Annotated in this window: 107 protein-coding genes, 1 tRNA gene and 4 pseudogenes (1 of these 112 running past the window's edge); 53 read left to right on the top strand and 59 right to left on the bottom strand. The window is 63.1% G+C overall.

Annotated elements, in window-relative coordinates:
- Positions 1–232, top strand: partial view of an IS3 family transposase gene (locus EKN06_RS11890; protein WP_240654873.1) — the end only. Its footprint begins 941 nt before the window's first position; the window shows 232 of its 1,173 coding nt (coding positions 942–1,173); its start codon lies beyond the left edge, outside the window; the stop codon is at positions 230–232.
- A gap of 298 nt (positions 233–530) precedes the next feature.
- On the opposite strand, the gene EKN06_RS11885 is transcribed toward EKN06_RS11890, so the two are convergent.
- Both EKN06_RS11885 and EKN06_RS11880 read right to left on the bottom strand, forming a co-directional pair.
- Positions 531–1,490, bottom strand: a complete 960-nt coding sequence (locus tag EKN06_RS11885; RefSeq protein ID WP_127613136.1) for a GGDEF domain-containing protein — start codon at positions 1,488–1,490, stop codon at positions 531–533.
- A 111-nt stretch (positions 1,491–1,601) separates the two neighbouring features.
- Positions 1,602–1,825: pseudogene (locus EKN06_RS11880) on the bottom strand (IS3 family transposase); the annotation flags it as partial.
- 315 nt (positions 1,826–2,140) lie between these two features.
- Between EKN06_RS11880 and EKN06_RS16180 the strand changes: the two are divergent.
- Positions 2,141–2,912 (top strand): annotated as a pseudogene (locus tag EKN06_RS16180) (IS5 family transposase).
- Positions 2,913–3,084: 172 nt separating this feature from the next.
- On the opposite strand, the gene EKN06_RS11870 reads toward EKN06_RS16180, so the two are convergent.
- The 4 genes and pseudogenes from EKN06_RS11870 to EKN06_RS11855 form a co-directional block, all read right to left on the bottom strand.
- The gene (locus tag EKN06_RS11870; RefSeq protein ID WP_127613135.1) at positions 3,085–3,357 is read right to left on the bottom strand and encodes a hypothetical protein; all 273 of its coding nucleotides are present in this window, start codon (positions 3,355–3,357) and stop codon (positions 3,085–3,087) included.
- A 183-nt stretch (positions 3,358–3,540) separates the two neighbouring features.
- Positions 3,541–3,810 (bottom strand): annotated as a pseudogene (locus EKN06_RS16175) (transposase); the annotation flags it as partial.
- A gap of 124 nt (positions 3,811–3,934) precedes the next feature.
- Positions 3,935–5,011: an IS5 family transposase gene (locus tag EKN06_RS11860; RefSeq protein WP_127613134.1), complete on the bottom strand. Its 1,077-nt coding sequence runs from the start codon at positions 5,009–5,011 to the stop codon at positions 3,935–3,937.
- Between the two features lie 61 nt (positions 5,012–5,072).
- Positions 5,073–5,249: pseudogene (locus EKN06_RS11855) on the bottom strand (transposase); the annotation flags it as partial.
- Between the two features lie 180 nt (positions 5,250–5,429).
- Here EKN06_RS11855 and EKN06_RS11850 point away from each other — a divergent pair.
- The gene (locus tag EKN06_RS11850; protein ID WP_164844052.1) at positions 5,430–6,056 is read left to right on the top strand and encodes a PilZ domain-containing protein; all 627 of its coding nucleotides are present in this window, start codon (positions 5,430–5,432) and stop codon (positions 6,054–6,056) included.
- Positions 6,057–6,401: 345 nt separating this feature from the next.
- On the opposite strand, the gene EKN06_RS11845 is transcribed toward EKN06_RS11850, so the two are convergent.
- Both EKN06_RS11845 and EKN06_RS11840 read right to left on the bottom strand, forming a co-directional pair.
- Positions 6,402–7,103, bottom strand: coding sequence for an IS6 family transposase (locus tag EKN06_RS11845; protein WP_127613132.1), 702 nt, complete (start codon positions 7,101–7,103; stop codon positions 6,402–6,404).
- A gap of 63 nt (positions 7,104–7,166) precedes the next feature.
- Positions 7,167–8,069, bottom strand: a complete 903-nt coding sequence (locus EKN06_RS11840) for a ParB/Srx family N-terminal domain-containing protein (RefSeq protein ID WP_127613131.1) — start codon at positions 8,067–8,069, stop codon at positions 7,167–7,169.
- 753 nt (positions 8,070–8,822) lie between these two features.
- Here EKN06_RS11840 and EKN06_RS11835 point away from each other — a divergent pair.
- From EKN06_RS11835 to EKN06_RS11815, 5 genes are read left to right on the top strand one after another with little or no spacing between them, the layout of a single operon-like run.
- A complete protein-coding gene (locus EKN06_RS11835) occupies positions 8,823–9,983 on the top strand; it encodes an aminotransferase class I/II-fold pyridoxal phosphate-dependent enzyme (protein WP_127613130.1) in 1,161 nt (386 codons plus the stop codon).
- The gene (locus EKN06_RS11830; protein ID WP_127613129.1) at positions 9,980–10,621 is read left to right on the top strand and encodes an alpha/beta fold hydrolase; all 642 of its coding nucleotides are present in this window, start codon (positions 9,980–9,982) and stop codon (positions 10,619–10,621) included. The genes EKN06_RS11835 and EKN06_RS11830 overlap by 4 nt, the downstream gene beginning before the upstream one ends.
- Complete coding sequence (locus EKN06_RS11825) at positions 10,618–11,397, top strand: methyltransferase domain-containing protein (protein WP_127613128.1); 780 nt, start codon at positions 10,618–10,620, stop codon at positions 11,395–11,397. Before EKN06_RS11830 ends, EKN06_RS11825 begins: the two co-directional genes overlap by 4 nt.
- Positions 11,394–12,032, top strand: a complete 639-nt coding sequence (bioD, locus tag EKN06_RS11820) for a dethiobiotin synthase (RefSeq protein WP_127613127.1) — start codon at positions 11,394–11,396, stop codon at positions 12,030–12,032. Before EKN06_RS11825 ends, bioD begins: the two co-directional genes overlap by 4 nt.
- Positions 12,029–13,267, top strand: coding sequence for an adenosylmethionine--8-amino-7-oxononanoate transaminase (locus tag EKN06_RS11815; RefSeq protein ID WP_127613126.1), 1,239 nt, complete (start codon positions 12,029–12,031; stop codon positions 13,265–13,267). Before bioD ends, EKN06_RS11815 begins: the two co-directional genes overlap by 4 nt.
- A 30-nt stretch (positions 13,268–13,297) precedes the next feature.
- Here the strand turns inward: EKN06_RS11815 and EKN06_RS11810 are convergent, their stop codons facing one another.
- On the bottom strand, positions 13,298–13,876 hold the full coding sequence (locus EKN06_RS11810; protein ID WP_127613125.1) for a DnaJ domain-containing protein: 579 nt from the start codon (positions 13,874–13,876) through the stop codon (positions 13,298–13,300).
- A gap of 256 nt (positions 13,877–14,132) precedes the next feature.
- On the opposite strand from EKN06_RS11810, the gene adh reads away from it, so the two are divergent.
- The 4 genes from adh (at position 14,133) to EKN06_RS11790 (ending at position 19,791) form a co-directional block, all read left to right on the top strand.
- Positions 14,133–15,653, top strand: a complete 1,521-nt coding sequence (adh, locus tag EKN06_RS11805) for an aldehyde dehydrogenase (protein ID WP_127613186.1) — start codon at positions 14,133–14,135, stop codon at positions 15,651–15,653.
- Positions 15,654–15,833: 180 nt separating this feature from the next.
- Positions 15,834–16,241 carry a DUF779 domain-containing protein gene (locus tag EKN06_RS11800; protein ID WP_127613124.1) on the top strand — a complete coding sequence of 136 codons (408 nt, stop codon included), beginning with the start codon at positions 15,834–15,836 and terminating at the stop codon, positions 16,239–16,241.
- A 155-nt stretch (positions 16,242–16,396) separates the two neighbouring features.
- Positions 16,397–17,551 carry an FIST N-terminal domain-containing protein gene (locus tag EKN06_RS11795; RefSeq protein ID WP_240654868.1) on the top strand — a complete coding sequence of 385 codons (1,155 nt, stop codon included), beginning with the start codon at positions 16,397–16,399 and terminating at the stop codon, positions 17,549–17,551.
- Positions 17,552–17,571: 20 nt separating this feature from the next.
- Positions 17,572–19,791: a hybrid sensor histidine kinase/response regulator gene (locus EKN06_RS11790; RefSeq protein WP_127613184.1), complete on the top strand. Its 2,220-nt coding sequence runs from the start codon at positions 17,572–17,574 to the stop codon at positions 19,789–19,791.
- A 23-nt stretch (positions 19,792–19,814) separates the two neighbouring features.
- Here the strand turns inward: EKN06_RS11790 and EKN06_RS11785 are convergent, their stop codons facing one another.
- From EKN06_RS11785 to pedF, 4 genes are all read right to left on the bottom strand, one after another.
- Positions 19,815–20,513, bottom strand: coding sequence for a response regulator transcription factor (locus EKN06_RS11785; protein ID WP_127613123.1), 699 nt, complete (start codon positions 20,511–20,513; stop codon positions 19,815–19,817).
- A 57-nt stretch (positions 20,514–20,570) separates the two neighbouring features.
- On the bottom strand, positions 20,571–22,286 hold the full coding sequence (locus EKN06_RS11780; protein WP_127613183.1) for a methanol/ethanol family PQQ-dependent dehydrogenase: 1,716 nt from the start codon (positions 22,284–22,286) through the stop codon (positions 20,571–20,573).
- Positions 22,287–22,499: 213 nt separating this feature from the next.
- Positions 22,500–23,372 carry a substrate-binding periplasmic protein gene (locus EKN06_RS11775; protein WP_127613122.1) on the bottom strand — a complete coding sequence of 291 codons (873 nt, stop codon included), beginning with the start codon at positions 23,370–23,372 and terminating at the stop codon, positions 22,500–22,502.
- Between the two features lie 3 nt (positions 23,373–23,375).
- Positions 23,376–23,810, bottom strand: coding sequence for a cytochrome c-550 PedF (pedF, locus tag EKN06_RS11770; protein ID WP_205693884.1), 435 nt, complete (start codon positions 23,808–23,810; stop codon positions 23,376–23,378).
- A 149-nt stretch (positions 23,811–23,959) separates the two neighbouring features.
- Between pedF and EKN06_RS11765 the strand changes: the two genes are divergently transcribed.
- The 4 genes from EKN06_RS11765 (at position 23,960) to EKN06_RS11750 (ending at position 29,160) form a co-directional block, all read left to right on the top strand.
- Entirely contained in the window at positions 23,960–24,946 is a 987-nt protein-coding gene (locus EKN06_RS11765) for a PQQ-dependent catabolism-associated beta-propeller protein (protein WP_127613120.1), read from the top strand.
- Positions 24,947–25,081: 135 nt separating this feature from the next.
- Positions 25,082–26,491, top strand: a complete 1,410-nt coding sequence (locus EKN06_RS11760) for a porin family protein (protein WP_127613119.1) — start codon at positions 25,082–25,084, stop codon at positions 26,489–26,491.
- Positions 26,492–26,599: 108 nt separating this feature from the next.
- The gene (locus EKN06_RS11755; RefSeq protein ID WP_127613118.1) at positions 26,600–28,633 is read left to right on the top strand and encodes a TonB-dependent receptor plug domain-containing protein; all 2,034 of its coding nucleotides are present in this window, start codon (positions 26,600–26,602) and stop codon (positions 28,631–28,633) included.
- A gap of 14 nt (positions 28,634–28,647) precedes the next feature.
- Complete coding sequence (locus EKN06_RS11750; protein ID WP_127613182.1) at positions 28,648–29,160, top strand: cytochrome b; 513 nt, start codon at positions 28,648–28,650, stop codon at positions 29,158–29,160.
- A gap of 11 nt (positions 29,161–29,171) precedes the next feature.
- Here the strand turns inward: EKN06_RS11750 and EKN06_RS11745 are convergent, their stop codons facing one another.
- Complete coding sequence (locus EKN06_RS11745; RefSeq protein ID WP_127613117.1) at positions 29,172–30,128, bottom strand: quinoprotein relay system zinc metallohydrolase 1; 957 nt, start codon at positions 30,126–30,128, stop codon at positions 29,172–29,174.
- Entirely contained in the window at positions 30,128–30,889 is a 762-nt protein-coding gene (locus EKN06_RS11740) for a quinoprotein dehydrogenase-associated SoxYZ-like carrier (protein ID WP_127613181.1), read from the bottom strand. The genes EKN06_RS11745 and EKN06_RS11740 overlap by 1 nt, the downstream gene beginning before the upstream one ends.
- A 108-nt stretch (positions 30,890–30,997) precedes the next feature.
- Between EKN06_RS11740 and EKN06_RS11735 the strand changes: the two genes are divergently transcribed.
- Positions 30,998–31,654 (top strand): rhodanese-like domain-containing protein, encoded by a 657-nt coding sequence (locus tag EKN06_RS11735; protein WP_240654866.1) that lies wholly within the window; start codon positions 30,998–31,000, stop codon positions 31,652–31,654.
- Positions 31,642–31,935: an EthD family reductase gene (locus EKN06_RS11730; protein ID WP_127613116.1), complete on the top strand. Its 294-nt coding sequence runs from the start codon at positions 31,642–31,644 to the stop codon at positions 31,933–31,935. Before EKN06_RS11735 ends, EKN06_RS11730 begins: the two co-directional genes overlap by 13 nt.
- Positions 31,936–32,013: 78 nt before the next feature.
- Here EKN06_RS11730 and EKN06_RS11725 read toward each other — a convergent pair whose 3' ends face one another.
- Positions 32,014–32,640, bottom strand: coding sequence for a c-type cytochrome (locus EKN06_RS11725; RefSeq protein WP_240654864.1), 627 nt, complete (start codon positions 32,638–32,640; stop codon positions 32,014–32,016).
- A 491-nt stretch (positions 32,641–33,131) separates the two neighbouring features.
- Between EKN06_RS11725 and EKN06_RS11720 the strand changes: the two genes are divergently transcribed.
- Complete coding sequence (locus tag EKN06_RS11720) at positions 33,132–34,034, top strand: type II toxin-antitoxin system prevent-host-death family antitoxin (RefSeq protein WP_127613114.1); 903 nt, start codon at positions 33,132–33,134, stop codon at positions 34,032–34,034.
- 27 nt (positions 34,035–34,061) lie between these two features.
- On the opposite strand, the gene glpK is transcribed toward EKN06_RS11720, so the two are convergent.
- On the bottom strand, positions 34,062–35,555 hold the full coding sequence (gene glpK, locus EKN06_RS11715) for a glycerol kinase GlpK (RefSeq protein WP_127613113.1): 1,494 nt from the start codon (positions 35,553–35,555) through the stop codon (positions 34,062–34,064).
- A gap of 97 nt (positions 35,556–35,652) precedes the next feature.
- On the opposite strand from glpK, the gene EKN06_RS11710 reads away from it, so the two are divergent.
- From EKN06_RS11710 to EKN06_RS11695, 4 genes are read left to right on the top strand one after another with little or no spacing between them, the layout of a single operon-like run.
- Complete coding sequence (locus EKN06_RS11710; protein WP_127613112.1) at positions 35,653–37,161, top strand: glycerol-3-phosphate dehydrogenase; 1,509 nt, start codon at positions 35,653–35,655, stop codon at positions 37,159–37,161.
- 28 nt (positions 37,162–37,189) lie between these two features.
- Positions 37,190–38,266, top strand: coding sequence for a GTPase ObgE (gene obgE, locus EKN06_RS11705; RefSeq protein ID WP_127613111.1), 1,077 nt, complete (start codon positions 37,190–37,192; stop codon positions 38,264–38,266).
- Between the two features lie 45 nt (positions 38,267–38,311).
- Complete coding sequence (gene proB, locus EKN06_RS11700) at positions 38,312–39,451, top strand: glutamate 5-kinase (protein ID WP_127613110.1); 1,140 nt, start codon at positions 38,312–38,314, stop codon at positions 39,449–39,451.
- Positions 39,448–40,356 (top strand): NAD-dependent epimerase/dehydratase family protein, encoded by a 909-nt coding sequence (locus EKN06_RS11695; protein ID WP_240654861.1) that lies wholly within the window; start codon positions 39,448–39,450, stop codon positions 40,354–40,356. Before proB ends, EKN06_RS11695 begins: the two co-directional genes overlap by 4 nt.
- 11 nt (positions 40,357–40,367) lie before the next feature.
- Here the strand turns inward: EKN06_RS11695 and EKN06_RS11690 are convergent, their stop codons facing one another.
- From EKN06_RS11690 to EKN06_RS11655, 8 genes are all read right to left on the bottom strand, one after another.
- The gene (locus tag EKN06_RS11690; protein ID WP_127613108.1) at positions 40,368–41,162 is read right to left on the bottom strand and encodes a phosphoadenylyl-sulfate reductase; all 795 of its coding nucleotides are present in this window, start codon (positions 41,160–41,162) and stop codon (positions 40,368–40,370) included.
- On the bottom strand, positions 41,155–41,592 hold the full coding sequence (locus EKN06_RS11685) for a DUF934 domain-containing protein (protein WP_127613107.1): 438 nt from the start codon (positions 41,590–41,592) through the stop codon (positions 41,155–41,157). Before EKN06_RS11685 ends, EKN06_RS11690 begins: the two co-directional genes overlap by 8 nt.
- On the bottom strand, positions 41,585–43,219 hold the full coding sequence (locus EKN06_RS11680; protein ID WP_127613106.1) for a nitrite/sulfite reductase: 1,635 nt from the start codon (positions 43,217–43,219) through the stop codon (positions 41,585–41,587). Before EKN06_RS11680 ends, EKN06_RS11685 begins: the two co-directional genes overlap by 8 nt.
- Position 43,220: 1 nt before the next feature.
- A complete protein-coding gene (locus tag EKN06_RS11675) occupies positions 43,221–43,517 on the bottom strand; it encodes a DUF2849 domain-containing protein (RefSeq protein WP_127613105.1) in 297 nt (98 codons plus the stop codon).
- On the bottom strand, positions 43,514–44,284 hold the full coding sequence (cobA, locus tag EKN06_RS11670; protein WP_127613104.1) for a uroporphyrinogen-III C-methyltransferase: 771 nt from the start codon (positions 44,282–44,284) through the stop codon (positions 43,514–43,516). Before cobA ends, EKN06_RS11675 begins: the two co-directional genes overlap by 4 nt.
- A gap of 89 nt (positions 44,285–44,373) precedes the next feature.
- A complete protein-coding gene (locus tag EKN06_RS11665) occupies positions 44,374–45,468 on the bottom strand; it encodes a mechanosensitive ion channel family protein (protein WP_127613103.1) in 1,095 nt (364 codons plus the stop codon).
- Positions 45,469–45,475: 7 nt separating this feature from the next.
- Positions 45,476–46,711: a cystathionine beta-lyase gene (gene metC / locus EKN06_RS11660; RefSeq protein WP_240654859.1), complete on the bottom strand. Its 1,236-nt coding sequence runs from the start codon at positions 46,709–46,711 to the stop codon at positions 45,476–45,478.
- Positions 46,711–47,541, bottom strand: coding sequence for a sulfurtransferase (locus tag EKN06_RS11655; RefSeq protein WP_127613102.1), 831 nt, complete (start codon positions 47,539–47,541; stop codon positions 46,711–46,713). Before EKN06_RS11655 ends, metC begins: the two co-directional genes overlap by 1 nt.
- Positions 47,542–47,717: 176 nt before the next feature.
- Here EKN06_RS11655 and queF point away from each other — a divergent pair, with 176 nt between their 5' ends.
- The 6 genes from queF (at position 47,718) to EKN06_RS11625 (ending at position 54,800) form a co-directional block, all read left to right on the top strand.
- The gene (gene queF, locus EKN06_RS11650; protein WP_127613101.1) at positions 47,718–48,194 is read left to right on the top strand and encodes a preQ(1) synthase; all 477 of its coding nucleotides are present in this window, start codon (positions 47,718–47,720) and stop codon (positions 48,192–48,194) included.
- A 218-nt stretch (positions 48,195–48,412) separates the two neighbouring features.
- On the top strand, positions 48,413–49,738 hold the full coding sequence (locus EKN06_RS11645) for a NupC/NupG family nucleoside CNT transporter (protein ID WP_127613100.1): 1,326 nt from the start codon (positions 48,413–48,415) through the stop codon (positions 49,736–49,738).
- A 61-nt stretch (positions 49,739–49,799) separates the two neighbouring features.
- Positions 49,800–50,738: an isopenicillin N synthase family dioxygenase gene (locus tag EKN06_RS11640; protein ID WP_127613099.1), complete on the top strand. Its 939-nt coding sequence runs from the start codon at positions 49,800–49,802 to the stop codon at positions 50,736–50,738.
- 303 nt (positions 50,739–51,041) lie between these two features.
- Positions 51,042–53,585, top strand: coding sequence for a TonB-dependent receptor (locus tag EKN06_RS11635; protein WP_127613098.1), 2,544 nt, complete (start codon positions 51,042–51,044; stop codon positions 53,583–53,585).
- A 125-nt stretch (positions 53,586–53,710) separates the two neighbouring features.
- Complete coding sequence (locus tag EKN06_RS11630; protein WP_127613097.1) at positions 53,711–54,505, top strand: S1/P1 nuclease; 795 nt, start codon at positions 53,711–53,713, stop codon at positions 54,503–54,505.
- A gap of 85 nt (positions 54,506–54,590) precedes the next feature.
- Positions 54,591–54,800: a hypothetical protein gene (locus EKN06_RS11625; RefSeq protein ID WP_127613096.1), complete on the top strand. Its 210-nt coding sequence runs from the start codon at positions 54,591–54,593 to the stop codon at positions 54,798–54,800.
- Between the two features lie 249 nt (positions 54,801–55,049).
- Here the strand turns inward: EKN06_RS11625 and EKN06_RS11620 are convergent.
- The 5 genes from EKN06_RS11620 to infA all read right to left on the bottom strand — a co-directional run bounded on the left by EKN06_RS11620 (position 55,050) and on the right by infA (position 57,226).
- Positions 55,050–55,125: transfer RNA gene (locus tag EKN06_RS11620), tRNA-Phe, on the bottom strand.
- A 103-nt stretch (positions 55,126–55,228) separates the two neighbouring features.
- Positions 55,229–55,402, bottom strand: a complete 174-nt coding sequence (gene yacG, locus EKN06_RS11615) for a DNA gyrase inhibitor YacG (protein WP_127613095.1) — start codon at positions 55,400–55,402, stop codon at positions 55,229–55,231.
- Positions 55,399–56,373: a ribonuclease E/G family protein gene (locus EKN06_RS11610; RefSeq protein WP_127613094.1), complete on the bottom strand. Its 975-nt coding sequence runs from the start codon at positions 56,371–56,373 to the stop codon at positions 55,399–55,401. The genes yacG and EKN06_RS11610 overlap by 4 nt, the downstream gene beginning before the upstream one ends.
- Entirely contained in the window at positions 56,366–56,971 is a 606-nt protein-coding gene (locus EKN06_RS11605; protein ID WP_127613093.1) for a Maf family protein, read from the bottom strand. Before EKN06_RS11605 ends, EKN06_RS11610 begins: the two co-directional genes overlap by 8 nt.
- 9 nt (positions 56,972–56,980) lie before the next feature.
- On the bottom strand, positions 56,981–57,226 hold the full coding sequence (gene infA / locus EKN06_RS11600) for a translation initiation factor IF-1 (RefSeq protein WP_127613092.1): 246 nt from the start codon (positions 57,224–57,226) through the stop codon (positions 56,981–56,983).
- A 208-nt stretch (positions 57,227–57,434) separates the two neighbouring features.
- Here infA and EKN06_RS11595 point away from each other — a divergent pair, with 208 nt between their 5' ends.
- From EKN06_RS11595 to EKN06_RS11580, 4 genes are all read left to right on the top strand, one after another.
- The gene (locus EKN06_RS11595; protein ID WP_205693883.1) at positions 57,435–59,894 is read left to right on the top strand and encodes a TonB-dependent receptor plug domain-containing protein; all 2,460 of its coding nucleotides are present in this window, start codon (positions 57,435–57,437) and stop codon (positions 59,892–59,894) included.
- A 124-nt stretch (positions 59,895–60,018) separates the two neighbouring features.
- Positions 60,019–61,974 (top strand): excinuclease ABC subunit UvrC, encoded by a 1,956-nt coding sequence (gene uvrC / locus EKN06_RS11590; RefSeq protein ID WP_127613090.1) that lies wholly within the window; start codon positions 60,019–60,021, stop codon positions 61,972–61,974.
- An 85-nt stretch (positions 61,975–62,059) separates the two neighbouring features.
- Positions 62,060–62,668 (top strand): GTP cyclohydrolase I FolE, encoded by a 609-nt coding sequence (folE, locus tag EKN06_RS11585; protein ID WP_127613089.1) that lies wholly within the window; start codon positions 62,060–62,062, stop codon positions 62,666–62,668.
- Between the two features lie 51 nt (positions 62,669–62,719).
- Positions 62,720–65,263 (top strand): DUF2339 domain-containing protein, encoded by a 2,544-nt coding sequence (locus tag EKN06_RS11580; RefSeq protein WP_127613088.1) that lies wholly within the window; start codon positions 62,720–62,722, stop codon positions 65,261–65,263.
- Positions 65,264–65,275: 12 nt separating this feature from the next.
- Here EKN06_RS11580 and EKN06_RS11575 read toward each other — a convergent pair whose 3' ends face one another.
- Positions 65,276–67,159: an AMP-binding protein gene (locus EKN06_RS11575; protein ID WP_240654858.1), complete on the bottom strand. Its 1,884-nt coding sequence runs from the start codon at positions 67,157–67,159 to the stop codon at positions 65,276–65,278.
- A 275-nt stretch (positions 67,160–67,434) separates the two neighbouring features.
- Between EKN06_RS11575 and acs the strand changes: the two genes are divergently transcribed.
- On the top strand, positions 67,435–69,402 hold the full coding sequence (gene acs, locus EKN06_RS11570; RefSeq protein WP_127613086.1) for an acetate--CoA ligase: 1,968 nt from the start codon (positions 67,435–67,437) through the stop codon (positions 69,400–69,402).
- A 77-nt stretch (positions 69,403–69,479) separates the two neighbouring features.
- On the opposite strand, the gene EKN06_RS11565 is transcribed toward acs, so the two are convergent.
- Entirely contained in the window at positions 69,480–70,742 is a 1,263-nt protein-coding gene (locus tag EKN06_RS11565; protein WP_127613085.1) for a DUF418 domain-containing protein, read from the bottom strand.
- Positions 70,743–70,851: 109 nt separating this feature from the next.
- Here EKN06_RS11565 and EKN06_RS11560 point away from each other — a divergent pair, with 109 nt between their 5' ends.
- The 3 genes from EKN06_RS11560 to EKN06_RS11550 are packed head-to-tail and all read left to right on the top strand — an operon-like array spanning position 70,852 to position 73,747.
- Positions 70,852–71,565, top strand: coding sequence for a ParA family protein (locus EKN06_RS11560; protein ID WP_127613084.1), 714 nt, complete (start codon positions 70,852–70,854; stop codon positions 71,563–71,565).
- A gap of 15 nt (positions 71,566–71,580) precedes the next feature.
- A complete protein-coding gene (locus EKN06_RS11555) occupies positions 71,581–72,309 on the top strand; it encodes a hypothetical protein (protein ID WP_127613083.1) in 729 nt (242 codons plus the stop codon).
- Between the two features lie 28 nt (positions 72,310–72,337).
- Positions 72,338–73,747, top strand: coding sequence for a tetratricopeptide repeat protein (locus EKN06_RS11550; RefSeq protein ID WP_164844049.1), 1,410 nt, complete (start codon positions 72,338–72,340; stop codon positions 73,745–73,747).
- A 74-nt stretch (positions 73,748–73,821) separates the two neighbouring features.
- Here EKN06_RS11550 and EKN06_RS11545 read toward each other — a convergent pair whose 3' ends face one another.
- The 9 genes from EKN06_RS11545 to EKN06_RS11505 form a co-directional block, all read right to left on the bottom strand.
- Positions 73,822–74,742, bottom strand: coding sequence for an acyl-CoA thioesterase (locus EKN06_RS11545; protein WP_127613081.1), 921 nt, complete (start codon positions 74,740–74,742; stop codon positions 73,822–73,824).
- A gap of 136 nt (positions 74,743–74,878) precedes the next feature.
- The gene (locus tag EKN06_RS11540) at positions 74,879–77,044 is read right to left on the bottom strand and encodes a sodium-translocating pyrophosphatase (RefSeq protein WP_127613080.1); all 2,166 of its coding nucleotides are present in this window, start codon (positions 77,042–77,044) and stop codon (positions 74,879–74,881) included.
- A gap of 137 nt (positions 77,045–77,181) precedes the next feature.
- Positions 77,182–78,102, bottom strand: coding sequence for a thiamine-phosphate kinase (gene thiL, locus EKN06_RS11535; RefSeq protein ID WP_127613079.1), 921 nt, complete (start codon positions 78,100–78,102; stop codon positions 77,182–77,184).
- Between the two features lie 2 nt (positions 78,103–78,104).
- Positions 78,105–78,551, bottom strand: a complete 447-nt coding sequence (nusB, locus tag EKN06_RS11530) for a transcription antitermination factor NusB (protein WP_205693882.1) — start codon at positions 78,549–78,551, stop codon at positions 78,105–78,107.
- On the bottom strand, positions 78,551–79,075 hold the full coding sequence (locus tag EKN06_RS11525) for a DUF1993 domain-containing protein (RefSeq protein WP_127613077.1): 525 nt from the start codon (positions 79,073–79,075) through the stop codon (positions 78,551–78,553). The genes nusB and EKN06_RS11525 overlap by 1 nt, the downstream gene beginning before the upstream one ends.
- A gap of 2 nt (positions 79,076–79,077) precedes the next feature.
- Positions 79,078–80,382: a histidinol dehydrogenase gene (hisD, locus tag EKN06_RS11520; RefSeq protein WP_127613076.1), complete on the bottom strand. Its 1,305-nt coding sequence runs from the start codon at positions 80,380–80,382 to the stop codon at positions 79,078–79,080.
- Positions 80,382–81,044: an ATP phosphoribosyltransferase gene (hisG, locus tag EKN06_RS11515; RefSeq protein ID WP_127613075.1), complete on the bottom strand. Its 663-nt coding sequence runs from the start codon at positions 81,042–81,044 to the stop codon at positions 80,382–80,384. The genes hisD and hisG overlap by 1 nt, the downstream gene beginning before the upstream one ends.
- Positions 81,045–81,080: 36 nt before the next feature.
- Positions 81,081–81,986 carry a pirin family protein gene (locus tag EKN06_RS11510; protein WP_127613074.1) on the bottom strand — a complete coding sequence of 302 codons (906 nt, stop codon included), beginning with the start codon at positions 81,984–81,986 and terminating at the stop codon, positions 81,081–81,083.
- Positions 81,987–82,020: 34 nt separating this feature from the next.
- Positions 82,021–82,305: a BolA family protein gene (locus EKN06_RS11505; protein ID WP_127613073.1), complete on the bottom strand. Its 285-nt coding sequence runs from the start codon at positions 82,303–82,305 to the stop codon at positions 82,021–82,023.
- A 61-nt stretch (positions 82,306–82,366) separates the two neighbouring features.
- On the opposite strand from EKN06_RS11505, the gene EKN06_RS11500 reads away from it, so the two are divergent.
- A complete protein-coding gene (locus tag EKN06_RS11500; RefSeq protein ID WP_127613072.1) occupies positions 82,367–82,963 on the top strand; it encodes a J domain-containing protein in 597 nt (198 codons plus the stop codon).
- A 45-nt stretch (positions 82,964–83,008) separates the two neighbouring features.
- Here EKN06_RS11500 and EKN06_RS11495 read toward each other — a convergent pair whose 3' ends face one another.
- From EKN06_RS11495 to EKN06_RS11465, 7 genes are read right to left on the bottom strand one after another with little or no spacing between them, the layout of a single operon-like run.
- Positions 83,009–83,455: an SRPBCC domain-containing protein gene (locus EKN06_RS11495; RefSeq protein WP_127613071.1), complete on the bottom strand. Its 447-nt coding sequence runs from the start codon at positions 83,453–83,455 to the stop codon at positions 83,009–83,011.
- 19 nt (positions 83,456–83,474) lie between these two features.
- Positions 83,475–84,116, bottom strand: a complete 642-nt coding sequence (locus EKN06_RS11490; RefSeq protein ID WP_127613070.1) for a glutathione S-transferase family protein — start codon at positions 84,114–84,116, stop codon at positions 83,475–83,477.
- A complete protein-coding gene (locus EKN06_RS11485; RefSeq protein ID WP_127613069.1) occupies positions 84,116–84,595 on the bottom strand; it encodes a VOC family protein in 480 nt (159 codons plus the stop codon). Before EKN06_RS11485 ends, EKN06_RS11490 begins: the two co-directional genes overlap by 1 nt.
- Positions 84,592–85,212, bottom strand: a complete 621-nt coding sequence (locus tag EKN06_RS11480) for a glutathione S-transferase family protein (RefSeq protein ID WP_127613068.1) — start codon at positions 85,210–85,212, stop codon at positions 84,592–84,594. Before EKN06_RS11480 ends, EKN06_RS11485 begins: the two co-directional genes overlap by 4 nt.
- Before the next feature lie 51 nt (positions 85,213–85,263).
- On the bottom strand, positions 85,264–85,617 hold the full coding sequence (locus EKN06_RS11475) for a DUF1428 domain-containing protein (protein WP_127613067.1): 354 nt from the start codon (positions 85,615–85,617) through the stop codon (positions 85,264–85,266).
- Position 85,618: 1 nt separating this feature from the next.
- Complete coding sequence (locus EKN06_RS11470; protein ID WP_127613066.1) at positions 85,619–86,293, bottom strand: glutathione S-transferase family protein; 675 nt, start codon at positions 86,291–86,293, stop codon at positions 85,619–85,621.
- A 27-nt stretch (positions 86,294–86,320) separates the two neighbouring features.
- The gene (locus EKN06_RS11465) at positions 86,321–86,740 is read right to left on the bottom strand and encodes a VOC family protein (RefSeq protein WP_338068098.1); all 420 of its coding nucleotides are present in this window, start codon (positions 86,738–86,740) and stop codon (positions 86,321–86,323) included.
- A gap of 91 nt (positions 86,741–86,831) precedes the next feature.
- Between EKN06_RS11465 and EKN06_RS11460 the strand changes: the two genes are divergently transcribed.
- The 3 genes from EKN06_RS11460 to EKN06_RS11450 all read left to right on the top strand — a co-directional run bounded on the left by EKN06_RS11460 (position 86,832) and on the right by EKN06_RS11450 (position 88,885).
- Complete coding sequence (locus tag EKN06_RS11460) at positions 86,832–87,572, top strand: winged helix-turn-helix transcriptional regulator (protein ID WP_127613064.1); 741 nt, start codon at positions 86,832–86,834, stop codon at positions 87,570–87,572.
- A 51-nt stretch (positions 87,573–87,623) separates the two neighbouring features.
- Positions 87,624–88,601 (top strand): cobaltochelatase subunit CobS, encoded by a 978-nt coding sequence (cobS, locus tag EKN06_RS11455; protein WP_127613063.1) that lies wholly within the window; start codon positions 87,624–87,626, stop codon positions 88,599–88,601.
- Between the two features lie 74 nt (positions 88,602–88,675).
- Positions 88,676–88,885 carry a dodecin gene (locus tag EKN06_RS11450; RefSeq protein ID WP_127613062.1) on the top strand — a complete coding sequence of 70 codons (210 nt, stop codon included), beginning with the start codon at positions 88,676–88,678 and terminating at the stop codon, positions 88,883–88,885.
- Positions 88,886–88,967: 82 nt separating this feature from the next.
- Here EKN06_RS11450 and EKN06_RS11445 read toward each other — a convergent pair whose 3' ends face one another.
- The 3 genes from EKN06_RS11445 to fmt form a co-directional block, all read right to left on the bottom strand.
- Positions 88,968–90,905: an alpha/beta hydrolase family protein gene (locus tag EKN06_RS11445; protein ID WP_164844048.1), complete on the bottom strand. Its 1,938-nt coding sequence runs from the start codon at positions 90,903–90,905 to the stop codon at positions 88,968–88,970.
- Between the two features lie 144 nt (positions 90,906–91,049).
- Positions 91,050–91,808 carry a tRNA pseudouridine(38-40) synthase TruA gene (gene truA / locus EKN06_RS11440; RefSeq protein ID WP_127613060.1) on the bottom strand — a complete coding sequence of 253 codons (759 nt, stop codon included), beginning with the start codon at positions 91,806–91,808 and terminating at the stop codon, positions 91,050–91,052.
- Positions 91,809–91,816: 8 nt separating this feature from the next.
- Positions 91,817–92,722: a methionyl-tRNA formyltransferase gene (gene fmt / locus EKN06_RS11435; protein ID WP_127613059.1), complete on the bottom strand. Its 906-nt coding sequence runs from the start codon at positions 92,720–92,722 to the stop codon at positions 91,817–91,819.
- Between the two features lie 58 nt (positions 92,723–92,780).
- Here fmt and recR point away from each other — a divergent pair, with 58 nt between their 5' ends.
- Positions 92,781–93,389, top strand: a complete 609-nt coding sequence (gene recR / locus EKN06_RS11430) for a recombination mediator RecR (RefSeq protein ID WP_127613058.1) — start codon at positions 92,781–92,783, stop codon at positions 93,387–93,389.
- Between the two features lie 52 nt (positions 93,390–93,441).
- Positions 93,442–94,008, top strand: coding sequence for a peptide deformylase (locus EKN06_RS11425; RefSeq protein WP_127613057.1), 567 nt, complete (start codon positions 93,442–93,444; stop codon positions 94,006–94,008).
- Between the two features lie 181 nt (positions 94,009–94,189).
- Here the strand turns inward: EKN06_RS11425 and EKN06_RS11420 are convergent, their stop codons facing one another.
- Complete coding sequence (locus tag EKN06_RS11420) at positions 94,190–94,597, bottom strand: four-helix bundle copper-binding protein (protein ID WP_127613056.1); 408 nt, start codon at positions 94,595–94,597, stop codon at positions 94,190–94,192.
- A gap of 101 nt (positions 94,598–94,698) precedes the next feature.
- Between EKN06_RS11420 and EKN06_RS11415 the strand changes: the two genes are divergently transcribed.
- Positions 94,699–96,135: a DNA recombination protein RmuC gene (locus tag EKN06_RS11415; protein ID WP_127613055.1), complete on the top strand. Its 1,437-nt coding sequence runs from the start codon at positions 94,699–94,701 to the stop codon at positions 96,133–96,135.
- An 18-nt stretch (positions 96,136–96,153) separates the two neighbouring features.
- Here EKN06_RS11415 and EKN06_RS11410 read toward each other — a convergent pair whose 3' ends face one another.
- From EKN06_RS11410 to EKN06_RS11380, 7 genes are all read right to left on the bottom strand, one after another.
- Positions 96,154–96,948, bottom strand: a complete 795-nt coding sequence (locus EKN06_RS11410; RefSeq protein ID WP_127613054.1) for a TrmH family RNA methyltransferase — start codon at positions 96,946–96,948, stop codon at positions 96,154–96,156.
- An 11-nt stretch (positions 96,949–96,959) separates the two neighbouring features.
- The gene (locus EKN06_RS11405; RefSeq protein ID WP_127613053.1) at positions 96,960–97,250 is read right to left on the bottom strand and encodes an HPr family phosphocarrier protein; all 291 of its coding nucleotides are present in this window, start codon (positions 97,248–97,250) and stop codon (positions 96,960–96,962) included.
- Positions 97,247–97,651, bottom strand: coding sequence for a PTS sugar transporter subunit IIA (locus EKN06_RS11400; protein ID WP_127613052.1), 405 nt, complete (start codon positions 97,649–97,651; stop codon positions 97,247–97,249). Before EKN06_RS11400 ends, EKN06_RS11405 begins: the two co-directional genes overlap by 4 nt.
- A gap of 87 nt (positions 97,652–97,738) precedes the next feature.
- Entirely contained in the window at positions 97,739–98,707 is a 969-nt protein-coding gene (gene rapZ, locus EKN06_RS11395; RefSeq protein ID WP_127613051.1) for an RNase adapter RapZ, read from the bottom strand.
- Positions 98,708–98,732: 25 nt separating this feature from the next.
- On the bottom strand, positions 98,733–99,170 hold the full coding sequence (locus EKN06_RS11390) for an HPr kinase/phosphorylase (RefSeq protein WP_127613050.1): 438 nt from the start codon (positions 99,168–99,170) through the stop codon (positions 98,733–98,735).
- Positions 99,167–100,771 carry an ATP-binding protein gene (locus EKN06_RS11385; protein ID WP_240654855.1) on the bottom strand — a complete coding sequence of 535 codons (1,605 nt, stop codon included), beginning with the start codon at positions 100,769–100,771 and terminating at the stop codon, positions 99,167–99,169. Before EKN06_RS11385 ends, EKN06_RS11390 begins: the two co-directional genes overlap by 4 nt.
- A gap of 13 nt (positions 100,772–100,784) precedes the next feature.
- Positions 100,785–101,495 carry a response regulator transcription factor gene (locus tag EKN06_RS11380; RefSeq protein WP_127613049.1) on the bottom strand — a complete coding sequence of 237 codons (711 nt, stop codon included), beginning with the start codon at positions 101,493–101,495 and terminating at the stop codon, positions 100,785–100,787.
- A gap of 361 nt (positions 101,496–101,856) precedes the next feature.
- Here EKN06_RS11380 and EKN06_RS11375 point away from each other — a divergent pair, with 361 nt between their 5' ends.
- The 9 genes from EKN06_RS11375 (at position 101,857) to EKN06_RS11335 (ending at position 112,522) form a co-directional block, all read left to right on the top strand.
- Positions 101,857–103,446, top strand: a complete 1,590-nt coding sequence (locus tag EKN06_RS11375; protein WP_127613048.1) for a phosphoenolpyruvate carboxykinase — start codon at positions 101,857–101,859, stop codon at positions 103,444–103,446.
- Positions 103,447–103,928: 482 nt separating this feature from the next.
- Positions 103,929–105,044 carry a phenylalanine--tRNA ligase subunit alpha gene (pheS, locus tag EKN06_RS11370; RefSeq protein WP_127613047.1) on the top strand — a complete coding sequence of 372 codons (1,116 nt, stop codon included), beginning with the start codon at positions 103,929–103,931 and terminating at the stop codon, positions 105,042–105,044.
- The gene (gene pheT, locus EKN06_RS11365; protein WP_127613046.1) at positions 105,041–107,452 is read left to right on the top strand and encodes a phenylalanine--tRNA ligase subunit beta; all 2,412 of its coding nucleotides are present in this window, start codon (positions 105,041–105,043) and stop codon (positions 107,450–107,452) included. The genes pheS and pheT overlap by 4 nt, the downstream gene beginning before the upstream one ends.
- Positions 107,449–108,360, top strand: coding sequence for an aldose 1-epimerase family protein (locus EKN06_RS11360; protein WP_127613045.1), 912 nt, complete (start codon positions 107,449–107,451; stop codon positions 108,358–108,360). Before pheT ends, EKN06_RS11360 begins: the two co-directional genes overlap by 4 nt.
- A gap of 4 nt (positions 108,361–108,364) precedes the next feature.
- Positions 108,365–109,111, top strand: a complete 747-nt coding sequence (locus EKN06_RS11355) for an SDR family oxidoreductase (RefSeq protein ID WP_127613044.1) — start codon at positions 108,365–108,367, stop codon at positions 109,109–109,111.
- A gap of 17 nt (positions 109,112–109,128) precedes the next feature.
- Positions 109,129–110,649 (top strand): peptide chain release factor 3, encoded by a 1,521-nt coding sequence (locus EKN06_RS11350; protein ID WP_127613043.1) that lies wholly within the window; start codon positions 109,129–109,131, stop codon positions 110,647–110,649.
- Positions 110,650–110,680: 31 nt separating this feature from the next.
- On the top strand, positions 110,681–111,268 hold the full coding sequence (locus EKN06_RS11345; protein ID WP_127613042.1) for a pyridoxamine 5'-phosphate oxidase family protein: 588 nt from the start codon (positions 110,681–110,683) through the stop codon (positions 111,266–111,268).
- Between the two features lie 16 nt (positions 111,269–111,284).
- Complete coding sequence (locus EKN06_RS11340; protein WP_240654852.1) at positions 111,285–111,998, top strand: endonuclease/exonuclease/phosphatase family protein; 714 nt, start codon at positions 111,285–111,287, stop codon at positions 111,996–111,998.
- A gap of 185 nt (positions 111,999–112,183) precedes the next feature.
- On the top strand, positions 112,184–112,522 hold the full coding sequence (locus tag EKN06_RS11335; protein WP_127613041.1) for a P-II family nitrogen regulator: 339 nt from the start codon (positions 112,184–112,186) through the stop codon (positions 112,520–112,522).
- Positions 112,523–112,661 lie beyond the last annotated feature (139 nt).

Genomic DNA, 112,661 nt, shown 5'->3' with positions numbered 1-112,661 from the left:
CTTCATCGAGCGCCTCTGGCGCTCCCTGAAGTACGAGTGCGTCTACCTCCATGCCTTTGAGACCGGCTCAGAGCTGCGGGCTGGCCTTGGCCGATGGATCACCTATTACAACACCCAGCGCCCGCACTCGGGCCTGGCCGGACGAACTCCGGTCGAGGCCTATCGGAGGATCGGGCAATCAGATCATGGGGGGCATGCCCCCCATGATCTGATGATCAGACAGGCGGCGTGAACGACAACCGGGATTAGCTTAACTTAGCCGCCAAACTGTCCAAGAAGGCGGGACCACCTCACACCTCACTGCGCGGGCGGGGTGCCGGCGGTGAAGTCCGGTTAGAACAGTAGAGATCACGGATGGATTTGAGCAAGGCCGGGTGCAGGCAGAACAATTCGGCTCCTTCAACCGAGGAGCGAACGATGGACGAGCTCATTTCCCTCGCCCCCGGCACGCGGTAGCTGGCGCCCATGGCGCTATCGTTTCGGCCTGCGCCAATGGCCCATGAGTCATGATTACGGCGTGTTGGTATAAGCTAAACAGATTCTCGTTTTTTTGATCGGATCACGGTGCCGTCGTGCGGCAATATTTCACCGTCGAAGGGCTCGAATACATCCTTTTCGGGGCAGTATCGGGCGAGGCCAAAGCCTGCCCCCGTTCTTTTCGTTTGATACATCAGAGCGTCTGCAGCTCTAATCTCATTGTCAATCTGCCGGGGCCCTGGCGGAAGCAGTAATACGCCCCAGCTGCATGGCAAACTTGTCGTTTGATTGAGTTTTGCACATGTGGCAGAATATAATCTCTCGGCAATCTGATTTACGAAATTGATGTCGTTGATTTTCATGAAAACAAGAAATTCATCTCCCCCAATTCTTGCGAATAGATCGCCTTTGCGAATTGCTTTTTTTACACTCGCTGCAAAGATTTGTAATGCTCGATCACCCGCCCCGTGACCTCGTTCGTCATTGAATTTCTTGAGTCCGTCGACATCGGCAAAAGCTAGGGCACACCACTGGTCACTATCCGGTGATGCCTGAACTGCCTCAAAAAATGCCTGCCGGTTAAGTGCTCCTGTCAAGGGGTCTGCCCGTGCAAGCTGCCACTCGCGTTCGCAGGAACGGCGGGCGAGTATCAGAACTCCCACGATCATCAGCATGGAAAGAAAACGGAGCGCGGCATTTGCCAGCGCGGACTCAGGGCCATATGGGTAGAGGCTGAATCCGCTAGTCGTCCAGTTGATTGCTAGTGCAAGCACGCCGAGGGTGACCGCAAGCAGACCACTTACTGTCCATGCCGAAAAAGCTATCAAAAACAAGTAGATGGGGCCAAACCAGACTGAGTCGGGTGCTTGTACATCGGCCGTCGCAGCCAACGCAAATCCGGCCACCAAAAATCTATATGCAAATCGTTTTGATGTATGGAATAGAAATGACCGTCTCAGGGTGAGGTCGTGTCCTTTGTTTACGCGTCGTTCGATCCAATTGCTGCTTTCCATAGACCCTGCGTAATTTCGCTAACGATATTCGCGCTGATAGCGCATCGCTAGGCATCGCAACAGATCGAAATTGAAGCGCCCGATTGGTCTGAGTGAATAGCCCCTAGTTTTCTAGACGCCTTCCGCTTTCAAAACCTGCTGCCGTTCGAACTCGACGGGTGACAGCATCCCGTTCCTGACGTGCTTGCGCACCGGGTTGTAGAACATTTCGGTGTAATCGAATACGTCCTGCCTGGCTTCCTCGCGTGTATTGTTAGGTCCGACGCCGGCTTGAGTGACGAGAAGAAACTCCCGGCAACGGCAATGTCATGGCAGTTGCCGCGTCGGCTCATCGAGTCACGGCAGTTAAATTTATGCTGACAATGATCATAAGCGCTTCAGTTCGCTGGAACTGTAACTTATCTGGTGGGTCACCGTGATGAGGCAGGTCATCCCGCTACGGCCAATCGGTGCGACTGGTTGTATGCGATGCGATTGCCTGATTTTAATCGGGGGCGAGATTCTTGTGCCGCAGCGATCAGCGCAAAGAAAGGAAAGCGAGTATCCTAGACGCCGACCCATGTCGGCATCTAGGCCCTGTTGACAAAAGATCGGTAGGGATTCCCAGAACCGCCACTGGCTGATTCAAGGCTGCTTTTGCGGGAGCAGCCATGGCGCGTGGGGATTTGACGGACGAAGAATGGAAAGTGATCGGACCTCTGCTGCCGTCTGAGCGGGGCCGCTGGGCTCGCCCGGCAGGCGACAGCCGGCGTTTTCTTAATGGAATGCTCCACGTCCTGCGGGTCGGTTGCCCCTGGCGTGACATGCATGAGCGCTACGGCAAGTGGAACTCGCTCTATGTCCGGTTCCGGCGATGGGCTGAGCAGGGTGTGTGGGATGCCTTGCTGTAAACGCTGGTCGATCTGGGGCTGACTGACGACTGGCAGCACATGATCGACAGCACGAGCGTCCGGGGCCATTCGCAGGCCGCCGGCGCAAGGGGGGACTCATAAGGAGGCTTTTGGTCGATCACGCGGTGGCTTTACGAGCAAGATCCACGATCGATGTGATAATCAAGGACGCCCTCTCTGCTTCCTCCTGACCGGCGGCGAAGCATCCGATTACATCGCTGCCGAGCCGCTGATGGCGATCCCTGTCGCTGCACCCAAGGCGCTGCTTGCGGACAAGGTATATGACGGGGATCGCTTGCGTGAACGCCTGCTGATCCGGGGCATTCTGCCGATCATCCCGCCCCGCTCGAACCGCAAGGTTCTACAGCATCCGGACTATCGGCGGTACAAGGATCGTAATCGCATCGAGCGAATGTTCAACAAAGTCAATCAATCCCGTCGGATCGCCACGCGTTACGACAAAACCGCGTTGTCCTTCGCCAGCTTCCTTAACCTCGCTAGCATTCGCCTATGGTTGCACCATAGACATTAACGCCGTTGCCAGACTGGCAGAACACCGCGCCGCCAAACGAAACCCGAAGGTCCGCTCCAGCTCCCTTGCACAGCGGGGAAAACGGATTTAGAACAAATCGGTAAAGCCGTGTTTCGGTGTGTACCTCAGGAGTTTTAGTATGGGTGAACCCATTGTGCCGAAGAAGAAATGGTCAAAGCCCGTGCTGAGGTCGATTGGTTGTATCGAGGATCTGGCGAAAAATGATGGCGTAGCAATCCAATGGCCAATCGACCGAGATGAATTGGGCCGTCTCCTGACCAGGGACAAAAAGTGATGGCCGCGCACTGACCAGTCGGGCAGAGGCCTGCCCGCAACCATTTGATTGCAAGGCCATCGCACCGCTTGCCGATCCAGTTGGGCGGATAGGCATCGCGCGCCCCTTCTTGATGATGGCAATCTGCAGCCGTCCGATCGTCTTTGCCAAGATGCTTACTGCAGGCGGGGAGCAAGGGCTTAAGGGCGGGGCTGGACACCAGCGTAATTGTCGGCTGATGCCGGTCCGCCTCGATGCGATCGAATGCAGGCCGCATCAGCAGATGCGCTTCACAAGCGGGCCGAGATCATTACAGGGCCATCGTGCCGGTCCTGAGCCTAGAGCGGTCTTCGATCAGTCTGGATCATAGCCGCACAATATGAAGTAATTGGCGCGTTCGTTTGGCTTGAAGATATCGACGAGATCGCCGATCAGGCCCCCAGAGGCCGTTCACCGTCCGCTTGCCGATCTTCCGCAACATGGCTTTGAGCTTTGAGCTTTGAGCTTTGAGAATGCCTTCTCGATCGGACTGAAGTCGGGGCTGTAGGGCGGGAGGAAGCGCAAGGTTGCGCCTGCCGCTTCGATCCGTTCTCGCACCGATGCGCGCTTGTGGCTCGACAGGTGGGGACCTCCATCAACTCGATGTTCTGAGCGTGTTCGGGCCGGCGGCGCCGATTTGGGCGTAGATGATGGCCTTTGGCGGCTCTATTCCGCCATTTCCGGGGGATTTTCTGATTTCCGGACGCACTTATCCCGTCGTTGCTCGTCGTTCGTGGAAGATCAGGCGGTGCATATTGTAGGCCAGATTGGCGAGCGTGATCTTGGCCTCGGCGCGCTTGATACCGATGGTGCGGATGAACAGGCCCATCTTGTCCTTCTGCTGAGCGAAGACATGCTCGACGCGGGCACGAACCCTGGATTTGGCGGCGTTCGCCTTCGCGGTGCGCTCCGACATCGGTTTGCCCCTTGGCTTCTTGCGATGGATGCGGCTGACCCGGCCTTGGCGCTTGAGCCACCACTCGTTGGTCTGGCTGCGATAGGCGGTATCGGCCCACACATCGGAGGCGATATTGTCGCCCGTCCCGACGTCGCGAAGCATGCGCCCATCAAAGCGCGCAGCGTCTGTGACCTTGCATTTGCGGATGAAACCGAAGCCCCGGCAGATCGAGATGCTGCTCTTGTAGCCGAAGCTCGGGATGGCGATGTCGATCCCCGGCTTGCCGTCGGGCGTGGGTCTGGCCTTGGCGAACTTCAGCGTCCAGCGTGCGTCCGTGTCCTTCTGCGCCGCCCTGGCGGGTTCGTCGGGCCATATCTCGTCGGCCGTCTTGCCTTCCTTGATCGCGTCCTTCTCGGCCCGGGTGTTTCGCTGCTTGGGTGCCGCCACCAGTGTGGCATCAACGATCTGCCCGCCCATGGCGAGGTAGCCCCGTTCCTTGAGCTGAATGTCAAAATCGGCAAACAGCGCGTCCAACGCGCCGGCCTCGGTGAGCTTCTCGCGGAAAAGGCGGATCGTGTTGGCATCCGGCGTCGCCACGCCAAGGTCGAAGCCCAGGAAGCGCAACCAACTCAGCCGATCCCGGATCAAATACTCCATCCGCGCATCGCTGACACTGTTCTGCGCCGCCAGGAGCAGCACCTTGAGCATTGCCACCGGATCATAGGGCGGACGTCCGCCCTTTGCACCGTCACCGTAAGCCAGCGCCGCGACCAGGACCGGGCGAAATGCCTCGAAGTCGATGATCCGCCCCAGTTCCTCCAGCGGATCGCCGTAGGCCGACAGCCGCTTCAGATGTTCCGACAGTCCAAACAATCCCGCCTGACGCATCGCCACCTCCCGTCAGGTCGAGTGAATCAAATCACCCGCCGAATGTCGATAGGTTGATGGAGGCGCCCAGGTTGTCCATGATGACGACGTCGCCGGGCCGCAGTTCGGGCACGAGGACCTGAGTTACGCAGGCTTCGAACCAGTCGCCGTTGATCGGGCCGTCCAGCACCATCGGCGCGACCATGCCGGTCATGCGCAGGCCGGCGACCAGCGTGGTCGTCTTGCGGTGGCCGTGTGGGAAGCCCATGCAGTCAGATGGCAACGCCGCCGAGGCAGCTTTAGGATGGCAGACGAAACCGTTTTTTCTCTTAACGTTTTGTAGGGTAATTAATCTTAAAGCTTAGCCGGACTCTATTGGAGTATCTAAATGTTTCATGACCGAGCGTTTGCTGTAGGTGTAAGAAGCCGAGATCACAGAGTGGATATCCGCACTGACACGGTTTTTGCTGCCTGCCTTGTTGAAGTGGATGACCATTTAGTGTCCGGACTGTTAAGGAATGTTTCCCAAAATGGTGCACAGATCGAGATTGATGCTGACTTAGAGATCGGTTCAAAAATTGTTTACGACGATGGACTGCAGGGTGCGGTTGAAGCTGCCATCATATGGAAGCATGAGAACTGCTACGGTGTCAGAAATTCCCAGACCATTGGTATTCTTTCTGAGTACTATTTCGAACGGGCTAATGCATATCGCGGCATTCGTATCCCAATATCGTTTTCAACTTCGACATCTGTTGAGGGGGAAAGTGAAGGTGAAAATATTAATGGTAAAATTAATAATATTTCACTTTCTGGGGCGCAAGTAGAGTGTGAGGGTGAGGTTAATTTTGAAGCAGGCCGCCCTTGCGAATTGAAAATTCGAAATCTCTTGGCGATCGATGTATATGTCCGATGGAGTTCCGGAAAAATGTTTGGCGTCAAATTCTCGAGAAATATATCTATCAACGAACTTGTTCATCTAATCGATAATTGGAATGAAGGTCATATAAATAGTACTGTTAAAGCAAAAAATTGGGGGTGTATCCCCTTTCCATACGTAACGTAGTGATGTATAAAATGGGGCATGACAACGAAGTCTCTCGCCACCGCGCAGTTCTTTCGCAAGTTTCCTGACGACGAAACCTGCCTCCAGCATCTGTTCGACGTTCGCTTTGGCGAAGGTTTCACGTGACCCAAGTGCGACCGCCCTTCCAAGTGGTTCCGCATCAAGGCGGAGCGTGCCTATTCTTGCCAGTGGTGCGGACACCACCTGCACCCGACCGTGGGCACCCCGCGAGGAGGCGCTGCCATGAGTGACCTGATCTGGTTGTCCGAAGCGCAGATGCGCAGGATCAAGCCGGGATTGTCACGTTAACTGATCGTCGGTGAGCGGAGGCTCGAACCTGAAATCTTACGCCGCAGCGGCGGATGCAGCGTTCCACTCCGCCATGGCGGCAGTTCGGAATTGGCGCATGGTATTTCGGGAGATCAAGTGACGCTGGATGGCGAAGGTGTTGTAGATTGCCGAGTGGGTGGAAACGAAGCGTTGAGCCTGGCCTTGGGATTTGAACCGCTGCATCTTTCGTTCCCGTCTTCGGACAGGAAGGTGTGAATTTTCGGCACGATTGTTGTCGCGCAATCGACCAGGCTGGTGTCGGGTGAGGGCACCCAACTCACGTAAGGCCGCAGGGTAGGATCGCAGGCCATCGGTTACGATGGCTTCGGGGACGGCACCTTGGTTCTTCAGCAGTTTTCGTAGCAATTTCAGCGCTGCTTCTTTGTTCCGGTGTTTCTGTACGAGGACATCAAGAACCTCGCCTTCCTTGTCGACGGCGCGCCACATGTACATCCGCTGGCCGTTGATCCGGACGACCATTTCGTCCAGATGCCAGACTGAATCAGCGCGACCTCGCTTGCGGCGGATGTTGGCAGCGATGGCAGGGCCGAACTTGTTGGCCCAGCACCGAACCGTCTCGTAGCAGAGGTCGATTCCCCTTTCGGCGAGCAAATCCTCGACGTCCCGAAGACTCAACGTGAAGCGGTAGTAGAGCCAAACCCCGAGCCGGATTACATCGGGCGGGAAGCGGTGTCGTTTGAACGAAATGGGTTTCATGCTGGTCCATCTATCCGATCGATTGACCGTTGACAGAGACAAGTTAGCGTTAGACTGACAGCATCAGCGGAAGTCCATAAAGACGAAAAGGACGGATCCATCTAATATCGACTCTGTCAGCCGAGCTATCCCCTGATCGAGGAATGCCTGCCATTCGTCATCAGACAGCTCCCCTGATGCCATGACGAACTCGTCATGAACCTTCTTGCCGAGCCCGCTGACGTTATTCTTGATACGGACGTTGTACGGAAAATCGCTCAGAACGGCATGGACCGACGTGCCATTGAGCAGGGCGGTATAGGTCGCTTCTTCGAGCGCATTGCCGCAGATGATCCGGTGATCGCCCAAATGCCAGACGTCGCCGATCCGGCTGACGGGCGTGTCGGGCGGCTCCTCGCATGCATCTGCTTCGCCCGTCCCGTCCGCGATCGGATCGAGCAGGATGATGTCCTGTTCCTGAGCTGAGAACCCGGTGACATCGAGGTCGATCTCCAGCTCGATGAGCTCCTCGAATTCGATCTTGAGCTGGTCGAGATCCCATTCACCGAGTTCGCCGATGCGATTGACGGCGAGCGACAGGGCGCGGGCCTGAGTGTCGTCGAGATGGTCGCACACGATCACCGGCACCCGCTCGAGACCGAGTTTCTGTGCCGCGAGAACGCGTATCCATCCATCGATGACGATACCGTCGCGGATCAGGATCGGCTGGCTGAACCCGAATTCCGCGATCGATGCCGCGACCCGTTCGATCTGCGCGGCATTGTCCTTGCGGGTTCGACGTCTGGGCGGAGCAAGTTCGGAGATGCGATATTCGCAGAGCCGAAGTTCGGGGAGGAAATCATTGCGTCCTGCACTCACGGCAGTTTGCCGAATGCGTCTTTCGCGAGCCAGGTCCTCGCGCCGCGCCCGCGTCTTGCCGAGCTTGGCTTCCTTGAACGTTCCTGCCTTCAAACCCTTCGTAACCATCGCTCGACTCCACCAATAAGAAACCCCGCCACCGCTGCTGCGGGACGGGGAATTCGTGGAAGGAACCGGACCCGTCCGCGCGTCAGCGCAAACTCAGGTCGACCATCATCCCTTCCTTGGTCCTGTCGAACACCCATCTCTGGATGCCCACCTAAGGAATATGATTCGCGGATCGAGATCAAGCAGAATTTTGGGGCAGGAGCTGATTGGATTCACGGAAGGCCAAGGGAGTCATGCCGATGGCATTGCTTCGGGTCGGCGAGGGGCTGACCATCTTGAGCCTGAGGTGCCTGGCGACTTCGCCTTCAGTTCGCCACACGGCCCAAGTGTAGGATTGGCATTCGCCAGTTCAGCGTCGTCTTCGCGTGGGGATCGAGCGAAAATTTTGGCGAACAAACTTTCCCGTTGCCCGGGTCATTTCGTGATTGGCGTTCCCGTTGGCATGTCGAATAATTCCCGTTCCCGCGATACGGGAATTTTTGGCTGAATGGCGCGGAAATCAGGGACTTCTCATAAGGTGTTTCGGCCGGATGCTGCCGAGATGCGCGAAATTCCCGTTAAATTCCCGTTAGAACGGGAGTTCCAAAGGCCCAGACTGGTTAGGTCTGCACTGCGTCCACCACCAGTCGGCTCGACGATCATCGCCAAGGCCACTACAATTTTCCCGCCGGTCCAGCATGCGGCTCTCGGACCGCGCCGCAGAGATTTCGCGGCGTCTTGCGGTAACCGGCGAAACGCGCAAGAAGCGCGCCGATGTCGCTCCTTGTGCCCCACCTCCAACGCGCGCTTGCGAAAACGGCGCAGGCCGGGCTAACCCGGACCTTGCGGCCTGCTGCGCTCGCACCGGCTGGCAGGATTAATCGCGACGGGCGGCAATGCGTCGATTTCTCGAGCAACGACTATCTGGGGCTCGCTCTCCACCCACTTTTGATCGAACGCTCGCGCGAATGGGCTGGCCGGTATGGCGCGGGTTCCGGTTCATCGCGGTTGGTAACCGGCACGCACGACGCGCACCTTGCGGTCGAGGCGAAGATCGCGGCGTTCAAGGGGACCGAGGCCGCACTGCTGTTCGCGTCCGGCTGGCAGGCGAATGCTGCGGTCATTCCCGCACTGGTCGCCGCGATGCCGGGGGTCGCCGTATTCACCGATCGGTTGAATCATGGGAGCATGCACGCCGGATGCGCGGCGGCGGGCGTTCGCCAGCACCGTTTTGCGCACAACGATCTCGATGCCCTGACCGGACTGCTGGAACGCCATGCCGCCGCACCCGCGCGCCTGATCCTGACGGAAAGCGTGTTCAGCATGGACGGCGATCGCGTCGATCTTGCCAGGCTTGCGCAGATTGCCCGCGATCACGAGGCGATCCTCTATATCGATGAAGCGCACGCGACCGGCGTCCTTGGCCCGCGAGGGGCCGGGCTGTCGGCCACGGTGACCGGCGGTGTCGACATCGCGATGGGGACGTTCAGCAAGGCGATGGGCAGCTTCGGAGCCTATATTGCGGGGTCGCGCATGCTTTGCGACTACCTCGTCAATGCCTGCGGAGGGTTCATCTACACGACCGCTCCGCCGCCAGCCGTGCTTGGCGCGATCGATGCCGCGCTCGACATCGTGCCGGACATGGACGCGGATCGCGAACGGCTCGCGGGTCTGGCCGACAGGTTGCGCGGCGGATTGGTGGGCGCGGGGTTCGATGTCGCGGCATCCAGCACGCAGATCGTTCCGGCCATCGTCGGCGACGCTGCCGCCGCCATGGCGCTGAGCGAGCGATTGGCGGCGAACGGCATGATCGCCGCGGCGATTCGCCCGCCCACGGTTCCTGCGGGGACGAGCCGCCTGCGCATTGCCCTGCGCGCGACACACGCGGAAGCCGACATCGATGCTCTGATCGCGGCCGTCGCGGCGGGCGCATGAGCGTGCGGTTGCTGTTCTTCCATGGATGGGGTTTCGATTCAGCGATCTGGGACAAGGTCGTCGCCATGGTTGAAAGTTTCGAAATAGGGTTCGCCGATCGGGGCTATTTCGGCGGATTTCGAGAAGATCCCAGCGATGGTACCGTGTTGGCCGTGGCGCACAGTTTCGGGGCGATGCGCGTGCTGGCCAACCTGCCAACGCATTGCGCGGGAATGGTTGCCGTAAACGGGTTTGATTATTTCGCGGCGCACGACGGATATCCGGGCGTACCGCGTCGGGTGCTGGACCGGATGATCGGGCGCTTCGGCGTCGATCCCGAAGCGACCTTGAGCGATTTTCGCATGCGCTGCGGCGCATCGAGGTCATTGCCCACGATCTGCGGCGATGCGCTTGGCGCGGATCTTATTGTCTTGCGCGATGGCGATTGCCGGGACGAGGCGGCGACTTTCGGTGCACCCATCCTGTCGTTGCAGGGCGGGGCGGATCCGATCATGCCGCTCGCGATGCGCGATGCCGTGTTTGCGCACGGCCAACAGGTGTCCCGCATTGTAGCGAGGGATGGCGGGCACCTCCTGCCGCTGACCCACCCCGAACTTTGCGCCAAGGCAATCCTGCAACTGGCGGAGCGGGTCGCATGAACGTCGCCCATCGTCAGCGGATCGGGCGCGCGTTCGGGGCGGCAGGCGATTACGACGGCCACGCGCATGTCCAGCGCGTGGTGGCCGAAAGTCTTGCCGATCGCATCGCCGCCATTTCCCTGCCTGCCAAGGCCCGCATATTGGAAATCGGGTGCGGCACCGGCTTTCTCACCCGCGCGCTGATCGATCGTGGCGTCGGCGGCGACTGGCTGGTGACAGATATCGCACCCGCCATGGTGGACCGCTGCCGCGCACTTGTCGGAGATGGGGAACGGCGGCGCTTTGCCGTTCTGGATGGCGAGCATGACCTGCCCGAAGACGATCGCTACGATCTGATATGTTCAAGCCTTGCGATGCAGTGGTTCGACGATCAGCATGCCGCACTGGGCCGGATGCTTGGCGCGTTGACGCCTGGCGGGCATTGCCTGTTCACGACGCTTGGCGCTGGCAGCTTCGCCGAATGGCGCGCTGCGCACATTGTCGCCGGGTGCGAGGCAGGGACGCTGTCTTTCCCGTCCGCCGAAACACTGAAGGCAATGTATCCCGAAGCGCAGCGGGCCGAGCCAGTGGTGGATGCCTTGATCGAACGTCACGACAGCGCGCTCGATTTCATGCGGGCGCTGCGGGCCATCGGGGCGCACACGCCGTCGCGTGAACATCGTCCTCTATCCCCGGCCAAGCTGCGGCGAGTCATGGCAGCGTTCGAAGCGGGCGGCTGCAGCGTGACTTACGAAGTCGTGACCTGCCATTTCGGGCGAGCGGAGCGGGTGGCATGACAGGCCCGCGCATCGTCGTGACGGGAACGGACACCGATATCGGCAAGACCGTGTTTGCAGCGGCGCTCGTCGGCGCGCTGGGCGCATCGTACTGGAAACCGGTTCAGGCCGGACGCGACGAACAGGGCTACACTGACCGCGATACGGTGGCCGCTCTGTCCGGTGTGCCGACAGCGAACCTGTTGCCCGAAGCGTACAGCCTCGTCACGCCCGCATCGCCGCATCTTTCCGCCGAAATCGACGGTATCGAGATCAATCCCGATATGCTGCAATTGCCCGAAGTCGATGGGCCGCTGGTGATCGAAGGCGCGGGCGGCGTTCTGGTTCCGATCACGCGTTCGTGGCTTTTTGCGGACCAGTTCGCGCGTTGGGGGTGCCCGGCCGTGCTTGTCGCGCGCACCGCATTGGGCACGATCAACCACAGCCTGCTGTCGATAGAGGCGTTGAGGTCGCGCGGCGTGCCCATCATCGGCGTCGCTTTTGTCGGTAATGCTAACGAGGATAGCGAGGCGATCGTCTGCGAACTGGGCCGGGTCAAACGACTGGGCCGGTTGCCTCGCGTAGACTCGCTTGATCGCGTTACGCTGGCACGCGCCTTCGCCGACAATTTCACGGTCGGGGATTTCCGTCCATGACCTCGCCCATCTGGCACCCGTTTACGCAGCACGGCTTGCGCGAACCGATCCCGTTGGTGGAACGTGGGGAGGGGGCGTTCCTGCATACGGCGGACGGGCGGTGCATCGTCGACGGCATTTCGTCGTGGTGGGTGACAACGCACGGGCACTGCCATCCGCGCATCATGCAGGCCATCCGCGATCAAACCGAAAAGCTGGACCAGGTGATCTTTGCCGGCTGGACGCACGAGCCTGCCGAAACGCTGGCGCTTGGCCTTCGCGCGATAATGCCGGATGCGCTGACCCGCGTGTTCTTTTCCGATTCCGGATCGACCAGTGTCGAAGTCGCGCTGAAGATGGCGCTCGGCTTCTGGATGGCGCGGGGGGAACGGCGGCATCGCATCGTGGTGATGGAACATTCCTATCATGGCGACACCATCGGCACGATGTCGGTGGGCGAACGCGGCGTGTTCAATCGCGCCTACGAACCGTTGCTGTTCGACGTGATACGCGTGCCCTTCCCCGAAGCAGGCCGCGAACAGGCGACTTACGACGCGCTGGAGGTGGCTTGCGATGGCGAGGCGGCGGCGTTCATCGTCGAACCGCTCGTACTCGGCGCCGGGGGCATGAAGATGTACGCGCCCCAAGTGCTGGCCGAAATGCGGACGATCTGCGCGCGCGCCGGGGTGCTGTTCATCGCGGACGAGGTCATGACCGGATGGGGCCGCACCGGCAGCTTGCTGGCTTGCGAACAGGCAGGGGTGGTGCCCGATATTCTTTGCCTGTCAAAGGGGCTGACCGGCGGTGCGATGCCGCTGGCCGTCACGATGGCGAGCGAGCCGATTTTTGCCGCGCATTACAGTACCGACCGGGCCGCGATGTTCTTCCATTCGTCAAGCTACACCGCCAATCCCGTGGCCTGTGCGGCGGCCGCAGCGAACCTTGCGATCTGGCGCGACGAACCTGTGCGCGAACGCGTAACAGCGCTGGCCGCGATGCAGCAGGCCCGGCTGGAGGCGCTGGGCGCACGATGCGAAATTCGTGGTGCCAGAACATGCGGCACCATCGCCGCGTTCGAATGCGCGGGCGATGACGGTTATCTTGCCGACATCGCACCACGGCTGATGGCGTTCTTTCGCGAACACGATGTCTTGCTGCGCCCGCTTGGCAACACCGTTTATGTCATGCCGCCCTATTGCATCGACGCAGGCACGCTGGACCGAGTGTATGATGTAATTGCCGAAGCAATCACCTGACAAAGGTTAAATGCCGGCGCAATGGCCGCCTCAGTCGTCGGAAGATTTCGATTGCTGGATCAGCAGCGTTTCCGACAGGCTCGTTCGGGAGGTGGAGATCACGTGATCGACACCCTGCACGGTGACCGCGATCGTCCCTTGTTCGGTCACTTCGATGAAGCCCTTGGATTTCAGGTACCAGGTGTGGAATGCGAAATGTTCTTCCGAACAGCCAAGCATTTCCTGCAGGAACCAGCCGATGACACCGGCATCGGAGGCATGTTCGCGACGCCGTTTGTAAAGCGCCAGCAAGATCTTGTCATGAGTTTCGGCGTCATCGACCGTTGTTTTTTCGTCCACCGCAAGGTCGGTGTCGCCGGGAAACTGATACGCTTGGCGGCCATTGGTCCTTGCGTAGATCCGGTCGTAAGCGGCGCGCTTCTCCGGGTCTTTCAGCGCGCGATAGGCCTCGATAACCTCGCCGAAACGGTCGGAATCCGCCGTTGCCAGATTGTCCGGATGAAACATCTTGGCAAAATAATGATACGCCAGTTCGAGAATTCTGGCGTCACAATCGGGGTTTACTTTAAGAACCTCGTAATAGTCTACGAATTCTTGACCATGCTCCATTTTGACGACCCCGGTGCGCGCAATTTTCCGATTGGCGAATGATTTCGGATCACGATACTTTCACTGACAACGCATATCAATGGGGCGTGATTGCTCTTTGGCATGGCAGCTATGCCGCGCGATCTATCGCACACCCCCCGTCGCCTGCACCGGGCACAGCCTGAGCGATGCGGGTCGACCGAAGGTATAATTGGCGGTTCCGCCTACCGCGCGCAGAATGTCCGGCGAAAGAATTTGGCGAGAGGAGAAATTCGCAATGCTTGAACAGGCGCTCAGCAAGTTCAGCGGACAGTCGCTGATCCGCGAACGGTTCGACAATTTCATTGGCGGGCAATGGGTTGCCCCGGTGAAGGGTCAGTACTTCGACAACATCTCGCCGGTGACCGGCAAAGCGGTGTGCCAGGTCGCGCGCGGCACGGCAGAGGATATCGAGCTTGCGCTCGACGCCGCGCACAAGGCGAAGGACGCGTGGGGGCGCATGGCGCCGGCAGAGCGCGCCAACATCCTGAACCGCGTTGCGGATCGGATGGAACAGAACCTCGACATGCTCGCGCTGGTCGAGACGATCGATAACGGCAAGCCGATCCGCGAAACGACCGCAGCCGACCTTCCGCTCGCTGTCGATCACTTCCGCTATTTCGCAGGGTGCTTGCGCTCGCAGGAAGGTTCGATCTCCGAAATCGACCACGACACCGTGGCCTATCACTTCCACGAACCGCTGGGTGTTGTCGGGCAGATCATCCCGTGGAACTTCCCGCTGCTGATGGCGGTATGGAAGCTGGCCCCGGCGCTGGCGGCGGGCAACTGCGTCGTGCTGAAACCTGCGGAACAGACGCCGATGTCGATCATGGTGCTGGCTGAACTGATCGGTGACCTTTTGCCCGAAGGCGTGTTGAACATCGTCAACGGGTTCGGGATCGAGGCGGGCAAGCCGCTGGCATCGAACAAGCGCATCGCCAAGATCGCGTTCACTGGCGAGACGACCACTGGCCGCCTGATCATGCAATATGCGTCGGAAAACCTGATCCCGTGCACGCTGGAACTGGGTGGGAAGAGCCCGAACATCTTCTTTGCCGACGTGATGCGCGAAGACGACGACTATCTCGACAAGGCGCTTGAAGGTTTCGCAATGTTCGCGCTGAACCAGGGCGAGGTCTGCACCTGCCCCAGCCGCGCGCTCGTCCACGAATCGATCTACGATCGCTTCATGGAAAAGGCGATCAAGCGGGTCGAGGCGATCAAGATGGGCAACCCGCTCGATCCTTCGACCATGATCGGCGCACAAGCGTCGAACGACCAGCTCGAAAAGATCCTGTCCTACATCGGCATCGGCAAGGACGAAGGCGCCAAGGTTCTTACTGGCGGTGAGCGCATGATGCACAGCGGCGAACTGGCCGACGGATATTACGTCCAGCCGACCGTGCTCGAAGGTCATAACAAGATGCGCGTGTTCCAGGAGGAAATCTTCGGTCCCGTGCTGGCGGTGACGAAATTCTCCAGCGACGAAGAAGCGCTCTCGATCGCGAACGACACGCTTTATGGCCTTGGCGCCGGGGTTTGGAGCCGCGATGCCAACACGTGCTATCGTTTCGGCCGCGCGATCAAGGCGGGACGCGTGTGGACCAACTGCTATCACGCATATCCGGCCCATGCCGCGTTCGGTGGCTACAAGCAGTCGGGCATCGGCCGCGAAAATCACAAGATGATGCTCGACCACTATCAACAGACCAAGAACCTGTTGGTCAGCTACAGTCCGAAGGCTCTCGGCTTTTTCTGATGCTTTCATGATGACCTTGCTGGGATCGTTTTCCTCCCGCCTCGATACCCCGGCATCTCTCTCGGGTGTCGGACTAGTGTCGAGGCCATCCCGGACCGGGGCGAGCGCCATGCTCGTCCCGGTCTTGGCGCATTCGGAGGACGGACGGGATCGAACAGCCGTACGAGGAGCATCGCAAGCATGATCGGCACCGCGCCCGCCCGCATCGTCGCCACCCCGGAAGCGGAGGCATGGATCGTCCGCCTGACCGAGCAGCACGGTCCGCTGATGTTTCACCAGTCGGGCGGCTGTTGTGACGGTTCGGCACCGATGTGCTTCACCCGCGGCGAATTTCGCGTCGGGGGACAGGACGTGTTGCTGGGGACGCTCGTCTCCGACACGCCGGTATGGATCGGCGCGGCGCAGTTCGAATATTGGCGGCATACGCAGGTAATCATCGACGTAGTGCCGGGGCGCGGTTCGGGCATGAGCCTCGAGGCGCCCGAGGGTGTGCGCTTCATCGTGCGCAGCCGGGTGTTTACCGATGATGAGGTGGCGGCGCTGAACGCAGAGGGCGAACCGATACGCGGCGACGCGATCGCGGACTGAACAGCGGGTGTTTCGGCCCCGCGCTGCCCCTTTGCTGGCGGCGCATCGGGCCTGGCATGACTCTTGGCCCGACGCTGCCAAAGCGTTACGTTGGATACCGAATGATCGACCCGTGGCGCGCAAATGCGACCGCAGGCGCGATGGAGGAGAGGGTCTTGGCAGAAAGCGACGTCCGTACGGACGGTCTCGTGGTCGTATCGACCCATGCGGCCGATCCTGTCGCCGCGGTGGCGGATATCGCCGCGTCGATCGATGGCGTGCCGATCGCCGGCGGACTGGTGTTCTGTTCGCACCGATATGCCCGCGATGCGTTGGCCAAGGCACTGGGCGAACTGATGCCCGGCAAACCTCTGTTCGGATGCACCAGCGCGGGCGAAGTCGGCGCCAGTGGATATGACAGCGACAGCATCGTCTTCATCGGTTTCCCGGCCGACGCGTTCCATCTCAAGCTCCTGCCGTTTCACGACCTCGACCGTTTCACAGCGGAACCTGCGCGCAAGGCGGTCCGTCAACTGGCCGCCGAAGCGCGGGGCGAAGCGCAGGAGGGGCTGGGCGACCAATTGTCGCATGTCGCAATCTTTCTCGTCGACGGGCTTTCGCATCGTGAGGAAATCCTGACGATGACGGCACAGGAATCGCTGGGCGACATCGACCTGATCGGCGGATCGAGCGGCGACGGGCTGGCCTTTCGCGAAACGGGCGTATTTTTCGACGGGCGGTTCCAGCGCGATGCGGCGGTGATCGGCCTGTTGTCTTCGTCCCGCCCGATCCATGTGTTTTCCGAAAATCACTATCAGCCCGGTGCGCAACGCATGGTCATAACCGAAGCGGATGCCGAAACCCGCACTGTGTTCGAAATAAACGCCGCCCCGGCGGCAGAGGAATACCTGCGCTTGATCGGAGAGCCCGGGGCCGAACTTGACCTTGCCTATTTCGCGACGCACCCGTTGATGGTCCGCACCGGCGGTGCCTATCACGTGCGTTCGATCCAGTCGGTCAATCCCGATGGCAGCCTGACGTTCTATTGCGCGATCGACCGGGGCGTCGTGATGACGATCGGCGAACCGAAGGACAGGATCGCGGGAATGGAGCGTACGTTCGCGGCCGCCGAGGCGAAGGTGGGTACACTCGATCACATCGTCGCGTTCGACTGCGTGCTCAATCGCATCGACAGCGAAAGCCGCCAGCTTGGCCGGGAGATCGCCGGGCTTTACGAACGGGCGCGGGTCGTCGGTTTCAATACTTATGGCGAACAGTTCCGCGCCGCCCACGTCAACCAGACCTTTACCGGGCTGGCGGTGGGGCGCTGATGGCGCGAAGCGGCGAAGTTATGCGCGATGGCGACCGTGGTGTCACACCGACCGACGGGCGCGATGCGGAGCTCGCCGCCTTGCGCGAACGGGTGCGGCGGCTGGAAAAAATCAATGAGGCGCTGATCGACCGGGTCGAACGGTCGAGCGACATGGACGGATCCTATTCGCTGTTCGAGACCGCCATCGCGCTGGAATCGATGGTACGAGACCGCACCGCGGAGCTTGAAACCACGCTGGAAAAGCTGGCCGACACCAACGTTCGGCTGAGCGCCGCGCACGCCGATGCCGATGCTGCGCGGGGCCGGCTTCGCGATGCGATCGAAAGCCTGTCGGACGGCTTTGCCATCTTTGACGCCGGCGACCGGCTGATCATGTACAACGAGGCATTCCTGAAGATCTGGCCGGAATTTCGCGGCAAACTGGACGCAACGACCACCTTCACCGATATGGCCCAGCAATTGGCCCACAGCGGGCGTACGGTCGGCTCCCAGATCGCTCCGGAACGCTGGGTCCGCGAACGGATCGAGCGCCATCGCGAAGCATCGGGCGCGCATGTCCAAATGCTGACCGACGGTCGCTGGCTGCAGATCAACGAACTGCGCACCAGCGAGGGGGGCACGGTCGGGATCTATACCGACATCACTTCGGTCAAGGCAGAGGACGCCCGCCAGCGCGCGCTGGAACTGGCCGGCCGCAACCTTGCGCTTCAGGCCACGCTCGACACGCTGAGCGAGGGGGCTTGCCTGTTCGATAACGAACGCCGTCTGATTGCCTGGAACGAACCGCTGGTGCGGATGCTGAATATCACCAACAACCTGCACGAAGCGATCGGCACCCACGAACGCCTTCACAAATGGTGCATCGGCAAACAGGGGCTGGATCTGGCCCATGCGATCGAATGGCGCCACGGCCGGGGCCCGCGCATCAGCACCGATTGCGAGATGCAGGGACGCCGGTTCGTCATCCGCTCGGTCGCGCTGTCGGGCGGCGGCATGGCCTATGCCTTCGACGACGTGACAGACCGCATCCGGTTCCAGCGCAGCCTGACCGAACAGGCCGAAACTCTGGAAAAGCGGGTAAATGAACGCACCGCCGAACTGGTCGAGGTGAATCGCCAGCTAGTCGATGCCAAGAACGAGGCGGAGCAGGCCAACCGTTCGAAGACCAGCTTTATCGCGGCGGCCAGCCACGATCTTCTGCAACCGCTGAACGCTGCGCGGCTGTTCGTGTCGGCGCTGGCCGAACGGCGGCTGGCGGCGACGAACCGGGGTCTTGTCCGGCAAAGCGTCGTGGCGCTCGATTCGGTCGAGGAACTGCTTGAGGCGCTGTTCGAAATATCGCGGCTCGACGCAGGCGCCATCCATCCCGAAGTGCAGTCGCTTGCGCTCGATCGTATTCTGTCCGCACTGCGCATCGAATTCGGCCCGCTTGCGCGCAAGGGCGGGCTAACGTTCGACGTGCCCGAGACGGGTTTGTGGGTGCGCAGCGACATGCGTCTGTTGCGCCGCATCCTGCAGAATTTCGTTTCGAACGCGATCCGTTACACCGCCGAAGGAAGCGTGAGGGTCGTGGCGCAAGTCGATGGCGACGACATCCTGATTGCGGTCACCGACACGGGCGCGGGCATCGCCGAAGATAACCGCGAGACGATCTTCGAGGAATTCCGTAGGCTGAAAAAGACGTACAAGACGCCGGGAAAGGGCCTTGGCCTGGCGATCGTCCGCCGCGCGAGCGCGATGCTGGGCCACCGCATCACGCTCGAATCCGAACCCGATATAGGTTCGACCTTTACCATACGGGTGCCAAGGGCGGAACCGGTCGCAATGCTCGAAGAAGCGCCCGCCGACCCCCGCCGGTCCACGCGCACAGGTGGCACCGTAACGGTCGTCGACAACGACGAACAGGTCCTGCAAGGCATGCGCGTGCTGCTGGAAAATTGGGGCCTAGTGGTCGTGACCGGCGGCCATCCCGACGATCCCGCCGTTGTCGAAAGCGTGGAAGGCGGCACCGGGCTGCTGATCGCGGACTATCACCTCGATGACGGGATGACAGGGGATGAGGCCATCGCCATGCTGCGTGCTCGCCATAGCGGCGATCTGCCCGCCATCGTCATCACCGCCGACCGCAGCGACGAGGTGAAGCAGAAGCTGGCGTCACAGGATCTGCCTGTGCTGACCAAGCCGGTCAAACCCGCACAATTGCGGGCGTTGTTACGGAAGCTGGAGCTGACTGGGTAGCGATCAGGGGCAACTGGCCCCGGTCAGTCGATGAAGCCGATCCGGTTGGCGAGGATCACCGCTTGCGTTCGGCTGAACACGTTCATCTTTTGCAGGATGGCGGAGACGTGCGCCTTTACCGTCGTCATCGATACGCTGAGTTCGTGTGCGATCTGCTTGTTGAGCAAGCCGCCGACAAGATGTCCGAGGACGATCCGCTGTTGCGGGGTCAGGCTGTCAATCCTTGCCCGGATCGCATCGTCTTCGCGCATGCGAGCATCGTCGGAATCGTTCGTTTCGAGATCGGGCAGGAATATCTCGCCCATCAGGATCTGGCGCAAGGCATCGACGATGGCCTGGCGCTTCAGCGATTTGGGCACGAACCCTGCGGCACCCGCGGCCAGCGCGTCGCGCATGATGACCGGATCGGATACGCCCGTGACCATCACCACCGGCGTACTGGGAAAATCGGCGCGGAGTTGTTTCAGGCCTGACAGGCGATTGACGTCGGGAATGTTGAGGTCAAGCAGTACGAGATCGACCTCGTCCGCTTTTTCCAAGGCGTCGAGCGCCTGCTCGAAGCTGTCGGCTTCCAGAATTTCGCAGCCGGGAAAACTGATTTCAAGGATCGAACGCAATCCGTCGCGCACCAGCGAGTGGTCGTCGACGATCAGGACGCGATCGGGTGCGGGAACCTCGTTCATCCTCAGCCTCGGTTCGAAATCGGTTGCATGCTGGTTCATAGCGGGTTGGCGGCGGCCCGTCACGTCGAGGGGTCGTGACGGGCCGCGCTTGCCTTTCTATTGGTTATACAGCTTGAACACCCAGAGCGAACCGCCCTGGCTGATGTCCTTGAATGTCTTGGCGACTTCACCGCCCCACAACGGAACCGCGCCGCCCCAGCCGGACATGACCGCGACATACTGTTCGCCGCCGTCTTCCCACGTGATCGGCGAACCGACGACGCCCGAACCGGTGTTGAACTTCCACAGTTCCTGTCCGGTCTTGGCGTCGAACGCCTTCAGGTATCCTTCGGGCGTGCCGGTGAAGACGAGATTGCCGCCGGTCGACAGGACGCCGCCCCACAGCGGGGCCGGGTTCTTGTATTCCCAAACAATCTTGCCGGTCTTGGGATTCATTGCGCGAAGGGCGCCGATGTGGTCGTCCGCGATCGGTTTGATGGTAAAGCCCGCACCCAGATAAGCCGCGCCTTTTTTGTAGGCGATGGGTTCGTTCCAGATGTCCATGCCCCAGTCGTTCGACGGAACATAGAACAGGCCCGTATCCTGGCTATAGGCCATCGGCATCCAGTTCTTGCCGCCAAGGAATGACGGCGAGGAGAACACGACCTTGCCCTTGTCCGCACCGTCTGGCGCGCCGGGGCGGCCATCCTTGGTGAAGTTGGGGCGACCGGTCTTCTGGTCGATGCCATCGGCCCAGGTCGTCTGCATGACGAACTTGTGCGCGCCGATGAACTTTCCGTTCGTACGGTCGAGGACGTAGAAATAGCCGTTACGGTCGGCCTTTGCGCCCAGCTTCATGTCCTTGCCGCCGATCTTGGCGTCAAAGGGGATGAATTCGTTCACGCCGTCGAAGTCCCAGCCGTCGTGCGGTGTCGTCTGGTAGTGCCACTTGATCTTGCCGGTGTCGGCATCGATCGCCAGCGTGGACGAGGTATAGAGATTGTCGCCGGGACGCAGGTGGCTGTTCCACGGGGCCGGGTTGCCGGTGCCAAAGTAAAGCAGGTTGGTGCCCGGATCGTAGGTGCCGCCAAGCCAAGTCGCGCCGCCGCCGGTCTTCCACAGGTCACCTTCCCAGGTGGCGTTGGTCTTGCCGGTGATGCCGTTGTCCTGTCCGCGCAGCGAACCCATGTGGCCTTCGATCGTCGGGCGGTTCCAGATCAATTCGCCGGTGTTGACGTCGCGAGCCTGAACGGCGCCGACGATACCGAATTCACCGCCGGAGTTGCCGGTGATGACCATGTCCTTGACGATGATCGGTGCGGCGGTGGCGGAATAGCCGGCCTTGTAATCGCCGACTTCCTTGTTCCAGATAACCTTTCCGGTGTTGCGGTTCAGCGCGACGAGATGCGCATCCAGCGTGGCGAAGATGATCTTGTCGCCATGGATCGCGGCGCCACGGTTGACGACGTCGCAACACGGCATGATGCCGTCGGGCAGGCGGGCGTTGTATTCCCACTTTTTCTCGCCGGTTTTCGCATCGAAAGCGAACAGGCGGGAATAAGAGCCGGTGACGTAGATCGTGCCGTCATAGACGATCGGCTGCGATTCCTGCCCCCGCTGCTTTTCGCCGCCAAGCGATGCCGCATAGACCGGGACCAGCCGCCTGACGGTCTGGGTATTGACCTTGTTAAGCGCCGAATAACGCTGTTGCCATGGGCCCATGCCATAGCTGAGCACGTCGCCGGTCGAATTGGCGTCGTTCATCAGCTCGGCCATCGACGGGCCCCCTGCTGATCCATCGGCGTGATTGTCCGCCATGGCCGGCACACCCATGGTTGCGCAAGATGCCGCAAGAGCCACGGCAAATTTCTTGAACTGCCCCTTCATCCTTCCCTCCATCGTAAGACCTAAGTCATTTACGCGGGCGCATTTGCACCCATGTCATTGGTTTTGTGTCGTCGAGACTAAAGCACGCCCGATGCCCGGCAATTGAACCTTAGGACGAGGCGCAGACGGTCATTTCGACCGGCAAACCGGCCGAAGCCTTCATGCGACCGGTGCCACCGCACTGGCAGGGCGCCAGTCGACGCCGTATTTTGCAAAGATGGCGGTCATTCGCCCGTCGGCCATCATGGCGTCCATCTGTTCTTCGATCGCAAAGCCTAGGCTACGGCTTTTTTCATCGACCGCGATGCCGACATCCCAACCGGGGGAAAGCATCGCGGGCAGCGGCCCCTTGCGTCGTTTCGCGCCATCACCCGGCGCGTGGCTTAGCGCGGATTGGATCTGCGCGTCGGTCGCGACGGCAAGATCGGCGCTGCCCGCCTTTACCGCGGCAACCGCGTCAAAGCCGCTGGTGTAATGGGTCACGTCGGATCGCAGTATGCCGCCGAAATTGCCGATCAGGTAGAAATCGGGGATCGAATCAAGTTCGGCCGCCAGCCGCTTGCCGCGAAATTCGGTCGGCATGCCTTCGCATTCGGGCATGCCTGATGCGCAGGCTGCGCCAAAGGATTCGCGGTAATAGGGTGCAAGTATGACGACCTGGTCTTCCCTTGCCGCAAAAGTGCGGTCGAACGGGACATGCATCATCACGTCGCATTTGCGAAAGCCCAGCAGGCCGCCGCGCCAAACGACATTGCGCAAGTCGTCGGACACTTCCTCGTCCGCCGGAAAGAGCGCCAGATCGGGTCTTACGCCAAAATGTTCGGCGAGCGCCCGGGCGATGTCGGCGTCGATGCCGACGACCTTGCCGTCTTCCTCGAACGACCACGGCTGGTTGTTCTGGTAAAGCCCGAAACGAAGAGCGCCCAGCTCGCGCACGGTGGCGAGCGGGGCGCTGGTCGCGGCGCGGGGCAAGGCCAGTGCCCCCGCAGATGCCGCGAGACCACCAAGAAAAGCTCTGCGCCCGTATGTCATGGTTCAATCGTCCGTGTGAACTGATTCGATATAGCTGCGGATGGCCCAGCCGGCTTTCTGCCCCAGCACGTCGCCGAACGGAGGCATATAGACCTTGCCGTCGTGACTCGATCCGTTGCGATAACGTTCGATGAACCATTCATCGCCCGCGGCGCCCAGTTCGAGGTAACGCAGATCGGGCGCAATGCCGCCGGAAATCGCCTGAAGCCCATGGCACCGGGCGCAGTTCTGGCCATAGGCGGAGGTGCCGATCTCGATCGCCTTGGCATTGCCGGAATAGGGGTTTTCGCCCAGCCATTGCTCGCCGATATCGGGCAGGGCCGACGTATCGACCGCCTGCGGCGTCACGTCGCCGTGGGCCAGAAGCTGCGGACCGGCCAGACCGGCAAGGGCGATGGCCATGGCGCCAAGCGCCAAGCGTGCGGTGGATTTCGACATTGGCAAATGCATCCTCAATCTGCGACCCGAAGGTGGGTCCGCGCAAACGTCCCCCTTGGTTATCAAGCACAATAGCCTTCCGAAGCGCAGGCACCCATTGCACCTTGGTACTATGTTGCGAGACGAGCACCTCAGGGTAGAACAAGCGCATGAAAAAGCAGCAACTCTCCATCGGCCTGTTCGCGGGGATCGGCGCGCTGTCGTGGCTGGCCCTGCCTGCCGACGCGCGGGCGGCGACCGCCTATGTCAGCAATGAACGGTCCGATACGGTCACCGTGATCGATCTCGATACGCAAACGGTGACCGCAACGTGGAACGTAGGCCAGCGCCCGCGCGGCATCACCCTGACGCGCGACGGCAAGTACGTGCTGATCTGCGCCAGCATGGACAACGCGGTTGAGATGCGCGACGCCAAGACCGGCGATCTGGTCGCCGTTCTGCCGTCGGGCAACGATCCGGAGCAGTTTTTCGTGTCGCAAGATGGCAAGACGCTTTTCATCGCCAACGAGGATGACGGCGCGATGACCGCGGTCGACCTTGAGACCCGGCATGTCGCCTGGCAAGTGGCGGTGGGCGAGGAGCCCGAGGGCATCGCGCAAAGTCCGGACGCGAAATGGCTGTTGGTGACGGGGGAAGAGGACAACACCGTCAGCTGGATCGATGTTGCCACCCGCGAGGTGGTGGAGGAAATGGAGACCGATTTCCGCCCCCGCCATGTCGAATTCACGCCAGACGGATCGCAAGTCTGGGTCGCGGCCGAAGTCGCCGGCACGGTCCATATCATTGACACCGCAACGCGCAGGATCGTGGAAACCCTGTCCTTCGCGCCGCCCGGCATTGCTGCCTACAAGGTGCTGCCCTGCGGCATTCGGTTCACCCCCGACGGCAAGACCGCGATCGTCGCCCTTGGCCGGGCAGACGGCGTGGCGATCGTCGATGTCGCCAGCCGCAAGGTAACCGGTTACGCCACGACGGGCGGAAGGCCATGGCATCTCGCCATCAGCGAAGATGGCGGCACCGCGATCGTTGCCAACGGGACGAGCGACGACATTGCCTTCGTCGACCTCAAAACCGTGAAAGTCACGCACCGGCTTCCGGCCGGCAAGGGACCGTGGGGCGTCGCCATCGCCCGTTGATCGCGTGTCCGCGACCCATCTTGCGATATTGGCCTAAGGAACGAGAACCAAAGTCCAATATCCCGATACACAGGGCCGCACCATCTTCCTTTGGGTCGCTTCGGGCGATTCAAAAAGAAAGGAAGGGGGAGTAAGATGGTCTCCAGGATCATGTATCGAGGTGCGGCCGCGGCGGTTGCAATTGCCCTGTCGACAGCTCCGGCATATGCCGGATCGAGCGAAAGCCTGCTGCAGCGCCTTCACGAAAAGGGCATTCTGACCGACGACGAATATGCCGCCCTGCTCGCCGAAGAACAGAAGGAAACGGCTGCTGCGCACGTCGCCACGCCGGCTGCTGGCTCGACCGCAGCACCTGCCAGTTTCGATCCCGACAAGATGGTGAAAATGACCGATAGTGGCATCGGCCTTCAGGTCGGCCCCGCGACGATCAGGTTTTCGGGTTCGGTCAACGGTTTCTACGTCCACGACAATGCCGATACGCCCACCGCGACAACCGCGGTCACGGGTGGCGTCGCCAATGTCTCGGGCAGCAATTCCAGTTCAATCCGCAACGGGCTCCTGCCGGGTTTCCTGGTGGTGAACGTATCGACCCAGCAGGAAGGCTGGGACGTGGGCGCGACATTCGGCATGTATCCGGGCATCAATTCCACCGCCTGGGGCACATTTGGCGCCAACAACGGCGGCCAGCCCACCGGCCTTGCCACTGCCGGCATCGATTTCCGCCAGACGTTCATGACCTTCGGCAAGCCGTCGTTCGGCACGGTGAAGATCGGGCGCGACATCGGGCTCTTCGGATCGGATGCGATCCTGAACGACATCACGCTGCTGTCCAGTGGCACGCCGGGCGGCAATGTCGCGCCGGGCAATACGACGCTGGGCCGGATCGGCGTGGGCTACATCTACACCGATTTCCAGCCGCAGATCACCTACAGCTCGCCCAAGTTCGGCGGCGTGCAGGCCAGCGTCGGCGTTTTCCAACCGCTGAAATCGATCACCGGACAGGACCAGACGAACGCCGATCCCGGTTTTCAGGCCAAGCTGACCTATGACGGTGATTTCGGCGGTGTCAGCGCGCACCTGTGGGCTGGCGGCATCACGCAGAAACACGAGCTGGTCTCGGGCGAATCGTACACCGGCAAGGGCGTCGACGCGGGCGCCAAGCTGACGGCAGGGCCGATCACGGCGGTCGGTTATTACTACACGGCCAAGGGGCTGGGCACGACCGTGCTGGGCCTGTTCGATACCGGCGGGGCGGGCAACGCGCGCAGCAGCGATGGTTTCTATGTCCAGGCGCTCGCCACATTCGGCAAGATCTCCGTCGGCGGCAGTTATGGCGAAAGCCGCCTGGATTACGCAAACGATGCCGACATGCTCGCCAACCCAACGCTAGTCGACACCAACATGAGCTACGTCGGTCAGCTTCGCTATGGCCTGAACAGCTGGGTCACGTTGATCAGCGAGTATACGCATACAAAGTCCGAAGCCCACAACGGCAACGAAGCGCAAAGCGATGCGCTGGCCGTCGGGGGAATTCTTTTCTTCTGAGTTTACCTTGGAGTGCCTGTTCCTTAATGCCTTCATTTCGGCGGCCACGGCACAGTGGCCGCCGATTATGCTTTTGCCATATGCAATATAAGAGATCCCGGGATGTCCATGTCAGGCCGCAAGTCGTTTCTTGCCCTTCTTTCCGCCTCTGTCGCGACGACGGCGGCACCCGCGCTTGCGCAGGACAGCGATGCCGAAGGCGCGACGGTGCGTTATGGCGAACCTATCGTCGTGGTTGGCGAAGGACTGCCCGAAACGCCCGCAACCGAAGCCTATGACGTGACCGTCCTCGATCGCGAAGACCTGGTTGCCACGGGATCGGGCAGGATCGAGGATGCGCTGAGCAATATCGCCGGGTTCCAGCAGTTCCGCCGTTCCGACAGCCGTTCGTCGAACCCGTCGGCACAGGGCGTGACGCTGCGCGCGCTGGGCGGCAATGCGTCGAGCCGGGCGCTCATCCTTCTGGACGGGGTGCCGATGGCGGACCCGTTCTTCGGCTACATCCCGTTTTCCGCGATCGCGCCCGAACGCCTGTCTAGCGCTCGGGTGACGCGTGGCGGCGGCTCCGGCCCATTCGGCGCTGGCGCGCTGGCGGGCACGATCGAATTGACCAGCGGCGGATACGGCCAGTTGGGTGGCATTTCGGGCCATGCACTCGTCAACGATCGCAGCGAAACCGAACTGAGCGGCACGGTGGGTCAGAAGCTGGGCAGCGGCTTCGTGCTCGTTTCCGGGCGCTGGGACCACGGCAAGGGGTTCTTTACCACACCGGTCGATCAGCGCGTTCCCGCCACGGCGCGGGCCCGGTACGACAGCTGGTCGACCCAGCTTCGCGGTGTCGCGCCGATTTCCGAAACGGTCGAATTGCAATTCAACGGGCTGATCTTCGACGACAACCGCACGCTGCGTTTCGACGGCGCGGATTCGTCGAGCAAGGGGCAGGACGCCAGCTTGCGGTTTGTCGGTCGGGGCGACTGGGCGTTCGACCTGCTCGGTTATGTGCAATCGCGCAATTTCACCAACATCGTGATTTCATCGACCCGGTTCACGCCGGTGCTGGATCAGCGCAACACGCCGTCCACGGGCCTTGGCGGCAAGTTCGAATTGCGCCCGCCGGTGGGCGACATGCACACTCTCCGGCTGGGCGTGGATTATCGCATGTCGGACGGCGAATTGTTCGAAGATGCGATCAGCGCCTTTTCGGGCGCGGTCACGCAGCGTCGCAACGCGGGCGGAACTACCACGGACCTCGGCTTTTTCGTGGAAGATGACCTGTCCCTTGGCGCGCTGACGCTGACGGCGGGCGCGCGGGCGGACCGTTATGCGATCAACGACGGTTTCTACATCGCGCGCAATGCGGCCGGAACCATCGTCGAAGAAAACCGCTTTGCCGACCGTTCGGGCTGGCAGGGTTCGTTCCGCGGCGGGGCGGTGTTCGACATCGGCGAAATCGCGCAACTTCGCGCTGCTGCCTATACCGGCCTGCGCCTGCCGACGCTGAACGAGCTTTATCGCGGATTTACGGTCTTTCCGGTCGTCACGCTGGCCAATGCCGATCTCGAAAACGAAAAGCTTGAAGGATACGAGGCGGGCATCGACCTGACGCCGGGCGAGGGCGTGACGCTGTCGCTGACCGCGTTCGACAACCGCGTGAAGAATGCCGTCGCCAACGTCACGCTGGCCCCCAACTTGCGAGAGCGGCAGAACATCGACGCCATCCGCGCCAAGGGGGTGGAGCTGGCCGCTGGTATCGACCGCGGCATCGTCAGCCTGAAGGGTTCGCTCGCCTATACCGATGCCAAGGCGCGCGACGCTGGCGCGGATTTCGACGGCAATCGCCCGGCGCAAACGCCCAAATGGGTTGCGGGCGCGACGCTTGCGCTGACCCCGGCGGACGGCTGGCTGCTGGCGACCACGCTGCGCCATGTAGGCAAGCAGTTCGAGGATGATCTGCAGGAAAACATCATGCCATCGGCCACCACGGTCGACGCTTATGCCAAACTGCCGCTATCGCACGGAATATCGCTGATGCTGCGGGGCGAAAACCTGACGGACGAAAATATCGTGACCCGCAACCAAGGCGGTTCGATCGATTACGGCGCGCCGCGCACCGGCTGGATCGGGATCGGCTTCGATCTGTGACGCAAGGAACCGCGATCGCACGTTACAACGGTGTGGCAAGGGCGCTGCACTGGACGATCGCGGTTCTCATCATCGGCAACCTGCTTGGCGGCTTCCTGCACGATGCGCTTGAACCTTTCGTGCGCATCATGCCGTTGCACAAAGCCGTCGGGCTGACTGTGCTGGCGTTGTCACTGGTGCGGGCGGTCTGGCGCCTGACGTCCAAAGCGCCGCCGCTGCCCGCAGACATGTCGAGATGGGAAACGGGCGCCGCCCATGCGACGCATTTCGCGTTCTACCTGCTAATAATCGCGCTGCCGCTAACGGGGTGGATCGTCGCGTCGGCGGGCAAGTATCCGCTGTCGTGGTTCGGCCTGTTCGACGTGCCCAAGCTTGCTGTGACGCGGGACGATGCGCTCTATGCCATCGGGCACGAAGGGCACGAATTGATGGGCGTGATGGCCGCGGTGCTGATTGCGCTTCACGTCGGCGCGGCACTGCGCCATCATTTCGTGCTGAAGGATAACGTCCTGCGCCGCATGGCGTAAAAACGCCCCGTTCAGCGGCCGATTTCGGGCAGCAATTCAGCCTCCAGCCCCGGATAGAAGTGCGAAACGCTGCGCTGCAGTTCGTAGCGCGCGACTTTCAACCCGGCGAAACGGTCGGGGATCGTCATCGCGCCGGCCTCGCTCATGTCCTTGCCCGTCGGGACCGCGTTGCGCAGCGATGCGCGCAGCCACGTCAGCCAGTCGCGGGTCTGCGCGATGGATGTTCCGTTCCGGTCCAGCGGGCCGTGACCGGGGATCAGCAGCCTGTGCGAAATCCCCTCTATCCGATCCAGTGCGGCTAGCCAGCCGTCGATGTCCGCATGCGGTGTTGCTGGTGCACGATCGTGGAACAACAGATCACCCGCGATCAGCGTGCCGGTTTTCTGGTCAAGTATGGCGAGATCGCCGTTGCTGTGCCCGTTCATCGCGAAAAGCCGCAAGGTTCGCCCACCGAACGTCACGTTGCCCTCTGCTGCATCGCCCTGCGGCAGCACGACGGCGGTACCGCTCATCCAGTCCGCCAGCATGCGATAGAGCGCGTCGGAAAAGCCGTCGCCATCGTTGACGAGATCATGTCGCGTCGCGGGCAAGGCATGAGCAATTGCGGGATCGAATGCCGCCGCGCCGAACGAATGATCGGGGTGCAGATGGGTGATATAGACCCGCGCGACTGCCGCGCCGGTCACCCGTTGCGCCAAAGCCGACAGCGCCTTGCCATAGGCCAACGAGGGGCCGGGATCGATCAGCACCGTTCCGGCATCGGTGGCGATGAAGACGGAATTGGCGATTGCCCCGCCGTTGTCGAACGCGATCGGCTCGTCCTTGCCCCGCACCAGCCAGACGCCGTCCGCGATTGCTTCTGCTTGCGGGTCATATCCCCGCGCGAACGCTTCTGTTCTGCCGACTTTAGAGACAAGCACGCCGCCAGCCAGCGCGGCGGTGAGCACCGATCTTCGGTTCAGGTTCATTATTGTGCTGCGACCAGTTTCTGTCCGCTCGACGCCGCGATGCTGCCTTTAAATTCCAGTCCGCTCGTATCGCGGGCGGCAACGGTCATCGGACCATCCGCGCCCTGCACTTCGAGCGTGAAGGCCGGGTCTTCGGCGACCGATCCATAAATGGTCATCTTCGCCAGCGTCGCCCCCGTGGCGTCGGTCACGGCCAATTCCTCGATGTTGTAGGCGGGAATGCTTTCTACCAGCCCCGTGTCCATCGGATGTCGGAACCCGAAGCGCAGGCGCATGCCGCCCTTGTCCACCCAGCCCGCGCCGCGCATTTCACCCAGATGATCGGCCCAATCGCCGCGCACACGGCTGGCCGGAGGGGCGGAACAACCGCCGCCCGCTGCGTCGATCCATCCGCCCGCGACATGCCAGACGCCGTCGGCAAGCAGTACCGCGGCGCGAACGGGCGTGCGCTGGTCGAGCTTGATCCGCGTGGCCACAAAAGGCGCTGCCTGCAACGGGCGATAGTCTATCGCGACGGGAATGGGGTTGAGGTCGGCAAAGAGGATGATGCGCTGCACCCCTTGGAGCGCGCGGGCGTCGACCGTGACGGGCACGACGTGCTGGTCTTCGGCGATCACCGGCAGGATCACCTTTACCCGGTCGTCGAAAACCAGCGTGGCACCCTCAAAAATCCGGGAAGCGTGATAGTCCCACATCGGCGAACCCAGCGGGTCGGCCGGCAATGGCGCCGCCCATGCCGGCGTCGCAGCGAAAGCCAGCATGGGCAGGATGATGCGTGAAAGCTGCACGATACTAAAGACCTATGTAACCGACCTCCGCTCTCGTCCACATTGCACTTTGGTCCTACCTCGCAGTGGAGAGCGCGGAAGATGTCCCGATTTGTCCGTCCCAAAGGCCTTGCGCTGCTGGGTGCTGCGTTGACGATGGGCGGTCCGGCGCATGTCTGTGCGGAAGCGAGGCCAGCCAGTCTCGATTCGGTCAATATCGATGCGTCCCATTCGGAATCGGCGGACTTCGATGGAGAAGGCTACCGCGATGCGCGGTACCGTGCCCCGGTCGATCGCGATCCCAAGCCTGCGGCGCGGCTTGCATTGCCCGCAGCGCAATTGCTCAAACCGGGTCGCGATGCCCTGTTCATCGATGTTCTGCCCGCAGAAGGCGGCGTGCGCGATCCTGCCACAGGAACATGGCGGCTGGCCGCAGAGCACCAAACGATCCCCGGCGCCACCTGGCATCCGGAGGCGGGCCGCCGGCCGTCCGACCCGGTTTTGTGGCAAGGGTTGGTCGCCGAAGTCGTTCGCGCACGCAGGAAGCACCGGCATCTGCCCGTAATTCTCTTTTGTCGTACCGACTGCTGGATGGGCTGGAACGCGGCGCGCAGACTTGCCGCAGAAGGGCACGACAACATCTGGTGGCTGGCCGAAGGGATCGAAGGCTGGCGCAAGGCTGGGCCGCTCGTCGTCGCCGAACCAGTGGCGATTGCGAACGAAAACCAGGAAAAGGACCTTAATCCATGGCCAAGCTGATCGTCTATTATCCGCGGCACGAAGGCTGCCGCTTCGACCGCGACTATTACCTGGCCACGCATGTCCCGATCGTCGGCGATGCGTGGACCGAAGCGGGCATGACCGGGGCGGAGATCGAGTGGCCCTTTGACGACACCCAGCCGTTCGCGTGTCTGATCGGCATCGCTTTTGCCGATCAGGGTGCGATCGACGCGGCGCTTGGCTCTGCGGCCACTGCTGGCGTGCTGGCCGATGTCGCCAATTTTACCGACATCACGCCTTCGCTTTATCGAACTACGTGAACCTGCCTATAAGATGCGCAGCAAAAAGGCCCGGCGGGATCATCCGGCCGGGCCTTTTTTCGATCAGGCAGATGCGGGTCAGCGCTGTTTCTTGAGGTAGTCGATGATTTCCTGACGCTTTGCGGCATCCTTCAAACCCGGGAAGCTCATGCGATTGCCCGGAATGAGCGTGCGCGGATTTTCTAGCCAGGCATGGAGATTCTGGTCGGTCCAGGTGACGCCCGAATCCTTGAGCGCGGTGGAATAGTTAAAGCTGGAATGGACGCCCGCGGCCTTGCCATATGTGCCGTAGAGATTGGGGCCGAGCTTGTTCTCGCCGCCCTTGTTCGCGGTGTGGCAAACGGCGCAACGGGCATAGGAGGCCGGCGGTTCTGCCGATGCGACTTCGACCTTTGCGGGCGTAGGTTCGGGCTTCGCCTCGGGCGCCTTGGCGACTTCTTTGGTGGGTTCCGGCGTCGGTTTCGCCGATGCTGTTGCTTCGGGGCTTGCTTCGACCGCGGGATCCGTTGCCGTTGCCTCGATCGTGGCATCGGTCGCGACGACTTCGGCAGCCTCTGCCGTTTCGGCGGTGGCGGGCGTTTCGGCCGTGTCTTCGCTGCCGCCTGAACAGGCCGCCAGCGCAAGAGCCAGGGTAGTGACGATGGTGATGGGTGCCTTGCGCATCGCGATCCTCTCGTTCGATGTGATTTGCGTCGTTGTCTGCATGGAATTCTGTCGTGGCGAAATAGCACTTTGGTCCGTGCCGCAAGACAGGCATTTTCGCCAGTCACTCTGAAAAAAATTTCCCGCGGTCCGATTGTCCGCAAATGGACATGCGGTCGATTCAAAGGCCGCGGATGTGTGAGCTCCCCCAAAGTTCATTCATTGATTGGCGAGCGTCTCAATCTCCTTGCCGGCGTCGGGGGGGAGTTGGTCTTCCCGGATACTTCGGCACCGATGTTTCGCGCAAAGAAAGTACGCAAAACACACATGCTCGGCGGATAATGCGACCCATAGAGGGCGTTCGTGAAATTTTGCAACTTGCGGATTTTTAATAAAAAAGTGACGACAATTTCAGCCGGCCAGTTCGTAGATGTACTAACAAGGGCCAAGTGTTTTGCATAACTTGCGCGGAACGTGATAGCCTCGGATCAGGTCGTAAAGGTGATTCCTGAATAGCCGGAGCGGGAGCAGTCCCGGCCGCGGCGGAGTGAACGATGAACGATGCTCCATCGATTACCGCAACGGCGGCCGAAGTCGTCCGGTCCTTTTCGTACTGGCGTGACGTAGCCAGCAAAAATCCCGTCACCATCACCAATCATGGGCGCGCTACACATGTGCTTGTCGATGCCGCCGAATTCCAAGAGTTAGCCCAGCCCAAACGCGCGCGCAGTGGCGCCAACCCCGGCGACCTGATCGGATTGTCGGAGTGGATCGACGAAGCGCTGATGATCTGCGGAGAAGATCTGCGCATAGAATACGCGAACAGGGTTGCCGGTGCAGTCTGCCGCAAACCGACGTCCGAACTCGTCGGTCGCCTGTTGACCGAAGCATTGCCGGCTGTTTCAGGGTCATTGATGGAAGTCCACGCGCGCCGAACTGTCATCGGTGGAGAACCGAGCGCGGCAGACATCCCTTCGCCCTTTAACAACGGGGCATGGTTGCGGTTTCAATCCTTTCCCGTCGGCACGACCAATGTGTTGATGTTTCGCGATATTACCGAAGACGTCCAACGCCACCGGCTGGCCGACGTCAAAGCCGCGATCCTTGCGGCGATGGTCGTACATGGCGATGTGGGCTATGTCCGGCTTTCGGTTCGCGGCACGATCGAACGCAGCGACGAACCCTTTAGCCGCATGGTGCAACTCGACGCACAGCGCCTTGTCGGCATCACTCTGTCGGACCTCGTGATGCGGGATCATCGCGCCCGGTTCCGCGATCTCCTCGAATCGGTGCTGCAAGGTGGGGATCCCGAACGGATGCAGGTGGGTTTCCTCAGCAATAGCGGCAGCGTCGCCCATGCGAAGTTGTCGATGGTGCAGCTACACGGTGCCTATGGCGCAGAAGGCGCGATCGTCATGCTGACCCCATGCAACGAAGGCGAAGCTATGTCGGCATAGCTTTTGCGGGCAGGCACCCTGACCGGGTCAATTGTTCAGCACTCCTGCCAGCGCGCACTGCCAACCCTTGGCGTTGGCTTCGCGTTCTGCGTTTTCCATTCCCGGTTCGAAACTGCGATCGAAATTCGAAATCGCCTCGATCGCGGCAAGGTCGGGAAATATGCCGACGCCAAGTCCGGCCAGCGCCGCCGCGCCGCGTGCGGTCGTTTCCAGTTCGACCGGGCGGTCGACCCGCGTGGCCAGCATGTCGGCCAGGAACCCGCAGAACCAGTCGTTGGCCGCCATGCCGCCATCCACCCGCATGACATCGGGCGCGGGCGCGCCGTCCGCGGTCATTGCCGCGACAAGGTCCATCGTCTGGTAAGCCACCGCTTCCAATGCCGCGCGAGCGATGTGGGCGCGGGTGGTGCCTAGCGTCATGCCCGAAAGCGCAGCGCGCGCGTGCGGATCCCAGTGCGGCGCGCCCAGACCGGTGAAGGCGGGCACCATGTACACCCCGTCGTTGTCGGGAATCGATGCGGCAAGGTCCGCGCTCTGCGCCGCGCTGTCGACTATGCCGAGGTTGTCGCGCAGCCATTTGATCGCTGCGCCGGCGATGAAAATCGACCCTTCGAGCGCAAATGTCGTTTCATTCCCCAATCGATAGGCAACTGTCGTCAGCAGACGATTATTGGAACGAAGTGGGGTGTCACTCGTGTTCATCACCGCAAAACAGCCGGTGCCATATGTCGATTTGACCATGCCTGGATAAAAACAGGCCTGCCCGAACAACGCGGCCTGCTGATCGCCCGCCATGCCCGCTACCGGAATGGCCGCGCCCAGCAGGTCGCGGTCCGTCGTCCCATAGATCTCGGCATTCCCACCGACGCGAGGCAGTAGCGAAGGCGGAACGCGGAACAGGTCGCACAGCGTTTCATTCCAGTCGCCTGACTGGAGATCGAACAGCAGCGTGCGGCTGGCGTTGGTAGCGTCGGTCGCGTGGACCCTACCGCCAGTGAGCCGCCACAACAGGAAGCAGTCGATGGTGCCGAATGCGAGCTCGCCGCGTTCGGCCCTTGCACGCGCACCGGGCACTTCATCGAGTAGCCAGGCGATCTTGGTGGCCGAAAAATAGGGGTCGAGCAGCAGTCCGGTCGCATCGCGCACCGCCTGTTCGTGACCGCCGCTGCGCAACGCTTCGCACACGCTGGCCGTTCGCCGGTCCTGCCAGACGATTGCCTTGTGGATGGGCGCGCCGGTCGCACGGTCCCAGACGACGACCGTTTCGCGCTGATTGGTTATGCCGATCGCGGCGATGTCTGCTGCCAGCACGCCTGCCTGCGCCACGGCGCGGCGGGCGGTTGCCAGCGTGCTGGTCCAGATTTCGTCGGCATCGTGTTCGACCCAGCCGGGTCGCGGATAGCATTGTCCGATCTCACGCTGAGATGCGGAAATGCGCGTCAGGCGGCTGTCGAACAGGATCGACCGGGTCGATGTGGTCCCCTGATCGATCGCGAGGATAAAGGGGCCGCTGACTGACATCGATACTCCCGAATTTGGCGTACTGCAAAGCCTCGCCTCGCGCGTGTCGCGGGTCAACCCTTTGACCTCGTAGCGCATGCCGTTAGGCTTGGCGGCGATGCCACGCGACCCGCAACCGCCTGCCAATGTCGATCTTCTCGTTATCGGCGGGGGGATCAATGGCGTGGGGATCGCGCGCGACGCGGCGGGACGGGGGCTGTCGGTCCTGCTGGTCGAAAAGGACGATCTTGCCGGACACACGTCATCCGCGTCGACAAAGCTGATCCATGGCGGGCTGCGCTATCTGGAATACGGCGAAGTGCGGCTGGTGCGCGAATCGTTGCAGGAGCGGGAGCGGCTGTGGGGAATGGCGCCGCACATCATCTGGCCGCTGCGCTTCGTGCTGCCCCAGACGCAAAGCCCGCGGCCCGGCTGGATGGTTCGCGCAGGGCTGTTCGTCTACGACCACATCGGCGGCCGCAAACGCCTGCCTGCGACGCGGACGGTGAACCTTGCCCGCGCGGCAGAGGGCGAGGGGCTGGCGGACCGCAAGGGGCGAGGCTTCGTCTATTCCGATTGCTGGGTCGACGACGCGCGTCTCGTGGTGCTGAACGCGATCGACGCAGCGGAGCGCGGGGCGGCGATCCTAACGCGTACGCGGTTTACGGCTGCGCGGCGCGACGGGGCGGGCTGGATCGCGACGGTGGAAGGCGCCGACGAAACCCACGAAATCCGCGCAGGGGCCATCGTCAACGCCGCCGGCCCGTGGGTGAGCGAGGTGATCGGCAATGTCGGCGGCGCGCGGCCAAAGGGGCAGGTGCGGCTGATCAAGGGCAGCCATATCGTCGTCCCCCGGCTCTATCCCGGCGAACAGGCCTTCATGCTGCAAAACCCGGACCGGCGGATCGTCTTTGCTATTCCGTACGAGCGGGAATTCACGCTGATTGGCACCACCGACGTGCCGGTTGCGCAAATGCCAGACAGGGCGGAGATTTCGGATGACGAGATCGACTACCTGCTCGACACCGCGAATCGTTATTTCGCCACGGTCACGGCGCGCCGCGACATCGCGTGGACTTATTCGGGCGTGCGCCCGCTGTTCGACGATCAGGCAAAGAATGCCTCCGCCGTGACGCGCGATTATGTCCTCGACCTCGATCGCGGCGATGGCGGGGATGCGCCGCTGTTGAACGTGTTCGGCGGCAAGATCACGACGTTCCGCCGGCTCGCCGAACATGCGCTGGACGAAATGGCGCTGCCGGGCGCGGGCGAGGCGTGGACGGCGGGCGCCACCCTGCCGGGCGGCGATTTTGAGCGGTTTGAGGATTACCTGAGCGTCCTTGCCCGACGCTACCCCGGGTTTCCGCACGACCTGTTGCGGCGGTTGGCGCGGGCATACGGGACAAGGGCGGAGACGATGCTTGGCACGGCGAAAGAGCCCGACGATCTGGGCCGGGACTTTGGCGGAGGGCTGACCGGGGCCGAAGTCGATTATCTGATCGACCGCGAATGGGCGCGAACGGCGGCCGACGTGCTCTGGCGGCGCAGCAAGCTTGGCCTGCATGTCGGCCCGCAGACCGAACGCGATCTGGCCGAATATATCGCGATGCGCGCTGCCACTGGCTAAATCGCGCCTTCGCCCCTACATGGCGGGCATGCATTTCCTTGACCAAGCCAAGATCTATATCAAGTCCGGCGGAGGCGGCCCCGGCGCCGTTTCGTTCCGTCGCGAAAAATACGTCGAATACGGCGGCCCCGATGGCGGGGACGGTGGGCGCGGCGGCGACATCGTGTTCGAAGCGGTCGAAGGGCTCAATACGCTCATCGATTTCCGCTATACCCAGCATTTCAAGGCTTCGCGCGGCGGCCACGGTATGGGCAAGGACCGCACGGGCGCCAGCGCGAAACCGCTGGTGATCAAGGTTCCGGTCGGCACGCAAATCGTATCGGACGAAGATCGCGAAACCGTTCTGGCCGACTTCACCGATGTCGGCCAGCGCTTCGTATTTCTCGAAGGCGGATTGGGCGGACGCGGCAACGCCAGTTACAAGACCAGCACCAACCGCGCGCCGCATCAGCACCAGCCCGGCATCGCGGGCGAGGAAATGTGGCTGTGGCTCCGGCTCAAGCTTTTGGCCGATGTCGGCCTGGTCGGGTTGCCCAATGCGGGCAAATCGACGTTCATCAACGCGATCACCAACACCCATGCCAAGGTGGGCGACTATGCGTTCACCACGCTGGTGCCCAAATTGGGCGTCGTGCGGCACAAGGCGCGCGAATTCGTGCTGGCCGATATTCCCGGTCTTATCGAGGGTGCGGCCGATGGCGCCGGGATCGGCGACCGTTTCCTGGGCCACATCGAACGCTGCCGCGTGCTGATCCACCTGATCGACATTTCCGGCACCGGCGATCAGGACCCGGCAGAAGCGCTGCGCATCGTCGAAGAAGAGCTTGAAGCCTATGGCGAAGGGCTTGAAAACAAGCCGCGCCTAATCGCGCTGAACAAGGTCGATCTGGGCGATTCCGAACTGGCAAAGGCATTTAGCGAAGAGTTGAAGGCCGCAGGGGCAGAGGAAGTGTTCTGCATTTCCGGCGCGACTGGCGCGGGCATGGAAAAGCTGATGGATGCCGTCCTGCAATATCTGCCCGAAAAGACCCGCACCGAAACCAAGGGCGCGGAACGGGATCCTGAAGAAGGCGACGACGCGGCGGAGCAGTGGTCGCCGGTCTGACGGTGCTTCCCCAAAGCGCGCGCTTGGCGTAGAGCGCGCGCTGCCATGACCGAGACAATCGCCAATCTTGCCGATCTTGCCCGCCCCACGGTGTGCGGGCGCGTCGTCATCAAGGTAGGGTCTGCCCTGCTGGTCGGGCCGGACGGGCAACCGCGGCGTGAATGGCTGGCCGACCTGACGGCGGAAATCGCAGCCGCACACGCGCGTGGGCAGCGGGTCATCGTCGTATCGTCGGGCGCGATCGCGCTGGGCGCGGCGCGGCTGGGACTGCCAAAGGGCGGACGCGGCAGCCTTGCCGATGCACAGGCCGCCGCCGCCGTGGGACAGATCGAACTGGGCGGGCTGTGGGCCGAACTGCTGGGCATGCAGGGCCTTACCGCCGCGCAATTGCTGCTCACGCTCGACGATCTTGAAGACAGGCGGCGATACCTCAACGCATCGGCGACGCTGGGCCGCTTGCTCGACGCGGGCGCGGTGCCGGTGGTGAACGAAAACGATTCGGTCGCGACACAGGAAATCCGTTTTGGCGACAACGACCGGCTGGCCGCGCGCGTGGCGCAGGCGGGGCGGGCGGACGCGGTGCTGCTGCTGTCCGACATTGACGGTCTTTACGACCGCAATCCAAGAGACCCCCTCGCGCGGATGATACCGCTGGTGCGCGGCGTGACCGACGAAATCCACGCGATGGCCGACGGCGGTTCGGATTCGGGGCTGGGATCGGGCGGCATGACGTCGAAGCTTCAGGCAGCCGAAATCGCGGAGCGCGCAGGGATCGCGCTGGCCATCATCAACGGCACGCATCCATCGCCCATATCGCGGGCGCTGGATGGCGGGATCGGCACGCTGTTCCTGCCCCGCCGTCGCGATCGCGGGCGCAAGGCGTGGCTCGGCGGGCGGATGAAGATCAAGGGCGTGCTGACCGTGGACGAGGGCGCGGCAGGGGCCCTGCTTGCAGGACGCAGCCTGCTGGCCAAGGGCGTCACCGCCGTTGCGGGCGAATTCGCGCGGGGCGACGTGGTCGAGGTGCGCGGCCACGGCGGCACGGCGCTGGCCAAGGGGCTGGCCGAATACGACGCCGCCGAATGCGCCGCGATCATGGGCCGACATACCGACGAACAGGCCGATCTGCTGGGCTATGCCCCGCGCAACGCGGTCATCCACCGCGACCAGATGGTGCTGCTGTGATCATCGGGCTGACCGGGGCGACGGGCTTTGTCGGCTCGACCCTGCTCGACCTTGCGCTGGAACAGGGGCACGAGATTCGCGCGCTGACTCGCCGTGAACAGGCGGAGCGGGCGGGCGTGACCTGGGTACGCGGCGATCTCGCGACGCAAACGGCGCTGTTGTCGGTGTGCGATGGCGCCGATGCGGTCGTCCATGTCGCTGGCGTCGTCAACGCTCCGGACAAGGCGGGGTTCGTCGCGGGCAACGTCACCGGGACGAAAGCGACGCTCGCGGCGGCGGCAGCGGCGGGTGTCGGTCGTTTCGTCCATGTCTCTTCGCTTTCGGCGCGCGAGCCCATGCTGTCCGATTACGGCAAGTCCAAGTTCGGCGGCGAAGTCGCGGTCGAAAACAGCGATCTTGCCTGCACCATCGTGCGCCCGCCCGCGATTTACGGCCCGCGCGATACCGAGATGTTCGAACTGTTCAAGGCGGCACGGCTGGGCATCGTCCCGCTTCCGCCCGAAGGTCGCGCATCGATGATCCACGTGTCCGATCTTGCCGCGCTGTTGCTGGCGCTGGCCACCGATGGGGGGCTATATGCAGGACAGGTTTATGAAGTCGATGACGGTACCGACGGCGGCTGGCGTCATGGCGACATGGCCCGTGCCATCGGCGATGCCATGGGCTGCAAGGTGATCCCGCTCTCCATGCCCGCCGCGCTGGTGAAGGGCGCGGCGCGGATCGATCGGATGGTTCGCGGCGCGAATGCGAAACTGACGCCTGACCGCGCGAATTACATGGTCCATCCCGATTGGGTGGTCACGCCCGACAGCCAGCCGCCGCCCGCGTTCTGGCTGCCGCGCATCGACACGCGCGAAGGGCTGAAGCAGACCGCCGCGTGGTATCGCGCGGCGGGCTGGCTCTGATTCACTGGGCTTTAGAAGACCGGATCGAACTCGGGCGGCAGGTCGCCGTCATCGGTCAGGCCTGGGACCTGATGGATGCCGCATTCGGTCTTGTCCCACCCACGCCAGCGACCCGAACGGGGATCTTCGCCTGGCGCGACGGTGCTGGTGCATGGCATGCAGCCGATCGACGGATAGCCCTGCGCCACCAGCGGATGCGGCGGCAATTCCTGTTTGTCCATATAGGCGATCAGGTCCTCGCGGCTCCATCCGATCAGCGGATTGACCTTCAGACGCCCTTCGGCGTCGGATGTGTCGATTTCGAAAATCGGCAAATCGGCGCGGGTGGTCGACTGGAACGCCTTGCGACCTGTGATCGACGCATCATAATTCGCCAGCGCGCGGGCAAGCGGGATCACCTTGCGTATTTCGCAGCACCCGTCGGGATCGTATGACCAGCGCAGTCCGCTTTCGTCCTTGGTCGCCAGCGTCTCGGCATCGGACACAAGGTTGATCAGGTTGGTTAGGCCGAACTTTTCAACCAACAAATCGCGATAAGCCAGCGTTTCGGGAAAGTGCTTCCCGGTTTCGAGGAACAGCACGGGCGCGTTCGCATCGACCTTCGAGGTCAGATGCAGCAGGACCGAGCTTTCCGCGCCGAAGCTGGAAACCAGCGCCACCCGGCCCGCCACGCCGTCCACCAGCACGGCGCGCAGGATATCTTCCGCCGACGCGTCCGCATAACGCGCGTTTAGCGCGGCGGCATCGTCGGCGGTAAAGCGCGCAGCAGTGTCGATCCGATCCAGGCGGCGAGCGGCTTCAGACATCCGCGTTGCCATGGCGAAGCGCCCAGATCGGCGTAAGGCCGTCGGTGGTCTTCTGGTACACGTCGTCCCACCGCGACAGCGCGACTTCGACATCGGCGTCGTTCATTGCCTTGTCGGGCTGAAAAGCGTCGAACCCGCACCGGCGCATATAGGCCAGCTGGTCGACGGCCACATCACCCACGGCGCGGATTTCGCCTTCGAACCCGGCTTCGCGCAGGATGCGCGCTGCCGAATAGCCGCGTCCGTCGCCGAACACGGGGAAGTTGATCTCAACGCGCCTGACATGCGCCAGGTGCGGCAGGAGTTCGCGCGCATCGTCGCCCGGCTCGATGCGGACGGCACCGGCGTTCGACTGATCGCCAAAGCTGTCGACGGTGACGGCGGGGCTTTCAGACGGTTCGTCGTCGCGGAAGCGGAGCAGCTCAACCATAGATAGCCTCCTTGAACGGATCCATGCCGATGCGGCGATAGGTATCGAGGAAGCGTTCGCCGTCCTCACGCTTTTCCAGATAGACGTCGGTGGCCTTTTCGACCGCGTCGACGATGCCGTCCTCGTCAAAGCCCGGCCCGGTGATCTTGCCGAGCGAGGTGTCCTGCGCCTCGCTTCCGCCGAGCAGGAGCTGGTAGTTTTCGACGCCTTTCTTGTCGACGCCAAGGATGCCGATATGGCCTGCATGGTGGTGGCCGCAGGCATTGATGCAGCCCGAAATCTTCAGCTTCAACTCGCCCAGCGCGGCAGTCTTGCCGTTGCCTGCGAACCGCTCCGAAATCTTCTGCGCGACCGGGATCGAGCGCGCGTTTGCAAGGCTGCAATAATCGAGGCCCGGGCAGGCGATGATATCCTCGATCGTGTCGAGGTTCGGCGCAGCCAGGCCATTGGCGGCGAGCGTGTCGTAAAGCTCTTTCAACCGGCCCTTTTCGACATGCGGCAGGACGATGTTCTGCGTATGCATGACGCGGCATTCGTCGAACGAATATTCGGTCGCGAGATCGCCCATCAGGCGGATCTGGTCCGCGCTGGCATCGCCGGGGATGCCGCCTACAGGCTTGAGCGAGATGACCGCGCTGACATAGCCCGGCGCCTTGTGAAGAACGGTGTTGCGTCCGACCCACAATGCGAAGTCCGGTGCATCGGACGCGATTTCGTCGACGATCCCGGTCTTGAACGCGGGGTCGGCGAAATAAGGTTCGATCCGCGCAAGTTCGGCCAGCGGCGGCTCGATACCCTGTGCCTTCAGATGGGTGAACTCTTCCTCGACCTGACGCGTATATTCGTCCTTGCCCATTTCATGGACGAGGATCTTGATGCGCGCCTTGTACTTGTTGTCGCGGCGACCGTGGCGGTTGTAAACGCGCAGGCACGCTTCGGAATAAGTGATCAGCTCGTCGAGTGGCACGAATGCGTTGATCAGCGGGGCCACCATGGGCGTGCGGCCCATGCCGCCACCGACATAGAACGCGCAGCCGATTTCGCCAGCGTCGTTACGCACCATCTGGATGCCGATATCGTGCAGGCGCATCGCTGCGCGATCGGTGTCCGATGCGATGACCGCGATCTTGAACTTGCGCGGCAGATAGCTGAATTCGGGATGGAAGCTCGACCACTGGCGCAGCAGTTCGGCATAGGGGCGTGGGTCGATGATCTCGTCCGCGGCGGCGCCGGCGAAATGGTCCGAACTGATATTGCGGATGCAGTTGCCGCTGGTCTGGATGGCATGCATCTCGACCTTAGCCAGATCGGCGAGGATTTCGGGCGCGTCCTCAAGCTTGATCCAGTTGTACTGAATGTTCTGACGCGTGGTGAAGTGCCCGTAACCACGGTCATATTTGTCCGCGATATCGCCCAGCGCCTTCATCTGCGCGCCCGACAAAGTGCCATAGGGCACGGCGACGCGCAGCATGTAGGCGTGAAGCTGCAGGTACAGCCCGTTCATCAGCCGTAGCGGGCGGAATTTTTCCTCGCTCAGCTCGCCCGAAAGGCGGCGGCGGGTCTGGTCGCGGAATTCCTCGACGCGGGTGTCGACCATCTGTTGGTCGTATTTGTCGTACTGATACATCTTATATCACCCAGTTGCCGGCTTCGGGGTCGGCGGGTTTCAGGGTCAGGTCGGGGCGGACCGTGGGGCCAAGCGCGCGGATGCGATCCTTGATATGCGCCGGGCGGATGCCGTCCGCGTCGGTCGTTGCGTCGATGGCATAGGCGGAAACGACGTTGCGGGCCGCTTCTTCGCGGGCGGCAATCTCGTCGGCCATCGCGCCCACGTCGACGGCGTCGTTGACGTGGCGCGACCAGCCCTGGCCGTCCCACCATGTCACGTCGCCGGTCTTGAGGTCATTTCCGGTCAGGATCTTCATATGCGTGCTTCCACAGCTATTGCAGCAAGAGCCACGTCGCGTTCGCGCGTGACTTCGCCGATGACGATGAGCGCCGGGCTCTTCACCTTGTTGTCGTCGATCAGCGCGGGCAGGGCGGCCAAAGGGCCGCGCAAGACGCGCATTTCGGGGCGGGCGGCATTTTCGATCACGGCGACGGCCATGTCGGGAGCAAGCCCGTCGGCCATCAGCTTTTCCGCGATCTGGGGCGCGGTCTTCACACCCATGTAGATGACGAGCGTGCGGCCGACGCCCGCAAGGCCGGACCAATCCTGTTCGGACAGCCCCTTGCACTGGCCCGCGACGAAGCTGACGACGCTGGCGTGGTCGCGGTGGGTCAGCGGGATCTGCGCAGCTGCGCCGGCGGCGTTGGCGGCGGAAATGCCGGGTACAATTTCAACCGGGACACCGGCGGCGCGGCAGGCCTCGGCCTCTTCGCCGCCGCGTCCGAAGACCAGCGGATCGCCGCCCTTCAACCGGACGACGTCGTTACCGGCCAAAGCCTCGCGCACCAGCAAGGCGCAGATGTCTTCCTGCGGCATCGTGTGATGGGCACGGCGCTTGGCGACGGAAACCAGCCGCGCTTGCGGATGGGCCATTGCCAGGATCGCCGGCTCGACAAGGCCGTCGTGCACGACAAGGCGCGCCTGCGTCAGCAGCCGCGCGGCGCGCAGCGTCAGCAGGTCGGGATCGCCGGGCCCTGCGCCGACTAGGTGGACCGTGCCAATATGAGGGGTGGGATTCGACATGCTGGCGAAATGGCCTCTTGCGATCGCGAAAGCCAGCCAGAATGGGTTGGCGGGGGCTTAGCTGGGCTTTAGGCGCTGCATTTTTACATTCAATCGACCGATTTTACTTCGTTTTTTCCGTCCATGCGTTGCGAGATGGCGGCGACAAGCTGATCGAATTGGGCGTTGCCGCGCAGGTTTATGTCGCGCTGCGGAAATGGGATTTCGATGCCCGCTTCGTGGAACAGGTCCCACAGTTTCTTCAACACTTCGGAACGGACGTTGCCCACGCCCGCTTCGGGATCGCGAATCCAGCAGTGGATCACGAAATCGACCGAACTCTCGCCGAAATCGCTGAGCCAGACGCTGGGCGCCGGCAGTTCCAGCACGCGCTTGCAGCTGCGCGCAGCCTCCAGCATCAGTTCCTCGGCCTTGTGAATGTCGCAATTGTACGACACGCCGACGGGCACCTGCATCCGCACGTTGCGGCTGGAATAGGACCAGTTCTCGACCTGGTTGATCATCAGGTTTTCGTTCGGGATCAGGTATTCGCGTTCGTCGCGCGTGGTGACGCTGATCGCGCGGATGCCGATCTTTCGGATCTGTCCGAACGTTTCGTTCCCTGCCATGTCGGTCACCGCGATCACGTCGCCCGGCTTGATCGAACGGTCCATCAACAGGATCATGCCCGCGATCAGGTTGCCGAAGGTTTTCTGCAGGCCGAAGCCGATGGCGAGGCCGAATGCGCCGGAAAACACGGCAAACGCGGTCAGGTCGATGCCCAGGAGGTCGATGCCGACTAGGATGGCAAAGGCCCAGACCGCCATGGTCACAAGCTTTTCCACCAAGAGGCTTTGCGTCGGCGAAAGGCCCGTCATTCGTTTTAACGAAGCGTGCGCGCCACGGCTGGCGAGGCGGGCGAAGATGATGACCCCTGCGATGACCATGACGACCAGCAGTGCGGACCAGATGGAAAACCGCGTGTCGCCCACCGTTACGCCGATCGCATCGAGATGATCGACAATCTGCGCGATCGTCATCGACTGTTCGGAAACCGCATCCCTGATCTGGTCAGCGCCCTTGAGCGCATCCTTGTCCGCGACGGCGCCGGCGGCCTGAGTCGCGGATGCCGCGACCTGGTCGGTGATCGGGACGACCGGCGTCGCGGTTGGATCTGGAACGGGCGTTTCGGCAGAGACGGTCATGTGTGGATCAAATCCTCCCCAAGGCCTGGTCGAGGTCGGCGATCAGGTCGCCTGCATCCTCCAGCCCGATCGACAGCCGTACCCCGAGCGTGCATTCCGGGTCCACCCCTGCGGGCGGCCACGCGCTGACCGACCGGTCCTTGGCGGCGTCGACCGGCAGGGCGAGGCTTTCGTAACCGCCCCAGCTGTAACCGATGCCAAACAGTTCGAGCGCATCGATGAATCGGACTCGCGCAGCGTTATCGGTCGTTTCCAGGATGAACGAGAAAAGGCCGCAGCCGCCGGTAAAGTCGCGTCGCCACAATTCGTGCCCCGGCGCGCCGGGCAGCATCGGGCACAGCACGCCCGCAACTTCGGGTCGCTGCGAAAGCCAGCGGGCGATGGCCAGCGCACTTTCGCTCTCGCGCTTCAGCCGGACGTCGAGCGTCCTCAGCCCTCGCAAGGCCAGCGCGGCATCGTCGGGCGACACGACCTGCCCCAGTTGCTGTGCGGTGCGGCGCAAGCGGCGATAGAGCCGTTCGGTCCCGGTCGCCGCGCCCATCATCAGGTCCGAATGCCCGCCGACATGCTTTGTCAGCGCATTGACCGTGCCATCGATCCCCATCGCCAGCGCGGTAAGCCCGGTCGGCCCGCTCCACGTATTGTCGAGCAGGACCCATGCCCCCGCCTCCTTGGCGATGGCGGTCAGGGCGGGCAAGTCGCAGACCTCGAACGAGAGCGATCCCGGCGCTTCGAGAAAGACCGCCCGAACGCCCGTGCCGACCAGCGCGCGATAGGCGTCGATGTTCAGCGGATCGAAAAACACGGTTTCGACCCCCAGATCCTTGAGCAGTCCCATCCCCATGTTGCGCGTGGGGTCATAGGCATTGTCGGTGACCAGAAGCCGGTCGCCCGGGCGCACCAACGACATCAGCGCGCCCGCGATCGCGGCAACGCCGGATGGATATAGCATCGTGCCGAATGCGCCCGGTTCCAGCATGGTCAGCGCATCGGCCAGCGCCCATTGCGTCGGCGCGCCGCGACGGCCGTAGAACAGGTGGCCGTCCTCGTTCGTGCGCGGCCCTTGGGCCAAGGCGGCACTATCTTCGTAAAGATGCGTGCTCGCCCGCCACACCGCCGGGTTGACCACGCGCCCGGTTTGGCCGGGAATGCCGGTCCATTCGTCGCGGCGTCCGCCGATCACGACTTTCGTCGCGGGGTTAAGCTTGTCCCGGTCGGCCTTCGACATATCGCCCTTTGCCATCAAGCCAACCCGGTCGCCTTGGGCGTGGCGGGGTCGGCTGCCCACTCGCTCCAGCTTCCGTCATAGAGCGCGCTGCTCTTGCCGATCCGGTCGAGCACGAGCGACAGCACCGCCGCCGTCACGCCCGAACCGCACGAGGTGACGACAGGTTGCGACAGGTCGAGCCCGGCTCCGATGAATTCGCTTTCGATGCTGGCGGCGTCCTTCATCGTCCCGTCGCTTTCATAAAGCATCCCGATCGGCAGGTTGCGCGCGCCGGGGATATGGCCGGCGGGCTGGCCGGGGCGGATTTCCTCGCCCTCGCCGGTAAAGCGCGCCGCGCCGCGCGCATCGACGACCTGTTCGGCGCGGCTTGCCACGTTGGCCAGCATCGCCGTCTTGTCGCGCAGCAGCGCTGGGTTTTCGCGCGCCGTAAAGGTCGCTCGCTGCCATTGCGGTTCGCCCTGTTCCTCGACCCGTCCTTCGGCCTTCCACTTGCCGAGCCCGCCGTCGAGGATCGAGACGTCCTTGCCGAACAGCTTGAACAGGAACCACAGTCGAGCCGACGAATGGAGCGCGCTGTCGTCATAGATCACGACGCGGCTGTCGTCCGATATGCCAAGCTCGCCCATCCGGGTCGCGAATAGGTCGGCGGGAGGCACCGTGTTGTCAAAGGGCGATGCGGGATCGCAGATCGTGTCGAAGCTGACAAAGCGGGCGCCCGGAATGTGACCGGCGCGATATTCGGCCAGTGCGTCGCGGCCAGTGTCGGCAAGGTGATAGCTGGCGTCCAGAATGACGACTTCATCGCCATGTTCGGCAAGCCATTGGGTAGATACGAGATGCGCCATGGGGCCTCCTTGTCGTGACAGGCCTAGCCCTGCCGCGCGCGACTTGCCAGCGAGTTTGGGCCCGGATGGCAGAGCCAAGATGGCAGAGCCATGAAGCCTGGGCCAATATGCTTGAGCCAAGAAGCTTGAGCCAAGAAGCTTGAGCAGGCCGTGCCGTCATGCGAAAGGCGCATGCCATGACCGACAATCTCCTCGACGCCGGGAATAATGCCCCGCTCCACCTTGGCCAGACGAGCGCGCTGCCCACATCGCCCGAAGACGCTGTGCTGGACTATGTGCCCAATCCGCGCGTGGGTTCGCTTTACATGGTGCGTTTCGCCGCGCCGGAATTCACCTCTCTCTGCCCGGTGACCGGACAGCCCGATTTCGCGCATCTCGTGATCGATTATGCTCCCGGCGAAACCATCGTCGAATCGAAATCGCTGAAGCTGTTTCTCGGTAGTTTCCGCAATCACTGCGGTTTCCACGAAGACGTGACCGTGGGCATCGGCCAGCGGCTGGTTGCGGAAATGAAGCCGCTTTGGCTGCGCATCGGCGGTTACTGGTATCCGCGCGGAGGCATCCCGATCGACGTGTTCTGGCAAACGGGCGCGCCACCATCGGGGCTATGGGTGCCCGATCAGGGCGTCGCATCCTATCGCGGGCGCGGGTGATCGGAGCGATGCGGGGTCTGCCGTGCCCGGGGGCCTGCATCGCCATCAAGATCGGCATCGGCCGGGATGGCTTGGCATCTGCGCGCAACTGCGTCTAAAGGTTTCGCCAGCGACTATCTCCTCCCATCGCGAGTGAAGCATCCCTTTCATGCCCAGCGACTTCCCGATCTATTCTGCCGCGATTCGCCTGGCCTCAATTCGACCGGCTGTGTCCTGACATGCCCAGCCAAGTGATCAGCCTGGCGGGCATCGCCCTCATCTTGCTTATCGCCTTTACCCTGTCGACCGCGCGGCGTCGGATCCGTCTTCGGGTCGTCGGCGCGGCGTTTGCGCTTCAGGCCTTGATGGCAGTGCTGGTGTTGCGCACCCCGTGGGGCGCTGCGATCATTGCTGGGATGTCGCGGGGCGTTTCAAACCTGCTTGGCTATGCGGCAGAGGGGACGCGGTTCATTTTCGGTCCGCTGGCCAGCCCCGAAATCGGCGGAAACAGCTTTGCCATCGCCGCGCTGACCGTCATCATCTTCTTCGCCAGCCTAGTGTCGGTGCTGTACTATCTGGGCATCATGCAGTTCGTGATCCGCTGGGTGGGCGGGGCGATCGGTTGGGTCACCGGCATCAGCCGGGTGGAGGCGCTGGCCAGCGCGGCGAACATCTTCGTCGGACAGTCGGAAAGTCCGCTGGTGGTGCGGCCATATCTCGCTGGCCTGACACCCAGCCGGCTGTTCACGATGATGTGCGTCGGCATGGCGGGCGTCGCGGGCACGATCCTTGCCGCTTATGCCTCGTTGCTGGGCGAACAATACCTGCCCTATCTGCTGGCCGCCGCGTTCATGAGCGCGCCGGGCGGGATCCTGATGGCCAAGATCATCATGCCCGATCTCGAAGACGCCGCGACCGAAAATGTCGAGGACGAGCTGCACCTGCCGGTTGCACGGCGCAGCGCAGAGGGCTCAGCCGCGCTTCTGCCCAAAGACGGACGCACGGCGCACGACGACGTCCCCGACGCCCACGACGACGAGGAAAAGCCCGCCAACATCCTGATGGCCGCCGCCCAGGGCGCACAGACCGGCGTGAAGATCGCGGTCGCGGTCGGTGCGATGGTGCTGTCGTTCGTGGCGCTGGTGGCGCTGGCCAATGGGCTGCTATCGGGAGCGGGCGAGCTTGTCGGGATCGAAGGGCTGACGTTCCAGAGCCTGCTTGGCTGGGTATTCTCTCCGGTAATGTTCCTGCTTGGCATCCCGTGGGAAGAAGCGCGGATCGCGGGCGGACTGTTCGGCACCAAGATCGTGCTCAACGAATTCGTCGCCTTCATCGACTTGGGACAGATCGGCGCGGGCGTGTTGAGCGAACGGGCGCGGGCGATCGTCACGTTCTCGCTGTGCGGTTTCGCTAATTTCTCGTCCATCGCGATCCAGATCGCGGTCATCGGCGGGCTTGCGCCCAATCAGCGACCGTTGGTGGCAAAGCTGGGCCTACGCGCGTTGGCGGCGGGGTCGCTGTCCAACCTGATGAGCGCCGCACTCGCCGGACTTTTCATAAGCTGACTGTCTATCGGCCGAAATGCGGGCTATGGCGGCGCAAACAGGTTTCAACGGATACGAATCTATGAGCGCCCAGCAGAACAGTCCGATTGCCTCCGTTTCTTTGACGGAGCCGATGGATCAGCTTGCCGACAAGCTGGGCCGCAGTTTCGAGGAGTATGGCTTCGCCATCGTCGCCGACCACGGCATCGATCCGGCGCTGATCGAGCGGGCGGAGCAAATGTCGAAGGCATTCTTCGAACTGCCCGAAGACGCCAAGCGCGCCTATTTCGTCACCGGCGGTGGCGGTGCGCGCGGTTACACCCCGTTCAAGACCGAGGTGGCCAAGGGTTACGAAAAGAAGGACCTCAAGGAATTCTGGCACATCGGCCGCACGCTTGCCGCCGGGCACCCGCTGGAAGCGTACATGCAGCCAAACGTGTGGCCGAATGAGGTCGAAGGTTTTCGCGAGACGTTCGAAGCGCTGTTCGCCGCATTCGACGAAGCGGGCCGACGCATACTGACAGCAATCGCCATCCATCTTGACCTTGCGCCCGACTGGTTCGACGCGACGGTCAAGGATGGAAATTCGGTCATGCGGCTGCTGCATTACCCGCCCATCGACAATGCCGACGGCGCGGTGCGCGCCGCCCCGCATGGCGACATCAACACGATCACCCTGCTGCTCGGCGCCGAGGAAGCGGGGCTGGAGCTTTTGTCCCGGCAGGGCGAATGGATTCCGGTGCAGCCGCCGAAAAACGCGCTCGCGGTGAATATCGGCGACATGCTGAGCCGCCTGACTAACGATCGGCTGCGCTCAACCATTCATCAGGTACGCAATCCCACGGGCGAAGCGGCGCTGCGGTCACGTTATTCGATGCCGTTCTTCCTGCATTTCCGTCCAGACTTCGTGATCGAGACACTGCCGGGCTGCATCAACGCCGCGCATCCTGACCAATACCCCGATTCGCTGACGGCACATGATTTCCTTGCGATCCGGCTGAAAGAGATCGGCCTGATGTGACAGCGGCGGGTCGAAACTGGCCCGGCTTTCGATAAACTGTCATAAAGTTGCATATGAAATTATTTTGACAGCGTTGTGTGGCAGTGCAGCAACTATCTGCATAAGTGTCATTAAACGCATCTAAAATCAGTTTATTCAATATCTTAGATGTCGTGTTTCGGCGGAATCCCGGGTGGATTTCCGCGGTGGTCATGTTGCAGTCGCAAAACATAAAAAATAGCGACGCAATTGCTTTCTAAGCGGCCTCTCAACCGAAGGGACTTTCCTGTCGGGGTCCGACCATCATTGTTTAGGGACATATCCATGAAAACCTTGCTGCTTCGCAGTGTCGCGCTCGTCGCCGTCGCGATGCCCATTGCCGCCCATGCCCAGTCGACTGGATCGCAGGATTTCGAAAACGAGATCCTCGTTACCGGCGCTCGGACCCTTGGCGTCGAAGGCATCGAACTGCCCGATACCCCAAAGGCGAAGCAGGTGCTTGGCGCAGAAGCGATCCGTCGCGCGCGTCCGGGCCAGGCGATCAATGACATCGTCAACCTGGTCCCCGGCGTCAGCTTCCAGAACAACGACCCCTGGGGCGCATCGGGTGGCGGCTTCACTATTCGTGGCTTCGGTTCGGATCGCGTTTCGCAAACGGTCGACGGCATTCCGCTGAACGATTCGGGCAACTATGCGCTGTACACCAGCCAGCTGGTCGATTCCGAAGTGCTTGAATCGGTGAACGTCAATCTCGGCACCACGGACGTTGACAGCCCCACCGCATCGGCCACTGGCGGCACGATCAATTTGCGCACGCGCAAGCCCGGCGACGACTTCGGCATCATGACGACGATGACTTATGGCGACGTGCTGTCAAAGGGCGACTACGAAAGCAGCCGCTACATGCGCGGTTTCGCGATGATCGACACCGGCGACATCACCGGCAACGGCCTGAAGGCCTTCGGTTCGGTTAGCTACACGAATTACGGAGTGCCCTTCAATCCGGCAGGCGAAGTCAACAAGACGCAGGTCAACGCCCGTATTTATCAGGATCTAGGCGACAACGGCGATTTCCTGTCATTGGCCGGCATGTTCAACTGGGGCCGCAACAACTTCTTCGGCTCCGAAGACATCGGTACGCTGCTGGGCTATTACGACGGCGAGATCACGAAGCGCGATCGCTTCACGTTGTATGAGGCGTCGGGCGAATATCCGTGCTCGGTCCCCGATGGTCAGGTTTACCAGGGCGGCGGCATTGCCGGCGTCCAGGAACGCTATGACGACCGGAACGGTTGCGGTGCGGCGTTCTATCGCCGTTACAACCCGTCGGACACGGGCAACATCCGTGCCGCTTCGCGCTTCACACTGTCCGACAGCCTCGTCTTCACGTTCGAGCCGAGCTATCAGTACGTAAAGGCGAACGGTGGTGGACCCGACGATCTGCGTGAGCAGTTCTACACCTCGGGCGGGCAGAGCTACGTCGGCGCGTTCGGCGGCGGCTACTACTTCGGTCAGGACCTCAACGGTGACGGCGACCTTCTCGACCGCGTTGCGGGCAACGATCCCAGTCAGACCCGCACCGACCGTTACGGCGTCGTGTCGAACCTGATCTATGACCTGTCGCCAGAACACCGCGTTCGTTTCGCGTACACGTACGACCGTGCGCGTCACCGCCAGACCGGCGAGCTCAGCCCAATGTTTCAGAACGGCACCCCGGGCGACTACTTCCCGATGGACAACCCGCTGACGGTGGTCGACGGCATCGCGATCAACAAGCGTGATCGTCTGTCCTATGCGACGCTGCACCAGTTTTCGGGCGAATATCGCGGCAAGTTCATGGAAGATCGCCTGACCACGGTGCTCGGCCTGCGGATGCCGTTCTTTAAGCGCGAGCTGAACCAGAACTGCTACACCACGTCGATCAGCGGCTTTGTCGACTGCCCGAACGCGGGTCAGGACCTGACGGCTTATGAGGCAGCCAACCCCGGCTATGCGCTGCCGCAGACCCGTACCTATAAGTACGACGAACCGCTTCCCAACATCGGCCTGACGTTTGATGTGACCAATGCCGTTTCGCTGTTTGCCAACTACGCCAAGGGCCTGTCGGTCCCCGGCACCGACCCGCTGTACGATTCGCTTTACCTCGACGAAAACGACAAGGTTAAGCCGGTTCCCGAAACCACGGACAGCTTCGACCTTGGCATGCGCTTCCGCGAAGGTCGCCTGACCGCACAGTTCGCCGGCTGGTACACCCGCTACAACGATCGTCTGGCTTCGGCTTTCGATCCGGACGCGAACGACGGTGACGGCGCGACTGTTTATCGCAACCTCGGCAAGGTTGAAAAGTACGGCATCGACGGTTCCATCGCCTACAGTCCGTCGCGCAACACGCTGCTCTATGTCTTCGGCTCGCTCAGCAAGTCGAAGATCGCGGACGACGTCCTGAACGGCTTCTGCGATGCAGGCGATGTCACTGACATGGTCATCGGTTGCGGCGCGGTCGGCGATCCACTCTTCCTGCAGACCGGCGGCAACAGCGAATCGGGCACGCCGAACTATTCGTACGGTGCGCGCGGTCAGGTTGCGCTGGGTGCACTCGAACTGGGTGCGCAGGTCAAACGGACCGGCAAGCGTTGGGTCAACGACACCAACCAGGATCGCGTCCCGGCCTACACGCTGGTCGATCTCGATGCCCGTTACGTCTTCGCCGAAGGCCCGACCGGGGGCGATGTCGCGCTGCAGCTGAACGTCAGCAACCTGTTCGACGAATACTATGTCGGCAGCTTTGGCGGCACGTTGAGCGATTTCGGGACTGCCCAGATCGGTTCGCCACGCGCGGCAAGCATGTCGCTGATTATCGGATATTGATCGTCGTTCCGCTCGATCGCGGGCGAACGATTTTAGACTGAGCTTGGGCGGCGGCACTTCCACACGATCGGAGGTGCCGCCGTTCCCACGCTTGCGGTCCGCGCCGGATGCATTAGGAAATTGCCATGCGAAATCTTGTTCTTGCCGCCTCTGCCTCCGCTGCCTTTGTAGCGATGACGGCGCCTGCCCATGCTTGGGGGCCATCGGGCCACCGCGTTGTCGGGCAGATTGCCGCCGACAACGTCAGCGGGCGCACTGCTGCGGAAATCGCACTCATTCTCGACGATGGGGAGACTCTCGCCGAAGCATCGACCTGGCCGGATGAACAACGCTCCGACCCCGCGGCGTTCTGGCAGAAGGAAGCTGGGGCCTATCACTACGTGACGCTGCCCGACGGGAAATCCTATGCCGAGGCAGGCACGCCGCCACAGGGCGACGCGATCAGCGCGTTGGCTCGGTTCACCAAGGTGCTGAAGGACGACAAGGCTTCGCGCGAGGACAAGGCGCTGGCGTTGCGCTTTGTCGTCCATATCGTCGGCGACCTGCATCAGCCACTGCACAACGGCAGCGGCAAGGATCGCGGCGGCAACGAGTTCCAGGTCACCTATTTCGGACGATCGACCAATCTGCACACGGTGTGGGACCGGGAGCTTGTCGCAAGCTCGGACTACAGCTTCAGCGAGCTGGCCGCGCTGCTCGAAAGCCGCTTGACCGACAAACAGAAGATAGCGTGGTGGAATGCGGACCCGCTGATGTGGGTCGGCGAAAGCGTTGTCATTCGTGACACGATCTATCCGCCCGCCGACAATCGCGAGCTTGGCTACGAATATGTCTGGAAAAACTGGCCGATCATCGAACAGCGCCTGACGCAAGGGGGCATCAGGCTCGCTGCCTATCTCGACGCGACGTTCGCCGAATGAACGTCCGGCTCCCGGAAAGGCGACCATAGCATTTGTGAATGCGTGGGTTCGGACCGCACCCTATCGGTGCGTCCGGAGGTCGCGGATGGTAGCTTTGAACGAACTTTTGCGAGGACTGCGCGAGGCCTATGATCGCGTGGAGGCGGCGCGTGCGCAAGCCGATGGCAACGAACAGGGCGAAGCCCGGACGTTGCATGCCGAACGAAACTTCCTGATGTGCGCCGAAAGCATGGCACGCCGCATCCCGCAATCGGACTTTCCGCTCGACAAGTTCCTGAACGACCTGCCGGGCTAGCCCGCCAGATCCGACAATTAGGGCTCTATCCACCCAGTCCACGTTGTCGGACCCGACCTGGATGTCGTGGCGGGAACGTGATGTGCGGGGATGGTCGCACGTCGCAGGGCAAGCCAAGCGCACTGTCGTCAGGGTGCCGAAGGTCCGATAAACGCAAACGATCCGTGCGGGATCCCCCCCTGCCTTGGTCAGCCAACTCGGCTGTCACGAAGCGTGCGTTTCGCAACTCATTGTCGCTTATGAGAAAAGTGGTGCCCGGGGACGGATTCGAACCGCCGACACTGCGATTTTCAGTCGCATGCTCTACCAACTGAGCTACCCGGGCATCGCCTTGCGGCAAGCCGCGTCGCACGGGGACAAATCAGGTGTCCGGCGACGGGAGCGCCGCCTATGGCCAAAGCCACGCTGCCTGACAAGCCCCTAATTCGTCAGATCTCGTCCTCGTCCTTGGGAGAGGGCACATGCGCGCGTTCGCCGGGAATGGCATAGCCGTCGTCCAGCCATTTCACGAGATCGCGGTCGCGGCAACGCAGCGAACAGAACGGGGCGTGCTCCGCCACGCGGGGCTTGCCGCAGATCGGGCATTTTCGGGTCGTGCTCATATCGGTACCGACTGCGCGAAACCGGCTTGCTGTGCAAGGGCGGGATCGGTGCGGACCCGGATTTCCCGCCCGGTGCGGCGGGCGAGTGCGTCAAGCCAAGGGGCCTGCAATGCGGTTGCGACCGCGGGTTGGCAGGTCAGCAGGATCGCGCCGGCACCGGCAACGGCTTCGGCGCTGCGCAACAACAGGCGTGCGGCGCAGCCCGCCGGATCGGCCGCGAAACGGTGCAGCAGCGACGGCCCCGTGCTGCGCGAGACGATCTGGACGAAGCCAAAACCGTTCATCGCCGTCCGTTCGTGCGGATAGCCGGTCAGCGCGTCCTCCAACGCTTCGTCCACCGCGCGGCGGTCCGCTTTGGTCTGAAGGGTCGGGAAGTCGATACCGACCGATCCGCCGATGTCGAATCGGGTCAGCGCGGCGGCCAGCGGGCGCACAGTGGCAATTGCGAGGGCGGGTGGGGGCAGGGTGCCGTCGATGTCGATCAACGTCATCGCAGGCGTCGGCGAAAACAGCATCGATCCACCGGCAAAATCGATCCGCCCTTCAGCGATTTCGGCCCACAGGTGGTCCCATTCGCCGCCGGTAAAACGGTGAATGTTCTGCACGGTGTCGCCGGTCGCGGCGATCACGTCGGCCAGCGTCGGCAAGGGGCCGGGGCGGCGTTCGCTTGGCCGGGCCTGAGCCAGCTTGCGGCGCGAACCTTCGCCGATGGCGGCGCGGGTCACTTCAAAGGTCAGCGTCGCGCCCTCGCTGGCGTCACGCGGCAAGCGATCGACCAGCAGTTCGGTGCCGTCTGCCAATCGCGCTGTCCCACGCGACGAACCGGTGTTGCGTGACACGAGTTTCGCGGCAACGACGGCACCGGCGAGCAGTTCGCCTGTCCATGCCACCTTGGCTGCGACTACGGCGCCCGATGCGATGAGGATCGCGCGTTGTTCGCCGATCCCGTCCTCGACCAGCCAGTCAGCCAATCGCGAACCCGGCTGCCTTCAGCAGCGCGCGCGTTTCGTAAAGCGGCAGGCCGACGACGCCCGAATGGCTGCCGCCGATCCACGCGATCAGCCCTTCGGCAGAACCCTGGATGGCATATCCGCCCGCCTTGCCGTGCCATTCGCCGCCCGCGATATAGGCGTCGATTTCATGCGGATGCAGCGTTTTGAACCGGACGACCGTTTCGGACAGTTTTTCGCGAATCGTGCCATCGGGCGCGCGCAGGGCGATGGCGGACAGTACGCGATGGCGCCGACCGCTGATCAGGCGCAGGCATTCGCGCGCGCTGGCCTCTTCCTCTGCCTTGGGCAGGATGCGGCGACCTACCGCGACGACGGTATCGCCGGCCAGTACGTGAGCATGATCGTCGGCCGCGGCCATCGCTTTTTCGCGCGCCATGCGAATGGCGTAGGCGCGCGGAATTTCGGTCTTGTGCGGGGTTTCGTCGATGTCGGCGGGCCGGATGTCGGCGGGCACGATCCCCAGCCGCGCGATCAATTCGCTGCGGCGGGGACTGGCAGATGCGAGGACGAGGCGTTGGCCCGCCCCATTGGCCCCCACCTCTTTGGTCACGGGCATGGCGGCCGCTTACTGCGGACCTGGGCCGCCCCGACCGGGCATGAAGCGATAGGTAATCCGACCCTTGGTCAGATCGTACGGCGTCAGTTCGCACAGCACCTCGTCGCCCACCAGGACGCGGATGCGGTTTTTGCGCATCTTGCCGGCGGTGTGGCCGAGAATCTCGTGATCGTTCTCCAGCCTTACGCGGAACATTGCGTTCGGAAGCAGTTCGACCACGTGGCCGCGCATTTCGAGGAGTTCTTCTTTCGCCATAGTCGGGCTTTTGCGGCCCACCCTTTCGTAACATCGTCATGTAAGAGGATTTCGTGCGCGCCTTTAGCCGCACCGGGGCAAGATGGGAAGCCCAAGCACCAGATTCAATCGTTCGGACCCGCTTGGCGAGGCGTCAATGCAACGGCTGCGACACTCTGATACCCATGGCGACTTGTATCGCGGTCGCCAAGCAACCAGTTCTGCGGCAATGAAAAACACCATCCTCAAAAATGCTTGTGCGGCTGCCGCCATGACTTTCGCACTGGCTTTTCCCGCCCATGCGCAGGACATGGCTGGCGACACGATTGTCGATCCCGCCGACGAAATCGTCGTTACCGCCGCCCGTATCCGGGGGCAGGTCGACGCGCCGCAAGCGCCCGTCGCCGTTTTCGACGAAGAAGAGATTGCAAGCTTTGGCGCGACGTCGCTGGCCGACCTCGTCGAACAGATTGCGCCTCAGACGGGTTCGGCGCGTGGACGCGGCGGCGGCCAGCCGGCGTTTCTTGTCAACGGGCGGCGCATCAACGGCTTTCGCGAGATGCGCAATTATCCGCCCGAAGCGATCCGCCGGATCGAGGTCCTGCCCGAAGAAGTCGCGTTGAGGTTCGGGTTCCGGCCCGACCAGCGTGTCGTGAACTTTATCCTCAAGGACAATTTCAAGTCGCTGACGGCAGAAATCGAATATGGTTTTCCGAGTGACGGCGGCTATGCCACCAACGAGCAGGAGGCGTCGTTTTTGCGCATCGACGGGCCGGAACGATTGAATATCGCGGTCGAGATCGAGGATTCGTCGATGCTGACAGAAGCGGAGCGGGGCGTTTCGTCCATCGCGTCGTTGCCGTTGGCAGGCGATGCCGATCCTGCCGCCTATCGCTCGCTTGTCGCCGACAGCCGCGACCTGAAATTGAACGGCAGCTGGTCGCGTAGCCTCGGCGCGGACGGGCTGGGCGGCGACCTTTCGTTTAGTGCCACGGCAACGCGTTCGGACAGCCGCAACCTGCGCGGGCTGGACGCAGCGACGCTGACCGATGCCGACGGCAACAGCGCCTATCGCACGCTTTACGACGCCGATGCGGGTTTTGGCCCGCGCATCCGTGACACGAAGAGCGAAGGTTTCGAGTTGGGGACCAGCTACAACCGGTCAATCGGCGATTGGCAGATGACCGCGACCGCCAACTGGGCACATGACGAATCCCGCACGCTGACCGACGCAAGCGCCGATACTTCTGCCTTGCGAGCGGCGGTGGCGGCAGGGGCGCTGGCCTATGACGCAAGCGCGTCCGACCTGCTGGCCAGCGGGTTGGTCGATGCGCGCGACACTTATCGCGCAACGTCGAATACCGAAGATTTCGGCTCGCTTGTCACGGTGACCGGCCACCCGTTCGAATTGCCCGCGGGCGAAGTCGCGGTGGTGCTGAAGGCCGGTTTCGACTGGGACAACATCGACAGCAACGACACCCGCAATTCCGATCAGCGCACGCAGTTGACGCGGGGCAATGCCAACGGCGGATTTTCGCTGGGCGTACCGATCGCCAGCCGCCGTTCGGGCACGCTCGACGCCATCGGCGACTTGTCGCTCGACCTGTCGGGCGGGGTCAGCCATCTTTCGGATTTCGGCACGCTGCTGGATGGCAGTGCGGGGCTGACATGGGGCGTGACCAGGTCGATCGACCTGTCGGCCAGCTTTATTTACCGCGAAGAAGCGCCGACGCTGAACCAACTGGGCGCGCCGCAAGTGGTGACGACCGGTTCAACGGTCTACGATTTCGCCAATGGTCAGACGGTGCTGGTCGACCTGTTGTCGGGCGGCAATCCGAACCTCGTCTACGAAAAGCAGCGCGACTGGAAGTTCGGCCTGAACTGGGACGTACCGGCGCTGGACCGTTCGAGGTTTATCGCCGAATACTATGACGAACATTCAAGCGACGTTTCGGCATCGTTTCCGGTACTGACGCAGGCGATAGAGGCCGCATTCCCCGATCGCGTGGTGCGCGATGCGTCAGGCAATCTCGTTTCCATCGACCAGCGACCAGTGACTTTTGCGTCGGAAAACGGCCGACGCGTACGGTACGGGTTGGACATTTCGGACAAGATCGCAGGCAAGGATGACGCGGCAGGCGAAGCGCGTGGCCCGCGTGGCCCACGCGGTGCCGGCGGCGGAGGGTTCGGCATGCCGGGCGGACGCGATCAGAGCGGGGGGCGCTGGAACCTTGCGCTTTACCACACCGTTCGCCTGCAACAGGACGTGTTGGTCAGCGACGATGGTCCGCTGCTCGACCTGTTGGACGGCGATGCGCTTACCGGCAGCGCGACGCCCCGCCACGAGATCGAGATGCAGGGCGGCCTGTTCTACGAGGGCATCGGCTTGCGCCTGTCGGGCAATTATTTCGGATCGAGCAAGATCGAAGGCAGCGGCTCTAACGGCACGACATCGCTCGACTTTCACCCCTATGCCACGGTCGATGCACGCTTGTTCGTGGACCTGGAACGGAAGTTCGAGGATGTCGCGTTCCTTAAAGGTACGCGGCTATCGCTCCGTGTCGACAACCTGTTCGATGCACAACAACGCGTGACCGACCAGTACGGAGTGGTGCCGATCAGCTATCAGCCCGACTTCCTCGACCCCAAGGGACGCTTTTTCGAGATCGATTTCCGCAAGCGTTTCTGATTGGCCGGAAAGGCGGGCGGTCGCCAGGGCTTCGCCCGAACCGGCGAGCCTTGCCAACGCAACCTGACGATACTTGCGCGCCAACGGTTTCCAACCCTCGCGCGGATTCCTATCTGATAGCACGATGTCGCGCACTGAAGCCGGAACTCCGCCCAATCCCAAGGGCCAGGATCGCTTTCTCGAAGAGAAGGCGAGCTTTACCGTGCGCGGCAGCCAGCCGGATATCGAAGCTGGCATCGCCGCGATCCGCGAAGTGCAGCGCACGCTGAAGCCCAAGCCGGGCGTATATCGGATGCAGGATGCGCGCGGCGACGTGCTGTACGTCGGCAAGGCGCGGGCGCTGAAGAACCGGGTGGCTAACTATATTCAGGTCGACCGCCTGCCCCTGCGGCTCAAGCGCATGGTTTCGCAGACGCGTTCGATGACCATCGTGACCACGGCCAGCGAGGCGGACGCCTTGCTGCTCGAAGCGCAGCTGATCAAGCGTTTCCGCCCGCCGTACAACGTGCTGTTGCGCGACGACAAAAGTTTTCCGTTTATCCTGCTGCGGTCCGATCACGATTTCCCGCGCATTACCAAGCATCGCGGTGCGCGGCGGGCCAAGGGGAATTATTACGGTCCGTTCGCCAGCGCGGGATCGGTCAACACCACGATCAACGCGCTGCAGAAACTGTTCCTGTTGCGAAGCTGCACCGACAGTTTTTTCAGCCGCCGCGATCGCCCGTGCCTGTTGTACCAGATCAAGCGGTGCAGTGCGCCGTGCGTGGGACGCATCGACCCGGTGGGCTATGCCGAACTGGTGGGCGAGGCGAAGGATTTCCTAGCCGGCAAGTCCAGCGCGGTTCAGGCCAAGATCGAAGCCCAGATGGCAGGGGCTGCGGCGGCGCTCGACTTCGAACGCGCGGCCATGCTGCGCGACAGGCTGCGCGCGGCGACATTCATTCAGGGGTCGCAGGCGGTCAACGCGGCGGGCGTGGGCGATGCCGACGTCTTTGCGCTGGCGTCGCGCGGCGGGCATGTCGGCGTGCAGGCGTTTTTCATTCGCGGCGGCCAGAACTGGGGCCACCGCGCGTTTTTCCCGCGCCACACCGAAGGATTGGACGAAGCGGAGGTCATGTCCGCCTTCCTTGCACAGTTCTACGAAGAAGTGCCTCCGGCCAAGACCATCCTCGTCGACCGCGAATTGCCGGAGCGCGCATTGTTGGAAGAAGCGTTGTCGGCCAGCGCGGGCCGAGCCGTGGCGATCAGCGTACCGCAGCGCGGCGACCGTCGCCGTCTGCTGGAACAGGCGAGCCGCAATGCGGTAGAGGCGCTGGAACGCCGGATGGCCGAGACGAGCACGCAGGCCGCGACTTTGCGCGAAACGGCCGAATTCCTCGACCTGCCGGACATTCCGCAGAGGATTGAGGTTTACGACAATTCGCACATTCAGGGCACAAACAGCGTCGGCGCGATGATCGTCGCCGGACCCGAAGGGTTCCTGAAGAACCAGTACCGCAAGTTCAATATCCGCAAGGCGCAGACCGATGACGATTTCGGCATGATGCGCGAAGTCATGGAACGCCGGTTCAGCCGAGCGCTGAAGGATGACCCCGACCGCGCGACACAGGGCAAGGGCGACGGCATGTGGCCCGATCTCGTGCTGGTTGACGGCGGCAAGGGCCAGCTGTCGAGCGTGATGGACACACTGGAAGAATTGGGCATCGAGGACGTGACTGTCGTCGGCGTCGCCAAAGGGCCGCATCACGGGCGCGATGGTCGTGAGGTGTTCCATTTCCCCGACGGACGCGAAAAGACTCTGCCAACCAATTCGCCGGTTTTGTTCTACCTGCAACGCCTGCGCGACGAAGTGCACCGGTTTGCGATCGGCGCGCACCGGGCGAAACGCAGCCGCGCGATCAGCGCCAGCCCGCTGGACGAGATTCCGGGCATCGGCCCCGCGCGAAAGCGGGCGTTGCTGTTGCATTTCGGCACGGCGGGCAAAGTGCGCGCCGCCGCGCTGGAGGACTTGCGCCGTGCGCCCGGCGTTTCGGACAGCGTGGCGCGTCAGATATACGATTTCTATCATCCTGCGGGCTGATGCGCGCCTCTTCGCAATCACTGCGATGGTCAACCGCGTTGCGAGTGGCTAAGCCCGCGTCAAAGAATTCAGGGAGCACGATGTAATGAGCAGCCTTGTCGGCCCAGACGAAGATGATCCGCAGGGCAAGCCGCCCGTGCCGCAGGACGTTCAGGACGCGATCCGCACCCTGATCCGCTGGACCGGCGACGACCCCCAACGCGAAGGGCTGATCGATACGCCAAAGCGCGTGGCGCGGGCGTGGAAGGAATATTGCCTCGGTTATAACGAAGACCCGGCGGTGCACCTGTCGCGCATATTCGAGGAAGTTGGCGGCTATGACGAAGTGGTCCTGTTGAAGGACATTCCGTTCCAGTCGCATTGCGAACATCACATGGCGCCGATCATCGGCAAGGCTGCGATCGCGTACCTGCCGCGCGACCATGTCGTCGGCATTTCCAAACTGGCCCGCGTCCTGCACGGTTTCGCCCGCAGGTTGCAGATTCAGGAACGGCTGACCGCCGAAGTCGCGCAGTGCATCTGGGAACACCTTAACCCGCACGGCGTCGCGGTAGTGATCGAGGCCAGCCACGCCTGCATGACCGCGCGCGGCGTGCGCACGCCCGGTGTCGCGATGACGACCAGCCGGATGATGGGCACGTTCCTCGACGACGAACGCAGCCGCAAGGAAGTGCTGTCATTGATGGGGTACTGATCGGGCCCTATGCCATGAATTGACGGATGCGACGGGGGAAAGGCGGGCGACATGGAATGGATCGTGATCGTTGCGCTGGCCGTCGCGGTCTATCGGCTGTGGCGCAGGGTCGAACAGCTCGAATCCCGCATTGCGCTGCATGATGACCGAGCCGCCGTGCCGCTTTCTGAACGCCGCGAAGTCGTGCCCGAAAAGGCGGCGGATCAAGCGGTCGTCGCGCCTTTGGCCGAACCGCCTGCCGCCGTGCCGCGACGCGCCATCGCGCGGATTGCGGGCATGGGCCGCACTGCTCCTTCGTCCGCAACGCCTGAGACCGCGGTGCGCGAAGGCCGGTCGTTTTCCTTCAATTTCGAGGATCTGTTCGGGCGGCAATTGCCGATCTGGGCGGGCGGGATCACGCTGGCCATCGCGGGGTTCTTCCTTGTCGTCTATGCCATCGACCTTGGCCTGCTGTCGCCATTCGTGCGAGTGCTCCTGGGCTTTGCTTTTGGCGGGGTGCTGCTGAACGGCGCGTTCTTTGCCGAACGGATGCACGACCGAATCCGCGACCCGCGCGTGCCGCAGGCGCTGGCCGGGGCGGGGCTGGCGACGCTTTATGCCTGTTTCTACCTTGCCGGCGAAGCCTATGGCCTGATCGCGGGCGGGGTCGCGTTCGTCGGGTTGGCGGCGGTAACGACAGGCGCGATTTGGTGTTCGTTCCGGTTCGGCCTGCCCTGTGCCGTGCTCGGCCTTGTCGGCGGTTTTGCGGCGCCGGCCATGGTGTCGGCCGATCATGCCAACTTGCCGATCCTGTCGATCTACCTTGCGCTGATATCGGCGGGGCTCACGCTGACCGGCAACCGGCAGGAGCGTCCGTGGCTGGGCGTCGCGGCGCTAGCCGGCGCGCTGTTGTGGGGCATCGCGATGCTGTTCACGCGCAGCCTCGATCCGTTCGACCAGCTGTTCATCGGTGCCTATCTCGTCGCCATCGGGGTGGTGCTGCCGGTGACGCTGGCCGACTTGCCGTATCGGCGCTGGATAAGGGCCGGAGCGGGGGCCTTTGCCGCGGTGCAGATGGCGGCGTTGGTCGGCAATGGAGGGTTCGACTTGCTGGCGTGGGGGCTTTACGCGCTGTTGGCGGCGGCGCTGGCGGTCATTGGCTGGCGCAATCGCGACTTGCGAGAGGTAGGCGCCTTTGCCGCCGCGGTCGCGCTCGCCATGTTGCTGGCGTGGTCCGATCCGACGGAGCGGAATTTCGCGCTGGTCGGCGCGGCGCTGACGGCGATCTTTGCGGGTGTCGCGCTGGTGCATGTCTGGCGGGGCACCGCGCGCGACAGCGATTTCGTGCAACTGGGCGGCTTTGCGTTCGGCGTGGCCTTTGCCGCCGTGTGGCATTTCGGCGGCCTCTTCGGCGCGTCCAGGCCGATGGTCGCGTTGGCCTGCGTGGCACTGACCCTATTCCCAGCCGTGGCTGCCTGGCGGCTGGGCGAGGCAAAGGCGCGGTGGCAAGTCCACTGGCTCGAAGCATTGGCGGCGATGACGGTCTTCCTGGCCTCTGCGCAAGTGCTGGACGACCGCTGGGCCGCAATCGCCTGCGCGGTGGCAGCGATCATGCTTGCCATTTTCCTGCCGCGCCGGGTGGCGGCCGCTCGCACGTTTGCGGCGCTGGCGGCCATTTTCGCCCTGTATCCCTTGGCAGAATGGTGGGAAGCCGGGCTTGGCGCGCTTGGTGCCGACCCATTCTACAAGTCCGATCTTGCCAGCCCGACCGATACGCTCCGCTACCTGGCGCCCGTCGTTGCCGCAGGGCTTGCACTGGTTTGGCGGCAGGCGGGGATCGCTTCGCGCAAGTCTATCCGCGGCATCGGGGCAATGGCCGGCATCGGTGCGGTCGTCCTTGCGCACAGCCTTTATAAACTGGTCTTCGCGATTTCCGGGGCAGAGGGCTTCGAGGCGCTTGGACTTGCCGAACGGACCGTGTGGCAAGCGTTGTTGCTCGGCGCGGGCGTGCTGATCTGGATGTTGCGTGACCGGTACGGGGCGGCGCGTGTCGTCGCCATCGCGCTGGCCGGTGCGTCGCTCGCGCATTTCGGCTGGTTCACGCTGATGCTGCACAATCCGCTTTGGGCCGATCAGGCTGTCGGCCCGGTTCCAGTCGCCAACCTTGCGCTTGCTGCCTATGCCGTGGCGGCAGCGGGGCTTGTTTTCGGCAGCCGGATTTTTCCCGCCCGCGCGCGCATCGGATTCGAGATCGCGATCATGGCGCTGTTGCCGATGTTGGCCGTAACGCTTCTGCGACAGGCATTCAGCGGTTCGATCCTGACCGCGCAGCCGATGAGGCAGGGCGAAGACCTGTTGCGGTCGCTGTCGGGCATCGTGCTGGCCATCGCGTATCTGGTGTGGGGCGCGCGGCGGGAGGATCGGGCGTGGCGCATTGGTTCGCTGGTTCTGATGCTGCTCGCGGTGGGCAAAGTGTTCCTGGTCGACGCCGCCGTGCTCGACGGATTGGCGCGCATTGCCAGCTTCCTTGCGCTGGGGTTCAGCCTGATCGGGATCGGCTGGTTCTATTCCCGGATCCTCGCGCGCCCGGCGGCCGCCGTTCCGCCCCCCACCTGACTTAACGCCTGATCAGACAGTATTTTTCGGGGCGGACCCGGGCGCAGCCAGCGCGACCAGCGCCTCGATCACGCCTGCATCCTCTATCGTCTGGGGCACCACGAGTTCCTGACCGTTCAGGATCGCGCGCAGCAGGTTTCGCAGCACCTTGCCCGAACGCGTCTTGGGCAGGGCATCGGTAAACAGGACGTCGCGCGGGGACGCAATGGCGCCGATATCGTCGCGGATCATGCGCACGATCTCCTGCTTCACAGTCGGAAGATCGGCGGTGCCCGCGCGGGTGACGACGAAGGCCACGGCCATCTCGCCCTTCAGTTCGTCCGCTGCGCCGACGACGGCGCATTCGATGACCGCCGGGTGATTGGCGACGACTTCTTCCATCTGCCCGGTCGACAGGCGGTGGCCGGCGACATTGATGATGTCGTCGGTGCGGCCCATGATGTGGATGAAACCATCATCGTCGATCATGCCCGCATCGCCGGTCGTATAATGCCCGGCGAAATCGACGAACCCTTCGCGAAACCGTTCGGGCTTGTTCCACAATGCGCGGAAATTGCCCGGCGGCAGCGGCTGTTCGATCAGCAGCGTGCCGACGGTGCCGGGCGCGGCGTCCGCGCCGGCCTCGTCCTTCACCTTGAAGCGATAGCCCGGCACGGCGCGGCCTGCGCTACCCGGCTTGATGCGCGTTTCGCCCAGCCCGAAACAGGTGGCGATGGCGGGCCAGCCCAGTTCGGTCTGCCACCAATGGTCGATCACCGGCTTGCCCAGCTTGGCCGCGATCCACAACAGCGTGTCGGGATCGGCGCGTTCGCCGGCAAGGAACAGGGCAGACAGGCTGTCGAGGCTGGCCTGTGCAATGAATTCTCCGTCGGGATCGGCGCGGCGGATGGCGCGGATCGCGGTCGGCGCGGTGAACAATGCCTTGACCCGATGCCTGTCGACGATGCGCCAGAATATCCCGGCGTCGGGCGTGCCCACCGGCTTTCCTTCGAACAGGATCGTCGTCGCGCCCGCCAGCAACGGGCCATAAACGATGTAGCTGTGCCCCACGACCCAGCCGATGTCCGACGCGGCCCAGAACACGTCGCCTGCGCCGATGCCATAGATATGGGCCATCGACCATGCGAGCGCGGTGGCATGGCCGCCGTTGTCGCGCACGACGCCCTTGGGCGTGCCGGTCGTGCCCGAGGTATAGAGGATGTAGAGCGGATCGGCGCTCGCCACCGGCACCGGATCGACCGCGGCTGCCGCGTCACAGGCCGTCTGCCAGTCGCGGTCGCGGCCCGGGACAAGATCGCAGCGCAACTGTTCGCGTTGCAGCACGAAGCAGGCGGCGGGCTTGTGCGCCGAAAGCTCTATCGCCCGGTCCAGCAATGGTTTATAGGCGATGGTCCGCCCTGGCTCCAGCCCGCAGGACGCGGTGAGCACGGCGACGGGCTGCGAATCCTCGATCCGCTTGGCCAGTTCGGGCGCGGCAAACCCGCCGAACACGACCGAATGGATCGCGCCGATCCGGGCGCAGGCGAGCATTCCGAACACCGCTTCGGGCACCATTGGCATGTAGATGACGATGCGGTCGCCCTTTTTCACGCCCCCCGACGCCAGCATCCCGGCGGTGCGCGCCACGCGGTCGAGCAGTTCGCCATATGTAAAGCTTGTGGTGTGTCCGGTAATCGGGCTTTCGTGGATCAGCGCGACGCGGTCGCCGTGCCCGGCCGCGACATGGCGGTCGACCGCATTGGCACAAGTGTTGAGCGTGCCGTCGGGAAACCAGGTGTCGGTCGCGGGGTCGTGGGCACAGGTGGGCTTGGTGATCCAGTCGAGCGCGCGGGCCGCATTCATCCAGAACCCTTCGGGATCGCGCTCCGCCCGTTCGAATGCTTGTTCGTAACCCACGTGCCTATCTCTCCCTTGCCACTCTTGTTTCATGCGCCCTTGACGCCATCACGCCGGAACCTAAAACGCCCCAATCATCGGTCCAATCATCGGCCCGCATAGGTGGGAAATCGCATCGCCGCGCGGCTTGCTCTATCGGTATAAGGTCTATTGGACTAATGTCGAAAAGCGCGGCGGATGTTTGTTCGCTATGGCTAGGCACGATATTTCGCGGTTGCAGCGAAAACGAGGTCGCATCGTCCGTTCGGGCCAGATCATTCAATTGGGGGAGTGTCATGCAGGAAACCATCGAACGTCAGGGTGACTTCGTCCCCGTTCCCGCAAGCGCGAAGGTCGGAACGTCGTGCACCCAAGAACAATACGACGCGATGTATGCGCGCTCGCTCGACGATCCCGACGGTTTCTGGGCTGATCAGGCTGCGCGCCTCGACTGGGTCACGGTGCCCACAAAGATCGCGGACTGGTCGTTCGATCCGGTCGACATCAAGTGGTTCACCGATGGGCAGCTGAACATCTGCCACAACGCACTGGACCGCCATGTCGCGGCGGGCAGGGGTGATGTCACCGCGTTGATTTTCGAACCCGACAGCCCGGACACGCCTGTCCGCCACATCAGCTATGCCGACCTCTTGGCCGACGTGATCCGCATGGCCAACACGCTGAAGAAATTGGGTGTGAAGCGCGGCGATCGCGTCACGATCTACATGCCGATGATCCCCGAAGGCGCGGTGGCCATGCTGGCCTGCGCCCGCATCGGCGCGGTGCATTCGGTGGTGTTCGGCGGTTTTTCGCCCGACGCCATCGCCGGGCGGATCGAGGATTGTCGTTCCGACTGGGTGATCTGCGCCGACGAGGGCCTGCGCGGATCGAAGCGCGTGCCGCTGAAGGGCAATGTCGACGAAGCGGTGAAGAAAGCGCCGGTCAAGGCCGTGCTGGTTGTGCGCCACACCGGCGGCGACGTGGCGATGACCGAAGGTCGCGATCATTGGTATCACGAACTGTCCGAAGGCGTCGGCACCGAATGCCCGTGCGAGACGATGGACGCCGAAGACCCGTTGTTCATCCTTTACACCTCCGGCTCTACGGGCAAGCCCAAGGGCGTCGTCCACACCACCGGCGGCTATGCCGTGTGGACCGAAACGACGTTCCGCTACACCTTCGACTATCGCCCCGGCGAAGTTTACTGGTGCACCGCCGACATCGGCTGGGTCACTGGGCACAGTTATATCGTCTATGGCCCATTGCAGGCCGGCGCGACCGCGCTGATGTTCGAAGGGGTGCCCAACTACCCCGACCACGACCGGTTCTGGGCGGTGTGCGACAAGCACAAGGTCAACATCTTCTACACCGCGCCTACCGCCATCCGCGCGCTGATGCGCGAGGGCGATGCGCATGTGATGAAGCATGACCTGTCGTCGCTCCGCTTGCTGGGCACGGTGGGCGAACCCATCAACCCCGAAGCATGGCGCTGGTATCACGAAAAAGTGGGCCACGGTAACTGCCCCATCGTCGACACGTGGTGGCAGACCGAAACGGGCGGGCACATGATTACGACTCTGCCGGGCGCGCACGCGATGAAGCCGGGCAGCGCGGGCAGGCCGTTTTTTGGCGTATGTCCGCAACTGGTCGACAACGACGGCGACGTGCTGGCGGATGAAACGATCGGCGGCGCGACCGAGGGCAACCTGTGCATTACGCATAGCTGGCCCGGTCAGGCCCGCACCCTCTATGGCGATCACGACCGTTTCGTGCAGACCTATTTCGCCACCTACCGTGCCAAGTATTTCACCGGCGACGGGTGCCGCCGCGACGATGACGGCTATTACTGGATCACCGGCCGTGTCGACGACGTCATCAACGTGTCGGGCCATCGCATGGGTACGGCCGAGGTCGAAAGCGCGCTGGTCCTGCACGAAATGGTGGCGGAGGCCGCGGTCGTCGGGTTCCCGCACGACATCAAGGGGCAGGGCATCTACTGCTACGTCACGCTGAACGCGGGCGTGGCAGCGGATGACGATCTGGCCAGGGAACTGCGCCAGTGGGTGAGGACCGAGATCGGCCCCATCGCGACACCCGATCACCTGCACTTTACCCCCGGCCTGCCCAAAACCCGTTCGGGCAAGATCATGCGCCGCATCCTGCGCAAGATCGCAGAGAACGATTTCGGTTCGCTGGGCGATACGTCGACGCTGGCCGATCCTTCACTGGTGGACGGGCTTATCGAGGGCCGGCTGAACAAGTAACCGGTCGGCTGCGACTGGCTGCCTGAGACCGGCGCGCACCGGCGGCCTTGTGTCGCCGGTGATGACAATTGCGTCTTTCAGCCCTTCGCTTGCGGCTTTGCGGTGCGGATGCCCATCCCGGCGAGCTGCCGCCACGCGTATTCGAGCGGCCCGATCCCGAACCGCGCCAGCCACGACTGCGACCAGAACAGGATCGCCACCCATCCACCCAGCACGAACAGCATCAGCGTCGCATGGCCGTATTCGCGGGCGGCCAGGTTCAGCCCCCAGCCGTGCAGCAGGAAGGTCATCACGACGGTCGAACCGAGATAGTTGCTGAACGCCATGCGCCCTGCCGCCGCGACCCTCTGCCCGATCGCCCCGCGCAGGATGGCGGGCGCTGCCAGCACGATCAGCGCGAGATAACCGGCGACCATTGCGAACCGTCCGATCATGCCGAACCGGAACGCCAGCCAGCTGACCGGGACCAGCGCAAAGCCCTGCGACGCTTCGTACGCGAACATCGCACCGTACCAGCCCAGCCCGACGATCATGCCGGTGCCAGCAATGCGCCACAGCGCGCGCCGGGACCATCCGCCGGTGAAGAACCCGCTGCGCGCAAGGCCCATGCCACACAGCATCAGCGGCAAAGCCTCGAACACCGCCTGCGCCGCCATTGTCAGGGGAAAACCGGGGTGTTCGTTCAGCCGCCAGGCGATGGCGCGCGCAAATGGCATCGCGTATTCCGCCATGCGCGCTTCGACGCCCGCGCGCACGGCAAGCCCGAAATCGGCCACCCACCGGGCCTGTTCCGGCCCGGCGGTGCCGGCTACGACCGCGTGCGACGCTTCGATCATGCCCCACACCTCTGTCGCCGCGAAAAACGACACGACGACGAAAATGGCCATGCCCAGCCCGATCAGACGCATCGGCGCGAGGTCGCGAAACAGCAGCGCGATCATTCCCGCGATGGCATAACTGAACAGGATATCGCCCCACCAAAACAGCAGGAAATGGAAGTAGCCGAAAACAGCCAGCCACAGCATCCGCCGAACCTGTTCAAATGCCCGTCGGTGTTCGTCGCCCCGATCCAGGAACAGCGCGAGACTGACTCCGAACAGGGTGGCGAACAAGGCGCGCATTTTTCCTTCGAAAAACAACCAGGTTAACAAGAAAGTTACCCAATCGCCCGGCGCGGCATGGCCATGCCAGTTCGGAGTGGTCGCGGCGATTCCAGGTCCAGCCATCGTCGTCACGTTGATGACGAGTATGCCCAACACGGCAAAGCCGCGCGCAAGATCGATGACGCCAATTCGTGCCGGATCCGCAATGACTTGCGGCTCGTGAGCCATGTCAGCCATCGCCGTATCGCGCCTTTTTCTCGCTCATTCGCGTCTGCCTTAACGCAAAATTAGGGTTACACGGCAAGAGTGGCATGCAGCATTCCAGTGTCACTGAAGGGGATCATCGGTGCGCGTACTCGCATTGGCTTCACAGAAGGGCGGTTCAGGCAAGACCACTCTTTCCGGCCACCTTGCCGTCCAGGCGCAGCGCGCCGGTGCCGGCCCTGTCGTTCTTATTGATATCGATCCTCAGGGCTCGCTCGCCGACTGGTGGAACGAGCGTGAGGACGAATTTCCCGCCTTTGCCCAGACCGCCGTGGCCCGCCTTTCGCAGGACCTCGTGACACTGCGCGAACAAGGTTTCAAGCTTGCGGTCATCGACACGCCGCCTGCGATCACCATGGCGATCCAGTCAGTGATCAGCGTGGCCGACCTCGTCGTCGTGCCGACCCGCCCCAGCCCACACGATCTCCGCGCCGTCGGCGCGACCGTCGACATCTGCGCCCGGGCGAACAAGCCGCTGGTGTTCGTCGTCAATTCCGCCTTGTCGAAGGCGCGCATCACGTCGGAGGCCGCCGCCGCGCTGGCCCAGTATGGCAATGTCGCCCCGGTCGTCCTGCACCACCGCACCGACTTCGCAGCGTCGATGATCGATGGCCGCACGGTCATGGAAATCGACCCCTACGGCCGCTCGGCTCAGGAAATGGAGCAGCTGTGGGCCTATCTCAACGAACGGCTGGACAAGAATTACCGTCGTAATGTCTTTGCCGGCACCAAGCAGGCGGGCGCGGGCGCCATTCGCCAGTCGGGTGGCTTCGGCCGCCGGATCGCTGGTCAGTAATCGGAGGCGGAGATGATGACAGGCAGCACTCTGGGACCTTCGGCCGGCGGCGGACTGCTCGCCAAGAAGGGGGCAGCGCGCCCGGCGATGCGTCGTCAGGCACAGATTCAGCAGACCGGTTTCGGCAACAGCGGCGGGGGCGGGCTTTCGGGCTGGCTGACCGGCGCTGAGGACGATTGCGGCTGGAACGACATGGGCGAAGGTCCGGCACCGGTGGTTGGCGGCGCGCGCAGCGCCATCGGCCTGACGGCGATGACCAATTCGCCCGAATCGCTTTACGTCAACGCCAACCCCGACGATTCCGACTGGGATGAAGCGGACAGCTACGATGACGAAAGCTCGGACTGGAATGCATCGGCGCCCGCATGGGAACCGACCGTTCCGGCAAACCCCGTCGGGGCGATGCAGGAACGGCTTCAGGCTGCGGCAACCGCCCAGCCGATGCCGGCCTACGCCGATCCTTACGCAGACGACACTCTCGAACTGGCGCTCGCCGACGAAGTGCCGATCGGCCTGTTCGGATCGATCCGTGCCGGTTGGGCCCGTTTCGTTGCCGCGATATTCGGGAGGGGCCCGATCACAGTGCTCCATCTCGATCACGCGACGCGCGAACGTCTGATCGACGCCGCTTATCGCGAAGGGCTCGACGAGACGTCGATCGCGACCCGCGCAATCGAGGATTATCTTGGTGCGCTCGCGTCCAGGAATGATAACACCAGCGTCAATTCCACGACGTGGAATTGACGAGCAATCGAAGGCAAGGACCGCACAGATGAGCAAGAGCTTCCGATTCGAACCGACGAGCACGAGCGGCCTGCAATCCGCCCTGCGCGCCGTCGTCGCACCCCTTTTGGCCGGTTCCATGCTCGCCGGGGCGTTCGTGGCGCTGCCCGCGATCGCTGGTGACCGTTCGGTCGACAAGGCGAGCGAAGCGTTGCAGGAAAACGACGTCGACCGCGCCGTGCACCACGCCGAAAAGGCCGTCGGCGAAGCACCGCGTGACGCCAATCGCCGCGCGCTTCTGGGTCAGGCCTACTTGCGCGCCGGACGCCTTACCTCGGCGCGCAGCGCACTGGGCGATGCGGTCTTGCTGGGCGAAAGCAGCCCGCGCGTGGCGCTGATGCTGGCGTTGGCCGAAATCGGCAGTGGCTCGTCACGTGCCGCCGTCGCCATCCTTGCCCAGCAGGGCAATTCCATTCCCGCCGCCGATCGCGGTCTTGCCTTTGCGCTAGCCGGTGAAACCGCGCGCGGGGTCGAAGTGATCTCCGCCGACATTCGCGCAGGCAACGATACGCCGAAGTCGCGCCAGAACCTTGCCTATGCCTATGCCCTTGATGGCCGCTGGCGCGAGGCGCGGCTGATGGCGTCGCAGGACGTCTCGCTCGACGTGCTCGATCGCCGCATGACCGAATGGGCGATGAATGCCCGTCCCGAATATGCAGCGGCGCGTGTCGCCGCGCTGGTTGGCGCAACGGTGCAGGCCGACAGGGGCATGCCGACCGAGCTTGCGCTGGCAAACTTCCCCGCGGCCAAACCGGTTGCCAAGCCCGTGCCGGTCATGGTCGCTGCAGCACCTGCGCCCGCGCCCGCGCCAGCGCCCGCACCGGCGATGGCCGCCGCACTTCAACCGGTTGCAGCTAAGCCCGTCTTGGCGAAGGCGCCCGCTCCCGTCGTGGTGGCCCGTGCCGAGCCTGCGAAATCCGAAGTGAAAATCGCCGCGATCCCCGCTTCAAAGGCCGCCGAACCGCGCGCCACGATGCAGCAGGCATTTGCCCAGCCGACAGCGAAGCAATCAGTTGTGGCCAAGCCCGTTGCCACGAAAGTCGCCATGGCCCCGGCCAGCAAGGCACCTGCTAAGCAATCCGCTGCGGCCCTGCCCGCACCCGGTGCGGGAGGATCGCACGTGGCGCAGCTCGGCTCGTATTCGTCCGAAGCCGCCGCCCGGGCTGGCTGGAAGGTGTTCCAGTCGCGCTACACCAATCTCAAGGGCCAACAGCCGGTGATCACGCTGGCCAAGGTGGACGGCAAGGATTACTGGCGCGTCGCCGCCGGCGGCTTCGATGCGAAAACCGCATCGCAGATGTGCCAGGCGGTAAAGGCGAGTGGCCAGGGCTGTCTTCCCATAGCCAAGGCCGCCACAAAGGCCGGCAACGGCGCTGTCCGCGTCGCAAAGGCCGACTGACGCCGGGAATATTCGCCGCCATTCGTGGCGCGAAATCAAACTGGGGCAATTCGAATAAGGCCAATTTCTCGAGGTTAGGGCCGTGGCGGCGGGGTGTAGCTGCCTTCCGGCATGCGGATCATTCCTTCCTGAGCGGCCGACGCGACGAGCCGCCCGTCGCGGGTAAAGAACTGCCCCCGCGTCAGAGCCCTGCCATGGCCGAGCCACGGCGAATCGGTTACGAAAACCAGCCAGTCGTCGGCCCGGAAATCGTCATGGAACCAAAGCGCATGGTCGAGGCTGGCGATGCGTGCCGCGTGGAATTGCATGCGCAGGGCCCGGCGAAACAGCGCGGTCGAGAGCAATCCGTAATCGCTGATGTAGGCGAGCGCCAAGCGATGGATCGCCGGATCATCAGGCAGCGGCGCGGTAAGCCGGAACCAGTAGAATGTGGGCCCTTCTGGCAGCTTGCTCGCGTCCCATTGCGAAGCAGGCGCGCGCATTTCGAACGGGCGATGGCGCACCAGTGCCGGAGGTGGGCCATCGTAATCCACCGATTGCTGCCGTGTCGGCGCGTCCAGTTCGTCGACGAGCCCGTCGGGTCCCAGAATATCAGGCATCGCGACCGGCCATTGCGGGGCCAGCGACTTGCGCTGGAACGATGCGGTCAGGTTCAGGATCGGCGTGCCGTTCTGCGACGCGATGACGCGACGGTTGGAAAAGCTGCCGCCGTCGAAGTCGCGTTCGACCCGCAGCTCTATGGGATAGGCTTCGTCGCCACCGCGCAGGAAATAGGCGTGCAGCGAATGGGGGTTGCGACCGTCGTCGATGGTCTGCTGCGCGGCGGCCAGCGCCTGCGACACGACCTGCCCGCCGAAAATCCGGCCGACCCCGTCCGGCATGCGCGGTGCAATGAAGACATCGTGCGCGACGCGATCGACTGTCAGCAGTCGGTTGAGGATGTCGACACGGTCCTGATCGGATCCGTCGAGAAGCGAGCGGCGGGTTTCTTTCATGCCCACGCCATGCAACCGCTTTGTTTCGGGGTCAATTGCACAGCGCAGCGCACCGGTGGTGCGTCCCGGCAAGCAAAAGCCCCGCCAGGATCGCTCCGGACGGGGCTTTTTCCCCCAACGCAGGTGGCGGTTCCTGTCAGCCGGCCGCGAGTGCGGCAAGCAGCAACAGGGCCACGATATTGGTGATCTTGATCATCGGGTTGACGGCGGGGCCGGCGGTATCCTTGTACGGATCTCCCACAGTATCGCCCGTCACGGCCGCCTTATGGGCTTCGCTGCCCTTGCCGCCGTGGTTGCCGTCTTCGATGTACTTCTTGGCATTGTCCCACGCGCCGCCGCCGCTGGTCATCGAAAGGGCGAGGAACAACCCGCCGACGATGACGCCCAGCAACAAGGCGCCCAGCGCGGCAAAGCCGTTCTGCTGCCCCGCGACCGCTGTGATGACGTAATACACCACGATTGGTGCCAGCACCGGCAAGAGCGAAGGCACGATCATTTCCTTGATCGCAGCTTTCGTCACCAGATCGACCGTGCGGGCGTAGTTCGGCTTGCTGGTGCCCAACATGATGCCGGGGTCGTTGGCGAACTGGTCGCGAACGTCCTTTACCACGTCGCCCGCCGCGCGGCCCACCGCTGTCATGCCCATCGAACCGAACAGGTATGGCAGCAATGCGCCCAGCAGCAGCCCGACTATGACGTACGGATTTTCAAGGCTGAAATCGACGTCAAGTTCCGGGAAAAAGTGGGCAAGGTCGGTAGTATAGGCAGCGAACAGGACCAGCGCGGCAAGCCCCGCCGATCCGATCGCGTAACCCTTGGTCACGGCCTTTGTCGTGTTGCCCACGGCATCCAGCGCGTCGGTGCGGGCGCGCACCGTATCATCGAGTCCCGCCATTTCGGCAATGCCGCCGGCGTTGTCGGTGACAGGTCCGTATGCATCGAGCGCCACGACCATTCCGGCCAGCGCCAGCATCGCGGTTGCACCATAGGCGATGCCGATCAGCCCGGCGAGCTGATAGGCGATGATGATGCCCGTCACGATGACCAGCGTGGGAAGCGCGGTCGCTTCCATGCTGATGGCAAGACCCTGGATCACGTTCGTGCCGTGGCCGGTTTCCGACGATTTGGCGATGGACCGAACCGGACGGAACTGTGTGCCGGTGTAGTACTCGGTGATCCAGATGATGAGACCGGTGATGGCAAGGCCCAGCATCGAACACCAGAACAGATCCATGCCGGTAAAGCCGCCGACTTGCGAAGCCATGCCTTCTTCGGAAAGTGGCATGCCGACGTCGACGTTTGCGATCAGGCCGGCGTCGCTGGCCTGGATCGGGGCGTTCATGTCGCCCAGCGCCAGTTGCGTGACGAAGAAGATGGCGGGGATCGACAGGACCGCGGTGACGAGGAAGCCCTTGTACATCGCGCCCATGATCGACTGTTTCGCGCCAAGCCGGACGAAATAGGTGCCGATGATCGAAGTGACGATGCAGGCACCGCCAATCAGCAACGGCAGGGCCATCAGTCCTTCGAGTTTGGCCACGCCCCCGAACAGCAATGCAGTCAGCACCATGGTGGCGCCGACGGTGACGACATAGGTTTCGAACAGGTCGGCCGCCATGCCGGCGCAGTCGCCGACGTTGTCGCCCACGTTGTCCGCGATCACGGCGGGGTTGCGCGGATCGTCTTCGGGAATGCCTGCCTCTACCTTGCCGACCAGATCGGCGCCAACGTCGGCGGCCTTGGTAAAGATACCGCCGCCAAGCCGGGCGAAGATCGAGATCAGCGATGCACCAAAAGCCAGCGCGACGAGCGCGTCGACAACCGTGCGATCATCGCTGCCGACCGTGAAACCGGCCAGTTCGGTGAGGTAATAATAGAAGATCGCGATCGCGAGCAGTGCAAGGCCCGCCACCAGCATGCCGGTGATGGCCCCTGCGCGAAACGCCAGTGTCAGGCCTTCTTGCAGGCCCGTTTGCGCCGCAGCCGCGGTGCGCACGTTGGCGCGGACCGAGATGTTCATCCCGATAAAGCCCGCGACGCCTGACAGGATCGAGCCGATCACGAACCCAATCGCGCTGATTGGGCCGAGGAATACGGCTACCAGCACCGCGACGATCACGCCAACGATGGCGATGGTTGTATATTGCCGTTTCAGGTAGGCCTGAGCCCCTTCCTGAATGGCGGCGGCGATTTCCTGCATTTTTTCGCTGCCCGCGGCAGCACCCAATACCTGGCGACTTGTGACGAAGCCGTACACTACGGCGAGCAGTCCCAGGACTATGGCGATCGTGACCAAGTTCACTACGCAATCCCCTCCAGTTTATTATCGCACCCCTTTTTGCGCGGGGTGTCTGGCGGGGAAGCTACACGGAAAGGGCCGGGGCGCAAGCGCGCTTTGCACAGGCCATTTTGGTCACGGTTCGCGTCGCGCAAGTCGATTCAGGTGTTTGTGTGACGATATCCAAGCACTTGACCCATTGGCAAAGGCGCACCGTCCAGCAACAGCGCGTGCACCCCGCGCGGGTGAACGATGCCGATGCGGGTTGCGGTCACCGGCGGTTCGGCGCCGGGGAGAAGAGTGAAGAGCAACTGGTAATCATCGCCCCAGGTCATTGCCTCGAGCGCTCGGTCGGTCAGTGCAGGATGGATCGGCACGGCGGCGCAGTCGATCGCGATGGTCGTGCCGCTGGCGTCGGCCATGCGGCTGGCGTCGAGCAGCAGTCCGTCGGAAATGTCCATCATGGCGGACACGATTCCGGCCAGTGCGAGCCCCTCGGCGATACGCGGCCGCGGGCGACGGTAGGAGAGCGAGGCGGGGCCGAAATCGCCCGCGACCAGCGCTTCGTATCCCGCCAGCGCGTTGCCGATCGTGCCGGTGACCCACAGCGCCTCTCCCGCCTTCGCATCGGCGCGGGCGGGCGATGGTGTCGCGGTCGCCTCCCCAATCGCGGTCAGCCCCACGGCGCGGGCCGACCCGCTGGGCGCGGCCACGGTATCGCCACCCAAGAGCGGTACGCCGAACGTGGTGACAGCTTCGCGGAGTCCTTCGGCAAAACGCGCGTCTTCCCGCGCATCGCCCAACGTATAGCCCAGCATGAGCGCCACCGGCCGCGCTGCTTTGGCGGCAAGGTCGGACAAGTTTACCGCCACCAACTTCCACGCCACGTCGGCCATGTCCTGCCCGCGAAGCCAGTGGACGCCTTCGACCATCATGTCGTGGGTGACGATCAGCGTCGCGCCGCCGACCTTCAGTTCGGCGGCATCGTCGGCAAGCCCGCGCGCGGCGGGATCGGTGGCGATGGAGCGCAGGGCGGCGATGAAGCGTTCCTCGCCGCTGGCCCCCGCTGCCGTCGCCGTCATGATCAGTCCCGAACGTCTTTCGCGATGGCGTCGAGCAGCCCGTTCACGAACTTCGCCTCGCGCGGTTCGAAGAATGCGTGGGCGACGTCGACATATTCGGTGATCGCCGCCGCCTTGGGCACGTCAGGGCGGGCGAGCAGTTCGTAAGCGCCGCAGCGCAGAATCTGAATCATCGTGCGATCCAGCCGGCGCAGGGTCCAGCCCTCGGCCAGTTTGTCCGAAACCAACCCGTCGATTTCGTCGCGGCGCGCTTCGACACCCTTTACCAGATCATCGAAGAACGCGACCTCCGCATCGGCGTATTGCGCGTCCTCGATCTCGCGGCCCAGCCGGTGCTGGTGGAATTCATCGAGCAGACGGGCAAGCGGCGTATTCTCCATGTCCAACTGGTACAGTGCCTGAACCGCGGCGAGGCGCGCGGCAGAGCGGGATTTGGATTTCGCGTTCATCAGGCTTCTTTCATGCGCATGGCGCCGAGGTAATCCATCTTGCCCACCTTTACCCCAAGCATGCGCAGGATGGCGTAAGTGGAGGCGGCGTGGAACTGGAAGTTGGGTTGCGAAAAGCTCAGCAGGAAATTTTCCGCCGTGAAGGGCATATGCCAGTCGCGATAGCGGAACTCCGCATCCGCGCCGATCAACGCTTCCATCTCGACCGGATCGATCGCTCGCAGTTTGGCGATAGCATCGGCGATCTTGGCCTTCAGCCCGGCGAAATCCTGCGGCGGCTCGCTCCGCTCCGGCTCAAAGGTACCGCTCTTCACCCGGTCGATCGCATAGGCGGAATGCGTGTGGCACGATTTCACCTGATAGGCGAAATCGAACATGTCGGGCGCAAGACGAGCGTTGATGATGCGCGCCGGGGCCCACCCTTCGGCCTCGCAATGGGCCTCTGCCTTGTCCAGCAGGTTCGCGACCGCGCCAAGCTGTTGCAGGCAGGTGGGCACGAATGCGTCGTAAAGCGTGATAGGCATCGTCAGTTTCCTTTGCGCCGGTCGAGCCGGATGGAGACGGAGCGCGCATGAGCGGGTAGCCCCTCTGCCTCTGCCAGTGCGACGGCGGCAGGGCCGATCGCGGCGAGCGCGTCGTCGTCCAGTTCGATGAAGCTGGTGCGTTTCATGAAGTCGAGCACCGACAGCCCGCTGGCGAAACGCGCGCGGCGGCCGGTGGGCAGCACGTGGTTCGGCCCCGCGACGTAATCACCGATGGCCTCGGGCGAATTGCGTCCGATGAACACCGATCCTGCGTGGCGGATGGATTCGAGGAACGGTTCGGGATCGGCAACGGCCAGTTCGACATGCTCGGCGGCCAGCGCATTGGCCAGCGCGGATGCTTCGTCCAGCGAGGCAACCTCGATGATGACGCCGTGGTCTTTCCACGACTGTTCGGCGACCTTGCGCGTGGAAAGCTGCGCCAGTTCCACCCCGACACGGTCGGCAACGCGGTCCGCGAATTCGGCATTGTCGGTAATCAGGATCGATTGCGCGACCGGATCGTGTTCGGCCTGGCTCAACAAATCGGCGGCGATGAAGCCCGGATCGTTCAGCCCGTCCGCGATCACGAGAATTTCGCTGGGCCCCGCGACCATGTCGATGCCGACGGTGCCGTAAAGCTGTCGCTTCGCCTCTGCGACCCAGGCATTGCCGGGGCCGGTGACGACATCGACGGGCGCGATGCGATCGGTGCCATAGGCCAGAGCGGCCACGGCCTGCGCCCCCCCGATGCGCCAGATTTCGTCCACGCCTGCAATGTGAGCGGCGGCCAGCACCAGCGGATTTACCACGCCGCGCGGAGTGGGCGTGACGACGGCCAGACGGCCCACACCGGCGACCTTGGCCGGAATGGCGTTCATCAACAGCGACGAAGGATAGGCCGCGCGTCCGCCCGGAACGTAAAGTCCGGCAGCATCGACTGGCCGCCAGATCGCGCCCAGCCGCACGCCCGCATCGTCGCGATAGTCGCGCCGTTCCGGCAATTGCGCCGCGTGATAGGCGCGCACGCGTTCAGCGGCGGTTTCCAGGGCATCGCGCAAAGTGCCGTCCAGCGCGTGATAGGCCGCTTCGCACGCCTGCGCGTCGATCCGCCAATCGCCATCGGACACGAGATCCCAGTGATCGAAACGCTTGGTGTAATCGATCAGCGCGTCGTCGCCTTCTGTCCTCACGCGTTCGAGGATACGGCGCACGTCGCGCGACACATCGTCGTCCACATCCCGCCTATCGGCGACAAGCCGGGCAAACGCCTTGGCAAAGCCGGGGTCGGAGGAAACGAGCCGCTTCATCAGGCGGCCTTCGCACTGTCCGAAAGAGCGCGGAAACTCTCGATCAGCGCGCCGAGCCGTTCGGGATCGGTTTTCAGCGCGGCGCGGTTAACGATCAGCCGCGCCGACACCGGCAGCAGTTCGGCAGTTTCAACCAGGCCGTTTTCGCGCAGCGTCGTGCCGGTGGACACCAGATCGACGATCCGCGTGGCGAGTCCCAGCGACGGGGCCAGTTCCATCGCGCCGTTCAGCTTCACGCATTCGGCCTGGATGCCGCGCGCTTCGAACCAGCGGCGGGTGAGGTTGGGATACTTCGTCGCGACGCGAAGGTGGCTGGCGTTGTCGAATTCGCCTTCGATGCCATCCTTAGGTTCCGCGATGGACAGCCGGCAGTGCCCGATGTCGAGATCGACGGGCGCGTAAAGGTCGGAATAATCGAATTCTTCGATCACGTCGGAACCGACGATCCCCGCCTGTGCCGCGCCGTGCGCCACGAACGTCGCCACGTCGAAAGCGCGCACGCGGATGATGCGCGTGTGCGGATCTTCGCAAGCGAACGAAAGCGCGCGGTTCTTCTTGTCGTGAAAGCCCGGTTCGGGAACGATCCCTGCGCGCGCCATCAGCGGAAGCGCTTCTTCGAGAATACGGCCCTTGGGCACGGCGAATGTGAGAGTAGAGGTCATGACAGCGGCGCAGATAGGCCCCGCGGGCCGTCAAGGCTAGGGGTAACTGACCGTCTTGGGCTTTTCGGGAATGGGGATGAATTCCTTGTCATCCCCCGGAACGAGCGGGAAACGGCCCGCTTTCCAATCCTCTTTCGCCTGTTCGATGCGTTCCATCCGGCTGGACACGAAGTTCCACCACACCCGGCGCGGACCCATCGTTTCCCCGCCCAACAGCATGACGCGCCCGCCGCGCCCGCTGTCCAGCGTCATCGCGCGGCCCGGTTGCAGGACGTGGAGCGCATAAAGTTCGAGCGGTTCGCCATCGACGCTTGCCTCACCCGAAACGAGCATGACGGCGCGTTCGTCGGCATCGGCGTCCAGAGGGATGGCGCCCCCTGTATCGAGCGCGATGTCGGCATAGATCGTTTCGGAATGGCAGGTGGTGGGCGCGGCCTGTCCCCAAAGCGATCCCATGATGACCCGCGCCTGCACCCCGCCATCGGTCAACAGCGGCAGGGCATCCGCGGCGATCCCTTCGAACGCGGGGTCGGTTTCTTCCAGGCGTTCGGGGAGCGCGAGCCATGTCTGCATCCCGAACAGGGGCATGCCCGACGCGCGTTCGGGCGCGGGGGTGCGTTCGGAATGGACGATGCCGCGCCCCGCAGTCATCAGGTTGACCGCGCCGGGACGGATAGTGGCGAACGAACCCAGCGAATCGCGATGATCGATCGCGCCTTCGAACAAATAGGTCACCGTCGCTAGTCCGATATGCGGGTGTGGGCGCACATCCATGCCACTGCCGGGCTCCAGCCTTGCGGGGCCGAATTCGTCGACGAACACGAACGGTCCGACCATCCGGCAATTGGCCGACGGAACGGCGCGGCGCACTTCGAATCCGCCGAGATCGTGACCGACCGGCGTGACGGTCTGCGCAAAGGGAGAGGGAGCGGGACTGGTCATGCGGGGCCTCCTTGTGTGCAGGGTGTGCGGGTCATCACGCTTCGCCGGGTGCGCTCGCCTTGATCGCCAGTGCGTGGACCCGCTGGCCGGGAAGATCGCCCAGCGCGCGGTTTACCATGCGCTGACGTTCGAGCCGCGACACCCCGGCAAACGCATCGGCCACGATGATCACGGAAAAATGCGATTCGCCCGTCCCGTCGTCGCCAGAATGGCCGCGATGGTTGGCGCTATCGTTGCTGACGACCAGCGTTTGCGGGGAAAAAGCGGCATTCAGCCGCTGGCGGATTTCGGTTTCGGCGGGCCCGGACGTGCTGTTCATGCGATCCGATATGGCGGCAGGTCTTCCATTTGCAAAGGCGATCCCTAATCTTTGGGGCACAATGCGATATGACAGGTTTCACGGGCGGTTCGAAAACGAAGGGCGCTGTTGCGAGGCTCCCGGCTGCGAGGAAGGGGGCGATTTCCGCGCGCCCGGATCGCGCGGACCCAGTTTCGACGGGCCGGGCGACTGGCGCTGGTTCTGTCTTGAACACGTGCGCGCGTTCAATGCGGGCTACGATTTCTTCAAGGGGATGAGCGCGGACGAGATACTCGACGCGCAATCGCCTATCGCGGGCTGGCGGCACAATGCGCGGGTCTATTCCGGCATGGGCAACGATGCGCCGCGCTGGGCCGATTTCGACGATCCGCTTGATGCGATTTCAGCGCGGGCGCGCAACATCCGCGGCGATCGCGAACAGCAGTGGGAGCAGGAAGCCTACGCCCGGCAGCGCGGGCTGGACGCCGCCGACCGGCGCGCGCTGGAGGAGCTGGGCCTGAGTTTCGACGCCGACCGGCCGATGTTGCGGCGGCGTTATTCAGAACTGGTGCGCCGCTATCACCCCGACCGCAACGGCGGGGACCGGAGCCACGAGGACCGGCTGCAACGCGTCGTCGCCGCCTATCAGCACTTGTGCAAGGCGCAGCGTTTCACTTGAGCCGGGCGTATAGGCCCACGATTTGCCCCGCGATTCGTCCCTCGATCAGCCCTCGCACATCGCCTTGAACTGGTCCGCGACCGCGCCCCATCCATCGTCGAAGCCCATTTCGGCGTGGTTGTTCATCGCCTCTTCGGTCCAGTGGCGGGCAGAGGCGTTGTAGCGCGTGCCGTCACCTTCGGGCACGACTTCCCACGTGCCGATCATGAACGGATCGGCCGGTTCGTAATCGCCGCCCATCAGGCTGATCGCATCGGTGACGACGAACCGCCGCCCTTCGTCCCACGCGAGGAAGATTCCGTCCTGCGGCATCTTTTCGCCATCGGGGCCCAGCATCATCATCGCGCTTCGCCCGCCGGGCCGGCGATCCTGTTCGATCATCTCGATCCGCCACGGGGCCGGGCACCACCATTCCTCCTGCCGGTTGGCGAGTACGTCCCAGCAACGTTCGACCGGCGCTGCGATCAGGCGAGTGACTTTCAGTTCGTGCATGAGAAACTCCGTTTTCGGATCAGTCCCTGTTGGGCGCACCAAGCGGGAAATATCCGCGATAGGGGTAGGCCGCATCGATACACGCCCGCATTTCGGGCAAGGCGTTCAATCGTGTGCGCAATGCTTTGAGTTCTGGGCAATCGTCGCCGATCTCCTCCACCCAGTCGGCATAGAACAGCGACGGGGCCGCCGCGCATTCGACTAGCGTGACCGGCCCCAGTCCCAATGCACCGGCACGCGGCTCCAGCCAGGCATAGGCCTTGCGCAACAATTCCCGTGCTTCGCCCTGTCGAGCCGTGTCGGGGGCATCGGGCGCACGCAACTGTTCGTTCACGACGATCTGCATCACGTTCATGACATAGTTGTCGAACACGCGGTCAAGATTGCGCAATTCGGCTGCGCGGGCTGGCGGAAGCAGGAACGCAGCCTGCTCGTGACGCGCGGCAAGGTGTTCGATGATCGACGTCGCCTCGAACACCACGGTGCCGCTATCGTCCAGCACAGGAAACTTGCCGAAAGGGCCGCCGTGTCGCGCAACAAATGCGGCGTTGTCGGGGTGACCGGGGTCAAGGGTCTTGAGCCGGTAATCCAGCCCCGCCGCATGGAGCGCGATCTGCGCCTTCCACGTATACGACGAGAAGGGGTGGCCGTAGAGTTCCATTAATCCGCCTTTGCCGCTTCGATCGCGGCGATGTCGATCTTGCCCATTGTCATCATTGCTTCGAACACCCGTTTGGCGACGGCGGGGTCGGGGTCGACGATGCCCTCGCTCAATTGCACGGGCGTGATCTGCCAGTTGAAGCCCCAGCGATCCTTGCACCAGCCGCACGCCGATTCCATGCCGCCATTTGCGACGATGGCGTTCCAGGAGCGATCGGTTTCGTCCTGCGTCGTGGTCGCGACCTGAAACGAAAAGCTTTCGTTCGGCTTGAACGTGTCACCACCGTTGAGGCCGATGCAGGGCTGGCCCAGCACGGTGAATTCCACGGTAAGCACGCTGCCCGCCGCGCCATCGGGATAATCGGACGGCGCGCGCATGATCGTGCCGACCGCGCTGTCGGGAAAGGTTGCGGCATAAAAGCGCGCCGCATGTTCGGCCTCCCCATCGTACCACAGGCACGCGCGGATCGGCGGGATCATGCAGCACCTCCCGCCATGCCGTCCAGCTCCTTGCCCCGGCGATAAGCACGACGCGCGCGAAGGCGGGTTGCATAGGCGGTGAACGACGGGCGTTCGGGCAGGGTGCCGAACATCAGCCCCCAATCGACCGCGCTGCCGACATAGACATCCGCCATCGTGAAACGATCGCCGCAGACGTAATCATGACTGTCCAGCCACCATTCCAGCGTATCGACCGTGCGATCGAAATTGCCGAAGCCCGCCATCCCTTCCTGTTCGGAGGTGGGGGCAAAACCCATCGCCTTGCCGGTAACCGCCTGTTCGACTGGCCCTGCGGCAAAAAACAGCCAGCGGAAATAGTCTGCCTTTTCACGGTCGGTGGGCAACAATCCGGCTTCAGGGTGGATTTCGGCAAGGTAGTGGCAGATCGCCGCGCCCTCGGTGACCGTCCGGTCGCCGTCTGCTGCGTGGTGGACGATGGTCGGGATCTTGCCCATCGGGTTCACGTCGATCAGCGCCTGCGGCTTGGCGTCCCACGCAACGGGCACGACTTCGTATTCGGCGCCGACTTCCTCCAGCGCCCAGCGGGCGATCTGGCCCCGGCTCATCGGATTGTGAAAGAAGGTTATCGTGCTCATCGGCCTATCCCTTCGTAGGGTTTGCGCACAGAATGCCGCGCGACACCGGCATCAACGGCCCAGCGTGTAGATCGGGTCGAAGCCGCCAAAGATCATGCGCTTGCCATCGAACGGCATGTCGTCCGGCATCTTGAAGCGTTCGTCTTCCTGCATCTTTGCCGCTGCTGCGTCGCATGTCGCGCGGTCGGGCCAGATCATCCACGAAAACACGATCTTCTCGCCCGGCTGCGCTTTTACCGCCATGCGGAAATCGGTCGTCTTGCCGTCGACGATGTCGGCCTCTGCGCATTCCACGACTTCGATCGCGCCATATTCGCGGAACCATTCGCCCGCTTCGGCGGCCATCTTCCGGTAATCTTCCATCCGGCCTTCCGCCACGGGAATGACAAAGCCCTGAACGTACATCTCAATTCTCCTTCGGCGTATTGCGCTCGAACGCGGCGAGCTGGTCGGCCAGCGCCTGTTGCCACGCGGGGCGCGCCTTGCCCCGTTCGACATAGGCGGCAAGCGTGGGCTGGCTCGAAATCAGGTCGCTCGCGCTGTCGATCGCCATCAGAACGTGGATCATCAGCACGTCGGCGATGGAAAATTCGCCGGCCAGCCAGTCGCGCTGCGCCAATCGGTGCGCCACCGGCTCAAGCTTCTTGGCCAATCCTTCGATCAGGCTGGGCATCCGCTGTTCGGCCCAGTCCTGCCCGCGCGAAAAGAAATTCACATTGTTCAGTTCGATCGCGCCGGGGTCCACCGAATTGAGCGCGGCAATAAACCACGACATCGTATCGGCCCGCGCCTGACCCGCTGGCGGCAGCAGGCGCGCGTCCTTTTCCGCGATGTGCAGCAGGATCGCCCCACTTTCGAAATAGCGCACGTCCCCGTCGCGCAGGGCAGGGACCTGCTTCCACGGCTGCACCGCTTCATACCCGTCGGGCTTGTGCCGAACGTCGATCAGGTCCTCTGCATAAGCCAGTCCCGCCTCCTCGCACGCCCAGCGCACGCGGACATCGCGGACGAGTCCGTGCACGAACGATGGCACCCAGCGATAGGCGGTCAGGACGAGCGGTGCGTTGGGATCTATCGGCATGGTCGTGGTCCTTGCTTGGGCGTTCGATCAGGCGTCCGTCTGGGCGGGCGGACCAGCCTCCATCGCCGCCTGATCCATCCACATCGGTTCCCAGATATGCCCGTCGGGATCGGCAAAGGCGTGGCTCATCATGAAGGGGTATTCGGTCGGCGGATCGATGTCGGCGGTGCCGCCATGCTCTCCGGCAAGTCGGTTCATTTCGGTGACCTCGTCTCGCGTATCGAGACTGAGACACAAGCGCAGGCTGGACGAACCGTCGGACGTGATCGGGCGATCTGTGAATTGATGCCATTTCGCATGGGTCAACAGCATGACGACGATAGTGTCCGACCACTGCATCGCGGCGGCGGTTTCGTCGGTAAACTTCGGCTCGTTCACGAAGCCAAGCGCGTCGTAGAACGCCATCGATCGCGGAAGGTCGGCGACCGGCAGGTTTACGAAAATCATCCTTGGCATACAGGCTTCTCCGGCAGGTCCGGCGCGACTCGCGCGCTTATTTCGTTGCGATTCGTGCGTTAACAGGTTACAAAAAGCAACCATGAAGTTTCAAAAGGAAACCACAATCGAAACGCAAGCCGGACACGTGGCCCGGCAGGGCGAATTTCACGGTCGCTGGTATGGCGATGCCTGTGGTGCCGCGTTCGCGATGGAACTGCTGGGCGAACGCTGGACGATGCTGGTCCTGCGCGAACTGATGCTTGGCCCGCTGCGGTTTTCGCGGCTGCGTGCCAGCCTTCCGGGAATCAGCGCCAAGGTGCTGACCGAACGGCTCGAAACGCTGGAATCCGCAGGGCTGCTGACGCGCCGCATGCTGCCGCCGCCGACTTCGGCGCAGGTCTACGAACTGACCGAGTGGGGTTACGAGACGGAAACGATCATGCAGGTATTGGGCCGTTGGTCCGTTCGGTCGATGGCGCACGACCCGACGCTGCCGCTGACCCCGGTGTCGTGCATGTTGTCGATGCGCACGATGATCCATGCCGATCGGGCAGAGGGGCTCGACATGGTCGTCGACTTCGCATTTGGCGAAGAACGCTTCACCGCCCGGCTGTCCGGCGGTCAGCTGGGCGTGGCGCGCAGCGAACATGCGTCGCCCGATGCCGACCTGTCGTTCGCCGCCGCATCGCCCAATGCGATCCTCCCGTATATCTACGGCAAGCGTCCGTTGGACGAGGTGGAGCGCGATTTCGGGCTGGAATTGTCCGGCAGCCGGGATATCGCCGATCGGTTCGCGGCGCTGTTTGCCCTGCCTTCGAAAGTCATTTCAAAGTCTACCTGACATCATCGCCTGTTGCAGCGCGGCGCACAGGCGTTTACCGCGCGCCTTGCGATGAACGATATGACCAACAGCCACCAGACCCTGCTTGCCGCCCCCGACATCGAAGTCGACGTGCGCGCGACCTTCGGAATCGATATCGACATGAAGGTCCCGGCCTTCTCTCGGCCGGACGAGCGCGTGCCCGATACGGACGAATCGTACGTCTTCGATCCTGATACGACGCTGGCGATCCTTGCCGGCTTTGCCCACAACCGCCGCGTGATGGTCCAAGGCTATCACGGCACGGGCAAGTCGACGCACATCGAACAGGTCGCCGCGCGGCTCAATTGGCCCTGCGTGCGGATCAACCTCGACGCTCACATCAGCCGCATCGATCTTGTCGGCCGCGACGCCATCGTCCTGCGCGACGGGTTGCAAGTCACCGAATTTCGCGAAGGGCTGCTGCCGTGGGCGCTGCAGACGCCGACCGCGCTTGTGTTCGACGAATACGACGCGGGCCGCCCCGACGTGATGTTCGTGATCCAGCGCGTGCTGGAAACGGCGGGCAAGCTGACGCTGCTGGACCAGAACCGGGTGATTCGGCCCAACCCGTGGTTCCGCCTGTTCGCGACGGCAAACACCGTCGGACTTGGCGACACCAGCGGGCTTTATCACGGGACGCAGGCGATCAACCAGGGCCAGATGGACCGCTGGAACATCGTCGTCGGGCTGAACTATCTTCCCGAACCGACCGAAGTTGCGATCGTCCATGCCAAGGTGCCCGAAATGGATACGGACACGATCGCCAAGATGGTCCGTACCGCCGATCTTTCGCGGCAGGGTTTTATGAACGGCGACATCAGCACGGTGATGAGCCCGCGCACGGTGATTTCGTGGGCGCAGAACACGCAGATCCTCGGCGATCTCGGCTTTGCCTTCCGCCTCTCGTTCCTCAACAAGTGCGACGAGACCGAACGCATGTTGGTGGCCGAATATTATCAGCGCGTGTTCGGCAAGGAATTGCCCGAAAGCGTCGTCCACAAAGCTTGATAAGCGCGCGGGGCCTGACCTCGCCCGCAGATTGCGCTATCCTCCTGTTCCAGAAAACAGAGCAGGAGGATGCCATGACCGATCATGTGTTCAAGCTGAGCGAGATCGTCGGAACGTCGCACGAAGGCAGCGACGCCGCGATCAAGGCTGCGCTGAAACGTGCGCAAGCCTCGATCCGCAACATCAAGTGGTACGAGGTCGTCAGCCAGCGCGGCTATATCGAAGACAACGGCACGGTTCAGCACCAGGTCGTCATCAAGGTCGGCTTCGCGCTGGAGGATTAGGCGCCGCGCGGGTCAGCCCCGCCGGAACAAGAGGCGGCAGGCCGGGCCGCACCAAGCTCCCGCGCCCGCCGCTTGTCCCGTATCAGTCGGCAGGGTTGTGCCTTTCGACAAAGGCTACTGCTGCCTCCAGCATCTTCTGGCGTGTCGCCGAAGTGGACAGCCAGTGGTCCTCTCCGTCCAGCGTGACCAGCTCCACCGGCTTGCCTGCCCGTTCGAGCGCGGCCTTCATCGATGTCGAATGATAGATCGGTACGACCGAATCGTCCTTGCCGTGGATGAGCAGGATTGGCGCGTTGGCTTGCTGCGCATGATCGCGCGGTGAAACCTGGCTCCACGTGCTGCGCGGACCGAAATTGCGATCGATCGAATCCCGCCCGACCTTGCCGAAGAACATGCTCAGGTCATCCTTGATCAGCATGTCGGTAATGTCGCTAACGGGGGCGACCGCGACGGCGCACTTGTAGATGTCCTTCTGCAAGGTCACCCCCGCCAGAGCGGCATAACCGCCATAACTGCCCCCGACGATACAGGCCCGCCTGGGATGGACGATCCCCTGCTTTGCCAGTTCGGCCAGACCATCGGAAATGTCGGACTGCATCTTGCGGCCCCATTCGCCATCGGCGGCACGCTGAAAGGCGAGGTCGCGATTGGTCGAGCCGCGGAAGTTGGGCTGGAACACGGCATAGCCGCGCGACGCATAGGCCTGCGCCCACCAGTCGAAGTTCGTCGTGTCATGGGAATAGGGTCCGCCGTGCGGCAACATGACGACTGGCAAGGTCTTCGCTTCCCTGCCGGGCGGCAGGGTCAGCACGCCGTCCATCTGCAATCCGTCGGCGGCCTGATAGCGCACGATGCGCACCGGGCCGACCGCTTCGTTGGAGATCGCCGGATAGTCGCGGCCCAGAATGTTGGCATTCATCGATACCGTGTCGATCAGATACCACGAACCGCTGTCCTTGTTGCCCGACGTATGGACGATGAACTTGGTAAGGTCGGGCGAAATTCCCTCAAGCCGGGGGTGGCGGCCAAGGAACGACGCGGCAAGCTGCTGCATCGTCTGTTCGATGGCGGGGTCGGCCATCTTCGGGAAAGCCTTACCGTCCTCGAGATATCCCAGCATGCTCCCCGTGACGGGATGGCGATAAATCCGGTTCACGGGGACATTTTCGAGGAAAGGTTTGGGTGTGCCGCCGGATAGCGGCACTTCCATCCACTGCACTTCGCTGCCTATCGGTGCGAGCGAGTAGATCACGCTGTTCCCGTCGTATCCGAGCGTGACGAGATCGACATTGCCATCCGGTGCGACGCCGCTGACGATCTTCTTTTTCGCCGAGTTTTCGATCCGCCAAATGCCGCCCTGATTGCTAATCGCCAGCTTCGCCCCGACATTTCCCGCGGCATCGACCAGCCATGTGGCCCATTCGCCTTGATCTCCGCCGGTCGCGACCTGCTTTTCCTTCATCGCAGCGACGTCGATCTTGAACAGGCCGGGGCTAGTCCGTCCGTTAAGGACATAGCCGGTGTTGCCGAATTCCCGGTCCAACCCCTGTCCGCTCACGAACAAGTTCCACTTTCCGTCGATCTGGCGCATGCCGTAGTGGCCGAAAGTCAGCTTCAGCTTCGACTGATCACCTTCGAATATCTGCTTGGTAGTGCCCTTGTCGACATCAAGCACGATGCTGCCAAAGGCTTCGTACCGCAAACGCCGGAATTCTGCCGGCACTGCGGTCGTCTGGCTGGCCCGAACCACGAGATGCCCGGGTCCCACCCATTGCACGTCGCGAATCTTGGCCTCTCCGGCCGGCAGTGCGACCAGCGGCTTGCCGGTGCTGTCCCAGACCACGACAGTCGGCGCGCCCTTGAGCGTCATCGCGGCAGCAAGGCGCGATCCGTCGGGTGCGATGTCCATCGCCGTGATGTCGGGCAAGTTGCCATAGGCGGAGACCGGCGGTGCCTCGGCCATGGCGGGCGCAGACGCCAAAAGCGCGCCGACAAAGGCGCTGCGCATGAAATAACGCATTAGAAAAATCCCCCGAAACGACCCTGTAGACCCCGGTCGCGCACCCAAATTCGTCGCGCCCATGCCCAGTGTATGACGGGCAAGTCATTGGAGGTAAAGGCGGTTTCTGTTGCAACCGAAAACAATTCGCAAGGGCTGCGCGGCCTATTCCTCCGGATAGAGCGCCCGCACGAAATAAAGCCCCTGCGGCGGAGCATTCAGGCCCAGCGCCTGACGTTCGCGCGCGGCCAGCGCATCGCGAACGTCGCCCGGTCGCCAGCGGCCCATGCCGACCAGCGCGAGGCAGCCGACCATCGAGCGTACCTGATGATGTAGAAAACTGCGTGCTTCTGCGTGGATGCGGATTTCTTCGCCGCCGAGCCCCGACACGCGCTCGACATCCAGCCGGTCCAGCGTCTTGATCGGGCTTTGCGCCTGACAATGGGCCGAGCGGAAGGTCGTGAAATCGTGATGGCCGACAAGGTGCTGCGCGGCTTCGTGCATGGCATCGGCATTCAGCGGCGGGGCCAGTTGCCAAGCGCGATTGGCATCAAGCGTCAGCGGCGCGCGGCGATTGACGATGCGATAGACATAGCCGCGACCGATGCACGAAAACCGCGCATGCCAATCTTCGGGCACGATCCGGCACTCCGTGACCGCGATGGGATCGGGGCGCAGCTTGGCATTCACACCTTCCATCAGGCGGAACGGTTCGATGTCCTTGGCCACGTCGACATGGGCGCGCATGGCCAGCGCGTGAACGCCGGTATCGGTGCGCCCGGCGGCATGCATCCGCACGTCCTCGCCGGTGATGGCCTGAACCGCTTCCTCCACCGCTTGCTGCACCGACGGGCCGTGGGCTTGACGCTGAAGCCCCATGAACGGTGTACCGTCGAATTCGAGGGTGAGGGCAAAGCGGCGCATGATCGGGCTCAGCGAATTTCCGTGCCGGCGGGGATGGGATATCCGCGCAGCATCGCCGCCGTCTCCATCGCCGGCTTCCCGGCGCGCTGAACCAGCGTGGGCCGGATCGCGCCAAACCCGCACGCGATCGTCAGTTCGTCGTCCAGCGTTGTCGCGGTTGCGCCGCTGCGGCCGATCACGTCGGCAGCCAGCACTCGGATGCGTTCGCCCTCAAGCTCGAAGAAAGCGCCGGGGCGCGGGGCAAAGGCGCGGACCTGCCGTTCGATGAATTCCGCGCCCTTCGCAAAATCGATGCGTGCTTCGGCCTTGTCGATCTTGTGCGCATAGGTGACGCCCTCGATGGGTTGTGCCTCGGCGCGGACATGGGGCAGGCGGGACAGGACCTCGACCATCGCTTCGGCGCCCATCGTTGCGATTTCGTCGGTCAGCTCGCCCGCGTTCTTTTCATCGATCCGGGTGGTGCGCTTCAAAAGCATGGGCCCGGTGTCCAGGCCCTTTTCCATCTGCATGATCGTCACGCCCGTCGTCGCGTCGCCCGCAAGGATCGCGCGCTGCACCGGCGCGGCTCCCCGCCAGCGCGGCAGGATCGAGCCGTGGACGTTGAGGCAGCCGTGCTTCGGCGCCTCCAGCACCGGGACCGGCAGCAGCAGGCCATAAGCCGCGACCACCGCGACATCGGCGTTCAGCGCGGCAAAGGAGTCCCTCTCCTCCTGCGGCTTGAACGAGGACGGCGTGCGCACTTCGATGCCCATTTCCTCTGCCGCAAGATGCACGGCCGAAGGCTGCAATTTCTTGCCCCGACCGGCCGGGCGCGGCGGCTGGGAATAGGCGGCGGCGATTTCGTGCCCGGCGGCGGCAATGGCCCGCAGCGTCGGTACCGCAAAGTCCGGAGTGCCCATGAAAATGACGCGCATGTTGAGTATCCCATCGCCGGACTTCCCGCCCTGCGCCGAAGTCCCTATCTATCGTCACATGGCTTCACAAGACCCGCGCGGGAACGAGATAGAGGTGCTGGCCGCGGCATTGTCGCGACTGCCGGGGCTTGGCCCCCGTTCCGCACGCCGTGCGGTGTTGTGGCTGGTGAAACGGCGCGAATCCGCACTGGTCGAGCTTCTGTCCTCGTTGCAGGCGGTTCAGGAAAACCTTGTCGAGTGCCACACCTGCGGCAATGTCGACACGTCCGACCCCTGCCACATCTGCGCCGACCCGCGCCGCGACGGCCGATCGCTCTGCGTGGTGGAGGATGTCGCGGACCTGTGGGCGCTGGACCGGGCAAAGCTGTTTAGCGGGCGCTATCACGTGCTGGGCGGCAGGCTGTCGGCGCTGGAAGGAATCGGGCCGGAGGATCTGAATATCGGCACGTTGCTGGCCCGCATCGACGAGGGCGTGGACGAAGTCGTGCTGGCCATGAACGCCACGCTGGAGGGGCAGACGACCGCGCACTACATTGCCGAACGTCTGGAGGAACGGCCCTTGCGCGTGACGCAATTGGCGCATGGCCTGCCGGTCGGCGGCGAGCTCGATTACATGGACGAAGGCACACTGGCACAGGCCTTGCGGGCGCGCCGACCAGTGGGTTGAACGGTATCCAAGCCTTCTTGCCGGAATCGCACCGCGTCCCTAAATAGGCGGCATGGCTATCCGCGAAATCATCGAAGTCCCCGATCCGCTGCTCAAGCAGATCTCGAAACCAGTCGAAACGTTCGACGACGAGCTCAAGACGCTCGTCGATGACATGTTCGAAACCATGTACGACGCCCCCGGCATCGGGCTGGCCGCGATCCAGATCGGCGTTCCGCTGCGCGTGCTGGTGATCGACCTTCAGCCCGACGACCCAGATGCAGAGCCGGAACCGTGCAACCACGACGGCCACCATCACACGCATCAGCCGACCTTGCGCGAGCCGCGGGTTTTCGTGAATCCCGAAATCCTCGATCCGTCGGAAGAGACTAAGGCCTATCAGGAAGGATGCCTTTCAGTCCCCGACATCTATGCCGAGGTCGACCGTCCCGCGACCTGCCGCGTCCGCTGGCAGGATCTTGATGGCGAATTCCACGAAGAAGCGATGGACGACCTGATGGCGGTCTGCATCCAGCACGAGATGGACCATTTGAACGGCATAGTCTTCATCGATCACCTGTCGCGCCTGAAGCGCAACATGGCGCTCAAGAAGCTGGAAAAGCTGCGCCGCGCGGCATAGTTTTTTAGGCCCCTCAGACGCCGGGCGCGGCCAATCAAGGCCGCTTGGCTCGCCGCATGAGCGGCGGCGGCCGTTCGGCCTTGCGGGTGTCGCTTCGCGCCCCGTTCTTGGTATGCGCTCTTCAGTTATGCTGACGCCGGCTTCTGCTTTTGTTGCGGTAGCCGGCGTTTTCAGTGCGCAATCAGGCGGCGACCGCTTCGTCGTGCAGCGTCTCCATCGCGGCCTTGCAGTCGCGGGCGCATTCGCGGCACATCTGGGCACAGCGCTTGCAATGCGCGTTGTCGTGCTTTTCGCATTCGTCGGCGCAGGCTTCGCAGGCCTTGACGCACACGGCCAGCATCGCGCGGATGACGGCGCGGTTTTCGTCGGTCCGACGGCTTGCCACGCGATATGTCGCGGTGCAAATGTCCGATGCGTCGCTGCACAGCCGGATGCACCGGCTCATGTCCATCTCCTCCGCACTGCACGCATCGGCGCATGAATTGCAGATCGCGGCACAATAGAGCGTGTGCTTGACCGCAAGGCCGAGGCTTTGGTTGTAATCGTCGCCGACCGCGGGGTGTTCGGAAATCATCTTCTCGATGGACATCAAATTCTCCTTCTACCCCACTGACGGATGAAGCGGGGGAGAAGTTCCGACAAGTTCGCCCACCCGCTTGCCTCGTGCGATGTTCGATGTATGTTCCTGGCATGGATTCTCTTGCGCTGCTTTTCGTCATCGTCGCCATTTGCACCGGGCTTGGCATCGGCTGGTACCTCGGCAGTCGTCCCGTGGCCGACTGGCGCGCGCGTCACGCCGAACGTGATGCGGAGGCGCGGGCGCTGGACGACAAGTTCAGGACCGCCATTGCCGAACTTGCAACGATGAGCGAGCGGGCGGACCATGCAGGTGCGCTGGACACCCAATTGCGAGAGGCGCGGCTACAGGTAGAGGCGCTGCGCGTTTCGGTCGCGGAACTGAACAAGGACCGCGCCAATCTGGCCGAGCGCGAAATGTTGCTGAAGGAGGCTCGTGCAGAACTGGGCAAGCAGTTCGAGGCGATGGGCGTAAAGGCGCTAGAGGGCGCGCAGGCGCGGTTCCTCGAACGCGCGAACGAGCGGTTTACCGAAAGCGAGAAGACCAACGCCGAAAAGATCAAGGCCCTGCTCGATCCCGTGGGCGACCGGCTGAAACGATACGAAGACCAGGTCGAAAAGCTGGAGAAGGAGCGCAAGACCGACTTCGGCCAGCTGGCGGGCGTGATCGAGCAGATGCGCGTGGGACAGGAAGAGGTCCGGCGAGAAGCGCAGCGGTTGGGCAATTCGCTGACCAACGCGCCCAAGGCGCGGGGCCGGTGGGGGGAACGGGCGTTGCAGAACGTGCTGGAACAGTGCGGGCTTGCCGAACACACCGATTTCCATCTCGAACATTCGATGGATACCGACGAAGGGCGGCTGCGTCCCGACGCGATAGTCAACGTGCCGGGCCAGAAAAAGCTGGTCATCGACGCGAAGGTTTCGCTTAATGCCTATCAGGCCGCGTTCGAGGCGGACGAGGGGCCTGAGCGGACGCGCCATCTCGACCTTCACGCCAAGTCAATGCGCAACCACGTGCAGACGCTGGGGTCGAAGGGCTATCAGAGCCAGTTCGACGATGCGCCCGACTATGTCGTGATGTTCGTGCCGGGCGAACATTTCGTGGCCGCCGCGCTCGAACACGATCCGGAACTTTGGGATTTCGCGTTTCGTAACAAGGTATTGTTGGCCACACCGACCAACCTCGTCGCCATCGCAAGGACGGTGGCGCAGGTCTGGCGGCAAGACAAGATCGCGAACGAAGCGGTCGAAATCGGGAAGGCCGGGGCGGAGCTTTACGACCGGCTGGCAGTGGCGGCCGAACACCTGAAACGCGTAGGTGGCGGGCTGGAAACCGCGGTCAACAACTACAACAAGTTTGTCGGTAGTTTCGAACGCAACGTCCTGTCGTCGGGCAAGCGGCTGGCGGATAAGGGCATCGAGATCGGCAAGCGCGAGATCGAGGCGGTGCCGCTGGTCGAATCCGCGCCTCGATACAGCGCGGAGGATGCCGCGGCGGTGGACGAAACGGCGCCACGCCTGTCGCTATCCGCAGAAAGCAAGGCCGGCTGATCCGGCCCACGTCGCCGATCAGCCGATCTTGGCGAGCACTTCGTAAGCCAGCACCGCACCCGCGACCGCGGCGTTGAGGCTGTCGGCGCGCCCGCGCATGGGCATGTGGACGCGCAGGTCGCATTCCATCTCGTACTCCTCGGGCAAACCGCGCGATTCGTTGCCGACCATCACGAAACACGGCGCGGCGTATGCGGCGGTTCGATAATCGTGCGATTCGCGCAGCGATGCGGCGACCAATTGGCCCGGCCCGGCGCGCAGCCAGCCCCGGAATTCGTCCCAGCGTGCCTGCGCCAGCGGCACGGTGAAAATCGCACCCATGCTTGCGCGCACGGCTTCGACGCTGAACGGATCGGCACAATCGTCGATCAGCACCAGCCCGCCCGCACCCACGGCATCGGCGGTGCGCAGCATCGTGCCGAGATTGCCGGGATCGCGCATCGCCTGAGCTACGAGGATCAACGGCGATGCCGCACGATCGATCTTGCCCAGCGAAGTATCGAATTCGGCGAACACACCGCACACGGCCTGCGGGTTTTCCTTGCCGGTGATTTTTTCGAGTGCGGCTTCCGAAACCTCGATCACGTCGCCGCCTGCGCGTTCGACGTCGACGATCAACGCATCGAGCAAAGGGTGGTGCTCGCGTCGTTCTGCCATAACCAATGTTTCGGGCAGCCGCCCGGTTTCGCGCGCGTCGGTCAGCAGGCGCAGGCCTTCGGCCATAAAACGCTGTTCTCGCTTACGGTGCTTTTTGTCGCGCAGCGATCGCAGGTATTTTACGGTGGGGTTGGAGAGGCCGGTGATCTGGCGCATCCGCCCGGCTCCTATTCTTCGCCGAAGCGATCCTCGACCAATGTGCAGAGTTGATGGAGCGCGTCGGCGGCATCGGGGCCAAAGGTAATGATCTCGATCTCGTCGCCCTTCGCCGCGCCCAGCATCATCAGGCCCAGGATGGAACCGCCTGCGGCCTCGAACGCTTCGCGCACGACGCGCACGCTGGTACCTTCGGGCAGCCTCGCAACCATTCCCACGAACTTGGCGCTGGCGCGGGCATGCAAGCCACGCTGGTTCGCGATCGTGACCCGGCGGCGCTGCCCTTCGCTGGTCGTCGTCATGCGTCCTGCCCAAGGAATTCAGATGCGATGGTGATATAGTTGCGCCCCGCGTCGCGCGCGGCAGTCACTGCCTGTGTCACCGAAAGTTCGTTGCGCGCACCGGCCAGCCGGATCAGCATGGGCAGGTTGATGCCCGCGATCACTTCGACCTTGCCCGCATCCAGCAACGAAATTGCGAGATTCGATGGCGTACCGCCGAACAGGTCGGTCAGGATGATGACCCCCTTGCCCGAGTCGGCCGACGCGATCGCGTCGCGAATGTCGTTGCGGCGCTGTTCCATGTCGTCATGGGGACCAATGCAGATCGGCACGACGTTTTCCTGCGGACCGACCACATGTTCCATCGCGCGGAGGAATTCTTCCGCGAGATTGCCGTGGGTTACGAGTATAAGCCCGATCATGTCGTTCCTGTTTCAGTCCGCTTTCACGCTATCGCGCATTCGATGAACCGGGGGTGGCCATGGCGGCCGCCGGGGAATTGGCCCCGATCACGAACGGGTCGAGCCTTCGACCAGATCGTTGGTGCCCGAGTCAAGGTTACGATGCAGCAGCGTCGGTGATCGCCCTTTTTCGCGCAAGGCCCGTGCTAGGCTTTCCGCTGCAAACACCGACCGATGCTTGCCGCCCGTACAGCCGAACGCAATGTTGACGTAGGCTTTTCCCTGCGCCTCGTACCGGGGCAGCAGCATCAGCACGAGGCCGCGAATGCGCGCGAACGCTTCGTCCCATGCCGGATCGGCGCGGATGTGTTCGGCAACCGGTTCGTCGCGGCCCGTCAGGGGGCGCAATTCGTCGATCCAGTGCGGATTGTCGAGAAACCGCATATCGAAGACGAGATCGGCGGTGGGCACCATGCCGCGTGAAAAGCCGAAGCTGGACACGGTCACCGTCATGTCTTGCGGTGCGCTGGGCGCAAAGAGTTCGCGGATCGTGCGTTGGAGGTCGTTGGTCGAAAACTGCGTCGTCGAAATCACCACGTCGGCGATGCGGCGTAGCGGTTCCATGATCTCGCGCTCTGCCGAAATGCCCTCTGCGACCGGGCGGTCGCCGGCCAGCGGGTGGCGGCGGCGGGTTTCGTTATAACGCCGCTCCAGCTCCTCCGCCCCGCAATCGAGGTAGAGCAGGGTGAAAGACACGTCCTCATCCTCGGCAATCGCCGCGATCTCCGCGACGATGGCATGGGGGTCGAAACCGCGGGTTCGCGAATCGAAGCCAATGGCCAGGGGCGCATCGCCGCCGCCAGCCTCACCTTCGTGTCCCGGACCGGGCGCGGTGTGAAGCAGGCGGCCGATCAGGCGAACCGGAAAATTGTCGACCGGCTCCCAGCCCAAATCTTCCAACGCGCGAAGGGCGGTCGTCTTTCCCGCGCCGAGCATGCCGGTGACGAGCAGCACCTTTGTCGATCGCTGGGTGGTGGATCGCTGGGGCGGTGATCCATGGGTCGATTCGCTCGTCATGCCGCCAGTCTATGCCGGTTTTGCCTCAGAGCGTTAGCCCATGCATTGCCAGTGCCATCTCGGCACGGATCGCGCCGACCGGACTGTCGGGCCAGAAAAACAGCCGGGGCAGGGCGATGCCGTGTCGCTCTACCGTGTCCGCCACTTCGACATGGCGCGGCGCCCGGGCATCGAGATCGAGCACGATGGCGGCCATCGCCTCTCCGCACGGGATTGTCGCGATGCCGACGTTGCGCACTTCGATCAGCCCGCGCGTGTTGGGGTGAGGCATGGCCCACAACCGCGCGCCACGCCGTTCCAGCAGCACGCCATCGTCGCCCACCAGTATCGCCCCGCGGTCGATGAGCGCGAGCGCGAGGCTTGTCTTGCCGCAGCCCGGCTCCCCTTCGATCAGGATCGCGCGACCGCCGATCGCAACGCAGGTCGCCTGGTGGGGAATGGCGTCCGATGGCCGATCGGTCATGCGCCCGGCTCCAGCGAGGGGAGGGTCACGACCATGACCGCGCCCGGCTTGCCATCCGTCCTGTCGCGCACTGTCAACGTCCCGTCGTGCGCTGCGATGATGGAACGGGCGATGGCGAGACCCAGCCCGCTGTGCGAGCCGAAGGCCGCTTCGGGCCGGACGGAATGGAAGCGTTCGAACACGGCTTCGCGTTCTTGTTCGGGAATGCCGGGGCCGTCGTCAGTCACCGTCATTTCGACGTATTCGCCAAGATCGTGAAAGGCCACCACGATCCGGCCGCCATGGGGCGAAAACCCGGCAGCATTGTCGACGAGGTTTTCGAGCACGCGTTCCAGCCTTGCCGCATCGCCCAGCACCATCGTCGCACTGCTCGGCGCGCTGTCGACCGCGAATGTCAGGTCCAGTTCCTCACCAATGCGCGCCGCCATCGTGCGCCCGCCGATCACGCCCTGCGCCAAAGCGAACAGGTCGACCGGGGTAAAGGTCGCGCGCGACAGTTCGGCATCAACGCGGGTTATTTCTGCAATTTCGGTGATCAGGCGGTCGAGCCGGCGCACGTCGGCCTTTGCAATATCGAGAAGCTGTTCGCGAAGATCCGGATCGTCGACCGATTCCATCGTATCGAGCGCGGTGCGCAGCGATGCCAGCGGGTTTTTCAATTCGTGGCTGACGTCGGCGGCGAACGCTTCGCCCGCGTCGATCCGTTCGCGCAAGGCGGCGGTCATGTCCGAAAGCGCGCGGGCCAGAGTTCCGATCTCGTCGCCGCGTTCGGGCAGGCGGGGTACGACGACCTCGCGGTCTCGACCCAGCCGGACGCGCGTGGCGGCGCGTGACAGCAGTTTCAGCGGCTGGACGATGGTGCGGGCGAGGAACAGCGATAGCTGGATCGAAAACAGGATGCCCAGCGCAAGCAGGATCAGCAACGTCTGCCGTGCCGAACGCACGGATTGGGTGATATCGCCGGCGTTGCGCATCGTCAGCAGGGTTTCGCCTTGCGCGCCATAGGGTGCGGCCGCCGTGATGACCGGCGTCCGGTCGGGGGCGTAACGCAGCATCACCGTGCCCTGTCCCGCCTGTTCGGCAACGAAGACTTCGGGCCATTGCGCTTTGCGCGCCGGGCTATCGTCGTTGGCCGGGACATAGGGCGGAACGGGCGGCGCGCCGACGAGGAAATCGACGCTGCGGTCCATCCACCGGGCAAAATCCTGCACCCAAGTTTCGGTTTCGGGGTCGATGAAGTGGAACGCCGGTTCGCCGACGACGAAGCTGTCGGTCTGCAACATGCCGCGCGCATCGAAGGTGCGCAGCCGCAACTGCTGCTCGCTGCCGATGCGGGCGAGCAAGGCGGCATGTTCGCTGGATGGCGCTTCGGCCAGTGCGTTGGCGATGATCTCCACTTCCGACCGGGCTAGCTTGAACCGTTCGGCGATCAGCTGCTTGCGATAGGTGTCGAGAAAGAACAGCCCGCCAAGCACGAGCCCGACGATCAGCACGTTGACCGCGAGAATCCGGGTTGTGAGCGAGAAACGCCGGGTCCAGAATAAGCGGTCCGGCGCATCGGGCAGGGGTTGGGCGGCAATCGCCTCCGGCTCGGCAAGCAACGCGTGGGAGGCGTCAGTCTCCCGCAAAGCTGTAGCCCGCTCCGTAGAGCGTCGAGATGCCGGAAAACTCGCGATCGACCTCGCGGAACTTGCGCCGCAGGCGTTTGATGTGGCTGTCGATCGTGCGATCGTCGACGAAGACGTCGTCTTGATAAGCCGCATCCATCAACTGATTGCGCGTCTTTACGACGCCGGGGCGCTGGGCCAGCGCTTCCAGTATCAGGAATTCGGTCACGGTCAGCGAAACCGGGATGCCGTCCCACGTCACGCGATGGCGTTCCGGCTCCATCGCCAGCCGCCCGCGGGTGATGATCTCTGCAGGCGGCTCCTTGCTGCTGCCCGAAAGGCGCGCCCGGACCAGTTCCTCGCGCCGCAGCAGCGCGCGGATGCGGGCGATCAGCAGGCGTTGGGAGAACGGTTTGGCGATATAGTCGTCGGCACCCATGGCAAGGCCGATGGCTTCGTCCTGCTCGTCGGTCTTGCTGGTCAGGAAGATCACCGGCAGCGAGCTTTTCTCACGCAACCGGCGCAGCAGTTCCAAGCCGTCCATACGTGGCATCTTGATGTCGCACACGGCAAGGTCCGGCGGATTTTCGATCAGCGCCTCTAGCGCGGCCGACCCGTCCGAATAGACGCGCGTGTCGAAGCCTTCGGCCTGCAGCGCGATGGAAAGGCCGGTGAGTATGTTCCGGTCGTCGTCGACCAGCGCGACTACCTGCGCCATCCATGATCCTTGAGCTTGCTGTCGTCGGGAGATGCATCCATGGCAGCCGCTTAGCGCTACGGCAATGGATTCGCCAATCCTGCGCATGGACCGGCAATCACGCAGTTGCGGTAAAATCATGGAAAAAAGCGTTATTTTTCCTTGAACAACCTACCTCTTACAGTCGGTTTGACCTGTCCCCCGCGCTCGACTATGCGCAGTGCCGGTTCCGGCTACATGCCGGAGGGGGAGGCCGAGACAGGGAGAAATCCGGCCTTGCCCGCTCGAATGATCGAGGACTGGATGGCCCGCCATTGCAGGCCCAGCCATTGCAGGCATTGCCCAGCCTTTGCTGTACGCAAGGCGCTGACAGGAGACAGACGTGTCGCTCAATACGCCGCTCGACGCCCAGGGGATCAAGACCGGGGCCAAAATTCATGCCAATCTCGGCACCGCCGCTCTGGTCGAGCATGCACTTGCCAACAAGGAAGGCCGTCTTAGCAAGCACGGCCCTCTCGTGGTCGACACCGGCCGGTTCACCGGTCGCAGCGTGAAGGACAAATTCGTCGTTCGCGATGATTTGACCGAGGCCACGATCAACTGGGGCAAGATCAACCAGCCGATGAGCGCGGAGCATTTCGCGAACCTGAAGGCGGACTTCATGGCCGCGCTGACGGAGCAGGACGAGCTCTATGTCGCCGACCTGTTCGGCGGTTCGCAGCCCGAATATCGCGTGAACGTGCGCGTCATTACGCAGATGGCTTGGCACTCGCTGTTCGTGCGCACGCTGCTGGTGCGGCCGACGGATGAGGAACTGGCCGCGTTCGTGCCGGAATTCACCATCATCAACTTGCCCAGCTTCAAGGCTGATTCGGAACGCCATGGCAGCCGCTCGGACACGATGATCGCGGTCAGCTTCACAGAAAAGCTGATCCTCATCGCCAACACCGAATATTCGGGCGAAATGAAGAAGGGCGTGTTCGGCCTGCTCAACTATCTCCTGCCGGAACAGGGCGTCATGCCGATGCACTGTTCGGCCAATGTCGGCGCCGACGGCAAGACCGCGATCTTCTTCGGCCTGTCGGGCACAGGCAAGACGACGCTGTCGGCCGACGCCAGCCGAACGCTGATCGGCGACGACGAGCATGGCTGGTCGGATTCTGCGGTCTTCAACTTCGAGGGCGGCTGCTACGCCAAGATGATCGACCTGTCGGAAGAGGGCGAGCCAGAGATTTATGCGACGACTCGCATGTTCGGCACGATCCTTGAAAACGTCGCGATGGACGACGCAACGCGCGAGATTGATTTCACCGACACCAGCAAGACCGAAAACACCCGCGGCGCCTATCCCATCGAGTTCATTCCGAACACCTCGGAACAAAATCTCGGCCCGGTCCCGTCGAATGTTATCATGCTGACCGCCGATGCTTTCGGCGTCCTGCCCCCGATCGCGCGCCTCACCGCCGATCAAGCGATGTACTACTTCTTGTCGGGCTACACCGCCAAGGTTGCGGGCACCGAAATCGGCGTGACCGAACCCGAAGCGACGTTCAGCACCTGTTTCGGCGCGCCCTTCATGCCGCGCCATCCCAGTGTCTATGGCAACCTCTTGAAAGAGCGGATCGCCAAGGGTGGAGTGCAGTGCTGGCTGGTGAACACGGGCTGGACCGGCGGCAAGTATGGCACTGGCTCGCGCATGCCGATCAAGGTGACGCGCGCCCTGCTCAACGCCGCGCTCGACGGTTCGCTCAGCCACGCCGCATTCCGCAAGGATCCGAACTTCGGTTTTGAGGTCCCCGTCGCGGTGGACGGCGTCGACAGCCAGATTCTCGACCCGCGTTCAACGTGGGCCGACAAGGACGAATACGACCGGACCGCACAAAAGCTGGTCCAGCTGTTCGTCGACAACTTTGCCGATTTCGAGGCTTACGTGGACGAAAGCGTACTTCGGGCAGCACCCAGCGCCGCCTGATCGCGACTGCGACAGGATAAAGCGAAACGCCCCGGGCCGCTGGCTCGGGGCGTTTTTCGTTGGAATCGGGCCGCTCGACACAGCGCGAATAAATAACGGCGAAAATGGATAAGGGCGCAGGCGGCCTTTCAGCTACCCGCGCCCTCATGCCCCCCGGTTGCTTCGAATGCCGGTCCCCCAACCTGCATCGAAACTGCCGAGCGTTCGTCCGGTCTGCGACCCGACCCTGGCTACGAAACCGAGCCTGTGCAGCAGTTCGCAAAAGAGAACCCTGAACGGCCGGACGATTTCCTTGCCCAGCTATGCGCAACCTGTGTGACGCCACAAGCGGCGGGCGCTTTTCGAACAAGGATTGTCATCTTGTAGCGATGATTGTCACAACCAATCGGCCAGACTGCCCGCCGCCAAGCCATTGCGGACCAGCCGTCGTATGCCTAGAGAGCGCTCGCAACACGAACTCCAGATATTTGATGACGGGATCCATGGCCGACACCGATTCGCTCCGCGCAGAGGCGCTGGCACGCATTGCCGAGGCGCAGACCCTCGATGCTCTCGAAGAGCATCGTCTGGCCTATCTTGGCAAGAAGGGCAGCATCTCGCTGCTCATGAAGACGCTGGGCGGCATGAGCCCGGAAGAGCGTTCCGAAGCCGGCGCAAAGCTGAACGCGTTGCGCACCGAAGTCGCCGACGCCATCGCCGCGCGCAAGGACACGATGGAGGCGGCCGCGCTGGAAAGCAGACTGGCGTCCGAAACGCTGGACCTTTCGCTGCCCGCTCCGGAAATGCCGATGGGATCGGTGCACCCTGTCAGCCAGGTGATGGACGAACTGGCCGAGATTTTCGCCGACATGGGGTTCGCTGTGGCAACCGGGCCGGAGATCGAGGACGATTGGCACAATTTCACCGCGCTCAACATGCCCGAAAGCCATCCGGCGCGCGCGATGCACGATACGTTCTATTTCCCCGATGCGGACGAGCAGGGGCGTCAGATGTTGCTGCGCACGCATACTTCGCCGGTGCAGATTCGCACGATGCTGAACGAAGGTGCCCCGTTGCGGATCATCGCGCCGGGCCGCGTCTATCGCAGCGACAGCGACGCGACGCACACGCCGATGTTCCACCAGATCGAAGGCCTAGTCATCGATAAGGGCATTCATCTCGGCCACCTGAAATGGACATTGGAAACATTCCTGAAGGCGTTTTTCGAACGAGACGACATCGTCCTGCGCCTGCGCCCCAGCTACTTCCCCTTCACCGAACCTTCGGTTGAGGTCGATGTCGGCTATTCGATGGAAAGAGGCCCCGGCGGGACATCGCGGCGCGTGGTCGGCGGATCGGGCGACGATGACGGCCATGCCTGGATGGAAGTTCTGGGCAGCGGCATGGTCAATCGCCGAGTCATCGAATTCGGAGGGCTCGACCCCGACGAATGGCAGGGCTTTGCTTTTGGCACCGGGGTCGACCGGCTGGCCATGCTGAAATACGGGATGGACGACTTGCGCGCATTCTTCGACGGCGATCTGCGCTGGATGAAGCATTACGGCTTCGTCGGGCTCGACGTGCCCACCCTTTCGGGCGGCGTGGGAGTACCGGCATGAAGTTCTCGCTCTCCTGGCTGAAGGACCACCTCGACACCGATGCCACGATCACCCAGATCGCGGCGAAGCTGAACGCCATCGGGCTTGAGGTCGAAGGTATCGAAAATCCGGCCGAGGCACTGGCGGGTTTCCGCGTGGCGCGCGTGCTGACAGCGGACAGGCATCCCGACGCGGACAAGCTGCAGGTACTGTCGGTCGATCTGGGTGACGGACAACCGTTGCAGGTCGTGTGCGGTGCGCCCAATGCGCGGGCCGGAATGGTCGGGGTTCTGGGCACGCCCGGCGCGGTCGTTCCGTCCAACGGCATGGAAATGCGCAAGGCGGCGATCCGCGGCGTCGAATCCAACGGCATGATGTGTTCGAGCCGCGAACTGGATCTTGGCGACGATCATGATGGCATCATCGAACTGCCCGCCGACGCGCCGATCGGCAGCGAATTCGCGGCTTTCGCGCATCTGGACGATCCGGTCATCGACGTTTCGATTACGCCGAACCGCCCCGATTGCATGGGCGTATACGGCATCGCCCGCGATCTCGCGGCGGCGGGGCTGGGCACTTTGAAACCCGTGGCGGACCGTGTCCATCCCGGCGCATTCGCATGCCCCGTCGAAATCCGCAGCGACGATCGCGAGGGATGCCCCGCGTTCTTTGGCCGCGTGATTAAGGGCGTGACCAATGCGCAAAGCCCGGCTTGGATGCAGGCGCGGCTGAAATCGGCGGGACAGCGTTCGATCTCGGCACTGGTCGACATCACCAACTATGTGATGCTGACATATGGCCGACCCAGCCATGCCTATGACCTTGCCAGGCTGAACGGCGCGGTCGTCGCGCGGCGGGCATTGCCGGGTGAGGGCATCACCGCGCTCAATGAAAAGCACTATCTGCTCGACGACAGCATGACCGTGATCGCCGACGACAATGGCGTCCACGACATCGCAGGGATCATGGGCGGTGAACATTCGGGCTGCGGCGAGGACACCCGCGACGTCCTGCTCGAAGTCGCGTACTTCGATCCCGAACGGATCGCGCATACGGGCCGGACGCTGACGCTGACCAGCGATGCGCGCAGCCGGTTCGAACGTGGGGTAGACACCGACTTCCTCGCGCCGGGGCTTGAGATACTGACCGGCCTGATCCTCGACATCTGTGGCGGAGAGGCGAGCGAGGCAGTCCATGTCGGCGCAGCTCCCGCAGGCGGCAAGGTAGTGCGCTACGAACCGAAGTTGGCCGAAACGCTGGGCGGTATCGCCGTGCCCGACGAAGAGCAGCGCCGGATACTGACCGCGCTCGGTTTCGAGATCGCGACTGTCAGCGATGGCGGGGCGGACCACTGGGCCGTGACGGTGCCGAGTTGGCGGCCCGACGTCGATGGCGCGCCCGACATTGTCGAAGAAGTGATCCGCATCCACGGGCTGGACGATGTCCCGTCGGTCGCGCTGCCGCGCGCTGAGGGCGTTGCCAAGCCTACCGCCACGCCGATGCAGGCCCGCGAACGCCGCGTGCGCCGTGCGGCTGCGGCGCGTGGGCTGAACGAGGCGATCACCTGGTCGTTCCTGCCGATGGCCGAGGCCGAAGCCTTTGCCGACGAACCGCTCTGGGTGCTTGCCAACCCGATCAGCGAGGACATGAAGGCGATGCGCCCGTCGCTGGTCCCCGGACTGTTGATGGCGGCGCGGCGCAACATGGCGCGCGGCGCATCGTCGGTCCGCCTGTTCGAGATCGGCCGCCGTTACCTTCGCGGAAATGGCGGGGCGAGCGATGAGAGGCTGACCATCGCGGTCGTGCTGGCGGGTGACCGGACGCAGCGTTCGTGGCAGAGCGGCAAGGCGCAGAAGTTCGACGCCTTCGACGCGAAGGCCGAGGCCATCGCCCTGCTCGAAACCGCAGGAGCGCCCGTCGCCAACCTGATGGTGATGGGCGAAGCTGGGGCGCAGTATCATCCCGGTCAGTCCGCAACGCTGCGGCTTGGTCCCAAGAATGTGCTCGCACGGTTCGGCACGCTGCATCCGCGGGTTGCCCGGCTTTTCGATCTCGACGGTCCGGTCGTGGGCGCCGAAATCGATCTTGAGACGATCCCTGCGCGCAAGGGCGCGGCGACATTTACTCGCGCCAGCTACACCCCGCCCGCGCTGCAGGCGGTGTCGCGCGACTTCGCGTTCCTCGTTCCGGCCGATCTTCCGGCGGGCGAGCTTGTCCGCGTGGTCAAGGGCGCGGACAAGAAGCGGATCGTCGATTCGCGCCTGTTCGACGAGTTCCGTGGGGCGGGAGTGCCTGAGGGTCAGAAATCGCTGGCGATCGAAGTCACGCTGCAGCCTGTCGAGGCCAGCTTTACCGATGCCGATCTCAAATCGGTGAGCGAGGCGATCACTGTCGCCGCCGCCAAGCAGGGCGCGATCCTGCGGGGATGAGCGAGACTTACGCCATTGCATCGGACGGGCTGACCGCGAGGATATCCTCGCTCGGCGCGGAACTGGTGTCGCTGACCGACGCGCGCGGGAACGAGTGGCTGACCGATGGCGATCCCGCCATTTGGGCCGGGCGGTCGCCCATCCTGTTCCCCGTCGTCGGCGAACTGGCGGGCGGGAAGCTACGGGTGGACGGGGCGGAATACGAGCTTGGCCGCCACGGCTTTGCCCGCAGGCGCGAATTCGTCTGCCAAGAGCATGAGGCGAGCGACCGGGTCCGGTTCCGAATGTCGGACGACGAGCAGACGCGCGCAGCCTATCCGTTCCGTTTCGATCTCGACCTGCTGTACGAAGTTACTGGCACGACGCTGACGATGACTGCGACCGTTCGGAACCGGGGCGATGGCACGATGCCGTTCAGCATCGGTTTCCACCCAGGCTTCGCCTGGCCACTGCCCGATGGCGGCGACAAGTTGAAGCACCGCGTGGTGTTTGCAGGGTTCGAGCCGGGCCCCGTCCGCAGGCTCGACGCGGATGGGCTGTTGCGCGCCTATGAAGATACTCCGGTGTCAGGACGAGTCCTTAACCTTCGGCCAAGCCTGTTCGATGCGGACGCGATGATTTGGGACCAATTGTCCAGCCGCGCGCTCGCCTACGAAGGCGAAATGCCGGAAGGCAAGGGCGCAACCCCGGCGGCGCTGGACATGCACTTTCCCGACTGCCCGATGATGGGGATTTGGCAGAAACAGGGCGCCGATTTCGTCTGCATCGAACCGTGGGCCGGTGTGGCCGATGCCGCAGGGTTCGACGGCGACTTTCGCGTCAAGCCGGGCATCATGGAACTTCCCGCGGGCGAGGAACGATCGTTCGCAGTGACCATCACAATCAGACCCGCCACAGCAGGAGCGTGAAGCCATGCCGACAGCACTTGTTACAGGAGCAACCTCGGGCATTGGCGAAGGATGCGCCCGCGCTTTCGTGAAAGCGGGATGGCGCGTCATCGGAACCGGCCGCCGCGCCGACAGGCTCGATGCCCTGCGCGACGAGCTTGGCGCCGACAATTTTCATGGCTGTAATTTCGACGTTCGCGACGAAGCGGCGCGCGATGCTTCGCTGGCCGCTCTGCCGGGCGAATTCGCGCAGATCGATTGTCTCGTCAATAATGCCGGACTGGCGCTGGGCATGGCGCGGGCGTGGGAATCCGATCTGAACGACTGGAAGACGATGATCGATACGAACGTGACCGCGCTCGTTTCGATGACGCACAAGCTGCTGCCAATGCTGGTGGAGCGCAAGGGCGCGATCGTCAACATTTCGTCCGTCGCGGCAAGCTATCCCTACAAGGGCGGCAACGTTTATGGCGGGACCAAGGCGTTCGTCCGCCAGTTCAGCCTGTGCCTGCGGTCAGACCTTGCCGGAACGGGCGTGCGCGTCACCTCGATCGAGCCGGGCATGGTCGAAACCGAATTTTCCATCGTGCGCAACGCGGGCGACAAGGAAGTTGCCGACAAATTCTACGAAGGAGCGAACCCGATGACCGGCGACGACATCGCCGAAACCGTCCTGTGGGTTGCAAACCTGCCCCCGCATCTCAACATAAACACTCTTGAACTGATGCCCGTAAGCCAAAGCTTCGCAGGCTTTCACATCGCCAGAGATTGAACGAAACACCCCCCTAAATGTCCGAACGCCGCACTTTCGCGATCATTTCGCATCCTGACGCCGGTAAGACCACGCTTACCGAAAAGCTCCTGCTGACCGGCGGCGCAATCCATCTCGCCGGCGAGGTGAAGGCGCGCGGGCAGGCGCGGCGCGCGCGGTCCGACTGGATGAAGATCGAACAGCAACGCGGGATTTCGGTCACGTCCAGCGTGATGACGTTCGAGCGGCAGGGCATCACCTTCAACCTGCTCGACACCCCGGGGCACGAAGATTTTTCCGAAGATACCTATCGCACGCTCACCGCGGTCGATTCCGCGATCATGGTGATCGACGCGGCCAAGGGCATCGAGCCTCAGACGCGCAAGTTGTTCGAAGTTTGCCGCCTGCGTTCGGTGCCGATCATTACCTTTATCAACAAGGTGGATCGCGAAGGGCGCGAGCCATTCGACCTGCTCGACGAAGTGGCTGACATGCTGGCGCTCGACGTGTGCCCGATGTCATGGCCGATCGGGACCGGCGGCCGGTTCGAGGGCGTGCTCGATTTTGCCACCGGATCGGTCGCCCGGCCCGAGGGCGGATCGAAAGAGTTTCTCGGCAAGATCGATGAGGATCCCACGATCCCCGAGGAATTTTCCGAACAGGCGGAACTGGGCCAGATTGGCTATCCCGAATTTGATGTCGAAGCCTATCGCGCGGGCGACCTCACGCCCGTCTACTTCGGATCGGCGCTCAAGAATTTCGGGGTCGAACAATTGATCGAAGCGATTGCCAACCACGCGCCGCCGCCGCGGCCGCAGCCATCGGACAGCGGCCCCATCGCACCTGAAAAGGACGAGGTTTCGGGTTTCATCTTCAAGGTGCAAGCCAACATGGACCCGCAGCACCGCGACCGTATCGCGTTCATGCGTCTGGTGTCCGGCACGTTCAAGCGGGGAATGAAGCTGACCCCGTCGGGCCTCGGTAAGCCGATTGCGATCCATTCGCCGATCCTGTTCTTTGCGCAGGACCGCGAGATCGCGGATACGGCAGAGCCGGGCGACATCATCGGCATTCCCAACCACGGCACGCTGCGGGTCGGCGATACGCTGTCGGAAAAGAACGACATCCGCTTCACCGGCCTGCCCAACTTCGCGCCAGAAATCCTGCGCCGCGTTCAGCTTCGCGATCCGACCAAGACAAAGCAGTTGCGCAAGGCGCTCGACGACCTTTCGGAAGAAGGCGTGATCCAGGTGTTTTATCCCGAACTCGGCAGCCAGTGGGTCGTCGGCGTTGTCGGTCAGCTTCAGCTTGAAGTGCTGATCAGCCGGCTTTCGGCGGAATACAAGGTGGAGGCGGGGCTTGAACCCGCGCCATTCGCGACCGCGCGCTGGATCAAGGGCGACGAACGAAAGATCGAGGAATTTTCCGGCTTCAACCGCGCCAACATGGCCAAAGACCGCGACGGCGATCCGGTTTTTCTCGCCAAGTCGCCGTGGGACGTCAGCTATCAGCAGGAAAAGAACCCCGAGCTCGCCTTTGGCGCGACGAAGGAACGGTGACAAGCCATGACGCGCGGCTTAGTGTCGCGCCATGGCCCAGTTCTTCGATGCGATTGATGACAAGCACGCCGCGATGATCGCGGCGCAACCGGTGTTCTTCGTGGCGACGGCAGCGGCGGACGGGCGCATCAATCTCAGCCCCAAGGGCTACGACGTGTTCCGCGTCCTTGGCCCCAATCGCGTGGGGTGGCTCGATCTGGCAGGATCAGGCAACGAAACCCACGCGCACCTGATGGCCGATGGGCGGGTCACCGTGATGTTCTGCAATTTCCAGCAACCGGCGCAAATCCTGCGGCTTTACGGCACGGCTGTTCCGGTTTTGCCCGCCGACGAGGAATGGAACGCGCTTCTCGCGCAATTCGTATTGTTGCCCGGAACGCGCCAGATCTTCGACATGGCGGTCGATTGCGTTCAGACCAGCTGCGGCTATGGCGTGCCGTTCATGACGCTGGAGGGGGAGCGGCATACGCTGACCAAGCTTCACGCCGCAGCGCAGCCCGACGAATGGGTGGCCAAGGCGGCCAGCCGAACGCAGAGCATCGACGGCCTGCCGGTTCGCCCCACCGATCGCTATCTCGCGGGCGATAGTGAGGCCTTGGCCGGAACGATCGGGGACTGAACCGCGTTCGTCAGCCATGAAAGATAACGGGTTGCGCCTGAAATTCGCCAGCTACAACATTCACAAGGCAGTCGGGCTCGACCGGCGGCGCGATCCCGATCGCGTGCTTGCCGTCCTGCATGAAATCGATGCGGACATCATCGCCCTGCAGGAATGCGACAGGCGGTTCGGGCGGCGCGAAAGCGTTTTGCCGCGCGCAAGGATCGAGGATTCGCCCTTTCGCCCCGTGGGCCTGTCGGTGCGACCCGGCAGCCTTGGCTGGCACGGCAACACTTTCCTGGTCAAAAAGGATATCGAAGTCCTGCACGTCGAACCCTTGCCCCTGCCGACGCTGGAACCGCGCGGCGCGGTGCGCATCGACATTGTAAAGGACGGGCGCAAGGTGCGCGCGATCGGGATGCATCTCGACCTGTCCGGCTTTCGCCGACGGCATCAGGGCGAGGCGGTGATCAGCCATCTCGCCAAATGCGACGGCGACTGCCCTACGGTCGTGATGGGCGACACGAACGAATGGTCGGCCACAGGTGGCGTGCTGCGGACGTTCAGGGGCGATTGGCAGTCGCTCGATTGCGGCCCCAGCTTCCCGACAAGACGCCCGCTTGCCCGTCTGGACCGGATTTTCGCCACTCACGACTGGTCGTGCGAGGAAAGCGGCGTTCATCATAGCCTGCTCGCGTCGCGGGCATCGGACCATTTGCCGGTCTGGGCAAAGCTGTCGCTCGATTCGTGAGCGCGCAAGTGCACAATTTTTAGGCAGCTTTGTTCGCATGCACGGAATCTGTGCGCAGAAATGCGTAGGGCGTTAACGCCATCGTCCGCCGAAAAGTGCCATTCGGCGCTATGACTTCGGTTTGGCACGGCCCTTGCAGAGCTTGGTTCACCGGCAATTGGTCGGGAGGCAACTAGGGGGCAAAGATGAAATTCATCATCGCCATCATCAAGCCGTTCAAGCTGGACGAAGTACGCGAGGCGTTGGGCTCGCTTGGCGTCGCCGGCATGACGGTCACCGAGGTCAAGGGTTTCGGTCGGCAAAAAGGCCAAACTGAAATTTACCGCGGTGCGGAATATTCCACCAACATGCTGCCCAAGGTGAAGATCGAAATAGCCGCTAGCGACGCACTTGCGCCGCAGATCGTCGAAACGATCCAGAAGATCGCCAGCACGGAAGCCATCGGCGACGGCAAGGTCTTCGTCCTCGACCTCGCTTCGGCTGTGCGCATCCGCACGGGCGAATCCGGCGACACCGCGCTTTGACGGGGGAAATGACCATGATCCGCAAGATTGCATGCGGCACAGCGATGCTTGGAGCGTCGATGTTTGCCGCCACGACCGCTTTTGCGCAGGAGGCTGCGGACGCGGCTGCTGCGGTAGCCAATCCTGGCAACAATGCCTG

The organism is Croceicoccus ponticola, assembly GCF_004004515.1.
Lineage (GTDB): Bacteria > Pseudomonadota > Alphaproteobacteria > Sphingomonadales > Sphingomonadaceae > Croceicoccus > Croceicoccus ponticola.
Note: the sequence above shows the minus strand (reverse complement) of the source record. Positions and strands in the feature narration are given on the sequence as shown.

Excerpts from the sequence above, each read along its gene's own strand:
- EKN06_RS11885 (WP_127613136.1), bottom strand. The coding sequence starts at position 1,490 with ATGGAAAGCAGCAATTGGATCGAACGACGCGTAAACAAAGGACACGAC.
- EKN06_RS11860 (WP_127613134.1), bottom strand. The coding sequence starts at position 5,011 with ATGCGTCAGGCGGGATTGTTTGGACTGTCGGAACATCTGAAGCGGCTG.
- EKN06_RS11845 (WP_127613132.1), bottom strand. The coding sequence starts at position 7,103 with ATGAAACCCATTTCGTTCAAACGACACCGCTTCCCGCCCGATGTAATC.
- EKN06_RS11840 (WP_127613131.1), bottom strand. The coding sequence starts at position 8,069 with ATGGTTACGAAGGGTTTGAAGGCAGGAACGTTCAAGGAAGCCAAGCTC.
- EKN06_RS11835 (WP_127613130.1), top strand. The coding sequence starts at position 8,823 with ATGTCGCTCCTTGTGCCCCACCTCCAACGCGCGCTTGCGAAAACGGCG.
- EKN06_RS11830 (WP_127613129.1), top strand. The coding sequence starts at position 9,980 with ATGAGCGTGCGGTTGCTGTTCTTCCATGGATGGGGTTTCGATTCAGCG.
- EKN06_RS11825 (WP_127613128.1), top strand. The coding sequence starts at position 10,618 with ATGAACGTCGCCCATCGTCAGCGGATCGGGCGCGCGTTCGGGGCGGCA.
- bioD (WP_127613127.1), top strand. The coding sequence starts at position 11,394 with ATGACAGGCCCGCGCATCGTCGTGACGGGAACGGACACCGATATCGGC.
- EKN06_RS11815 (WP_127613126.1), top strand. The coding sequence starts at position 12,029 with ATGACCTCGCCCATCTGGCACCCGTTTACGCAGCACGGCTTGCGCGAA.
- EKN06_RS11810 (WP_127613125.1), bottom strand. The coding sequence starts at position 13,876 with ATGGAGCATGGTCAAGAATTCGTAGACTATTACGAGGTTCTTAAAGTA.
- adh (WP_127613186.1), top strand. The coding sequence starts at position 14,133 with ATGCTTGAACAGGCGCTCAGCAAGTTCAGCGGACAGTCGCTGATCCGC.
- EKN06_RS11800 (WP_127613124.1), top strand. The coding sequence starts at position 15,834 with ATGATCGGCACCGCGCCCGCCCGCATCGTCGCCACCCCGGAAGCGGAG.
- EKN06_RS11790 (WP_127613184.1), top strand. The coding sequence starts at position 17,572 with ATGCGCGATGGCGACCGTGGTGTCACACCGACCGACGGGCGCGATGCG.
- EKN06_RS11785 (WP_127613123.1), bottom strand. The coding sequence starts at position 20,513 with ATGAACCAGCATGCAACCGATTTCGAACCGAGGCTGAGGATGAACGAG.
- EKN06_RS11780 (WP_127613183.1), bottom strand. The coding sequence starts at position 22,286 with ATGGGTGTGCCGGCCATGGCGGACAATCACGCCGATGGATCAGCAGGG.
- EKN06_RS11775 (WP_127613122.1), bottom strand. The coding sequence starts at position 23,372 with ATGACATACGGGCGCAGAGCTTTTCTTGGTGGTCTCGCGGCATCTGCG.
- pedF (WP_205693884.1), bottom strand. The coding sequence starts at position 23,810 with ATGTCGAAATCCACCGCACGCTTGGCGCTTGGCGCCATGGCCATCGCC.
- EKN06_RS11765 (WP_127613120.1), top strand. The coding sequence starts at position 23,960 with ATGAAAAAGCAGCAACTCTCCATCGGCCTGTTCGCGGGGATCGGCGCG.
- EKN06_RS11760 (WP_127613119.1), top strand. The coding sequence starts at position 25,082 with ATGGTCTCCAGGATCATGTATCGAGGTGCGGCCGCGGCGGTTGCAATT.
- EKN06_RS11755 (WP_127613118.1), top strand. The coding sequence starts at position 26,600 with ATGTCAGGCCGCAAGTCGTTTCTTGCCCTTCTTTCCGCCTCTGTCGCG.
- EKN06_RS11745 (WP_127613117.1), bottom strand. The coding sequence starts at position 30,128 with ATGAACCTGAACCGAAGATCGGTGCTCACCGCCGCGCTGGCTGGCGGC.
- EKN06_RS11740 (WP_127613181.1), bottom strand. The coding sequence starts at position 30,889 with ATGCTGGCTTTCGCTGCGACGCCGGCATGGGCGGCGCCATTGCCGGCC.
- EKN06_RS11735 (WP_240654866.1), top strand. The coding sequence starts at position 30,998 with ATGTCCCGATTTGTCCGTCCCAAAGGCCTTGCGCTGCTGGGTGCTGCG.
- EKN06_RS11730 (WP_127613116.1), top strand. The coding sequence starts at position 31,642 with ATGGCCAAGCTGATCGTCTATTATCCGCGGCACGAAGGCTGCCGCTTC.
- EKN06_RS11725 (WP_240654864.1), bottom strand. The coding sequence starts at position 32,640 with ATGCAGACAACGACGCAAATCACATCGAACGAGAGGATCGCGATGCGC.
- EKN06_RS11720 (WP_127613114.1), top strand. The coding sequence starts at position 33,132 with ATGAACGATGCTCCATCGATTACCGCAACGGCGGCCGAAGTCGTCCGG.
- glpK (WP_127613113.1), bottom strand. The coding sequence starts at position 35,555 with ATGTCAGTCAGCGGCCCCTTTATCCTCGCGATCGATCAGGGGACCACA.
- EKN06_RS11710 (WP_127613112.1), top strand. The coding sequence starts at position 35,653 with ATGCCACGCGACCCGCAACCGCCTGCCAATGTCGATCTTCTCGTTATC.
- obgE (WP_127613111.1), top strand. The coding sequence starts at position 37,190 with ATGCATTTCCTTGACCAAGCCAAGATCTATATCAAGTCCGGCGGAGGC.
- proB (WP_127613110.1), top strand. The coding sequence starts at position 38,312 with ATGACCGAGACAATCGCCAATCTTGCCGATCTTGCCCGCCCCACGGTG.
- EKN06_RS11690 (WP_127613108.1), bottom strand. The coding sequence starts at position 41,162 with ATGTCTGAAGCCGCTCGCCGCCTGGATCGGATCGACACTGCTGCGCGC.
- EKN06_RS11685 (WP_127613107.1), bottom strand. The coding sequence starts at position 41,592 with ATGGTTGAGCTGCTCCGCTTCCGCGACGACGAACCGTCTGAAAGCCCC.
- EKN06_RS11680 (WP_127613106.1), bottom strand. The coding sequence starts at position 43,219 with ATGTATCAGTACGACAAATACGACCAACAGATGGTCGACACCCGCGTC.
- EKN06_RS11675 (WP_127613105.1), bottom strand. The coding sequence starts at position 43,517 with ATGAAGATCCTGACCGGAAATGACCTCAAGACCGGCGACGTGACATGG.
- cobA (WP_127613104.1), bottom strand. The coding sequence starts at position 44,284 with ATGTCGAATCCCACCCCTCATATTGGCACGGTCCACCTAGTCGGCGCA.
- EKN06_RS11665 (WP_127613103.1), bottom strand. The coding sequence starts at position 45,468 with ATGACCGTCTCTGCCGAAACGCCCGTTCCAGATCCAACCGCGACGCCG.
- metC (WP_240654859.1), bottom strand. The coding sequence starts at position 46,711 with ATGGCAAAGGGCGATATGTCGAAGGCCGACCGGGACAAGCTTAACCCC.
- EKN06_RS11655 (WP_127613102.1), bottom strand. The coding sequence starts at position 47,541 with ATGGCGCATCTCGTATCTACCCAATGGCTTGCCGAACATGGCGATGAA.
- queF (WP_127613101.1), top strand. The coding sequence starts at position 47,718 with ATGACCGACAATCTCCTCGACGCCGGGAATAATGCCCCGCTCCACCTT.
- EKN06_RS11645 (WP_127613100.1), top strand. The coding sequence starts at position 48,413 with ATGCCCAGCCAAGTGATCAGCCTGGCGGGCATCGCCCTCATCTTGCTT.
- EKN06_RS11640 (WP_127613099.1), top strand. The coding sequence starts at position 49,800 with ATGAGCGCCCAGCAGAACAGTCCGATTGCCTCCGTTTCTTTGACGGAG.
- EKN06_RS11635 (WP_127613098.1), top strand. The coding sequence starts at position 51,042 with ATGAAAACCTTGCTGCTTCGCAGTGTCGCGCTCGTCGCCGTCGCGATG.
- EKN06_RS11630 (WP_127613097.1), top strand. The coding sequence starts at position 53,711 with ATGCGAAATCTTGTTCTTGCCGCCTCTGCCTCCGCTGCCTTTGTAGCG.
- EKN06_RS11625 (WP_127613096.1), top strand. The coding sequence starts at position 54,591 with ATGGTAGCTTTGAACGAACTTTTGCGAGGACTGCGCGAGGCCTATGAT.
- yacG (WP_127613095.1), bottom strand. The coding sequence starts at position 55,402 with ATGAGCACGACCCGAAAATGCCCGATCTGCGGCAAGCCCCGCGTGGCG.
- EKN06_RS11605 (WP_127613093.1), bottom strand. The coding sequence starts at position 56,971 with ATGCCCGTGACCAAAGAGGTGGGGGCCAATGGGGCGGGCCAACGCCTC.
- infA (WP_127613092.1), bottom strand. The coding sequence starts at position 57,226 with ATGGCGAAAGAAGAACTCCTCGAAATGCGCGGCCACGTGGTCGAACTG.
- EKN06_RS11595 (WP_205693883.1), top strand. The coding sequence starts at position 57,435 with ATGAAAAACACCATCCTCAAAAATGCTTGTGCGGCTGCCGCCATGACT.
- uvrC (WP_127613090.1), top strand. The coding sequence starts at position 60,019 with ATGTCGCGCACTGAAGCCGGAACTCCGCCCAATCCCAAGGGCCAGGAT.
- folE (WP_127613089.1), top strand. The coding sequence starts at position 62,060 with ATGAGCAGCCTTGTCGGCCCAGACGAAGATGATCCGCAGGGCAAGCCG.
- EKN06_RS11580 (WP_127613088.1), top strand. The coding sequence starts at position 62,720 with ATGGAATGGATCGTGATCGTTGCGCTGGCCGTCGCGGTCTATCGGCTG.
- acs (WP_127613086.1), top strand. The coding sequence starts at position 67,435 with ATGCAGGAAACCATCGAACGTCAGGGTGACTTCGTCCCCGTTCCCGCA.
- EKN06_RS11565 (WP_127613085.1), bottom strand. The coding sequence starts at position 70,742 with ATGGCTGACATGGCTCACGAGCCGCAAGTCATTGCGGATCCGGCACGA.
- EKN06_RS11555 (WP_127613083.1), top strand. The coding sequence starts at position 71,581 with ATGACAGGCAGCACTCTGGGACCTTCGGCCGGCGGCGGACTGCTCGCC.
- EKN06_RS11550 (WP_164844049.1), top strand. The coding sequence starts at position 72,338 with ATGAGCAAGAGCTTCCGATTCGAACCGACGAGCACGAGCGGCCTGCAA.
- EKN06_RS11545 (WP_127613081.1), bottom strand. The coding sequence starts at position 74,742 with ATGAAAGAAACCCGCCGCTCGCTTCTCGACGGATCCGATCAGGACCGT.
- thiL (WP_127613079.1), bottom strand. The coding sequence starts at position 78,102 with ATGACGGCGACGGCAGCGGGGGCCAGCGGCGAGGAACGCTTCATCGCC.
- nusB (WP_205693882.1), bottom strand. The coding sequence starts at position 78,551 with ATGAACGCGAAATCCAAATCCCGCTCTGCCGCGCGCCTCGCCGCGGTT.
- EKN06_RS11525 (WP_127613077.1), bottom strand. The coding sequence starts at position 79,075 with ATGCCTATCACGCTTTACGACGCATTCGTGCCCACCTGCCTGCAACAG.
- hisD (WP_127613076.1), bottom strand. The coding sequence starts at position 80,382 with ATGAAGCGGCTCGTTTCCTCCGACCCCGGCTTTGCCAAGGCGTTTGCC.
- hisG (WP_127613075.1), bottom strand. The coding sequence starts at position 81,044 with ATGACCTCTACTCTCACATTCGCCGTGCCCAAGGGCCGTATTCTCGAA.
- EKN06_RS11510 (WP_127613074.1), bottom strand. The coding sequence starts at position 81,986 with ATGACCAGTCCCGCTCCCTCTCCCTTTGCGCAGACCGTCACGCCGGTC.
- EKN06_RS11505 (WP_127613073.1), bottom strand. The coding sequence starts at position 82,305 with ATGAACAGCACGTCCGGGCCCGCCGAAACCGAAATCCGCCAGCGGCTG.
- EKN06_RS11500 (WP_127613072.1), top strand. The coding sequence starts at position 82,367 with ATGCGATATGACAGGTTTCACGGGCGGTTCGAAAACGAAGGGCGCTGT.
- EKN06_RS11495 (WP_127613071.1), bottom strand. The coding sequence starts at position 83,455 with ATGCACGAACTGAAAGTCACTCGCCTGATCGCAGCGCCGGTCGAACGT.
- EKN06_RS11490 (WP_127613070.1), bottom strand. The coding sequence starts at position 84,116 with ATGGAACTCTACGGCCACCCCTTCTCGTCGTATACGTGGAAGGCGCAG.
- EKN06_RS11485 (WP_127613069.1), bottom strand. The coding sequence starts at position 84,595 with ATGATCCCGCCGATCCGCGCGTGCCTGTGGTACGATGGGGAGGCCGAA.
- EKN06_RS11480 (WP_127613068.1), bottom strand. The coding sequence starts at position 85,212 with ATGAGCACGATAACCTTCTTTCACAATCCGATGAGCCGGGGCCAGATC.
- EKN06_RS11475 (WP_127613067.1), bottom strand. The coding sequence starts at position 85,617 with ATGTACGTTCAGGGCTTTGTCATTCCCGTGGCGGAAGGCCGGATGGAA.
- EKN06_RS11470 (WP_127613066.1), bottom strand. The coding sequence starts at position 86,293 with ATGCCGATAGATCCCAACGCACCGCTCGTCCTGACCGCCTATCGCTGG.
- EKN06_RS11465 (WP_338068098.1), bottom strand. The coding sequence starts at position 86,740 with ATGATTTTCGTAAACCTGCCGGTCGCCGACCTTCCGCGATCGATGGCG.
- EKN06_RS11460 (WP_127613064.1), top strand. The coding sequence starts at position 86,832 with ATGAAGTTTCAAAAGGAAACCACAATCGAAACGCAAGCCGGACACGTG.
- cobS (WP_127613063.1), top strand. The coding sequence starts at position 87,624 with ATGAACGATATGACCAACAGCCACCAGACCCTGCTTGCCGCCCCCGAC.
- EKN06_RS11450 (WP_127613062.1), top strand. The coding sequence starts at position 88,676 with ATGACCGATCATGTGTTCAAGCTGAGCGAGATCGTCGGAACGTCGCAC.
- EKN06_RS11445 (WP_164844048.1), bottom strand. The coding sequence starts at position 90,905 with ATGCGTTATTTCATGCGCAGCGCCTTTGTCGGCGCGCTTTTGGCGTCT.
- truA (WP_127613060.1), bottom strand. The coding sequence starts at position 91,808 with ATGCGCCGCTTTGCCCTCACCCTCGAATTCGACGGTACACCGTTCATG.
- fmt (WP_127613059.1), bottom strand. The coding sequence starts at position 92,722 with ATGCGCGTCATTTTCATGGGCACTCCGGACTTTGCGGTACCGACGCTG.
- recR (WP_127613058.1), top strand. The coding sequence starts at position 92,781 with ATGGCTTCACAAGACCCGCGCGGGAACGAGATAGAGGTGCTGGCCGCG.
- EKN06_RS11425 (WP_127613057.1), top strand. The coding sequence starts at position 93,442 with ATGGCTATCCGCGAAATCATCGAAGTCCCCGATCCGCTGCTCAAGCAG.
- EKN06_RS11420 (WP_127613056.1), bottom strand. The coding sequence starts at position 94,597 with ATGTCCATCGAGAAGATGATTTCCGAACACCCCGCGGTCGGCGACGAT.
- EKN06_RS11415 (WP_127613055.1), top strand. The coding sequence starts at position 94,699 with ATGGATTCTCTTGCGCTGCTTTTCGTCATCGTCGCCATTTGCACCGGG.
- EKN06_RS11410 (WP_127613054.1), bottom strand. The coding sequence starts at position 96,948 with ATGCGCCAGATCACCGGCCTCTCCAACCCCACCGTAAAATACCTGCGA.
- EKN06_RS11405 (WP_127613053.1), bottom strand. The coding sequence starts at position 97,250 with ATGACGACGACCAGCGAAGGGCAGCGCCGCCGGGTCACGATCGCGAAC.
- EKN06_RS11400 (WP_127613052.1), bottom strand. The coding sequence starts at position 97,651 with ATGATCGGGCTTATACTCGTAACCCACGGCAATCTCGCGGAAGAATTC.
- rapZ (WP_127613051.1), bottom strand. The coding sequence starts at position 98,707 with ATGACGAGCGAATCGACCCATGGATCACCGCCCCAGCGATCCACCACC.
- EKN06_RS11390 (WP_127613050.1), bottom strand. The coding sequence starts at position 99,170 with ATGACCGATCGGCCATCGGACGCCATTCCCCACCAGGCGACCTGCGTT.
- EKN06_RS11380 (WP_127613049.1), bottom strand. The coding sequence starts at position 101,495 with ATGGCGCAGGTAGTCGCGCTGGTCGACGACGACCGGAACATACTCACC.
- pheS (WP_127613047.1), top strand. The coding sequence starts at position 103,929 with ATGGCCGACACCGATTCGCTCCGCGCAGAGGCGCTGGCACGCATTGCC.
- pheT (WP_127613046.1), top strand. The coding sequence starts at position 105,041 with ATGAAGTTCTCGCTCTCCTGGCTGAAGGACCACCTCGACACCGATGCC.
- EKN06_RS11360 (WP_127613045.1), top strand. The coding sequence starts at position 107,449 with ATGAGCGAGACTTACGCCATTGCATCGGACGGGCTGACCGCGAGGATA.
- EKN06_RS11355 (WP_127613044.1), top strand. The coding sequence starts at position 108,365 with ATGCCGACAGCACTTGTTACAGGAGCAACCTCGGGCATTGGCGAAGGA.
- EKN06_RS11350 (WP_127613043.1), top strand. The coding sequence starts at position 109,129 with ATGTCCGAACGCCGCACTTTCGCGATCATTTCGCATCCTGACGCCGGT.
- EKN06_RS11345 (WP_127613042.1), top strand. The coding sequence starts at position 110,681 with ATGGCCCAGTTCTTCGATGCGATTGATGACAAGCACGCCGCGATGATC.
- EKN06_RS11340 (WP_240654852.1), top strand. The coding sequence starts at position 111,285 with ATGAAAGATAACGGGTTGCGCCTGAAATTCGCCAGCTACAACATTCAC.
- EKN06_RS11335 (WP_127613041.1), top strand. The coding sequence starts at position 112,184 with ATGAAATTCATCATCGCCATCATCAAGCCGTTCAAGCTGGACGAAGTA.